Raw genomic sequence first — 113,594 nt, forward strand, 5'->3', positions numbered from 1 at the left:
GCGCTGGCCGCCGCGCGCCCGCGCGGCGCGCACCAGCCCGTCGTGCTCGGCGTCACCGCGCGGGCGGCGGGGCTCGGGCCCGAGGACGCCGCACACTGCGTCGCGTACGAGAGTGTCGGCGGCCCCGCCACCGCGGTGGTACGCCTCCTCGGCCTGGACCCCTTCGAGGCCACCGCCGTCCTCGCCCGCCTCGCACCCGAACTCGACCAGGTCGCGCGACGCGCCGCCGAGGCCGCCCACCGCGCCCTGGCCGAAGGCACCGGCACACTGCCCGCGGCTTCCGCGCCGCTGCTCGACATCATGGCCGAGGCGCACGCGGCCTGGCCCGTACGCCTCTTCGCCTCGTAACACCGCTTAGGAGCCGCACCCCATGCACCTCGACCACAGTCACGACAGCGCCATGGCCGTCAGCGCCGACGCCGCCCGCCCCGACGGTACGAAGCGCGCCCTGCGCATCGGACTCGGTGGCCCGGTCGGCTCCGGCAAGACCGCGACCGTCGCCGCCCTGTGCCGCGCACTGCGCGAAGAGCTGTCCATCGCCGTCGTCACCAATGACATCTACACGCGCGAGGACGCCGAATTCCTGCTGCGCAACGCCGTTCTGCCGCCCGAGCGCATCCAGGCCGTCGAGACCGGTGCCTGCCCGCACACCGCCATCCGTGACGACATCTCAGCCAACCTCGAAGCGGTCGAGGACCTGGAGGACGCGGTGGGACCGCTCGACCTGATCCTGGTCGAGTCCGGCGGCGACAACCTCACCGCCACCTTCTCCAAGGGGCTGGTCGACGCGCAGGTCTTCGTCATCGACGTGGCGGGCGGCGACGACATCCCGCGCAAGGGCGGCCCGGGTGTCACGACGGCCGACCTGCTGGTCGTCAACAAGACCGACCTCGCGCCGTACGTCGGCTCCGACCTCGGCCGCATGGCGCGCGACGCCAAGGCCCAGCGCGGCGAACTGCCCGTCGCCTTCACCTCGTTGACCGCCGAGGACGGCGTGAAGCCGGTGGCCGACTGGGTCCGCGCACAGCTCGCCGCCTGGTCCGCATGACCACCGCACCGGCGGATGTGGCGCCGGCCGGCATCGGGGCGACGGCCAGGATCACCGCCGTCCCCGACGGCCTGGGCGGCACCCGGCTGCCCGTTCTGGAGAGCGACGGGCCGCTCGCGGTGCGCCGCACGCGCGGCACGGGGACGTACGCCCGGGTGACCGTCGTCGGCGCGATGAGCGCGCCTCTGGGCGGCGACCGGCTGGCCGTCGAGGCCGGCGTACGGGACGGCGCCGCGCTCGCCGTGGACTCGGCCGCGGCCACGGTCGCCCTGCCCGGCCGCGGTGGCCGGCACGCCCGCTACGACGTACGGCTGACGGCCGGAGCCGACGCGCGCCTGCGCTGGCTGCCGGAACCGCTCATCTCGGCCCGTGGCAGCGACCTGCGGATGACCACCCGCGTCGAGCTCGCCGCCTCCGCCCGCCTGGTCCTGCGCGAGGAGCAGATCCTCGGCCGGTACGGCGAGGAGTCCGGCACGCTCACCACCCGGCTCACCGTCCACCGGGCCGGCCGGCCGCTCCTTGACCAGGAACTGTCGTACGGTCCGGGGGCGCCCGGCGGCTGGGACGGGGGAGCGGTGCTCGGCGGCCACCGGGCGACCGGCCAACTCCTCGTCGTCAACCCCGACTTTGAGCTCAATCCTCCCGAAACCACCCTTCTGGGCGACAACGCGGTGCTCGCCCCGCTCGCCGGTCCCGCCGTGCTGGTCACGGCGGTCGCGGCCGACGCGCTCCAGCTGCGACGCGTACTGGACCGGGCACTTCAGACATTTGGGTGACCGCCAGGTGCACCGCTCAGCGGGACATGGGTCTCCGGTTATGGGATTGGTAAAGAAACGCCAGTACGGCCTGTTGCCCGGGGCCCTTCAGGCGACAGGATGCGCCCGTACACGTACTGACCAATGACCTGTCGTCACGTGCGGCACCACACTCACAGGGGGAGACACCACTTGAGGCGTACAGCAGCGCTCGGCTCGGCCGGCACTCTCATAGCGGGCACCTTGATGGCCGGCGCACTGGCCGCGCCGGCCGCCGGCGCCGAGGGCCGCAGCACCACCAGCAGCACCACCAGCACCAGTACGTCCGAGGCGCGCGGCGTGCGGATCGCCGCCCACCGCGCCGCGAAGGCGGGCATCGACTGGCGCGAGTGCCCGGCCGGCTGGGGGCTCGACAAGCCCATCCAGTGCGGCTGGGTCACCGTCCCGGTCGACTACGCCAAGCCCAACGGCCGCAAGATCAAGATCGCCGTGGACCGTATCGCCAACACCGGGCCCAAGGAAGACCGTCAGGGCGCGCTGCTCTACAACCCGGGCGGCCCCGGCGCCTCGGGCCTGAGGTTCCCGACCCGGGTCACCAAGAAGAACCCGGTCTACACGAAGATGGCCAAGGCGTACGACTTCGTGGGCTTCGACCCGCGCGGTGTCGGACACTCCTCGCCCATCTCCTGCGTCGACCCGCAGGAGTTCGTCAAGGCGCCGAAGCTCGACCCGGTGCCCGACAGTGAGGCCGACAAGCGCGCCCAGCGCAAGCTCGCCGCCGAGTACGCGGACGGCTGCCAGGAGCGCAGCGGGTGGCTGCTGCCGCACATGACCACGCCGAACAGCGCACGCGACCTGGACGTCCTGCGCGCCGCGCTCGGTGAGAAGAAGCTGAACTTCCTCGGGGTCTCGTACGGCACGTACCTCGGCGCGGTCTACGGAACGCTGTTCCCCGGCCACGTCCGCCGCATGGTCGTCGACAGCGTGGTCAACCCGTCGAAGGAGAAGATCTGGTACCAGGCCAACCTGGACCAGGACGTCGCCTTCCAGACGCGCTGGGAGGACTGGAAGCAGTGGGTGGCCAAGAACGACGCCGCCTACCACCTCGGGGACACCCCCGAGAAGGTCGAGCAGCAGTGGCTGAAGCTGCGCGCCACCGCCAAGAAGAGCCCCATCGGCGGCGTCGTCGGCCCCGCCGAGCTCATCGGTTTCTTCCAGAGCGCGCCGTACTACGACTCCGCCTGGGCGTCCGTCGCCAAGACCTGGAGCGCGTACGTCGCGGGTGACACGCAGGCGCTCGTCGACGCGATCGCCCCCGACATGTCGGACACCGCGGGCAACGCGTCCTCGGAGAACGGCAACGCCGTCTACACGGCCGTCGAGTGCGCGGACGCCAAGTGGCCCACCAACTGGAAGACATGGGACCGGGACAACACCAGGCTGCACAAGGACCACCCGTTCATGACGTGGGCCAACGCCTGGATGAACCTGCCCTGCGCCACCTGGTCGTCGAAGCAGCAGACCCCGCTGAACGTCAAGTCCGGCAAGGGGCTGCCGCCCGTCCTCATCGTGCAGGCCGAGCGCGACGCCGCCACTCCGTACGAGGGCGCCGTCGAACTGCACAAGCGCTTCAAGGGCTCGCGCCTGATCACCGAGAAGGACGCCGGCTCGCACGGTGTCACCGGGATCGCCAACCCGTGCGTCAACGACCGGGTCGACACCTACCTGCTCACCGGGAAGACCGACAGCCGCGATGTGACGTGCGCCCCGCACGCCACGCCGAAGCCGTAGGGCCCGACAGCCGTAACAGGTGACGGGAGGGGGCGGCCGGAATCGCGGCCGTCCCCTTCCTCGCGTGCTCGGCTCAGCGCTGTTCCCTCAGCCAGGCGTCCTCCGCGGCGTAGTCGAACGGACCGCCGCCGGGGCCGTACCGCACGGACAGCTTCGGGAACGCCTCCCGCCAGTCCTGGGCGCGCAGCCGGTCCGCGAGCCACTCCACGGTGGCGGGCAGCGATTCGGCGTACGTCGTCACCGGCCGGTATCCCAGCTCCCGCCCGGCGGCCGACATGTCGTAGACGATGGGGTGGTCGGGCCCCCACGGGGTCTCCCCGACGCCGTCGCGCGGCGGCGGCCCGTCCACGATCACCAGCTCGCTCTCCACACCCATGACCGCGTCGACGGCCGAACTGATCTCCGCGGCTGCCGGCACGTCCGGATCACCCCCGTTGAGCACCCGCGCGCCGGGCCGCGCCGCCGCCAGCCGGATCAGCTCCGCGAGGTTGGAGATGTGCACCGGGTGGAACTGGCTGAGCCCGCCGTACGCCAGGATCCTCACCGGCCGCCCGTCCAGCACCCGTTTGACGAAATGGATCTCACGCGGAGTCCGGCAGTACGGCCCGTGGATCGCGCCCGCCCGCAGCAGGGTCGTGGGCAGCCGGTCGGCGGCGGCCAGCAGATGCCGCTCGATCGCGACCTTCCTGGTCCCGTACGTCGCGTCACCCGGCGCCACGGTGGCCTGACTCTCGCGGATCGGCACCGGGTACCGCGGGAACCCGTCCGGCTCGTCCTGGGTGTCGAAGCTGCGGCCCTTGTCGTCCTCGTAGACGGCGCCGGTGGAGATGACGACGGCGGAACCGATCCGGTCCGCCAGCCCGGTCAGCTGCGCCGCGTGCCGTTCCTCCATCGCGACCATGTCCACCAGCACGTCGCAGCCGTCGCCGAGCGCGGCGGCCAGCGCCGCGTCGTCGCCCCGGTCGAGCGCCACGGCCCGTACCTCCTGTGGCCACGTCGCGTCCCGGCCACCACCACGCGACGCGGCCGTCACGTCCCAGCCGTCCGCGGCGAGCGCCCGTACGGCTGCCCGTCCGATCTGTCCTGTAGCTCCGATGATGAACGCGTTTCCCTTGGTCATGCGAAGGACGCTATGCGCGCGGGGACCGGGGGCGGGGAAACGTTCGCCGTGCGCTGATCCGCCGTCAGCGCAGGAGCCGTGGGAACTTCTTGGCCTGCTCCGCCTTGACCTCGGCCGCGTACCGGTCGACGTACTCCTGCCCGGAGAGCCCGAGGATCGCGTACATGATCTCGTCGGTGACCGCGCGGAGTACCGCCTTCTCGTTCTCCATGCCCGCGTACCGCGAGAAGTCCAGCGGCTCGCCGAACCGGATGGTGACGCGCTTGATACGCGGTACGACCTGTCCCGGCGGCTGGATCTCGAACGTACCCACCATCGCGCACGGCACCACGGGCACCTGCGCCTTGAGCGCCATCGCCGCGACCCCGACCTTGCCCTTGTAGAGCCGGCCGTCGTGCGAGCGGGTGCCCTCCGGATAGATCCCCAGCAGCTCACCCTTGCTCAGCACCCCCAGCCCCTCGCGGATGGCCGCCTTCCCCGCCTCCTTGCCCGACCTGTCGACCGGGATCTGACCGGCGCTGCGGAAGAACGCGGCGGTCAGCCGGCCCTTGAGACCAGGGCCCGTGAAGTACTCGGCCTTGGCGAGGAAGGTGATGCGCCGCCTGATGATCGCGGGCATCAGGAAGTGGTCGGAGAACGACAGGTGATTGCCCGCCACGATCGCGGCGCCGTCGTCCGGAATGTGCTCCAGTCCCTCGATCCTGGGCCGGAAGAGCAGCCTCAGCAGTGGCCCGAGAAGGACGTACTTGAGCACGTAATAGAACACGGGGCGGCTCCTAGCTCTGCCGGATCGGCTCCAGGGGGGTCAGCGCTGACCCGCTCCGACTTTACTGACTTGGCATCAGGCACGGCACTGGGCGTCGGGTCCCGGGCGCTGATTAGGATGCGGGTATGAGTCAGCAGGCGCGGCGCACGGCACGGCCCCGTGGGGCGCGGCTGTACGCGCTGCTCGTGCTGACCGTGCTGGCGGGTCTGGTGGCCATGCACGGGCTGGCGCCCGGTGTCCCTCCGGGGCCGTCCGCCGCCGTGGCGGAGGTCCGTCACGCGGCGGCCCCGTCGCACAGTGACGCGGCTGACGGTGAGGACGGTGCCCACGCCGGTCATGGCGCGGGCGGTGCCGGCGGACACGCCGAGCATGCCGACCCCACATGCGCGGCCGGCGGTACGAGCGGAGCTCCCGCACTGCCCGCCCCGGCTCCGGCCGGAGTGGTCGCCTGCGCGTCGGTGGACGCTCCCGCACTCCTTCTCGCGGCGACGCCGGGCGCCCGGGCCCCGCCCACATTGAGCCAACTGCAACTCCTGCGCATATAGGCGGCTCGCGCGTGCCCGGTCCCTTCGGCCGGTGTCACGCCTTCGACAGTCATGCCTGATTCAGCGCGTACACAGGAGTCGCACCACCATGACCGCACACCGTTCACCGATCCGCCGTGCCGCCGCTGTGGCGGCCGCGGCCACCGCTGCTGTCGTACTCGCCGCCTGCGGCGGGGGAAATGACAGCTCGGCCGGCCACGACGGCCACGCAAAGACCTCCTCGCCCACCGCGTCGGACTCCGCCGGGCAGGGGGAGCGGAACGCCGCCGACATCGCCTTCGCGAAGGGGATGATCCCGCACCACCGGCAGGCCGTGGAGATGGCCGGAATGGCGGAGACCCGGTCCCGGTCCGCCGAGGTCAAGAAGCTGGCCGCGGAGATCAAGAGGGCGCAGGGCCCGGAGATCAAGACGTTGTCCGGATGGCTCACTGCCTGGGGCGAGGAGGTCCCCGAGGAGAACGAGAGCGGCGAACATGCCGGGCACTCCATGTCCGGGATGATGACCCCCGAGGAGATGGACAGGCTGGAGAGGTCTTCCGGCCGGGCGTTCGACACCGCGTTCCTGGAGCTGATGGTCAAGCACCACGAAGGCGCGGTCGAGATGGCGAGGACCGAGCAGTCCGACGGTGCCTACCGGCCCGCCAAGGACATGGCCGGTGACATCGTCACCTCGCAGAGCGCCGAGATCACACGCATGAAGAAGCTGCTCGGCGAAAACTGACCGTCTGCGGCGTTCCGCGCCGGATCGGAGCGAGGTCCTGATCCGGTGCGGGGCGTCTGGCGATGCGGCTGTACGCGCCCCCGGCAGATTCCTCCAGTCACGCTGAGAAACCGGTGGGTGCGTTGGACAGCCGGTCCAGCCACTCCCTCATCAGGCCGGTTTCGGCGGCGCTCAGGGGTGAGTGCGGGGACTGGCGCAGCAGGGCGTTCAGCCTGGCCGCCGTGGGCGGTACGCGGGCCTCGTCGGTCGCGGGGCCGGCGGTGGCCACGTCCGGGGTGAAGATGGCGGCGTGCACGGCGTCACGTACGCGCGTCGACGTGCTCATGTCCGTGAAGGTCGACGGGCGGGAGACGAGCATCAGGGCCACCCCGACGTTGGCCGACATGACGATCTGGGCGGCCAGTTCAGGGGCGAGCCGCAGCTTGCCCTGCGCCGCCGCCCGTTCCAGGTCCGCCGTGAGGATCCGGTGCGATTCGAGAGCCGAGGCCGGGGGTGTGCGCATCGCGGGCGAATTCATCAGGCGGTACAGATTCGGGTTGCGCAGGGCGAAGTCGACGTGGCTGTCCCAGCCGTCGCGCAGGTCCTGGACCGGGTCCGCGCCGGGTCCGCGCCGCCGCTTCGTCGCGAGGTACTGGTCGAACCCGTGGTCGACGACGGCCGAGAGCAGGCCCTCCTTGTCACCGAAGTGCCGGTAGAGCGCGGGCGCGCCGACCTGGGCGGCCTCACACACGGCCCGGGTGGAGATGTCCCCGTCCGGGGACCGGGCGACCAGGTCCGCCGCCACTTCCAGGATGCGTGCTCGCGTACTCATGAGCGGGACGCTATCAACGGTGCTGAGGCGGTGCTACGCGCGGCGACGGCGCCGGTGATCACGTGCGGACCGGCCGGAGGCCGGAGGGTCAGACGACGCCGCCGTTGGCGCGCAGGACCTGGCCGTTGACCCAGCGGGCGGGCCCGGCCAGGAACGAGACGGCCTCGGCGATGTCCTCGGGCGTACCCAGGCGTTCCAGCGGGTTCATCCTGGCCATGCGGTCGACGGTTTCCTGGTCCTTGCCGTCCAGGAACAGCGCGGTGGCGGTCGGTCCGGGTGCCACCGCGTTGACGGTGATGTCCCGCCCGCGCAGTTCGCGGGCCAGGATCAGGGTGATTGCCTCGACCGCGCCCTTGGTGGCGGCGTACGCGCTGTAGCCGGGGAGGGCCAGCCCCAGGACGGAGCTGGAGAAGTTGATGATCGCTCCGCCGGAGCGCAGCCTGCGGGCTGCCTGCTGGTCGACGACGAACGTGCCGCGGACGTTCGTCCTGTGCATGCGGTCCAGTTCACCGAGGTCGGTGTCGACCAGCGGCGCGAGCTTCATGACGCCGGCGGCGTGCACGACCACGTCCACACCGCCGTACGTCTCCTCGGCGAGGTCGAAGAGGTCCGAAACCGCGGCCTCGTCCGCCACATCGGCGCGAAAGGCGATCGCCTGCCCGCCGGCCGTGCCGATGGCCGCGACCGCCGTCTGGGCCTCGGTCCGGTTCCCCGCGTAGTTGATGACGACGGCGAACCCGTCGGACGCCAGCCGCTCGGCTGCCGCCCGCCCGATGCCACGCGACCCCCCGGTGACGATCGCGACCCGGCGCTCGGGGGTGGTCTGCTCGCTCATGGCGTTGCTCCCGGTTTCGGAGGTGTCGGTATCCCCTGGGTAATCAACGCTACACAATTTATGTTAGCGACGCTATCAGGCGGTCCGCCGTCCGGAGCAGCGCACGCGCTCGTGCGCGGGACGCGGCGGCGCGGTCGCTTGGCGGCGGACGCGGCGGGGGGTGGCCTGGCTCTGCCCGACACCCAGTCGCCAGGCAATCCAGCCCCAGGAGGTCCGGATGCGCTCCCCAGCCACCGTCACCGCAGTCGTCCTGCTCGCCCTCGCGGGTGCGGCCCTGCCCGCTCGGGCGGCGACCGTCCCCGGTGGGCCCACGCCACCCCACGGCCTCTTCCTCACCGTTTCGGGATCGGGCAGCACCTGGATCCGGGGCGTCGTCCTGCAGTGTGTGCCCCGCCCCGCGGGGCCTCACCCGGAGGCGTCGGACGCGTGCGCCGCGCTGGACAGGGCGAAGGGCGATTTCGACAAGTTGCCGGGGAACCCGCGCGCGTGCACCAAGCAGTACGAGCCGGTGACCGTCAGCGCGTCGGGCAACTGGCGCGGCCTGCCGACGTCATGGCACAAGACCTACCCGAACGCGTGCGTGCTCGACACCGCGACCGGGCCGGTCTTCCGCTTCTGAGCGATCGGTGCCCGTACCCGCGTCCCCGCGTCGCGCAGTGAAGTTTCGTTTCAGCAGGTACTACTGGCTGCGCGACGCGGCCATGCCGACCGTGATGAGACCGAGCACGACCCAGCCGAACCACAGCCAGCCGTTGCTGCCGAGTGCCGCCGTGTACGCCGAGATGACAATCAGCGTCCCGACGGTGAGCACCCCCATCGACTTCGCAGAACCGGGCATGCGCACCCCCTCCTTCTGATGGAGGGCCATAGTCACCCCTCAGGGGCTCCCGCGCTACTGTGCCGACGTTACCGGCGACCCGGTGGCCTGGCGACCCGGCCGGAGACCGGCGGCTAGCGCCCGCGTGCCTGGAGCGAGGCGAGGTACGCGTTGTACGCCACGAGCTCCTTGTCGCCGTCACGGTCCGCCGCCCGGTCCGCGCGCCGCGCGACCCGCTGCTCGGACCGGTACCACTGGAAGACCAGCGCGAGCAGCACCAGCACCGACGGGATCTCCGAGAATGCCCAGGCGATGCCGCCCGCCGCGTTCTGGTCGCTCAGCGCGTCGATGCCGAGCGACGCGGGCGGGTTCGCGTACGTACCGATCATCGGCTGGGTCGCCATCATCAGCGCGATGCCGAAGAACGCGTGGAACGGCATGCCGGCGAAGAGCTCCAGCATCCGCATCACATAACCCGGGCGGTGCGGCCCCGGGTCGACGCCCATGATCGGCCAGAAGAAGACGAGACCGACGGCGAGGAAGTGGACCATCATGCCGAGGTGGCCGGGCTTGCTCTCCATCAGGAAATCGAAAATGGGCGTGAAGTAGAGGGCGTACAGGCTCGCGATGAACAGCGGGATCGTGAACGCCGGATGCGTGACGATCTTCATGTAACGGCTGTGCAGCAACATCAGCAGCAGCTCGCGCGGCCCCTTGCGGTTCCCGCGCCCCGCCACCGGCAGTGCGCGCAGCGCCAGTGTCACCGGGGCGCCGAGCAGCAGCAGGATCGGCGAGAGCATGCTGATGATCATGTGCTGCACCATGTGCACGCTAAACATGACCATGCCGTAGTCGTTGAGCTTGGTGCACATCACCAGCGCCACGCTCAGCACGCCGAGGACGAAGAAGATGGTCCGGCCGACCTGCCAGCCGTCACCGCGCCGCCGCAGCCGCACCACGCCCCACCCGTACAGGGCGAGCGCCAGGACGCACCCCACCAGGAAGAAGAGATCGGGGGAGTGCTCCAGCCCCCGTCCCAGCGTGAACGGCGGCAGATCCATGTTCATGCCGCTGCCGTGCCCGCTGTGATCCATCTGCGTACTCCCGTGGGACTGCCCATTCGTAACGGTTGTCCGGTACAGAGTAGAACTGCCCCCGGTCGCGGTCGCGGCCGGGGGCAGTCCGTCAAACACGCAACAAGATCAGAGCACGCACTCCGCCTCGGCGTACCGCTCGGTGGGCACGGTCTTCAGCGTCTCCACGGCCTCGGCCAGCGGGACCATCACGATGTCCGTGCCACGCAGCGCCGTCATCATCCCGAACTCACCCCGGTGCGCCGCCTCCACCGCGTGCCAGCCGAAGCGGGTCGCGAGGACACGGTCGTACGCCGTCGGGGTGCCGCCGCGCTGGACGTGGCCGAGGATGACGGGACGCGCCTCCTTGCCGAGGCGCTCCTCCAGCTCGACGGACAACTGCCTGGCGACGCCCGCGAAGCGCTCGTGCCCGTACATGTCCTTGCCGCCCACGTCGAACTCCATGGAGCCCTCGCGCGGCTTGGCGCCCTCGGCGACCACGACGATCGCGAACCGCTTGCCGGCCGAGAACCGCTTGCCGACCAGCTCGGTCAGCTCACCGATGTCGAAGGGACGCTCGGGCACGACGATGGCGTGCGCGCCGGCCGCCATGCCGGAGTGGAGCGCGATCCAGCCGGTGTGCCGTCCCATGACCTCGACGATCAGCACGCGCTGGTGCGATTCGGCGGTGGTCTTGAGCCGGTCGAGGGCCTCGGTCGCGACCCCGACCGCCGTGTCGAAGCCGAAGGTGACGTCGGTCGACGCGATGTCGTTGTCGATGGTCTTCGGTACGCCGACGATCGGCAGCCCCGCCTCGGACAGCAGGTTCGCCGCCTTCAGCGTGCCTTCGCCGCCGATCGGGATGATCGCGTCGAGTCCGAGGTCCGCGACATGGCCACGGGCCGTCTCGACGCCGCCGCGCAGATGCGCGGGCTGGACCCGGGAGGAGCCGAGGATCGTGCCGCCGCGGGCCAGGATGCCGCCTACCGCGTCGAGGTCGAGCTTGCGGTAGTCGCCTTCCAGAAGGCCCTTCCAGCCGTCGTGGAAGCCAATGACCTCGTCGCCGTGGTCGACGACGGCGCGGTGCACGACGGAACGGATGACAGCGTTCAGGCCGGGGCAGTCGCCGCCGGAAGTGAGTACACCAATGCGCATGCCCGGAATACCTTTGCAACGTGGGCCGGAGACCGGACCACGTCGTCCGGTTGGATCCCCGTCACCCTACTCGCGCAGAGTGACGGGGCCGAACCGGGCGTCCGACAGCTGGACACGACAAAGGTGTACGAACTGCGACAGTCCGTCAGGCGGGCTGCGTCGCCGCCGCGATGCGCTCGGCGCGCAGCGCCTCGTACCACCGGTCGTCGGTGGGCGGCAGCGCGTTGACGTCGAGGGCCAGCTTCAGCAGCAGGTCCGCGATGAGCGGGTTGCGGGCCAGCACGGGGCCGTGCATGTACGTACCGAAGACGGTGTCGTTGTACGCGCCCTCCGTGCCGTCGCCGGTCCCGTTGCCCTTGCCGATCCGCGGCCGGGCGAACGGCCGCGCCGTCGGCCCCAGATGGGTGATGCCCTGGTGGTTCTCGAAGCCCGTCAGCGGCGGCAGGCCGAGGCGCTCGTCGATGTCCCCGAGGACGTCGCCGACGCACCGCTCGCCCTCGCCGCGCGTGCTGACCACGTCGAGCAGCCCGAGGCCCTGCTCGCGCTCGCCGAGGTCGTTGATGAACTCGTGGCCGAGGATCTGGTACCCGGCGCAGACCGAGAAGACGATCGCGCCGTTGGACACCGCGCGCTCCAAACCGCCGTCGCGGCGCAGCCGCTCCGCCGCGAGCCGCTGCGGCCGGTCCTCACCGCCGCCGATCAGGTAGATGTCGCCCGAAGTGGGGATCTGCTGGTCGCTGCGTACGTCCACACGGTGGACGTCGAGGCCGCGCTGACGGGCCCGGCGCTCCACGACGAGGGCGTTGCCCTGGTCGCCGTACGTGCTCAGCAGGTCCGGGTAGATCCACACCAGGCGCAGGCTGTTGTCGCTCATGCTTGCTTGTCCTTTTCCGGTGTACACGGGCCTAGTTGCCGACGCGGCGGCGCAGGTCCTGGAACGCGGTGTAGTTGGCGATCGTCTCGATCAGCCCGGGCGGCGCCAGCTGCACGGCCTCGTCGAGCGTCTCGCAGACCCGGAATTCCAGGTTCGCGACCTCCAGGCGCACCGCGAGGTCCAGCTTGCGGTCACCGAGCACGAAGATCGGGTGGCCGGCGAGCCGGGTGTAGTCGACGTCCCACAGCCAGGAGGTGTCCGTGCCGTCCGCGCCGCGCGCGTTGACGGCCAGGATCACCGGCGTGGGCGGCGGGTTGATGAGGGAAAACGTTTCGAGCCAGCCCGCCGGGTTCTTCGCGAGCAGCAGCCGCAGCTCGCGCTCCTGGAACTGGACGACGTCGTACCGGCCGGCCACCGCCTGGACGTCGTACATCCGCTCCAGCGCCACCTGCGGCGGTACGCCGAACACGGCCGCGACGGCGGCGGAGGTGGCGGCGTTCGCCTTGTTGGCGCGGCCGGGCAGCTGGAGGTGGATCGGCCACGCCGAACCGTGCGGGTCGATGACGTGGTCGCCGCTGAGCACCCAGCTCGGGGACGGGCGGCGGAAGCCGCACTCGCCGCAGAACCAGTCGTCGCCGGGGCGCTGCATCACACCGCCGCAGGACGGGCAGGACCAGGCGTCGTCCTTCCACTCCTGACCGGCGGCCACCCAGACCACATTCGGCGAGGATGACGCGGCCCAGACGATCAGCGGGTCGTCGGCGTTCGCGATGACGACGGCCTTCGTGCCGGACAGGCCCTCGCGCCACTTCTCGGCGAGCATGCGGGTCTCGGCGGCCCGGTCGAGCTGGTCGCGGGAGAGGTTGAGCAGTGCGATCGCCTTCGGCGTCACATCGCGCGCGACTCCGGCGAGGTACTTCTCGTCGACCTCGATCACGCCGTACTTCGCGTCGGAGCCGCCCGCCAGGGCGGAGGTGATGCCCGCCGGCATGTTGGCGCCGAGCGCGTTGGAGACGACGGGGCCGCTGGCCCGCAGTGCCTCGGCGATGAGCCGGGTCGTCGTCGTCTTGCCGTTCGTCGCGGAGACAAGCACGACGTCGAGATGCTGGGCGAGCCGCCCGAGCAGGTCGGGGTCGAGCTTGAGCGCCACCTTGCCGCCGATCACGGATCCGCTGCCGCGTCCCGCGGCGCGGGACACCGCCGCCGCGGCCTTGCCTGCCGTCACGGCCAGCTTGGCCCGCGGCGACAACGGCTCCGTGTTGCCTGCCATCGTCACTGATCCTCCTTGCATCCGGCGCCGCATTTGCCCCAGGTCCACCGGTCAACGTCGGGGCTCAGCCTATCGAGATCCAGCCGGGCCCCCGCACCCCGGCACCACCCGGGGCGCTGTGGCCCCCGGCGGAACGTACGCTTGCCGCCATGCGACACCGCCCGATTCCCGGCAGTTCCGGGCTCGTACGACCCATGACACTGCTCGGTGACCCGGCGCTGCACGCGCCCTGCGAGACGGTGACCGACTTCGGTCCCTCGCTGGTCCGGCTCGTCGAGGACATGTTCGCGACGATGTACGCCGCCGAGGGGGTCGGCCTCGCGGCCAACCAAGTCGGCGTACCGCTGCGTGTCTTCGTCTACGACTGTCCGGACGACGAGGATGTCCGGCATATCGGTCACATCGTCAACCCACGCCTGGTCGAGGCCGACGGCATCACCGTACGCGGTCCTGAGGGGTGTCTGTCGCTGCCGGGTATCGAGGCGGGTACGGAACGCTTCGACCGGGCGGTGGTGGAGGGGGTGTCGGTGACGGGCGATCCGGTTCGCGTCGAGGGCACCGGCTTCTTCGCCCGCTGCCTCCAGCACGAGTGCGACCACTTGTCCGGCCTGGTCTACACCGACCGCCTCACGGGCCGGCGCCGGGCGAAGGCACTGCGTGCGGCCAGGCGTGCGCCGTGGGGTGGCCGGGGATAGGGAAAGGCCCCACGCGGCGGTGCCGGCGGCCGGGGTCAGAAGCCGGGGCCGTCCGCGCGGTCGCCCGCGGCGGCCAGCCGGCCCCACAGCAGGTCCGCGAGGCTGGACACCAACTGCTCGCGGGAGCAAGGGCGTTCGCCGAGCCACCAGTCTCCGGCCGCGTGCATCATGCCGACGATCCCGTGCCCCCACACCCGCGCCAGCTGCTCGCTGCCCGGGCCGAGATCCACGCGCTCGGCGATCACCATGGCCAACTCCTCGCCGAGCCGCCGCAGCAGCGGCGCCGAGTGGCGGCCGACGTCGAAGCCCTGCTCGGGCTGGTGCGCGTCCTCGGAGGGGTGCATCAGGAACCGGTACACCTCGGGGAGCGCCTCGATCGCCGCGAGGTAGGTGTCGAGCGTCGCCTCCACCCGCTGTCGTCGCTCGGCGGGCGCGTCCAGCGCCGCCCGCAGGGCCGAGAGCAGTGCGTCGGTGTGGCGCTTGGCCAGCGCGCGGTAGAGGCCGCCCTTGTCACCGAAGTGCCGGTAGAGGATCGGTTTGGTGATCCCGGCCTCGGCGGCGATGGCGTTCATGGAAGCCTGCGGACCGTCCCGCAGCACCACGCGGTCCGCCGCTTCGAGCAGGTCCCGACGCCGCCGCGCGGCGGCGGAGCGCTGCTGCTCATCCGTGTGTGTGGTGTCCATGGTGTGTCTCCCCGCCCAAAACGATTCCGTGACGCCTGGGAAACGTAACACCATGGCCGTGTGCCGTGCTGCCGCGGTTGACATGGCTTACTTACCGGTAACAGACTTCTGTTACCGCAAGTAACACCTGGAGGGGACGATGGACGGGTTCACGCTCGAACTCAACGACGACCAGAAGCAGGTCCGCGACTGGATCCATGGGTTCGCCGCCGATGTGATGCGCCCGGCCGCCGCCGAATGGGACGAGCGTGAGGAGACGCCCTGGCCCGTCATCCAGGAAGCGGCCAAGCTCGGCATCTACTCCCTCGACTTCTACGCCCAGCAGTTCTTCGACCCGACGGGCCTCGGCATCCCGATGGCGATGGAGGAGCTGTTCTGGGGCGACGCGGGCATCGGCCTGTCCATCGTCGGTACGGGCCTGGCCGCCGTCGGCGTCCTCGCCAACGGCACCGAGGAGCAGATCGGCACCTGGATCCCGCAGATGTACGGCGACCCCGACGACGTCAAGGTCGCCGCCTTCTGCTCCTCCGAGCCGGACGCCGGCTCCGACGTCTCGGCGATGCGCACGCGCGCCGTCTACGACGAGGCCAAGGACGAGTGGGTGCTGAACGGCACCAAGACCTGGGCGACCAACGGCGGCATCGCCAACGTCCACGTCGTCGTCGCCCTCGTCGACCCCGAGCTCGGCTCCAAGGGCCACGCTTCCTTCATCGTCCCGCCGAACACCCCCGGCCTCTCCCAGGGCCAGAAGTTCAAGAAGCACGGCATCCGCGCCTCGCACACCGCCGAGGTCGTACTGGAGAACGTGCGCGTCCCCGGCCACTGCCTGCTCGGCGGAAAGGAAAAGCTCGACGAGCGCCTCGCCCGCGCCCGCGCCCGCGAGCGCGCCGCGAAGGGCGGCGAGCGGGTGAAGAACGCCGCGATGGCCACCTTCGAGGCGTCGCGCCCGGCCGTCGGCGCGATGGCGGTGGGCACCGCCCGCGCCGCGTACGAGGTCGCGCTCGACTACGCCAGGACGCGGGAGCAGTTCGGCCGCCCGATCATCGACAACCAGGGCATCGCCTTCCAGCTCGCCGACATGCGCACCCGGATCGACGCGGCGCGGCTGCTGGTGTGGCGGGCCTCCTGGATGGCCAGCGCGGGCAAGCCGTTCACCTCGGCCGAGGGCTCGATGTCGAAGCTGTTCGCCAGCGAGACCGCCAAGAAGGTCACCGCGCAGGCCGTGCAGATCCTCGGCGGAAACGGCTACACACGTGAGTACCCGGTGGAGCGCATGCACCGCGACGCCGCGATCTACACCATCTTCGAGGGTACGAGTGAGATCCAGCGTCTGGTGATCGCCCGCACCCTGTCCGGCATGCCGATCCGCTAGACCTGTCGCGGTACGACGAAGGCGCCGCCCCCCCACATCGCACAAGGGGGGGGCGGCGCCTTCGTGTCGCCGTACCGTCAGGCCTTGGGGAGCTGCGCCTCGATGGCCGCGACGACCTCGGCGGCCTCCGGCTCGACGCGCGGACGGAACCGGCCGACGACCTCGCCCTTGGCGCTGACCAGGAACTTCTCGAAGTTCCACTGGACGTCCCCGGCCTCGCCGGCCTCGTCCTTCGCCGCGGTCAGCTCGACGTACAGCGGGTGCCGGTGGTCACCGTTGACCTCGATCTTCTCCAGCAGCGGGAACGTCACGCCGTAGCTCGCCGAGCAGAAGGTCTGGATCTCCTCCGCGCTGCCCGGCTCCTGGCCCGCGAACTGGTTGCACGGCACACCGAGCACGGTGAAGCCCCGGTCGGCGTACGTCTGCTGGAGCTGCTCCAGACCGGCGTACTGCGGCGTCAGTCCGCATTTGGACGCGACGTTCACCACCAGCACCGCCTTGCCCTCGTAGGCCGCCAGCGTGGTCGGCTCACCGGTCAGGGTGCGCAGGGGGATGTCGTACAGGCTCATCGCCGTCTCCTATGGCTCGGGGCGGCCGGTGCTCCCGGCCGTTGGTCACTGGTTCGTACTGTTTCAGACCACTCCCCGCTCAAGGGCACCGAGGTTCCGGCCGAGGACGCTTACACCACCGTGTGGTGGTGCACGCACCACTCCTGGGAAGGAATCGCGCCATGACCGGCCCCAGCACCCCCGTACTCCTCCACAACGGACTGCTCATCGACGGAACCGGGGGCGAGCCGGTCGCGGACGGAGCGGTGCTCATCGAGGACGGGTTCATCCGCTGGGCGGGGCCGTCCGGGGAACTGCGCCTCCCCGCACTGCCCGCCCCGGCGCGGCGTATCGACGTACACGGGCACACCATCCTGCCCGGGTTCATCGACTGCCACGTCCACATGGCGGCGCCCGGCGGCGCCCTCAGCCACGCAGAGCTCGCCGCGATGCCCGCCTCACTGCGGATCTTCCTCGCGGCGCCCCGCATGAAGCTCACCCTCGACGCCGGCGTCACCACCGCCCGCGACCTCGGCGGCGCGGACGCCGGCCACCGGGAGGCCGTCGAGTCGGGGCTGCTCCCCGGGCCGCGCCTGCTCGTCGCTGTCGCCATGCTCACCCCCACCGGTGGCCACGGCGACTTCCGGGCGGCCACCGACAACGGCGAGAACGACCCCGTCATGGGCCGCCTCGCCGACGGGCCCACCGAATGCCGCAGGGCCGTGCGCGAGGTGCTCCGCAAGGGCGCCGACTGCGTGAAGGTCGCGGCGACCGGCGGGGTGTGGAGCCCGACCGACCATCCGGACGACGACGGTTTCCTGGAGGACGAGATCCGTACGATCACCGAGATCGCGGCAGGCCACCGGGGCACGAAGGTGGCCGCGCACGCCCAGGGCCGCGGCGGCATTCTCAACGCCGTACGCGCCGGAGTCGCCAGCGTCGAACACGGCTACGCCATCGACGACGAGGCGATCGACCTGATGCTGGAGCGCGGCACGTTTCTCGTGCCGACGCTCACCACCGCCAACACCGACCCCGACCCGCAGAAGGTGGCGGCCTGGGCGTACGAGAAGAAGAAGCACTGGCAGTCCGTCGCCCGCCGGCACATCCCGCACGCCATCACGCGGGGCGTCCGCGTCGCCATGGGAACCGACTGCGGCATCGCCGAACACGGCACGAACCTGCGGGAGCTGGCGCACCTCGTCGACTGCGGCATGACGCCGATGGGCGCGATCCGAGCCGGGACGAGTGAGGCCGCCGAACTCCTCGGCCTGGCACACGAGATCGGCACGCTCGAAGCCGGCAAGCGGGCCGACGTCGTCGTCGCCCGGGGCAATCCGCTGGCCGACATCACCGCACTCGGCGAGCCCGCCAACATCCGGCTCGTCATGAAGGACGGCGTCGTCTTCAAGGACCTCGACGGCCGCGTGGCCTGACCGCGCTCCCACCCCGGATGGCCCGCAGCTCCCACCGGTATGGAAAGGCACATCGCACTGTGTCACCGCGACTTACGGCTCTGATCGCCATGCGCCCGGATGTGGCTCGGCTCGCCCTCCCCGACGACGTACGGGCGCGGCTGGCCTCCGTCTGTGACGTACCGGACCTGGTGGCCGACGACTTCGGGCGACCGGAGGCACGCAAGGCGCTGTCCCGCGCGGACGTGCTCATTTCGGGGTGGGGGTGCCCACGGGTCGGCGCGAGTGTCCTCGCGGACGCGCCGCGCCTGAGGGCCGTCATGCACGCGGCGGGCTCGGTCAAGCAGGTACTCGCACCGGCGGTCTGGGAGCGGGGCCTCACCGTCTCGTCGGCGGCGTCCGCCAACGCGGGGCCGGTCGCCGACTACACGGTCGCGGCGATCCATCTGTCGGCCAAGCGGGCGTTCCGTACGGCGGGGGAGTACCGGGCGGGCCGGCCCCAGGACCTGACGGTGTCCCCGGCGACCGGCTTCCTCGGCCGTACGGTCGGTGTCGTCGGGGCGTCGAAGACCGGGCGGCCGGTGCTGGAGCGGCTCGCCGGTACGGGCGTACGGTTGCTGGTCCACGATCCGTACCCGGACGCGGCCCGGGCGGCTGCCGCGCTGGGTGCCGAACCGGTGGACCCGGACGCGCTGTTGACGGCCTCGGACATCGTCTCGCTGCACGCCCCGCTGCTGCCCGGGACCCGGCATCTCATCGACGCGCGGGCACTCGGGCTGCTGCGCGACGGTGCGGTGCTCATCAACACCGCGCGCGGCGGGCTCGTCGACACCGACGCGCTGGCGGCGCACTGCGCGGACGGGCGCATCGACGCCGTACTCGACGTCACCGAACCGGAACCGCTGCCGCCGGGGCACGTGCTGCTGGGGCTGCCCAATGTGCTGGTCACACCGCACATCGCGGGGGCGATGGGTACGGAGGTGCGGCTGCTGGGGGAGTTCGCCGTGGCGGAGGCAGAGCGGTTCCTGCGCGGCGAGCCGCTGCTGGGGGAGGTACGGGCGGAGGACCTGCCGCGCATCGCGTGACCACCGGCACCCTACCGGCGGCGCAGGTCACTCAGGCGGCCGACAGCGGACGGAACAACCCCTCCTGCACCACCGACACCAGCAAGTTGCCCGCACGGTCGTAGATCCGGCCGCGCGCCAGCCCCCGCGCGCCCGTCGCGATGGGGGACTCCTGGTCGTACAGGAACCACTCGTCGGCCCGGAACGGCCGGTGGAACCACATCGCGTGGTCCAGCGACGCGATGTCGAAATTGCGCGGCCCCCACAGCGGCTCGACCGGGATACGGACCGCGTCGAGCAGCGTCATGTCGGACGCGTACGCCAGCGCGCACGTGTGCACGAGCTGGCCGTCGCCCAGCGGGCCGACCGCGCGCATCCACACCGCGCTGCGCGGGTCCGCCTCCTTGATCTCCGCGGCGGTCCAGCGAAGCCGGTCGACGTACCGGATGTCGAACGGCTGGCGGCGGGCCATCCGCTCCAGCGCCTCAGGCAGCTCCCCGAGGTGCTCGCGGATCTCGTCCACCACCGTCGGCAGCGTGTCCGGGTCCGGGAAGTCCAGGCGCGGCGGCAGCTGGTGCTCGAAGGCCGCCTCCTCCGGCTGGTGGAAGGAGGCGGTCAGATTGAAGATCGTCCGGCCCTGCTGGACGGCCGTGACCCGCCGGGTGGTGAAGGAACGCCCGTCCCGCACCCGCTCCACCTGGTAGACGATCGGCACACCGGGGCGGCCGGGCCGCAGGAAGTACGCGTGCAGGGAGTGCACGGGCCGGTCGCCCTCGGTCGTACGGCCGGCCGCGACCAGGGCCTGGCCGGCGACCTGCCCGCCGAAGACGCGTTGCAGGGACTCCTCGGGGCTGCGGCCCCGGAAGATGTTGACCTCGATCTGCTCCAGGTCGAGCAGATCGACGAGCCGGTCAGCGGGGTTCGTCGTCACGGGACGTTTCTCCTTGGTTCTGCGGCTGGGTTTTCGCAGCCAGGGGTTCTACAGCTGGCCGACCGAGGTGACGCGGACGACCGCCCGCCCCTCCTCGTCGGAGGCGGCGAGGTCGACCTCCGCGCTGATACCCCAGTCATGGTCGCCGTTCGGGTCGGCGAAGGTCTGGCGGACGCGCCACAGGCCGTGCTCGGCGTCCTCCTCGATCATCAGCAGCTTGGGACCGCGCGCGTCCGGCCCCGTGCCCAGGTCGTCGTACTCGTCCCAGTACGCGTCCATCGCCTCGCCCCACCTGTCCTCGTCCCAGCCGGACTCGCCGTCCATCTCGCCCAGCTCCCGGACGTTGTCCAGGGCGGCCAGCTCGACGCGGCGGAACATGGCGTTGCGTACGAGCACCCGGAAGGCCCGCGCGTTCGCCGTGACCGGCTTGACCTGGTCGGCCCGCTCCTGCGCCTGCTCGGCCGTCTCCACCTCGGGGTTGGCGAGCTGCTCCCACTCGTCGAGGAGGCTGGAGTCGACCTGGCGCACCAGCTCACCGAGCCAGGCGATCAGGTCCTCCAGGTCCTCGGACTTGATGTCGTCCGGGATGGTGTGCTCAAGCGCCTTGTACGCGCCCGCCAGGTAGCGCAGCACGATGCCCTCGGTGCGGGCGAGCTCGTAGTGCGAGGTGAACTCGGCGAAGGTCATGGCCCGCTCGTACATGTCACGGACCACGGACTTCGGGGACACCGGGTGGTCGCCGACCCACGGGTGGCTCTTGCGGTACACGTTGTACCCGTGCCACAGCAGCTCCTCCAGCGGCTTCGGGTACGTGATCTCCTGGAGCCGCTCCATCCGCTCCTCGTACTCGACCCGGTCCGCCTTCATCTGGCCGACCGCCTCGCCGCGCGCCTTGTTCTGCTGGGCGGCGAGGATCTGGCGCGGGTCGTCGAGCGTCGACTCGACGACGGACACCATGTCCAGGGCGTACGAGGGGGACTCCGGGTCCAGCAGCTCGTACGCGGCCAGCGCGAACGTCGACAGCGGCTGGTTGAGCGCGAAGTCCTGCTGGAGATCGACGGTCAGCCGTACGGTACGGCCGTCGGCCTCCGGGGTCTCCAGCATCTCCACCACGCCGCCGTCGAGCAGCGAGCGGAAGATGGCGATGGCCCGGCGGATGTGCCGCAGCTGCGCCTTGCGCGGCTCGTGGTTGTCCTCCAGGAGGTGACGCATCGCGGCGAAGGGGTTGCCGGGGCGGGCGATGACCGAAAGCAGCATGGTGTGCGTCACGCGGAACCGGCTGGTCAGCGGCTCGGGGTCGGACGTGATGAGCTTGTCGAAGGTCGTCTCGGACCAGGCGACGAAGCCCTCGGGGGCCTTCTTGCGTACCACCTTGCGGCGCTTCTTCGGGTCGTCGCCCGCCTTGGCGAGCGCCTTCTCGTTCTCGACGACGTGCTCGGGCGCCTGCGCGACGACCAGGCCCGCCGTGTCGAAGCCCGCGCGGCCGGCACGGCCCGCGATCTGGTGGAACTCACGGGCACGGAGCGTGCGTACCCGCGTGCCGTCGTACTTCGTGAGAGCCGTGAACAGCACCGTGCGGATGGGGACGTTGACGCCGACGCCGAGGGTGTCCGTACCGCAGATGACCTTCAGCAGGCCCGCCTGGGCGAGCTTTTCCACGAGCCTGCGGTACTTGGGCAGCATGCCCGCGTGGTGCACGCCGATGCCGTGCCGCACGAACCGCGAGAGGTTCTTGCCGAACTTCGTGGTGAAGCGGAAGTTGCCGATCAGCTCGGCGATCTGGTCCTTCTCCTCGCGCGAGCACATGTTGATGCTCATCAGCGACTGCGCCCGCTCGACGGCCGCCGCCTGCGTGAAGTGCACGATGTAGACCGGCGCCTGCTTGGTTTCGAGGAGCTCGGTCAGCGTCTCGGTGATGGGGGTGAGGCGGTACTCGTACGAGAGGGGGACCGGGCGGGTCGCGGAGCGCACGACGGAGGTGGGGCGGCCCGTACGCCGGGTCAGGTCCTTCTCGAACATCGAGACGTCGCCGAGCGTCGCCGACATGAGGATGAACTGCGCCTGGGGCAGTTCCAGCAGGGGGATCTGCCACGCCCAGCCGCGGTCGGACTCTGCGTAGAAGTGGAACTCGTCCATCACGACCTGGCCGATGTCGGCGTGCTTGCCGTCGCGCAGCGCGATGGACGCCAGCACCTCCGCCGTGCAGGCGATGACCGGGGCGTCGGCGTTGACGGACGCGTCGCCCGTCAGCATGCCGACGTTCTCCGTGCCGAAGAGCTTGCACAGGTCGAAGAACTTCTCCGAGACCAGGGCCTTGATCGGCGCGGTGTAGAAGGTGACCTTGTCCTGCGCGAGGGCGGCGAAGTGCGCACCCGCCGCGACGAGGCTCTTGCCGGACCCGGTGGGAGTGGACAAGATCACATTCGCGCCGGACACCACCTCGATCAGCGCCTCCTCCTGAGCGGGATAGAGACTGATGCCCTGGCCCTCGGCCCATGAGGTGAAAGCCTCGAAGAGGGCATCGGGGTCGGCGGTCGGGGGCATCTGATCGATAAGGGTCACGCCCCCCATCTTGCCTGGCTTCCCCCCTGAACAGGGAACCGGTCGGCCGTACGAAGATCACGAGCGATACGCTGCCCTGTCAACTGGGGCACACCACAAGAGCAAACGGGGCGGGGAACGACCATGATGGGACCGGCGCACTCACTGTCAGGAGCAGCGGCCTGGCTGGGGGTGGGGGCGGCGGCGGCCGCGGCCGGACATCCGATGCCCTGGCCCGTGCTCGTCGTCGGGGCCCTGATCTGCGCGGGGGCGGCCCTGGCACCCGACCTCGACCACAAGTCCGCGACCATCTCGCGCGCCTTCGGACCCGTCTCGCGGAGCATGTGCGAGATCGTCGACAAGCTGTCGTACGCCGTCTACAAGGCCACCAAGAAGCCCGGCGACCCGCGCAGGTCCGGCGGTCACCGCACCCTCACCCACACCTGGCTGTGGGCGGTCATGATCGGCGGCGGCGCGTCACTCGTGGCGATCACCGGCGGCCGCTGGGCGGTGCTCGCGATCCTCTTCGTCCACCTGGTGCTGGCGGTGGAAGGTCTGCTGTGGCGGGCCGCCCGCGTGTCCAGCGACGTCCTGGTGTGGCTGCTCGGCGCGACGAGTGCGTGGATTCTGGCCGGCGTACTGGACAAACCGGGCAACGGCGCCGACTGGCTGTTCACCGGCGACGGCCAGGAGTACCTGTGGCTCGGCCTGCCGATCGTGCTCGGCGCGCTGGTGCACGACATCGGTGACGCGCTCACGGTGTCCGGCTGCCCGATCCTGTGGCCCATCCCACTCGGCCGCAAGCGCTGGTACCCCATCGGGCCGCCGAAGGCGCTGCGGTTCCGCGCGGGAAGCTGGGTGGAGCTGAAGGTGCTGATGCCGGCGTTCATGCTGCTCGGGGGAGTGGGCGGCGCGGCGGCGCTTAATTTCATCTGACGCTTACCGTTCGGGTGAACTCTCCCGGACCCGCTGCCGGGAGTGCCAAGATCTAGTTTCTTGAGATCATGGAACTCTCGGATATGACGCGTCGTCAGTTCACTGTGCGCACCGGGACGGTGGCCGCCGCCGCTGCCGTCACCACCGTCGCCGGGGCGGACGCCGCCACTGCCGCGCCCGCCGCACCCACGGCCCCCCGCTCCACCGCCGACTGGAAGACGTGCCTCGCCGTCGCCCGCGCCCTGCTGGTGGTCGGTGAGGACAACAGGCCCCTGGTCCCGGAGTACGAGAAGATCCTTCTCGGTGACGGGCTGCCCAAGTCCGGCGCCGCGCGCAGGAAGGTGCTGGTGATCGGCGCCGGACCGGCCGGCATGGTCGCCGCTTCACTGCTCAAACGAGCCGGTCACCGCGTCACGGTCGTCGAGGCCAACGGAAACCGCGCGGGCGGCCGCATCAAGACGTTCCGTACGGGCGGCCACGAGAACGCCAAGCAGCCGTTCGCCGATCCGAAGCAGTACGCCGAGGCGGGCGCCATGCGCATCCCCGGCAGCCACCCGCTGGTCATCGGACTGATCGACCACCTGGGCATCGAGCGGCGGCCCTTCCACTACATCGACGCCGACCCCGACGGCAAGCCGGTGTACCGCACCTGGATCCGGGTCAACGGGATCAGAGCGCGCCGCGCCGACTACGCCAAGAACCCGCGGGCGATCAACCGCTCTTTCGGCGTCCCCTGCACATACCTCGACGTCCCGGCGTCGGAGATCGTCCGGCAGGCCCTGGACCCGGTACGCGACGAGTACAGCACCCGCCGGCCCGACGGCACCCGGGTCAACAAGCCGATGCCCGAGCGCGTCGAAGGCTGGGCCCGGATCATCCAGCGCTTCGGCGACTGGTCGATGTACCGCTTCCTCACCGAGCACGCGAAGCTGGACACCCGCACGATCGACCTCATCGGCACGCTGGAGAACATGACGTCCCGGCTCCCGCTGTCCTTCATGCACAGCTTCATGGGCGCCTCCCTGATCAGCCCCGGCACCCAGTTCTACGAACTGACCGGCGGCACCGCGGTACTCGCGGACGCCCTCCTCGACGACGTACGCGACGAAGTGCGCTTCGACCGGCGCGTCACCCGCATCGAAACCCGCGAGGAAGGCGCTCCGGGGCCGCGCGTGCTGCTCCACACCGTCTCCGAGGGGCGCGACGGCAAAGTCGTGCGCGAGCGGTTCTCCGGCGACACCGCCATCGTCACCGTCCCCTTCTCCGGGCTGCGGCACGTGCAGGTCTCGCCCCAGCTCTCGTACGGCAAGCGCCGGGCCGTGTGCGAGGTGCACTACGACAGCGCGACCAAGGTCCTGCTCGAATTCAGCCGCCGCTGGTGGGAGATGAGCGAGGCGGACTGGAAGCGCGAGCTGAACGCCATGGAACCCGGCCTGTACGACGCCTACCGCAAGGGGCGGGTCCCGGACGACGGGCGGCTGCTCGGCGCCCACGCCTCCGTACCGCCCGGCTACCTCACCGAGGACCAGCGCACGCACTACGCGGCGCACTGCTGGGTCTCCCGTGACCAGCCGGAGGCGGCGGAGGTCATCGGCGGCGGATCCGTGACCGACAACCCGAACCGCTTCATGTTCAACCCGTCACACCCCGTGCCGGGCAGCGACGGAGGCGTCGTACTCGCCTCGTACAGCTGGGCGGACGACGCCCGGCGCTGGGACTCCTACGACGACGAGGCCAGGTACGCGCTGGCGCTGCGCGGCATGCAGGAGGTGTACGGGCAGCGTCTTGAGGTGTTCTTCACGGGCGTCGGCCGCACCCAGAGCTGGCAGCGCGACCCGTACGCCTACGGGGAGGCGTCCGTCCTCCTGCCGGGACAGCACACCGAGATCTTCCCGGACATGCGTACCGTGGAAGGCCCGCTGCACTTCGCCGGCTGCCACACCTCGCTCAAGCCCGCCTGGATCGAGGGGGCGCTGGAGTCCGCGGTCCGCGTGGCGCTGGAGGTTCACGGCGGCCGCTGACGGCGTCACGTGTCGCGGGGAGGCCGGCGCGGCTCCGGCCGGCCTCCCCGCGGCACACTCCAGGGTGCGATGTGACCCCGTTCGCGGAGAGTTAACGCCGCTGTAAAGTGCCGAGTTGCTGTTCGGTGCCTTCTCCTGGACACAATGGTGTCAGCACTCGACACCACGTCACGAGGGGGGGAGGGGAACCATGTTGCGGATCACCGCGGCCGTCAAGGCGCTGCTGTTGGCGGTGTTCGCCCTGCTCTCCCTCACGGTCGCGACCGGCAACGCCGTCGCGGTGGCCTCCGCCGTGGGGCACGCGGCCGTCGCCGAGCCGGAGACGGCGCCGCCGGTGATGGGGCAGGGTTCCTGTTCGCCCGCCGACGCCGACACCAAAGCCCATCCGGGCCAGGTCCGCCGTGGGCAGCGGCCGGAGACGGACGCCCCCCATGCGGCCGTCCGCGTGGCCTGCGCACTGGCCTCCCCGCCCGCGGAGCTCCCGCGGCACACCCTTCCGGTCGACGACAACGCGCCGTACTGCCACGCCCCTTCCAGATCCGGGGACCTCGCCATCACCCTCCGGGTATTCCGCTGCTGACGCGGCCGTACGGACCGATGTCCCGCAGGCACTGAGCCGTACGGACCGGTTTTCCCGTAATTACGCACCGATACGTCATCACGGCACTGCCATCGCTCCTGGAGGCGATCCCCCCATGCAGACCTTCATCGACCATGCCCGCTCCCTCGGCGAACGCATAGCGGCGCACGACGAGCAGCGCGATTGGTTCGGGCGGCTGTCGGCCGGTCAGTCCCCGCAGGCGCTCTTCATCACCTGCTCCGACTCCCGCGTCGTCCCTTCCCTGATCACCGGCGCACGCCCCGGCGAGCTGTTCGAGCTGCGCACGGCGGGCAACGCGGTGCCCGGCTACAGCGCGGACCGGCCCAGCGGCGAGGCCGCGACCATCGAGTACGCGGTGAGCGTGCTCCAGGTCCCCGACATCGTGGTGTGCGGGCACTCCCACTGCGGGGCCGTCGGCGCGCGGGTACGCGGCGAGGACCTGCGGGCCGTACCGGCGGTCGCCGGATGGCTGAACAGCCAGCTGCCGGACGACCTGAACGGACTCCACGAGGACGCGGACACGGAGGTGGCGGCGGCCGTCCAGCGCCACGTTCGCGAGCAGTTGGAGCGGCTGCGCGCCTACCCCTGCGTGGCGGAGCGCCTGGCCGCCGGACAACTGCGGCTGCACGGCTGGTACTACGCCGTGGGCACCGGACTCGTCCTGGCCCACCAGCCCGCCGCCGACGCCTTCCTCCCGCTGTGAGCGCGGGCGTGAACCCCGTCACCAAGGCCGTCGCGAACCTCTTCCGAGGACGGCGCGGTCCGGGCGACCTCCGGGCCGACTTCACCGCCTCGCTCGTCGTCTTCCTGGTGGCGGTGCCGCTGTGCGTGGGTGTGGCCGTCGCCTCCGGCGTCCCCGCCGAACTCGGCCTCGTCACCGGGATCGTGGGCGGGCTCGTCACCGGGCTGCTGCCCGGCAGCAGCCTCCAGGTCAGCGGACCGGCTGCCGGAATGACCGTGCTCGTGTACGAGGCCGTGCAGGAGTACGGCATCGGCGCACTCGGCGTGATCGTGCTGGCCGCCGGGGTGCTGCAACTCCTCATGGGCGCCTTCCGGCTCGGCCGCTGGTTCCGGGCCATCTCGATCGCGGTGGTGCAGGGCATGCTCGCGGGCATCGGACTGGTGCTCATAGCCGGGCAGTTGTACGCGCTGGTCGACGCCGACGCACCGGCCGGTGGCCTCGCGAAGATCGGCGGCCTCCCGGGTCTCGCGGCCGACACCCTCGGGTCGGGCCCTGCCCTGGCGGCGCTCGGCATCGGGGTCGGCACGGTGCTGGTGCTGGTGCTGTGGCCGAGGATTCCGGCCGCGGCGCGCGTACTGCCCGCCCCGCTCGCGGCGGTCGCGCTGGCGACCGCCGCGGCGGTCGCCTTCGACCCGCCGGTCGCACGCGTGGAGGTCAAGGGGCTGCTGGACGTCATACAGCCGCCGGCCCTCTCCGACTTCGCGGGACTCGCCGAGATCGGCCTGCTGGGCACCGTGGTCGCCTTCACCCTCATCGCGTCGGCCGAGAGCCTGTTCAGCGCGGCAGCGGTGGACCGGCTGCACGACGGCCCGAGGACCGACTACGACAAGGAGCTCGTCGCCCAGGGCGCGGGCAACGCGGTGTGCGGGATGCTCGGCGCGCTGCCGATGACAGCGGTGATCGTACGCAGCTCCGCCAACTTGCAGGCCGGGGCGCGCACCAAGGCGTCCCGCGTGCTGCACGGTGTGTGGCTGCTCGTCTTCGCCGCGCTGTTTCCGGCGGCTCTCGGCGTGATCCCGGTGGCGGCACTGGCCGGTGTGCTGGTGCACGCGGGCTGGAAGCTGATCCCGGTGAAGGAACTCGCGCCGCTGTGGCGGGAACACCGGGGCGAAGCGGTGGTGCTGGGAGCCACGGCGCTCTCGATCGTCGTGACCAACATGTTCGAAGGGGTACTGATCGGCCTGCTGCTGGCGGTCGCGAAGACGGCATGGGAGACGTCCCACGTCCACGTCGAGGTGTCCGGCGCCGACGAGAACGAGGACGAGCTGGGGCCGGTGCGTGTCCGGGTGCTCGGCAACGCCACGTTCCTGCGGCTGCCGAAGCTCCTCGACGAGCTGGAGGCGCTGCCCCGCGACCGGCTGATCGAACTCGACCTCTCGGGCCTGCGCCACGTGGACCACGCCTGCGGCGCGGCCCTGACGGCCTGGACGGACCGCCACAACGAAGCGGGGCTGAAACCCGTACGCGTCGCGGCCTGACCGGTCCCGGCCCGCCGTCTCATCGGCGTACCGGCACCAGAGCCGCCACAGATCACCACCAACCGACCCGCGAGACCGCCGGCAACGTGCCGGGCTCGCGGGTCGCGTGGCTGTGACCGGCCTGGGGTCGCCGCCCCATCCGGGGAAAGGGGCCCCGTAGGGGGTGGTGCTGTGGGCGACGCGCCGCCCACTCGCCGCCCCGCCCGCCCCCGGGCTGGGGCCCGGGGGCGGGCAGCCAGTGCGCCGCGCGGGGTCCCCGCCCCCCGCCCCCTCACGTGACCGGGGCGGGGTCGGCGCGTACGCGCGAAGACCGCGCCGCACGCCGCGGCCCGCTACCCGTGCCAGGAGCGCCAGAGCGCCGCGTACGCGCCGTCCGCCGCCACGAGTTCGTCGTGGCTGCCCAGTTCGCTGATCCGGCCTTCCTCGACCACCGCGATCACATCCGCGTCGTGCGCTGTGTGCAGCCGGTGGGCGATGGCCACGACCGTACGGCCGTCGAGGACGCGGGCCAGCGAGCGTTCCAGATGGCGGGCCGCGCGCGGGTCCAGGAGCGACGTCGCCTCATCCAGCACCAGCGTGTGCGGGTCCGCGAGTACCAGATGGGCCAGCGCGACCTGCTGCGCCTGCGCCGGGGTGAGCGCGTGGCCGCCCGAGCCGACCTCGGTGTCGAGGGCGTCGTCCAGCGCCCGCGCCCAGCCCTCCGCGTCGACCGCTTCGAGCGCCGCCCACAGCTCCGCGTCGTCCGCGCCGGTGCGGGCCAGCAGCAGGTTGTCGCGCAGGGTGCCCACGAAGACGTGGTGCTCCTGGTTGACCAACGCCACGTGCTCGCGCACCCGCTCGGCCGGCATCCGCGACAACTCGGCGCCGCCCAGCGTCACTTCACCCGTACGCGGTGCGTAGATCCCGGCCAGCAGCCGGCCGAGGGTGGACTTCCCGGCGCCCGAAGGGCCGACCAGGGCCATCCGCGTTCCCGGCGCCACGTCCAGCGTCACCTTGTGCAGTACGTCGACGTCCGCGCGGTACCCGAAGTGCACCGCGTCGGCCCGCACCGCACGCCCGTCGGGGGCGACGAGCCCGTCACCGGCGTCCGGCTCGATCTCCCGTACGCCGACGAGCCGGGCCAGCGACACCTGCGCGACCTGGAGTTCGTCGTACCAGCGCAGGATGAGGTTGACCGGATCGACCAGCATCTGCGCGAGCAGGGCGCCCGTCGTGAGCTGGCCGACGTCGATCCAGCCCTCAAGGACGAAGACGCCGCCGATCAGCACGACCGAACACAGGATCGTCATGTGCGTGGTGCTGATGACGGGGAACAGCACCGACCGCAGCCACAGCGTGTACCGCTCCCAGGCCGTCCACTCCCTGACCCGCCGCTCCGACAGGGCCACCCGGCGCGCGCCGAGGCGGTGCGCCTCGATGGTCCGCCCGGCGTCCACCGTCTCGGCGAGCATCGCGGCGACCGCCGCGTATCCCGCCGCCTCCGAGCGGTACGCCGACGGCGCCCGCTTGAAGTACCAGCGGCACCCGACGACCAGCACCGGAACGGCCACCAGCACGGCCAGCGCCAGCGGCGGCGCGGTCACGGTCAGGCCGCCGATCAGCAGCCCCGCCCACACCACGCCGATGGCGAGCTGCGGCACGGCCTCGCGCATCGCGTTCGTCAGCCGGTCGATGTCGGTGGTGATGCGCGACAGCAGATCGCCGGTGCCCGCCCGCTCCAGTACCCCCGGCGGCAGGCCGACCGACCGTACGAGGAAGTCCTCGCGCAGGTCGGCCAGCATCTCCTCGCCGAGCATCGCGGCCCGCAGCCGCATCCGGCCGGTGAACAGCGTCTGCACGAGCAGGGCGAGTGCGAAAATCGCCGCCGTGCGTTCAAGGTGGAGTTCGCGCGCCCCGTCCGCCAGGTTCTCGACGAGCGAGCCCAGCAGGTAGGGGCCCGCCATCGAGGCGATGACGGCGACCGCGTTGAACGACACGAGCACGACGAACGCCCTGCGGTGCCGCCGCATCAGCTCGCGCACGTAGGTCCGTACGGTCGCGGGACTGCCGACGGGCAGGGTCGTCGCCGACTCCGGTGCCGCCGGGTCGTACGCCGGTGGTGCCACGCCGATCATGCCGATTCCTCGATTTCTTCCAGTACGCCGTGTTCCATAGGCCGCCCGATCGCGGCCTTCGCGGCGCTTTCGTCGTCTGTCTCGCGGGTGACGACCGCGCGGTACCGCGGGTCGGTGTGCAGCAGTTCGCGGTGCGTGCCGACCGCCGCGACCTCGCCCTCGTGGACGAGCACCACCCGGTCGGCCTGGTCGAGCACCAGCGGCGACGAGGCGAAGACGACGGTCGTACGTCCCGTACGCAGCCGCTTCACGCCCGCCGCGACCCGCGCCTCGGTGTGCGAGTCGACGGCCGAGGTCGGCTCGTCCAGGACGAGCACCTGCGGGTCGGTCACCAGCGAGCGCGCCAGCGCCAGGCGTTGACGCTGGCCGCCGGAGAGCGAACGCCCGCGCTCCGTGATCCGGGTGCGCATCGGGTCGTCCGTGCTGTCCGCCGACGCCTGCGCGAGCGCCGCCAGTACGTCGCCGCACTGCGCCGCGTCCAGCGCGTCCGCCGCCGCCACGTTCCCCGACGCCGGTACGTCGAGCAGCTCGGCGAGAGTGCCGGACAGCAGCACCGGGTCCTTGTCCTGGACCAGGACGGCGCCCCGCGCGGTGATCAGCGGCAGGTCGTCGAGCGCCACTCCGCCGAGCAGCGCCGAAGGCGGTGTCTCGCCGGTTCCGGTACCGGCGGCGGTGTCCGAGGTGGCGTGGCCGCCGAGGTGTTCCGCCAGCCGGCCCGCCAAGTCCGGGTCGCCGCACACCACGGCGGTGAACCGGCCCTCGGGTGCCAGCAGTCCGGTGGCCGGGTCGTACAGGTCACCGGACGGGGTCTGTTCGGTGGCGGGAACCGGTGCTTCGGCGCCTCGCGCCTTCGCCGTGCGCTCCAGCGACAGCACGCGCGCGGCCCGCTTGGCCGAGGGCCGCGAGAAGGAGTACGCCATGGCGATCTCCTCGAAGTGCCGCAGCGGATACAGCAGGAGCGTCACCGCGCTGTAGACGGTGACCAGTTCGCCGACGGTGACCCGTCCGTCGAGGGCGAGCTTCGCGCCGTACAGCACGACCGTGATCAGCAGCAGGCCCGGCAGCAGCACCTGGACCGCCGAGATGAGCGCCCACATGCGGGCGCTGCGCACGGCCGCCTTGCGTACCTCCTGCGAGGCGTTGCGGTAGCGGCCGAGGAACAGGTCCTCGCCGCCGATGCCGCGCAGTACGCGCAGACCCGCGACGGTGTCGGACGCCAGCTCGGTCGCCTTGCCCGCCATCTCGCGCTGGGCGTCGGCCCGCCGGGTCGCCTTCGGAAGCAACGGCAGTACGGCCAGGGCCAGTACGGGCACGCCGATGGCCACGACGATGCCGAGTGCGGGCTGGTAGACCAGCAGCCCCACGCACACGACGACGAGCGTCAGAGCGGCGGCGACGAAGCGCGAGAGCGCCTCGACGAACCAGCCGATCTTCTCGACGTCGCCGGTGGAGACCGCGACGACTTCACCCGCCGCGACCCTGCGGGTCAGCGCCGAGCCCAGCTCCGCCGTCCTGCGGGCCAGCAGCTGCTGCACGCGCGCGGCGGCGGTGATCCAGTTGGTGACGGCGGTCCGGTGCAGCATGGTGTCGCCGAGGGCGATGGTCACACCCAGCAGGGCGATCAGCCCGGCGGCGAGCGCCAGCCGGCTGCCGGATCTGTCGACCACTGCCTGGACGGCGAGCCCCACGCCCAGCGGCAGGGCTGCGACGCCGCACTGGTGCAGGAGCCCCCAGGAGAGCGACTTGAGCTGCCCGCCGAGCTGGTTCCGCCCGAGCCAGTAGAGGAATCGGGGCCCGGACCTGACGTCGGGGACGCCCGGATCGGGATACGGAAGATCGCGAATCTGCATGACGTCCCACGGTTCGGTGTACTGGCTGAAACCGTGCAAGGTTCGCGTTTTTCCACCAGAAGTGGCAATCGATTTATGAGCGTGGGGACACAGAACACGCCAAGATCCAACATCTCGCTCTGGCGCTCCCGGCCGTCCCGCGCTTCACTCCTGACGCATGAGACGACCAAAAGTCATGTGCATGCTCGCGAGTCTTGCCCTGGCCGCCGGATCGGTGTTCGGAGCGGGGCAGGCCGCCGCGGCGACCGTGCCGGACGCGACGACAGGCCCCGTCGGCCCGCCCGTCGAGTTCGGCAGCGACTGGCACGATCCCGTCACCGCCGCGCCGCCCGTCACCACCCCCGGCACCCGGTCCTGCCAAGTGACGGTCGCGCAGGCCGAGTTCCGTGACTTCACGCCGTACAAGGGCGGATACGCTCCCCCGAAGGGGTGCGGCGACCGGTGGAGCAAGGTCGTCCTCCGCCTCGAAGGCAAGGTCGCGGGGCGCCAGTACGACCGGCTCGGCTACCTGCATATCGGCGGCGTCGAAGTACTGCGCACCTCCACCCCGCAGCCCTCGCCCGAAGGCATCACCTGGTCCGTGGAGAAGGACGTCACGCGCTACAGCGACACCCTGCGCCGCGAGCAGCCCGTCGAGATGCTCATCGGCAACGTCGTCAACGAGACGTACACCGGCGTCATCGACGTCAAGGCGACCCTGACCTTCTACGCCGCCGAAGGCCGCACCAAGCCGGCCGCCACCCCGGACCGCGTCCTCACCCTCGACGGGCAGTCGCTCACCACCCCGCGCAACTCCGAGCGCATCCTCGCCGAGGTGTACGCGACGGGCTCGGGCGGCGGCTGCGAGGAGTACTGGTACCTGTCCGTCCCCGAGGAGGCGCCGTACTCCTGCAAGACGCCCGACGGGCCCTACCGCGAGGTGCAGATCAAGGTCGACGGGCAGCTCGCGGGCATCGCCGCGCCGTTCCCGACGGTCTGGACGGGCGGCTGGTCCAACCCCTTCCTCTGGTACGTGATCCCCGGCCCGCGCGCCTTCGACATCAAGCCCGTCCAGTACGACCTGACGCCGTTCGCGGGCAGGCTCAACGACGGCCGCCCGCACCGCGTGGAGGTCTCGGTGGTGGGTGTTCCCGAGGGGCAGACCGGCTGGAGCACCCCGGTCAATGTGCTGGTGTGGCAGGACGAGGGCAGCGAGGTCGTCACGGGCGCGCTCACCCGGCACGACAACGGCGCACCGGCCAACTCCTCGGCGTACACAGCAGGTTCGCAGCACCGCGTCGACACCAGGGGCGGCCACCGGCTCACCGTCTCCGGTCATGTGAACACCTCGCACGGCCGCGTCGTCACCACCGTCGACCGCACCCTCGCCAACACCTCCGTCCACCGCTGGACCGACGGCGAGAATGATGACGCGCTCAAGGGCACCTGGACGGACCACGAGACCGTCACCACCGACGGCCGCGGCCCGGCCACCGCCGTGCGCGCCCACCGCACGTACACGATGGACGGCACGACGACGCTGGGCGCCGGTGACCGGCTGCGTACCGTGCTCGCGCTCGGCGACCGGGCCGACACGGCCACGGAGCGGGGCGGCAAGCGGGTGTCCTGGTCGCGGCTGGACGACGCGTACGAGGGCGACGCGACGTACACCGCGAACGTCCCGCGCGACCAGCGGCACGCCGTGGGCACGTCGAGCGAGCGCTACCGGCTGCACGGGACGGCGGGCTGCTACGACCGGAGCCTGAAGACGGCGCAGGGAACCGTGACGGAGGACCGGCTGCGCTGCTGATCCGGGCGCCTGCGCGGCGGGACCGTGGTGATCACCGTGACGATCACTTGGAGCAAGGCCGGGTCACGCGCTCCAGCTCCAGCAGCACGGACCGGTATCCGCGCCCCGTCGCGCGCTCCATCCCCACCTCGCACATCCGGTTCGCGCAGAGATACACGTCGTACTCGCGCGCCCGGACCTCCGCGCCCTCCCGCGCCGTAGCCGACTCCGTCAGCTCCGGGTGCAGCATCCCGCGGTCCCCGGCGAACGCGCAGCAGCGGACATCGTCCGGCACGACGACTTCCTCGGCGCACGCCTGGGCGACGGTACGAAACCGCTCCTCGTCGCCCAAGTGGCGCATGGAACACGTCGGATGGAGGACGGCGGAGTCGGCCCGGCGCAGCACCGACAGGCGGGGGAGCAGCTCGTCGGCGGCCCAGGCGACCGAGTCGACGACGGTCAGCTCCGCGTGCAGCTCCCGGTTGGCGTCGGTGAGATACGGCACCACCTCGTGCGCGAGGCCCAGTGTGCAGGAGGACGCGTCGACGACCAGTGGCAGCGTGCCGCCCGCCGTCCACCCCCAGGCGGCCTCGACGATGCGGTTCGCCATGACGGTGTTGCCGGCCTCGTAACCCTTCGAGTGCCAGATGGTCGCGCAGCAGGTGCCAGCGACATCACCGGGGATCCACACCGGCTTTCCGGCGCGCTCCGACACGGCGACGACAGCCTGCGGGAGTGAGGGGCCCCAGTAGCGCTCCGGCTCACCGAAGACGCGGTTCACACAGGCCGGGTAGTAGACGGCGTGTGCGCCCGTGCGTGAGGTGCGGGGCAGGCGGCGGGCGGCGGCGCCCGGGATCTGCGGCAGCCACCGCGGCACCAGGTCAGGACGTACGGCCTTGCGCGCGAGACTCGTTGCCGCCTGGAGGAGCCGGTCGTCGATCCGGTCCGCGGCGGCCACCGCGAGGCGCGCGGCGGTCTCGACCGCCTTGAACTGTTCGGCGGCCAGCGCCGCGATCCGTTCCTCGCACGGTGAATGCCGGCGGTGCCTGAAGTCCTTCATCAGCGCGCCGGTGTCGATACCGACGGGGCACGCCAGCCTGCACGTCGAGTCCCCGGCGCACGTGTCCACCGCGTCGTAGCCGTACGCGTCGAGCAGACCGTCCTGGACCGGCGAACCGGCGGCCTGGCGCATCATCTCCCTGCGCAGCACGATGCGCTGGCGTGGAGTGGTCGTCAGGTCGGTGCTGGGGCATGTCGGTTCGCAGAAGCCGCACTCGATGCACGGGTCAGCGATCAGCTCGACCCTGGGGATGGTTTTGAGGCCGCGCAGATGCGCCTGGGGGTCGCGGTCCAGGACGACGCGCGGCGCGAGGACTCCGGCGGGGTCGATCACCTGCTTCGTACGCCACATCAGCTCCGTCGCCTTCGGTCCCCACTCCAGCTCCAGGAAGGGCGCGAGGTTGCGGCCGGTGGCGTGCTCGGCCTTGAGCGAGCCGTCGAAGTGCTCGACGGTCAGCCGGCAGAAGTCGTCCATGAAGGCGGCGTAGCGCGCGACGTCCGCCGGATCGGCGGCGTTGAAAGCCAGCAGGAAGTGGAGGTTGCCGTGCGCGGCGTGGCCCGCCACGGCCGCGTCGAAACCGTGCCGGCCCTGGAGCCGCAGCAGGGCCTCGCAGGCCTCGGCGAGCCGCGACGGCGGTACGGCGAAGTCCTCGGTGATCAGGGTCGTACCGGCGGGGCGGGCGCCGCCCACCGCCGTGACGAACGCCTTGCGGGCCTTCCAGAACCCGGCGATCGTCCGCGCGTCACGGGTGAACGCATTCGTCACCGAGGCGACCGGGGCGACCGGGACGGCCGGTTCGAGCCGGCTCAGCACCTCGGCCGCCGCCCGTTCGTACGCCCCCAGAGCCGCCTCGTCGGGCGCCCGGAACTCCACCAGCAGCGCCGTCGTCTCCTTGGGCAGCCGCGCCCAGTCCGCCGGTACGCCCCCGACGCTCACCGAGGCGCGCAGCGTATTGCCGTCCATCAGCTCGACGGCGGCCGCCCCCGCGTCGCTGAAGCGCGGGACGGCCGCGGCCGCCGCGGAGAGCGTGGGGAAGAAGAGCAGCGCGGCCGACAGCCTGCGGTCCAGCGGCAGCGTGTCGAAGACCACCTCGGAGATAAAGCCGAAGGTGCCCTGGGAGCCCACCATCAGGCCGCGCAGGATCTGCACGGGAGTCGCACCGTCGAGGAAGGCGTCGAGCCGGTAGCCGTTGGTGTTCTTGATCTCGTACTTGGCGCGGATACGGGCGGTCAGCTCCGCGTCCGCCTCGATCTCCGCCTTGATCGCCATGAGCGCCGCGCACAAGCCGGGTTCCGCGTCCGCCAGTTTCTCGTCGGCCGCCGGGTCCGCCGTGTCGACGACCGTGCCGGCCGGCAGTACGAAGGTGAGGGAGGCGACCGTGCGGTAGGAGTTGCGGGCGGTGCCCGCCGTCATGCCGGACGCGTTGTTCGCGACGACACCGCCGATCGTGCAGGCGAGGGCGCTCGCCGGGTCGGGGCCGAGGACGCGGCCGTGGCGCGCGAGGGAGGCGTTGGCCCGTACGACCGTCGTACCCGGACGGATACGCGCGCGGGCGCCGTCGTCCAGGACCTCGATGCCCGCCCAGTGGCGGCGCACGTCGACGAGGATGTCCTCGCCCTGGGCCTGGCCGTTGAGCGACGTGCCCGCCGCGCGGAAGACGACCTCGCGGCCCCTGCGGTGGGCGTACGAGAGCACCGCCGAGATGTCGTCGAGGTTCTCGGCGATCACGACGACCCGGGGGACGAAGCGGTACGGGCTGGCGTCGGACGCGTACCGCACGAGGTCGGAGACCTTCCACAGCACCTTGTCCGCACCGAGGAGCGCGGTCAGCTCGCCGCGCAGCGGCTCGGGTGTGCCGCCGGCCAGGGCGTCCGGCACCCGGTCCGGTGCGGGACCGTGCGGGGTGGCGGGGCGCAGGGATCCGGGGTCGGGCTCCAGCAGCGGCATTCAGGTCCGTCCCCTCGGCTCAGCAGCGGCGCTCCGGCATTCCGTCGACCAGAGCGGACAGCAGGTCACCGAGCACCTCGCGCTGCCCGGTGGTCAATGGAGCCAGGATGTCCTCCGCGGCGTCGCGGCGCGCGCTGCGCAGAGCACGGAGTGTGGCCCGGCCGGTGTCGGTGAGCTCGATCCTTATCACCCGTCGGTTGGTGGGATCGGGCACGCGGCGCACCCGGCCGCTCGCCTCCAGGCCGTCGACGAGGGTGGTCACGGCGCGGGGGACCACGTCCAGGCGCTTGGCGAGGTCGGCCATCCTCGGCGGCGGCTCGTGGTGCAGGTCGTAGTGCGAAACGGTGCGCAGCAGGCGTGACTGGGCCGGAGTGATGCCGATCGGCTCCATCTGCTGACGCTGGATCCGGTGAAGCCGGCGCGTCAGCCGGAGAAGCTGCTCGGCCAGCAGGCCGTCGGCGTCTGAGGTGCTCATACCCGGAACGATATCAGGACCTTGTTCACTGTGAATACAGTCATTGTGAGTACAGGTAACAATGAGCTAGGCTCTGATTGCCGCCGTAGATCTCACCCGCGCGAAGGAGCTCATGCATCCCGATCGACCCACGTGGACACCACCGGCCCGTGATCCCGCCCAGCCGGAGGAGCCCGCGCAAGTACGCCGCATCCTCCGGCTCTTCCGCCCCTATCGGGGCCGGCTGGCCGTCGTCGGCCTGCTCGTCGCCGCCTCGTCCCTCGTCGCTGTCGCCTCCCCGTTCCTGCTCAAGGAGATCCTCGACACCGCGATCCCGCAGGGGCGCACGGGGCTGCTGAGCCTGCTCGCCCTCGGCATGATCCTTACCGCCGTGGTGACGAGCGTCTTCGGCGTACTCCAGACGCTGATCTCCACGACGGTCGGCCAGCGCGTCATGCACGACCTGCGCACCGCCGTCTACGCCCAGCTCCAGCGCATGCCGCTCGCCTTCTTCACCAGGACCCGCACCGGCGAGGTGCAGTCCCGTATCGCCAACGACATCGGCGGCATGCAGGCCACGGTGACCTCCACCGCCACCTCGCTCGTCTCGAACCTCACCTCGGTCGTGGCCACGGTCGTCGCCATGCTGGCCCTCGACTGGCGGCTGACCGTCGTCTCGCTGCTCCTGCTGCCGGTGTTCGTGTGGATCAGCCGCCGGGTCGGCCGCGAGCGCAAGAAGATCACCACTCAGCGGCAGAAACAGATGGCCTCGATGGCCGCCACCGTCACCGAGTCGCTGTCGGTCAGCGGCATCCTGCTCGGCCGCACCATGGGCCGCGCCGACTCCCTCACCAAGTCCTTCGCCGACGAGTCCGAGCGCCTCGTCGACCTCGAAGTGCGCTCCAACATGGCCGGGCGCTGGCGGATGTCCACCATCGGCATCGTCATGGCCGCCATGCCCGCCGTCATCTACTGGGCCGCCGGCCTGACCATGCAGACCGGCGGGGCAGCAGTCTCGCTCGGTACGCTCGTCGCCTTCGTCTCGCTCCAGCAGGGCCTCTTCCGGCCCGCCGTCAGCCTCCTGTCGACGGGTGTGCAGATGCAGACCTCGCTCGCCCTCTTCCAGCGGATCTTCGAGTATCTCGACCTGCCGGTGGACATCACCGAGCCCGAGAAGCCGGTCCGGCTGGAGAAGATCCGCGGCGAAGTGCGCTTCGACGACGTCCACTTCACGTACGACGAGAAGAGCGGCGCGACCCTCACCGGCATCGACATCACGGTCCCGGCGGGCGGCAGCCTGGCGATCGTCGGACCCACGGGCTCGGGCAAGAGCACGCTCAGCTATCTGGTGCCCCGGCTGTACGACGTGACGGAAGGCGGCGTCACCCTAGACGGCGTCGACGTGCGCGACCTGGACTTCGACACGCTGGCCCGCGCCGTCGGCGTGGTCTCCCAGGAGACGTACCTCTTCCACGCCTCCGTCGCCGACAACCTGCGCTTCGCCAAGCCCGACGCGACCGACGAGGAGCTGCGCGCCGCCGCGGAGGCCGCGCAGATCCACGACCACATCGCCTCACTGCCCGACGGGTACGACACCTTGGTCGGTGAGCGGGGGTACCGCTTCTCCGGCGGGGAGAAGCAGCGCCTGGCGATCGCCCGGACCATCCTGCGCGACCCGCCCGTCCTCATCCTCGACGAGGCGACGAGCGCGCTCGACACCCGTACCGAACACGCCGTACAGCAGGCCATCGACGCGCTCTCGGCGGGCCGTACGACCATCACCATCGCGCACCGGCTCTCCACGGTCAGGGACGCCGACCAGATCGTCGTCCTCGACGGCGGAAAGACCGTGGAGCGCGGCACCCACGAGGAACTGCTCGCCCACGGCGGCCGGTACGCGGCGCTGGTGCGCCGGGACGCCCGGCTGTCCCCGGCCGCCACCTGAGAGCCCCCCCAGCCTGATCGAACATCCGCTCCCTGTGCCCTGGGGTCCCGGGAACGGCGGGCGAGGCGGGTTAGCGTGCCCGCATGGAGAACGAGTCCGCACAGAAAGGGCCCGCGAGCAGCCCCCGTCCGAGGCGCCGCGGCCGACTGCTGCTGATCGTGGGCATGGCCGCCACGGTGGTGACCGCCGCGGTCCTGGTGCCTCTGCTGCTGCTCAAGGAGGAGAAGCGCGAGCCGCGAAGCCTCCTGATCCCGGAGGGATGGCGGTCCTCCCAGGTGTACGCCGCGGTCGACAAGGAGCTCGGCGTCGCGCCGGGAACCACCGAGAAGACGGCGCGCACGGCACATCTGAAGCTGCCGCGCGCGGCCAGGGGGAATCCTGAGGGCTACCTCTTCCCGGCCACCTATCCCGTCGACGAGAGGACGACACCGGAGAGTCTGCTCTCGTACATGGTCAACACGGCGGGCAAGAACTTCGGGTCCACGCCCGCGGCGTACCGGAAGGTCGTCATCGCCAGCATCGTGCAGGCCGAGGCGGACACGGCGGAGGACATGGGGAAGGTCGCGCGCGTCATCGACAACCGGCTGACGCGCGGCATGCCGCTCCAGATGGACTCGACGCTCAACTACGCGCTGAAGCGCTCGACCCTCGACACCACGCACGCGGACACGAAGATCGACACTCCGTACAACACGTACGAGCGCACCGGCCTGCCCCCCACGCCGATCGGCAACCCGGGCCGGCAGGCGATGGACGCGACGCTGAAGCCGCCGCAGGGGGACTGGCTGTACTTCGTCACCGTCGCGCCCGGGGACACCCGCTTCACCGCGAGCTACGCCGAACAGCGCAAGAACGTCGAGGAGTTCAACGCGAACCGCAGGGGCGCGAGCAAGAACGGCGGCTGACCCCTCAGCCCCCGACCGGAGCCGCCTCCACCGCCACTGCCTCCACCCCCAGTGCCTCCACCGCCATGCGCTGCGCCGCCACGCGCGCGGTCCGCGGCCGCTCCAGCAGCCGCATGATCCCGCGCACGGCCGCCCGCCCCGCCCGGTTGGCCCCGATGGTGCTGGCCGACGGCCCGTACCCCACCAGGTGGATCCGCTCGTCACGCGTCGCCCGCGTGCCCTCCACACGGATGCCGCCACCCCGCTCGCGCAGCTTGAGCGGCGCCAGGTGGTCGGTCACGGCGCGGAACCCGGTGGCCCACAGGATGACGTCGGCGTCGACCGTACGCCCGTCGGCCCAGGCCACCCCGTTCGGCGTAATCCGGTCGAACATCGGCAGCCGGTCCAGCACGCCCTCCGCGCGGGCCCGCGCGACCGCTTCGGTCACGGGCAGGCCGGTCACCGACACGACGCTCTGCGGCGGCAGACCGCGCCGTACCCGCTCGTCGACGAGCGCGACGGCCGCCCGCCCCTGGTCCTCGCCGAACGGACCGTCGCGGAAGACCGGCGGCCGCCGCGTCACCCAGGTCGTCTCCGCCGCGACGCCGGCGATCTCCATCAGATGCTGGACGCCGGAGGTCCCGCCGCCCACGACGACCACCCGCTGCCCGGCGAACTCCCGCGGCCCCGGATAGTTCGCGGTGTGCAGCTGCCGCCCGCGGAAGGTCTCCTGGCCGGGGTAGCGGGGCCAGAAGGGCCGGTCCCAGGTGCCCGTGGCGTTGATCAGGGCACGCGCCGACCAGACACCCTGCGACGTCTCGACGAGCAGCCGCCCGTCCGCTCCGTCGCGCACCGCGGACACGTCGACGGGCCGGCGTACCCGCAGGTCGAAGGTCCGTTCGTACGTCGCGAAGTACTCCCCGATGACCTCGGAGGAGGGACGGCTGTCGTCGGCGCCGGTCAGCTCCATGCCCGGCAGGGCATGCATGCCGTGCACCTTGCCGTACGTCAGCGAGGGCCACCGGAACTGCCACGCGCCGCCAGGGCGCGGGGAGTGGTCGAGGACGACGAAGTCGCGGCCGGGCTCCAGGCCGGCCCGCCGCAGGTGGTAGGCGCTGGACAGACCGGCCTGCCCGGCGCCGATGACGACCACGTCCACGACCCGCACGCCAATATTGTTCATGTTTCTACTAACCGGTCGAGGGGTGCGGATCTTCCCGCCACTTCCCACCGCTTCCCGCCACCTTCCGCCCCACGTAATTCCCCACGATGTGGGTACGGTGCCGGAATGACCCCCGTCGATTACGTGTACCGCGTGGACGCACCCGCAGGAAGCGCCGGCTGGCGCCCCCTCGGGGCCCGATACCAGGGCACCATCACCACCGCCACCCAGCCCGAGGACGCCGAATTCGTGGCGGCGGTGGTGGTGCGTGACCTTGCGACGGAGTGGGACCACGAGGGCTCGGGCGTCCATCACGTACGTATCTGCGTATGGCGCGACATCGAGGGCGTGGGCCCGGAGGACGCCGAATGCACAGTGGAGGTCCAACCGGACCTGGACACCCTGCCGGGCGCGTAGTCGTGTGCATGATGGAGGCATGTCCGAGCCCTTTACCACCCGCATCCTGAACGTCACCACCGGTACGGACGAGACCGTGGCCGACCTGACCCACGACTGCGAGCAGTTCCTCCAGCAGGCCGCACGGGGCAGGGACGGCCTGCTCAACGTCTTCGTCCCGCACGCGACGTCGTGTGACTTGCAACTGTCACGTCCCCCAGTAGACGCACTCAGCGGCCCCTAAGCGTGGGCCCTGAGCGGAGGGCCCCACAGTGAGCACAGCGACGATCGAACGGCCGCAGACGCGGGAGAACCCGGGAACGCCCCATGTGGCAGGCGTGGACCTGACCCAGTTCCTTGACGACGTGACCGGGTGCGCGGCGGAGGACCTGGCGGACATATATGTCCGGCGGTCCAAGCCGAAGGAAGACCTGGCGACCCTGACGAAACACGCCTGGGACATGGTGGAGGCGGCCCACAGGGAAGACCGGAAGATCCGGGCCGTCTGGTGGGAACAACGGAGCGCGTCCAAGTCGTACGTCCGGCGGGATGAGCTGGAGGCGGCCATGAAGGCCGTTCTGGACGGCGACTCCAAAACGCTGTACGTCCGCAAGCTGGACCGGTTCGACCGGCGGGGCATGGGGACCGTGGGTTCCATGCTGGACGAACTGGATACGCGGAGGGCCCGCCTCCGGGTGGTGAAGGAAGGTCTGGACTCCAGCGTCCCGGGCCAGCGGATCATCTTTGCCGTTCTGGCGGAGCGCGCGCGGGATGAGGCCCATGACATTGCCTGGCGTACTCAGGAGGGCAAGGACGCCCATAAGGCCCTGGGGGAGTGGCAAGGGGGTGTCGTGCCCTATGGGCTGGAGAGAGCGGAAGAGAAGGGCCGCCTTCAGCTCCGGGCGGATGAGTACCCGATTGCCCGGGAGAAGATCGCCGTTCCGTTGATGGAGGGCGTTTCGGCGCGGAGCGTGGCGCATCAGCTCAACGCGGAGGGCATCAAGACACGCAACGGTGCCATGTGGACGGCAACCACGGTTGCCAAGTTGGCGCATTCGCCCCTGTGGGCCGGGTTGCTGCCGGACCGGGAGCGCATGTTGGACGAGCACGGGAATCCCACGGGCCGTTGGAAGCATCACGGGCGGCCGTATCTCGACGCCAACGGTAGGACCATCAGTGTCGGCCAGGGCGTCATCACGACCGGTGAACGCGCCCGTATTGAGGCCCAGTTGGCGTCACGGACCCGGCCGGACGGCAGGGGTAAGCGTCCTCCGGAGTACCTGATCACGGACACGCTCCGATGCGGCCGGTGCAAGGGCCCAATGGAGGGCGGGGGCCAGGCGGCCAGGGGTGGCCGGTATCACTGCCGTACGTGGTCCAGACAGGGTAAAGCGATCTGCCAGGGAGTAATCACACTCCGCAGGCGAGTGGAGGAGACCGTGATGGCCATGTGGTGGTCCCATGTCTCCGCCCTGGAGCCGGGAGACACGGCCTTGGATGAGATCGCACGGCGGTGGGTGTCCCTCCAGGACCCAGAGAAGGACGCGCGCCGCAAGGAGATCACGGCGGAGCTGGACGCCGTGACTGCCCGCATGGCCAAGCTGGATCATGACCATTACGTCCGGGGCAGGTTGTCGGAGGAGCGGTACGACGAACTGAGCGCGCAACAGGAGGCCATCCGGGCCTCGCTGGAGACGGAGGGCACAGAGCTGGCCCGGGAGTCTGACCTGACGCTCCTTCTAGCCGACCCGGAGGCACTGAAAGAAGCGTGGGACGCATCCAGCCTGACGGAACGTCGAGCGTTGATCCGGTGCGCTCTGCGACGGGTGACCATCGCTCCGGCCAAGGGTCAGGGAGACAAGACGCCCATGCTCGAACGGCTCACGCCGGAATGGGTCGATGGGCCCAGCAAGGTCACGGCGGCTGAGTCGGTTGAGGGTCTGGTGGAGCCGGTCATGGTTCCGGTGGAGGGGAGCAAGGTCACGGGGGAGGATCTGGCTCCCGCCGCATAAGTGAAGCGCGTCACCCGGGTTGGGTGAGCTGTGAGAGTCGGACCCGCCAGGGGACCGGCTCTCCTTTGCGCTCTGTGACGGCCGGCTGAGCTGTCAGTGATGAACCGGGGGTCCAGGGGGCACAAAAAGTGCCCTGGGCCCCTTCTTCTCTATACGTGTGTGTAGAGAAGAAGGGCCGTAGGGCACTTTTCTTGCCCCCAGGCCGGATAGCCCACCTCCTGCGGAGCGACCAGTCCTGACCAGGTGTCACGGCCCCCAGTTAATGTTCATAAGCGGACCGCAGACCGTCCCACGTGCTTGGCCTCCGTTCGCGGGTGGTGCCTCCCTGGGTTCTGCGGTTCGGGTGAGTGCGCCCCCATGGCGGGGGCCTTTTTGCTTGGTGCATCGCGCCCCGGACGGTTCTCTACTCCCGGTCGGGCGTCAGACCCCCGGCGGTGCACCAATACACGCGGGTGGCCATGAGCCGCCCGTTCTCCCATCGAGTCGCCAGCTCCACGGGGAGGGCCCCGGTCGGACGTTCTCTTAGCGTCCCGGCCGGGGCCTACTGGCGGCCGTTCGCGCATCGGGCAGGGTGCCATTCAAGGACGACAGTCTCCCGGCGGTGGGCCGGGCCGCCTCCAGGCAAACCAACCCACCCCGATAGGGCCCGTCCGGCCCCGTTGCTCCCAGGGCTGCTCCCTTGGTTGAGCGCGGAGCCGGACGGGCCTTTTTCGTGTTTTTGGCCGTCGCCGTGGCGGTCAACTGGCGGATTCCGATTGGGAGTTAGACGTGAGCAACAACCCTTGGCATGACGGCCGGGACGACCTGGACGGCCAGGCGGCCAGGTTGCGGGACCGATTGAATGGCTACCGGCGCAATGTGGGCCACCTTCCGGAGCATCCGGAGCGGGTGCATGCCGCGTGGGCCAAGTTCCTGGAGACCAGCGACACGGCGACGGACGCCCTGGATGCGTGGCACCGGATCGGAGCGGATGCCAAGCAGGCGGACCGGGCCCGGGTGGCAGAGCATCGCGCCCACCTCCGTGGCGATGGTCCCAAGCCAAAGCCGTACAAGCCCCAGGATGTGGCCGCACGTCGCGCGGACGAAATGCTCCGATGCGCGGCCTTGGTGGACATGGCTCTGGAGGCTCGGGGCGCGTATGCCCGGCTCCTGACGGACCGCACGGTCATGGAGGAGACCCGGGCCGCCCTCGTTGCCAAGTTCGACGGCCTCCAGGCCCAGGCCCGGGAGGCCGTGGCATCGGCGGAGGCCGCTTTCACGGAGTGGGTGTCCACGAGTACCAACCTGGGCCAAATCACTGCGGACCTGGGTCTGGGGGGCGGTCCGCAGGGCGTCCCGCCCGGCATGGATAGCGAGCGGTCCCGCTGGTTCTCGGATGCCCATGACGCATGGCCAGTCCTGAACAGGGTGCTCGGAACAAACGACCCGGTGGCGTCGGGCCGGTGGGCCGCCATGACGGTGGAGGAGCTGAGGGCCACTCCGCCCGTGTGGCAGCGGGAGCGCCTGGCTCGCAACCACCCGGGGAGCCGGGACCGGCGGGACCTTCGGCGCATCGAGCTGAAGGAGCGCGCGGCGGGCCGCGTGGTGTCCGCCCTGGAGGTCCCGGCGGACATGACGGAAGCGGAGGCCCGGGACCTCCTTCCCGGGGCCTGAGCGCCCGCCTGGGGGCCTGGCAACAGTGCCGGGCCCCCTTTTCTCATATCCGGGCCCTGGTGGCCCTGGGGCGCCCTGGAGGCATGCGTGGATTTTGCAACCTGGCTCACGGGCCAGACCGGCCGGGAGGACGCCACGGGCCGCGTGGCCATGGCCGTGACCAACCACCTGGCGGAGGGCTGGACACCCCGGACCGGCTCCGCCGATGAGGTCCGCAGGCTGGCCCCGGCGTTGGGCCTAGACCTGGTGGACGTGGACATGGCGGACGCTCGGTACCGGGCGGACCACATGGTGAACCCCTTCCGTGCGGAGGAGCTGGAGATGAGGGCCGCCCAATGACCCCCCGAACAATCAACGCCCGCTAAAACGTGGTGAATTGGCTTCGGAAGCACAGGGACCCATCCGTCAGGGCCCTGACGCATCGGGCCCGCATCCTGGCGGCGCTGGCCGTGGAGCGGCCGGAGCTGGTGGCCGCTATATCCGGCCGTGAGTTCCGGGATCTGTGTGCGTACGTGTTCAAGGACCCCCAGGGGGCCCGCGTCCCCGGGTTTGTCCGCCACGGGCGAGAGACGGCCGACCGAATGGAGTACCCGCATGAGTGATCAGAGAGTCAACGAACGGGTGGCCGCCGTGGCCGCCGATGGCCGTCCGCGTGGGTCGTGGCGGACTGGACCTTACGGCCCGACCGGACAACGGAGACCCGGCAGGGCTGGCCAGTCGTGTCCCGCGTGACGGCCGGGCTGCTGGCCGGACAGGAGGCACGGCCTGGGATTCGGACACGGGCGTGCGCTGGTTCTGATGTGACGGAGCCCCGTAGGTCCTGGGGTGTACCCCCCTCCAGGGCCCCACGGACATCGAAACGTATTAGCAGGCCGCTGTCTGTACGGGTTCCAAGGTCGCTCAGGTCGTTCCTAGACCGCCGTATACCCCTGCGACCTGGGGTGATGCCCAAAATCGGGCTCCGGTGACCGCGCGTAAAGACCCCTAACCCGGATTTCATGGTGCAAGCGACTGCCCCCGTGCCTGCCTACGTGGCGGGTGCGGGGGCTTCGGTATTTCCGGGCACCTTCGAAAGCAAGGGCGGAGGTTTCGCCGGCTGAGGGGCCGGGGTGCTGAACGTGCCCAAGTGGACAGCGGAGTTGAGAGCCTTCGATCCGCAGGTGCGGCGGTCTTGACGTTGCTCAGCCACGCGGGTGAGGCTCGTGCACATCGGTGCAATCCACTCGGTGGAGGAGTGACCAATGGCCCTAAAATTCCTGGGAATCTGGCCGAACACCCCGGACGACGGATCACCCACGATTTGGCTGGACGACCAGACGGGAGACCTGATCATCCAGTCATGGAAGGCCGATGCGTCGACCATCCGGGAAGCGCAGAAAGTCGGCTCGGTGCCGGGCCACTCCACGGACGTACCGGACCACGAGACCGTGATCCGGCTGCCCGCAAACATGCTCCAGTTCATCCCCCGCCCGGACAGTGAGGCCAACGGTGGTAACAGCGGTACGTGAAGCACTCGCCAAGGCGCAGCGCTCAGCCATGCACCTTGAGATGCGGGACAGCTACATGCGGGATGACCCCGAGTTCATCCGGTGGCAGGAAGGGCACCGGTACGACCCTGACGACCGCGAGTCATGGTGGCGCTCGTGGCTGGACGTAGTGGCAGAGACGACTAGCCGGGGCGTGGTTATGCGTCGTCTGCGCGTCGTCTCAGAGCCGCTGAGTGACTACGTGCGGTACGAGTACGACGGCACGTTTACCAACGTCGCAGCGGGTGAGGACGTGCGTTGGCTGCCCCGTTCGCGAGCCCGTGGTCTCTTGCTCCCCGCGCTGGACGGCTGGGTCATGGACGAACAGACCGTGATCCTTCACCACTTCAGCGGCGAGGGGCAGTGGACCGGCCCACGCATGGAGGTCCACCACGATCCGGCGTTGGCCAAGCATTACGCGGCGGCGTACGAGGCAGCGTGGGAACGCGCCATCCCGCACGAGGAGTACCGGCCCGTCTGACGAACACGCCTCATGGCCCTTTCTGCATCTTCGAGTGCCCAGCAGGCCCGGCAAGCTCTGGCGAATCGCCTCTCTGAGTTGTGCCGGGATGCTGGGTTGAATGGCCGCGATCTCGCCCGCCTGTGCGGGTGGCATCCGTCCAAGTCCTCTCGCATCATGAACGCCCGTACTCCACCCTCCGCTGACGACATTCGGGCGTGGGCGGCAGCGTGCAAGACCGAAAATCAGGCCGATGATCTGATTGCCTCGCTGCGGAACGTCGAGGACATGTGGGTCGGTTGGCGGCGCATGGAACGTGCCGGGCTCCGGAAAGCGCAGGAGGACCGGCTACCGCTGTACGAACGCACACGCCGTTTCCGTTCCTATTCCTCATGGCTCGTGCCCGGCATGATCCAGACGCATGCGTACACGGCAGCAGCGCTGCGGGCGATCCAGCGACGCCGGGGGCTCGTAGATGACGTGGCCGACGCGGTGGCCGCGCGCATGGAGCGTCAACGGGTCCTGTACGAGGGTGACCGGCGGTTCGCGTTCCTTGTTGAGGAATCGGTCATCCGGTCCGGAATTGGCGGTACCGAGGTCATGATCGGGCAACTCGGCCACCTGATCGCCATGGCCTCACTGCCCAACGTCAGCTTGGGCGTTGTCCCCATGCGGCCGGACAGGGAGCGCTGGCCGGTAGAGGGGTTCTGGATCTATGACACGACACAGGTCAACGTGGAATTGGTGTCTGGCTACCTCACCATCACTCAGCCGAGCGAGGTAGCTATGTACGCCGACACGTTTGCTGAGCTGGCCGACCTGGCGGTCTACGGAGCGAACGCCCGTGCGCTGATCACTGCGGCCATGGACAAGCTTAGGTAATTGCCGTGCAACCCCGTGCAATCTCCTATGAGTTGGGCTCTGCGCCTTTCTAGCGTTGTCACAACACGGACGACGCGAAGGGGTCGGCATGAGCCAGGCGAGAACCTACCCGATTGACCCGGTAAAACTGCCGCTGAGAACGGACCCGGAGCCGGGCCCCTTCCCGGGCCTGACGGCCGCGCAGACCCGCGCACTGGGCGATGCCACGCAGACGTACACGGACCTGGTGACGGCGTTGACGGAGCGGGGCATCTACATGCCGGAGCTCCACATCGACCTTGACGAACGGTCCAGCAACCCGGACCCCATCATGGTCCTGGGGTGGGTGTCGATGGGTAGCGCGCGGAAGCTGGTCAACATCCTCCGGAACCAGGCGGGGGTGTAGCCGTGGCGTACAAGGTGGGCGACCTGGTCAAGGACACCACGCGGTCCCAAATCGGTGCGGTGTGGGCCCAGGAGTGTGGCGTCCTGGATCTCCAGAACCAAGCCGGGTACACATGGCGCGCTCTGGCCCGCAGGTGCGAGCTGGTCAAGTCGGCCCCGGAGACGGCCCCCCGGTTTCCGCCGAACACCCGGCCGGAGATGGTGACGCCGGAGGGGGTCAAGGTGGGGGACTACGTGAGGCTGGAGGACGGGCGGCCCTACCGAGTTGGGGACATGCGCGCGAGCGGGCCGGGTGGGCGCGTCCTGCACCTGGATGGCCGCCCCCGGCCCTGGGTGATGCCGACTGGTCCCAGGCAGGTCTACCGGCCCGTTACGTGAGGGCCGCCGCGTGCCTGACGTTCCTAACGGCCGTTGCGGTAGGCGCGTTTTTCGCGGCCCTGTGGATGCGGGCCAACCCCTAGATTCCTGAGACCTGGCGGAGTCTGTCTCAACGGCAGTGACAGGCGTGACGCCGACCGTCGTCCTGTCAGGTCTCAGGGCACGACCGCCACCCCCGAGGGGATAACCAGGTTTCCCCGCCCCTGTGCGGCACTTCGCCGCAGCCCCCACGGGGGTGGCACCAAACCCCCGCTCCGCCCGCCCACTTGGACGGTTGGAGGGCGGAGCGGGTCGCAATACGGCACGGGGACCGACTCCCCGCACGTACAGCGAAGGGATAGGCACCATGAGCGCCGTACCCGAATTTGAGTTTGCCGCTGCGGCAGCCTGCCGTGACGCACGAGTGGACAACTGCCCGCAGGTGGCCATGAACGTGCCCGGCGTTGTGGCGTTGCGGGTCGTCACCATGACGGCGGACCAGTGGACGACACTCACGGACGCCGTGAAGGCCGGAGAGTTCGACCTGAGCGCCTGAGAGTAGGTCCCGTGAAGAAGTGCCCCCGATGTTCCGCCGAGTGCCCCACAGACCCGGAGAACGGGTTGCCATGGTGCGTGCGGTGTGGGGCGTACTTCGGGCTCTCGCTGCCCGACTGCCGGGGCCTGTGGTGGTGGCGTAACGCAGCCACCCGTACCCCTGTCCGGCCACGCGAGCACTGAGTGGGACCGTCCCCAAACCGGCCCCGCTGGTGTGGCTCCCTTGGTGCATTGCCGGAGTTGTTCGGCCGAGACAGCCCCTCCCTGGGTGGCCCGGGAGGGGCTGTCAACGAGTCCTGTCACCCCAGGAACGACAACCGGACCTGACGCCGGGGGTTGTCTTTGTTCGTGTCGACCAGGACCACGGATTGCCAGGTCCCCAGCTCCAGCGTTCCGCCGATGACTGGGAGCGTCGCGTGTGGCGGGATGATGGCTGGGAGGACATGATCCCGGCCGTGCCCCGGTGAGCCGTGCCGGTGCTGCCAACGGTCATCCGCCGGGAGGAGCTGGTGGAGGGCCGCCAGGAGGTCCACGTCACTCCCGGCCCCTGTCTCGATAACAGCCAGTCCGGCAGTTGCGTGGGGCGTGAAGACGTTGAGCAATCCGTCCCGGCCCTGGGCCACTTCCCCGAGGAACGTCGCGCACACGTCGGTCAAGTCGAACACGGTCTCATCAGAGCCGGTCGTCACGTTGATGATTCGCGTACTGAAGGTGTCAGGCATACGCCCATCCTCGCGCCACGGCCCCTCCCTGGTGTGCTGGCAGGGGCCGGTGTCGCGTCTGGAGTCAGGCGGCCAGGATGGCCAGGTCCCGGCGGGCCGTCCGGCCGGACACGCCCACCAGGCGGCCGTACGTGGTGCCGTTGACCTCTTGGCCGTCCGCCTCCAGCGCGGCCACGGCCGCCCGGATGTCCTCCAGGGAGCGGCCAGACTTGCGGGACTTGGCCGGGGTCACGTCCGGCTCCTCCAGGCCCGGGAGGGTGTCCGCCTCCGGGGCGTCCTTGACTACGGACAGCTTGGCCGGCGGGAGCACTCCGTGACTGGCCTCCGCGTTCACCAGCTCCTCCGCGTCGGCCACCGGCTCCTCCTGGGCGGCCACGCCCGCCACGTGTTGGACCACGGCCGCGACGGCCTCCCTGGCCTCCGGGGTGGCGCGGGTGACCATGTGCATCACGTGGGCCACGACGACCGGCGGAACGGCGGACACGGCACCGACCAGCGCCATGGAGGACTCCAGGTACCCGGCCGCAATCCAGTGGGCGGTCACCTGGGCGGCCAGGGCCAGGGCCAGGGCTCCAGCGGCCCCCAGGATGGCCGTTCCCCGGCCCCGGGCACCCTTGGGGGATGCGTCCACGAACAGGGCGGCCACGGCGGCGTACACGGACACACACACTGGCATGAGCCAGGCGACCCAGGCGGACCAACCGGCCAGGACGGCCAGGGCGAATTCACCGGGGGCGGACATGACCAGGGCGGCCACCAGGACAGTGCACGCGGCGGGGCGGGCGTACCAGGGCATGGGGGTAGCAACGGCAGACACAGGGATCTCCTGAAACGTCGTACGGAAGTGGTGGGGGCCGTCAGGCGGAGACGGCGGACCGGGCGGCGCGCATGGCGTCCCGGATGGAGGCGGCGCGTTCGATCACCAAGGGGTCCGGCTCAACAGGCCCGGCCGATTCGGCGGCCAGCTCCTGGAGGAACGGCGCGGGGACGACTCCGGCGCAGACTCCGCAGATGCCGGAGTCCTGGCCCGCAGGGAGGACACGGCCGCAACCGTCCGCACAATCGGCGTACGTGGCCCACTGGCGGCGCGGCTCCGGCATCTTGCGCGTCAGCCGGTCGGCCACGATCTTGGCGGGGGCGTACACCTTGGCGGGGAGGCCCTGGACCACGGCGTCCGTGATCTCAGCAATCGTTGCGCCGTTGCCAAGCCAGGCACCAACCAGCGGGGCCAGGTCCTCCACCTGGCGGCGGGACAGGCCCAGGCGGGTGTCAATGGCCTTCAGGCGGTCCAGGATGCGCGCGGCCTCCCGGAGTGGGCCGTCCGTCAGCTTGGGGGCCTTGGTGCTCTTGGCCTTGGTGCCCTCCCGTGCGGCCGGAGCGGCCGGGGTCTGCACCTGAGAGACGGAGGGAAGGGAGGGTTCTTTCCTCACTTCCTTAACAACCACTTCCTTTACTCCCGTAGGGAGCGTTCCCGTGTGACCAGTGCCCGGGGTACCGGTTCCCGGCATCACGGGAAGCGGCGAATCTTCGGACTGGGGCGTGTCGTACACGTGGACTTCAGTGCGGACCTGGCCGGAGTCGTCACGGTAGGTGCGGCGGAAGTAGTACCCGGCGGCCACCAGTTCGTTGACGGCGTTTTCCACGCCCTTGCGGCCAACGCCCGGGTTCCGGTCGGCCAGGGTGCGAACGTCCTCCTTGGCTCCGTCGGGGAGGCTAAGGAGGTGCTGGAGGATGCCGCGCGCGGTGAAGGAGAGCGAGCGGTTACGGGCGGCGGAGTTCGGAACGATCACATAGTTCCGGTCATGCGGCGTACGATGAATGCGCACTGGGAGGGTTCAGCTCCTGGTGTAAGGCCCTGGGCCGGTGTTCGTAGCACCGCCCGGGGCCGTTCCTATAACGTGTTGGTTGGAAGTTACACGCCACGGCCGGTATCGCGATCCTGGAAACGGGCGCCGGCAGCGACAGCGACCTCCTCGCCGCGCTGCACACCCTGCTCCCCGCCGACGACCGCTGGCAACACCGCCACGGCACCCCCGGCCACGGCCGCGACCACGTACTCCCCGCCCTGGTCCCCCCACACGCGACACTGCCGGTGATCGGCGGCCGCCTGGAACTGGGCACCTGGCAGTCGGTCTGCCTGGTTGACACGAATAAAGACAACGTCAACCGTCAGGTTCGGCTGAGCTTCCTGAGCTAATCAAGATCGTCCAGGGGGTGGCCCCCGATTCTCCTTGTGCTGCGTGCGAATCGAAAGTGCCTGCTGGGAATGCGGCGGGCGACGTCCCCGCTCACACGTAGACGGCCCGACGAAGGTCACGGGCACTGTCGAGGAGTTGGGCGTTTTCGATCAGGCTGCGGGAGGGCAGGTAGCGGACGTCCTTCCGGCGGCGCGGCACGGTGGCCCAGGCGGCTTCGAGTCCGTCAGCGTCGCCCGCCGGGTCAGTCAGGCGGTGGGACGAGATCACCGCGCAGCCGCCGAGCGCGAAGCACCAGCTCCAGTTCGAAGCGGCGGTCCGGGTCGTCCAGGTCCTCGCCCCACAACTCACGGATCTGTCTCAGCCGGTAGCGCACGGTCTGCGGGTGGACCCCGAGCCGGGCGGCCACCTCCGGCGCGCCACCCCGCGTTTCCAGCCAGGCCAGCAGCGTCTCGGCGAGACGGTGGGCGTGCGCCGGGCCGCCACACTCGCCCAACTGGGCGAGCCGCCGCCGCGCCAGATCGTCGATCAACTCCCCTGAGGGCAGCAGCACCAGGGCTTCGACGTGCTCGCCGCAGTGCAGGAGCCGTCCTTGCGGCAGCAGCCCCTGCTCGATCATCCCGACGGCGGCCTCGGCCCAGCGCAGCGACGTGGCGGCCTCCGCCAGGGGAACCGACGGGCCGATCGCGCCGGACCAATTGGCCATCCCCCGGTGCAGCAACTCCGCGCGCCCGGGGGCGTCCGGGTCCGGCACCACCATGCGCGGCTGCTCGCCCTCCATGTCGAGCAGCACCTCGTCGCCCACGGCGGGGGCGACAGCCTCCTGGGCGGGGCGGAGCAGCACGGCCACTGCCACCTTTTCGGGCAGTTGCCAGCCGACGCCGGCCGCGCGGTCGGCGAGGAGGGCGGACGGATCCGTGCGGTGCTCGGCGAGCAGGAGCTCGACGAGTTGTCGTTGCAGGCGCAGCCGCTCCCCGGCCTGGCGGGCGACGGCCTCGGCGTAGCCGCGTACGGACTGGGCCACCATGACGTCGAGGTACTCGAACGCGGACTCGGCGAGTTCGTACATGGCTGCGGGCGGGATGTCGACCTGCTGGCCGATCTCCGCCATACGCCGCCAGGAAAGGCGTACGCCCAGCCGGTAGATCCCCTGCAAGGAGTCCAGGCTGCGCCCCTGCGTGACTTCGCCGCGCCCGAAGTCCTGGAACATCTCGGGAAGGGCGCGCGGCCGGTCCGAGCCCGTGATCATCTGCTCCACGAAGAGCTCCAGCGCGTGCCGGATCGCGACCAGGGCCTTGGGCTCTCCCGACTCGTCGGCGATGAACGCCAGACCTGGATATTCCCGTCGGATTGCGGCGAGGATGTCCTGTGCAAGCTCGGGGACCTGCTCCAGGGCTCGGTCGGCGAACCGCTGAATCCGTTCTCGTGGCACGTCGTGCCACGCTGACGACGCTGCCACAGCACCTTCTCCCGGACGGTCCGGTCCGCATGCCGCTCGATCAGCGGGCCTGGATCTTCACAACCTAGCCCGCGCTGGGGCTCGGTGTGCTGGACGCCCCGTTGGCGGGAGGGTCGGGGAACGAGACGAGCGGCACATTCTGTGGCTCGGGTGTGACATTGAGGGCGGCGACGATTGCGAAGGCGGCGCCTGTGGCCAGGATGGCGGAGGCGACGCAGGTCAGGAAGGCGGCGAGCAGTCTGGACATGAGGATGATTGGCCTCTCACTATCGCGATGAGGTTGTCACCCAGCGCGCCGGCCCGGTCCGGCGCGGTCAGTATGCGAGTGGCATTGACAGATGGTCAAGCGCCGCCTAATTTCGCCGGTCACAGCGCTGTTACTCCCGGGTAGGCCACTCCTCGGCCCGGACAGGCTGAAATCCGTGCGTGTGACCCCTTCCCGCACAGTCCGCGAATGCCCTGCATATTCCGCCCGCATTGGAGTACCCGCATGCGTCGTTCAACGTCGCGTTTGTGCCTGATTCTTCTGGGTACTGGCGTTTTTCTGCTGGTACTCACTCAGCTGCTCGTCTGGTACGTGGAGCCGCGTGCCAAGCGCACGCCGACCGACGTGAACTCCACGACGGTCTTCAGCGGTAAGGGCAGTTATTTCGACACCGGATCCGTCTCCACGGTGGACGGCCAGACGATAACGATCACCCGCCGGGTGCTGGGCGACGTCGCCGGCAGCGAGCGCAGCGGAAACGCTATCTGGGACGTGTCGACACAGATCGACACCCCGAAGACGCTGCCGCTGGCCGACCCGCGCAAATCCCTGCAGTGGACCACGGAACGCTGGGTCACCGACCGCCGGACGAACCTGCCGGTGCGCTGCTGCGAGGAGAAACCCAGGTTCGAGGGCGAGGCCTACCTGAAGTTCCCGTTCGACGTCGAGAAGCGCGTTTACACCTGGTGGGACAGCGCCCTGGGTGCCGCCGTGCCGCTGGAGTTCAAGGGCACCACCAAGATCCGCGGCCACCGGGGCTACCTCTTCGTCGGCACCGTCGCGGCCACTGCGACCGGCACCCGCCAGGTGCCCGGCGCGCTGGTGGGCCGCCGGCAGGGTCAGGTGCTCGCCGAGGAGTGGTACTCCAACGCGGGGATCGAGCTGACGGTGGACCAGCGCACGGGCCGGATCATGAACGCGGTGACCGCGCCGACGAAGACGCTGCGGGCCCCAGGTTCGAAGAAGGATGCGGTCACCCTGCTGTCCAGCAAGCGGCTGGAGTTCACCGAGGCGACCCGGCGTGAGCAGGTGACGCTGGCTTCGGACGACGGCAGCCGACTGAAGCTGCTCGGCGAGACCGTGCCCCTTGTGGGCGGGATCGCGGGTGGTCTGCTCGCCGCCGCCGGCGTGGTGATGCTGATCCGTGGCCGTCGGCGGCCCGAACACTCAGATGAGTGATGAAAGCGGGCCGCCGATCAGCCCAAACTTGTCACCCGCATGCGTAGTGGAACGAATCACTCGAACGAACACTTGGGTTACCCATTAGTAAGAACCAGTGATTCCGGTTTTTGGGCCGACTTCCACCCCCAGGAGTCCGCCACCGACCCGGTGTTCACACATCGACCGCACCCCGGTCGGCACCGCCGCCGCAGTACCAGCAGTACGGCAGTACCCGCACTCCGAGCCAGCCCAGCGCTTCACCCCCGGAAGCCCGGCAATCCCTCACCCGCCTGCCCCCGCAGTCGCCGAGTCGGAGCACCTCTATGCCCCAGTACGCGTCCGCTCTGGCCTCCGGCCAGGGGGACTCCGTCCCCGCTCAAGCCCGCACCGGCAGCCGAGTCACCGACTCGCTTGCCGTTGACCCGCTCATCGCACCCGTCGCGGAGCCTCTGCCGCGCCGGATCACCTTCCTGGCCCGACGTGACCTGGGCAACCAGGCCGCCGGCGGCTCGGAACTGCTCATCGACCGGATAGCCGGCGGTCTGACCGCCGACGGCCACGAGGTCACGCTCGTGTGTGGCGGCCCGGCCACAGAACGCGACTACCGGGTGGTCTCCGCAGGCGGTGACGCAGGACACTTCCTGCGCGCCAGGAAGACCTTCGCCCGCGAGGTCGGCGACTGCGACCTGCTGGTCGAGGTGTGCAACGGCATGCCGTACCTGGCGCCGCTGTGGCACCGCGGACCGACGTTGTGCCTGGTCAACCATGTGCACACCGATCTTTGGCAGTTGCGTTACCCGGGCCCGGCGGCCCGGCTCGGCCGCAGGCTGGAGCACTGGGCGCTGGCAGGCACCCACCGCGACAACCTGATGGTGGCCGTCTCGGAGTCGACCGCCTCCGAGCTGCGCGGCATCGGCGTGGCCGCGGACCGCATCCGGATCGTCAACAACGGCGTCGAAGACCCCGGTCCGCTGCTGCCCGAGGCGAAGGAACCGCTGTTCCTGGCCGTCGGCCGGCTGGTGGAGTACAAGCGCATCGATCTGCTCCTGCGGCTGTGGGAGCGGGTCCGCCCGGTCACCGGCGGTCGGCTCGTCATCGTCGGTGACGGCCCCGAACGGGAGCGGCTGGAAGCCATGGCCGGCCCCGGTGTGACGTTCGCCGGCCGGGTGTCGGAGGCCGAGAAGCACCGGCTCATGTGCGAGGCGTGGCTGCTGTTGCACCCCTCCCTCGTCGAGGGCTGGGGACTGGTCGTCACCGAGGCCGCCGCCCGGGCCACTCCCGCAGTCGGTTTCGACATACCGGGCCTGTGCGACTCCATCGAGGACGGGGAGACCGGGGTGCTGGCCCGGGGCGAGAGTTCCTTCGCCGCCGCGTGGTGCGCGCTGTCCCTCAGTGCCCACCGGCGCGCAGCCATGGGACGTGCCGCCGCGCGTCGCGCCAAGCGCTTCCGCTGGAGATCGACGGTCCGTCAGTTCCAGGCGGTCGCCGCCGAGGCCGCGGCGCTCGCGTCCGCCCCGGGACGCGGGAGGTGAGCGGCCATTTCTGATGTCACCGAACGCGCGTTCAAGGATCCGTCGCTGCGGCGATCGGCCACCCTCTTCCGGGCGTTCATGCGCGAACAGAGCGACCCCGAGCGGTGCTACACCCTGCTGGCCCGTGACTCGGTCGCACAGGTGGCACGTCACATCGACCTGCCCGGCAAGATCGTCGTCGACATCGGCGGCGGCAGCGGCCACTTCACCGAGGAGTTCCGCCGCCGCGGCGCGCGGAGCTACCTCTTCGAGCCCGACTTGCGGGAGCTGAGCGCCCGCGGCCCGGTGACCGAGGACGCGGTGCTCGCCGACGGCTATCTGCTGCCGCTCGTCGACGGTGCGGCGGACGTGTGCTTCTCGTCCAATGTGCTGGAGCACGTGTCGGACCCGCAGACGTTCATCAGCGAGATGGTGCGGGTCACCCGCCCCGGCGGACTGATCTACCTGTCGTTCACCAACTGGCTCTCCCCCTGGGGAGGTCATGAGACAGCGCCGTGGCACTACCTCGGGGCCGACCGGGCCCGCGATCGCTACGAACGGCGCACCGGCCGCGAGGCCAAGCACACGGTCGGCGAGAACCTGTTCCCCGTCCATATCGGTCCCACCCTGCGGCACGTCCGCGGCCGTGACGACGTGCAGGTCGTCACGGCGCGGTCCCGTTACTGGCCATTCTTCGCGAGCACGATCACCCGGGTGCCGGGACTTCGCGAGATCGCCACCTGGAATCTGTTGCTGATTCTCAGGCGAAGCCCATGAGCAAGCGAAGCGAGGAACGGTCATGACCACTACGGTCCAGGCGTCCACCCGGGCGCCGCAGCCCGGCCCGACGCCGTCCGAGGCGTCCGAGGCGTCCGGGGCGCCGCGCGGACGACGCCTGCTGTTCGGCTTCTGGGCCGTCGTGCTGGTGTCCTTCCTCGCGGTGTCACCGGGGAAGATGACGTTCGAGACCAAGCTCGGCGTCGCCCTCGACCCCGGGCGCTTCCTCGGCGACCTCGGTTCGCTGTGGAACGGCAACATGGGCCTCGGCGGCATAGCCAACCAGTACATCGGCTACGCCTTCCCGGCGCTCCCTTACTACGCGTTCATGGACCTGCTGCAGGTGCCGGTGTGGCTGGCCGAGCGGCTGTGGCTGTCGATCATTGTGACCGCCGCCTTCTGGGGTGCGCTCAGGCTCGCCGAACGGCTGCGCGTGGGTACGTCCGCGACCCGGCTGCTCGGTGCGATGGTGTACGCGCTGTGGCCCACCTTCACGATCGTCATCGGCTCGACCTCCGCCGCCGCACTGCCCGGTGCGCTGCTGCCCTGGGTACTGCTGCCGCTGACCTCCGCGGCGCTGAGCCCCCGTATGGCCGCCACACGTTCGGCCATGCTGATCCCCTTCATGGGTGGCGTGAACGCCGCCTCGACCCTGGCCTCGCTGCTGCCCGTGGGTCTGTACCTGCTCAGCCGCCCGGCCGGCCGGCGCCGGCGCGCGCTGCTGGGCTGGTGGATACCGGGCGTCGCGCTGGCCACCGTGTGGTGGGTGGTGCCGCTGCTCCTCCTCGGCATCCACGGCGAGAACTTCATGCCGTACGTCGAGCAGGCCGACACCACCACCGCCACCATGTCCGCGACCGAACTGCTGCGCGGCGCCGGCAACTGGGTGGCCTATCTCAACTTCGGTGAGGCATGGCTGCCGGCCGGCTGGACCGTCGCGACTTCCGTCATCACCATCCTCGGTTCGGCGTTCGCCGCGGCCCTGGGGCTGGCCGGCCTGGCCCGCCGGGACCTGCCGGAGCGCCGCTGGCTGCTGCTGACCGTCCTGTCCGTCGTCCTGATCGCGCTCGCCGGGTACGGCGGTGCCTTCGGCGGTCCGTTCCACGGCGTCGTGCAGGACTGGTTGAACGGGTCGCTGAAGCCGTTCCGCAACATCTACAAGTTCCAGCCGGGACTGGCCCTCGCGCTTGCCCTCGGACTGGCCCACCTGACGGCTGTGCTCTCCGTGAGCAGAACTCCTCGCGCACTTCCCGGTCGCCGCTGGGCGCCCGCGGTGGTGGCGGTGCTGGTACTGCCCGGCCTGGCCCTGCCGTACCTCAACGGCTCGATCCTGCAGCCCGGCGCCTTCACCAAACTGCCCACCCACTGGGAGAAGGCCGCCGGCTGGCTCAAGGACAACGCCCCGAACAGCCGGGCCCTGGTCGTACCGGCGACGGCGCACGGCATCTACACCTGGGGTTCCCCCATCGACCAGCCGTTCGACGTGCTGGCCGAAACGCCCTGGGCACAGCGTGACTTCGTCCCCTTCGGTACGCCCGGCTCACGCCGTATGACGGACGCCGTCGAGCAGGCGCTGCTGTCCGGCACCGAGGTTCCGGGCCTTCAGACGTACCTGGCACGGGCCGGCATGCACGAGGTGGTCGTCCGTAACGACCTTGACCCCGACCAGATCGGTTATGTCCCGCCGCAGACGGTGAAGCGGACCTTGGAATCGTCCGGCTACAGCAAGGTCGCCGGGTTCGGCCCGCTCGTGACCGGCGGGCGCATCGCCGCCGACACCCCGCTGCAGGTGCAGGGGCTGTACCCGCGGCTCCAGTCCGTGGAGATCTATCAGCCCAAGGACCGCGACAGGCGTCCCGACAGGGTCGGTGTGTCGGCAGCGGCGGACACGGCCGTGGTCAGTGGCGGACCCGAGGCGCTGCTCCAGCTGTCGGCCGATCCCTCGATGGCCGACCGGCCGGCCGTACTGGCCGGAGACAGTCTCCCCAAGGGCGTCACCGCACCGGTGAAGGCCGTCGCGGACGGGCTGCGCCGAGCCGACACCCGGTTCGGACTGGTCAACAACAACACCTCGTACACGTACACCGCGGACGAGCGCAATCACTCCGGCAGCCTGCAGAACCCGGGCGAGAAGCCCAAGCAGATCCTGCCGTCGGAGGGCATCGGTCATCAGACGACGGCGGTGCTGCGCGGCGCTGAATCCGTGACGGCCTCCAGCAGTGGCAACTGGCTGTTCCATCTGCCGCAGTACGACCCAGTGAACGCCTTCGACGGCAACCCGGACACCGCGTGGGCCGAGGGCAGCCCGGGCGAGCCGGCCGGTCAGTGGCTCAAGGTGGACTTCTCCGGGCCGACCGACATCCCGGCCTCCATCCAGCTGACGCCCCTCCCGGGCGACAGCATGCGCGCCGCGCCCACGCGGGTGCGGATCGAGACCGACCGCGGTTCGGCCGAAAGCCCGCTGCAGACGAACGGCCAGCCGCAGACCGTCAGGGCGCCGGTCGGCGAGGCCTCCTGGATGAAGATCACCGTCCTTGCCGCGCAGCAGGCGCGGCCGGGCCTGTCCGGGGCCGGCTTCTCCGAGGTGTCGATCCCGGATGTGCAGGTGACGCGCATGCTGGCGCTGCCCGCCGACGCGGAGCGCACCGACGCGGCGGCGACCGTGTACTCCCTGCACCGCGGCACCGACGCGGGCGGCTTGTCGCCCGTATCGGCCGAGGTGGGAATGCACCGGCAGTTCAGCGCCCAGGAAACGGGCGAGTACAAGGTGTCGGCGCGAGCTGTCGCCGTGCCCGGCGGCCCGTTGGACAAACTGCTCGACCGTTCGGCTCCCGGATCGAAGAACCGGGTGACGGCCTCCGTGGACTCCACCAGCCGCAACGGCATGTCACTCAGCGCCCGCAACCTTGTCGACGGTGATCTGACCACCGCCTGGATCGCGGGCGACCGGCCGGTCGTCCACTTGAGCTGGCCCAAGAAGGAGAAGATCGACGAGATCATCCTCGCGCCGGCGGGCGGGGTGTCCACCCGGGCCGAGCAGGTGATGATCAGCTCGCCGCACGGCGCCGCGACGGCTGACGTGGACGAGAACGGGCGGGTCCGCTTCCCGGAGATCGAGACGAACCGGCTCGACATCACCATCAGCAGGGTCGCCCCGCTCACCGTCCACAATCCCGTGGCGGACGCGCAGTTGCAGCTGCCGGTCGGGCTCAGTGAGGTCCACCTTCCCGCACTGGCCGATCTGCGGGTGCCGCCTCCCAAGCCGTCCGCGCGCTTCTCGCTGCCGTGCGGTGAGGGCCCGGTCCTTGCCGTCGGCGGTGTCCTGCACAAGACGAAGGCCTCCGGATTCGTCCGGGACCTCACCGAGCGGCGTCCCGTCACTGTCGCACTCTGCGCGGGAGAGGAAAAGGACGGCACCCTGGACCTTCCGCCCGGCGATCACGAGGTAGAGGCGGGTGACGCGGGCCCGCTGGCGATCACCGACGTCACGCTGACCCGGGGCACTCCGCAGGAGATGGCGGGAGCGTCGGGTCGCGAGGCCACCGTCACCAAGTGGACCGACGACAGCCGGACCGTCTCGCTGTCGGCCGGCTCCGGCGAGGCCACGTACCTGCAGACCTACGAGAACGCCAACGACGGCTGGAAGGCCACCCTGGACGGCACGGAGCTGGAGTCGGTGCGGCTCGACGGCTGGCAGCAGGCCTGGCTGGTCCCGGCCGGGGCGTCCGGCACGATGAACATGGAGTTCGAGCCCTCTGGGCCGTACCGGGCAGCCTTGATCGGCGGTCCGATCGCGCTCGTCGCGCTGGCCGCACTGGCCTTCGTGGGCCGCAGGCGCAACGCCGGTGGAACTGACGAGGAACTGCCCGAACCGGCGGCCCCCGGGATGCTGCTCGGGACGCTGGCGCTGACCGCCGTCGTCGCGGTGGCGGCGGGTCCGCTGGCCCTGGTGGTGCCCGTACTCGCCGTGGCGGCCCGGTTCCGGCCGGCCGTCCTGGCGCCGACTGCGGCGGTGGCAATGGCCGGCGCGGGCATCGCCGCGGCCGTCGGCGCCGGGGAACCGGTCTCCGCCGGGCAAGGCGCGTTCAGCGCCTTCGCCCAGGTACTGGCACTGGTGGCCCTGTCCGCCGCCTTGGTGACGGCGGTGAGCCCGGCGTCCGCGGCCGCCGGTCGGGAAGACGATGGCGGTGCCGACGCGCCGGAAGCCGGACCGATGGTCACGGCCCAGCAGGCAAGCACGGGCGCCGGGGACTGGCCCGAGCCGCCCCCTCGGCATCCGGCAGGCGGTGGCCCGTCATGACCTCGTCGCGGACCGCCGCCGGGTGGAAGGCCGCAACCCCTCCCGGCGGGGTCCGGCTTCCCTTTCCGATCATCGATGAGGTGTCGCGGCACTGCCTCAGTGACGACGAGCCGGAGACCGTACACGTCGAGGTCCATCTGCCCGGACGGCTGGACCCGGCACGGTTGCGGACCGCGTTCCGGCGGGCGCTGCTGACGCACCCCCGGGTGTTGATGCGGGAAGTGCCCGGCCGCCGGCACCGGCGGTCCTTCGTGTGGGAGCTGACTGGCGAACCGGACAGCGACCCGGTGAGCTTCGCGCGGCCGGGACCCGACGCGTTGGGCCGCGCCCGCGCGCGGGCTCTGACGGAATGCCCGTCCCTGGCCCTGTCGCCGCCGATGCGCCTGGAAGTCATCGAGATGGACGGGGGAACGGCCGCCGGTGAGCCGCCGGAGACGGGCGTGCCGGGGGCGACCCGGACCGTGCTGCTGCTGACGATGCATCACACGGCCCTCGACGCAGGGTCCGGGCTGCGGGTGCTCGCCACGACCGCGGAACAGTACGGCGGCTCGGCCGCTCTCCCGGTCCCCGGGCCGGTTCGGCCGGACCCTTCGGGGCCGGCCCCGGCCCCGGCCGTGACCGGCGACACGGGCCGCGCGGCGTGCGCGCGGCCCGTGCGGGTCGCGCCGGACTCCCGCCCCGAGCCGGTGCGCGCCCGCGCCGTGGGCAACGGCATGCTGCAGGCGGAACTGCCCGTTCCGCCGCGTGTGGGCCGGATCGGCGGGCTCCCGCCGTGGACCGTCAACGACCAACTGCTGGTCGCCGCGTCACTGATGGTGGGCCGCTGGAACGTCTCGCAGGGCCGGCCGGCCGGTCCGGTGCGGATCACCATGCCCGTCGATGACCGTCCGCGCGGCAGAGAGATGCCGATGGGGAACGGAACCCGGCTCGTCGAGGTGGCCATGACCTCCGAGGACCCGCGCGACACGGACCTGCTGCTCGGTGAGCGGCCGGACCTGGCGGCCGTGACCCGGTTGCTGCGCACCACCGCTCGGCGCACCCGCGCGCTCAAGTCGGCCCACGGTGCGCCGCTGGGGCCCGGGACGAGACTGTTGACCGCGCCGCTTCTGCCGGTCGGGATCCGGGGCACGCTCATCCGTGGCGCGCGGCGGGCGGCGGCGCCCTGGACGTCGACGGTGCTGGTCACCAATGTCGGACGCGTTCCGTACCCGCTGGACTTCGGCGACGCCGGCCGGGCGAACGCCGTGTGGTTCTCCGCACCGGCGCGGATGCCGCGCGGGCTGAGCGTGGCGGCGACTTCCACCGGCGGGCGACTGCATGTGACGCTGCGCTGGTCGCGGGCGCTGCTCGGTGACGCGGCGGGCGCGGACCTGGCGGGCTTGTTCGAGCAGTCGCTTTCGACGATGTCACAGGTCACCCTGGCCCGGTCGAACGCTTGGGGTTCGGGCCGGAGGCCGACAGAGGCGGACGCCACCGCTCCGGACGCCGAGGCGCCCGGAGCCCGGGACAAGGCATGCCGACCCGGCGTGCCGTACGACCGGGACGCACCGCGTCCGGCCCCGACACCGGGTGGAGCCCGCGAGAGCCATGGGAGGCCATCATGACCCCCTCACCCAACGGCTCCGCCGCCGGGAAATCGCCCGAGGCACCGGTACCTTCGCCGACCCGGCCCGTCCCCGGGCTGCGGGACTTCTACGAGGACCCCACTGTGCCCGTCGCCTCCGGCGAGGCCCGTAGTCTGCGCCAGGCCCGGATGCTGGCCGATGCGCTCGGGCCCGCCGTGCCCGGCAGCCCGGCGGCGACCGTGCTCGACGTGGGCTGCGGTGACGGCTCGGCGGCCGCGATCGCCGCGCGCGTACTGAACGGGCACCGCATCGTGGGAGTCGACTGGTCGCAGGACGCGCTGCGCCGGGCGGCGCCGCGCCTGAGCCAGGTCGTCCGCGGCGAGCTGACCGGCGGTGGGCTGCCGTTCGCCTCCGGCAGCGCCGACGCCGTGCTGTTCAGCGAGGTCGTTGAGCACCTCGTCGACCCCGACAGCGCCCTCGACGAACTGCACCGGGTGCTGCGACCCGGGGGGCATCTGATGCTCTCCACGCCGAACCTCGCCGCCTGGTACAACCGCGGACTGCTCCTCGCCGGAGTCCAACCAGTGTTCTCCGAGGTGAGTCTGCGCCGCATCCACGGCAGGCCGGGCAGCCAGGTGGTGGGCCATCTGCGGCTGTACACGGCGCGCGCGCTGCGCGAGTTCGTGGCGGCGTCCGGGTTCGAGGTGGTGACGGTCGCCGGTGCGCCGTTCCACGGAGTGCCGCGCCCGCTCCGCCCGCTGGACCGCTTGGCCTGCCGACTGCCGTCCCTCGCCTCCATCCTCCTGGTTCACGCGAGGAAGGTGTAGCCCGTGGTGTGGGGAGTGGCCGCCGCACTGGTGGCAAACGTCCTGTACAGCACCGGCTTCGTCCTGGAGAAGCGGGCGCTGGCCGGCATGCCACCGCTGAGCGCCGCACAGCCGGGCCGGGCCCTGCTCCTGCTGGCGGGCAGGCCCTTGTGGATCTGCGGGGCCATGGCGCTCGCCCTGGGGTTCGCCGCCCAACTGGCCGTCTACCGCACACTGCCGATCGCCGCCGCCCAGGGTCTGTTCCTGTCCGGGCTGGTCCTCCTGCTGGTGCTCTCGTCGGTGGTGCTCGGTGAGCGCGTCTCCGGCCGTGAGCGGCGCGCGGTGGCCGTCATCGGGCTGGCGCTGGTCATGGTCGTGTCCTCGCTGTACGAGAGCAGCGAGGAGGTCAGCCGCAGCGCGCCCGCGGGCATCCTGCTGGCACTGTGCGTGCCGACACTCGCGGCAGGACTGCTGCTGTACGCCGCCGCGGAACGGCGCGCCCGCCGGCGTCACCGGCAGCCGACCACCGGAGTGGCCTACGCGGTGGCGATCGGTCTGCTGTACGGAGTCAGCTCGCTCGCCATCAAGGGCATCTCCGGGCACCTGGGCACCTCGGACCTCCAAGGCTCCGTGTCGGCCCTGCTCGCTTCCCCCTACCCGTACCTTCTGCTGTTCACCGGGGTCAGCGGACTGGTGCTGTCGCAGACCGCCCTGCAGCGCTGCCGGGCGTCACTGATCGTCCCGGTGTGCTCGACGGTGACCTGCGTGTTCACCATCGTCAGCGGCACGATCGCTTTCGACGAGCCACTGCCCGAGGACCCGTTGCGGCTGCTACTCCGCCTCGGCGGCACCGCGTTGGCCCTGACGGTCCTGCTCACCATGCCGCGACACGACGCGGACATCCCCACCTCCGAAGGAACCCGGCCATGAAGCCTGACAACCCGCTGCTGAAGATCCTCGCCTGCCCGCTCGACAAGGGTCCGCTGATCCTCGACGAGATCAGGGGCGCTCTCTACAATCCGCGCCTGCGCCGCCGCTATCCGATCGTCGACGGCATCCCGCAACTGCTCCCCTCCTCCGGCGAGCCCGCCGTCGAGCAGGAACACGACGCACTGCCCGCCGGACTGCCCGACTCTGGCAGTTCGTGACCGTCGCTGCGCCTTGACCTGCTTCTTTACGGGGATCCCGCCATCTCCATGCCCTCCCGACGACGAACCATGTGGAGTGCCCAGTCCGGGGTAGTGCGGCGTTGCCCTGACGGAGTTTGACGGACACCAACAAGGACAACCCTTTACGACGAGCCGTTGACGTGGACGTGCTCGTCGCCTTCACCCGATGAGCGTCGCGTCGCCCGTGACGTGGATGCCGGTGCGTTCGCCCGGTCGTACGGATACGGGGCCGGTGACGCGGATGCCGACCGGGTCGCCCAGGCCGTCGACCGAGACGGTGACCATGGCGTCGTGACCGTAGAAGGCCACATCGGTCACGGTGCCCCGGGCCGTCGCGGCTGTGCCTTCGGTGAGTCGCAGTTGCTCGGGGCGCAGCAGGACAGTGCCTTCGCGCCGGACCTCGGTGGGTGCGGTGAGCGGGAGGCGGCCCAGCGCGGTCGCGGCGGTGGCGTCTTCTGCCGTGCCGGGGAGCAGTACGGCGTCGCCGACGAAGCGGGCCACCCACGTGTCGGCCGGGCGGCGGTACACCTCCTGGGGTGTGGCGCACTGGGCGACCCGGCCGTCCCGTACGACCGCGACGAGGTCGGCCGTCGAGAGGGCTTCCTGCTGGTCGTGGGTGACCAGGACGCCGGTCGCGCCGGTCGCGCGCAGGGCGGCCCGGACGTCCGCCCGGACTCCCGCGCGCAGGGCATTGTCGAGGGCGTTGAACGGCTCGTCCAGCAGGACCAGGGCCGGCTCCGGTGCCAGGGCGCGGGCCAGGGCGACGCGTTGCTGCTGGCCGCCGGACAGTTCGTGCGGCATGCGGTCGCCGTATCCGGCCAGGCCGACCAGTTCGAGCATGTGCTCGGTACGGCCGCGGCGTTCGGCGCGGTCCAGGCCGGTCAGGCCGAAGGCCACGTTGCGGGCGACGCTCAAGTGCGGGAAGAGCGCGCCCTCCTGGGGCACGATGCCGACCCGGCGGCTCTCCGGACGGAGGTGGACCCCCGGTGCGGTCAGGGTGCGGCCGCCGACCGTGACAGAGCCCGCGTCCGCCCGCAGGAAACCGGCGATGACGCGCAGCAGGGTGGTCTTGCCGCAGCCGGACGGGCCGAGTACGGCGGCCAGAGCGCCGCTGGGGACGTGCAGGTCGAGTCCGTCGAGGACCGTCGAGCCCGGGCCGTAGGCCTTGGACACTCCGGTGATCCGCAGATCGTTCATGTGCGGTGCCTCCCAAGGAGGTAGGAGGGGATGGCGGCGAGCAGGATCAGCGCCGCCGCGTACGGCGCGGCGGCCGCGAACGACCCGGTTCCCGTCTCCGTCCACAGGCGGGTGGCCAGGGTGTCCATGCCGGTGGGGCGCAGGAGCAGGGTCGCCGGCAGTTCCTTCATGCAGACGACGAAGGTCAGCGCTGCCCCCGCGGCGACCCCCGGCGCGGCCAGCGGCACGGTGATCTCGCGCAGCACGCGCAGAGGACTGCGGCCGAGCGAGCGGGCGACGTCCTCCAGTACCGGCGGGGACTGCAGTACGGCGGCCCGCGTGGCGGCGACCGCGACCGGCAGGAAGAGCACGGCGTACGCGCAGACCAGCAACGGGTACGCCTGGTAGAGCGGTTCGGCGTAACGGACCGCGAAGAAGACGAGCGACAGGGCGACCGTGATGCCCGGCAGGGCGTGGCCCGCGTACGCGGACTGCTCCAGCAGTTGCGCGGTCCGTCCGCGGTGACGGGCGGCGACGACCCCCACGGGCAGGGCGAGCAGGGTGGTGAGCGCGGCGCCCGCCGCGGCGACGCCGAGGGTCGTGCCGGCGGTGTCGAGCAGCCGGGCCGGGTCCCAGGTCGCGGAGTTGCCGACGGCGAGCCAGTACCCGAGCGTCGCCAGCGGCGTGAGGACGGCGACGGCCGTGACCGTCGCGCACCAGGCGAGCGCGGGTACGCGCCACGGGCCGAGGGGAACGGTGACGGCCGGGCGTGCTGTTCCGGTGCCCGTTCTCGCGTGGCCGGCGCGACCGCGCGTACGTGCCTCGGCCGCGACCAGCGCGACGGTCATCACCACCAGGACGACGCTGAGCGCCGCGGCGGGTGTGCGGTCGAAGCTGGCCCGGTACGAGGTGTAGATACCGCGGGTGAAGGTGTCGTACCGCATCAGGGACACGGCGCCGAAGTCGGACAGCACGTACAGCGCGACCAGTACCGCCCCGCCGGCCGCCGCGGGCCGCACCTGAGGCAGCGTCACGCGCAGGAAGGTCCGCAGTGGCCCGTTTCCGAGCGAGCGTGAGACCTCCTCCTGCGCCGGATCCGCGCCGCGCAGCGAGGCCGTGACGGGCAGGTAGACGTACGGGAAGCTCACCAGGGTCAGCGCGAGGGCCGACCCGGTGAAGCCCGCGAGGCCCGGGAAGGCGGACAGCCACGCGAACGCCGCCACATAGCTGGGCACCGCCAGCGGCAGAGTCACCAGTACGGACCAGGCCCTGGCGGCGGGCAGAGCGGTCCGTACGGTCAGCCAGGCCAGCGAAATGCCCAGCACGAGGCAGGCGGTGACGACGACAGCGGCGAGCCCCAGGCTCCGGCCGAGCAGCTGCGCAGTGCGCTCGTTCGCGACGACCTGCCAGGCGAAGGCGGGCCCGCGCTCCAGGGAGCGGACCGCGAGGTAGCCGAGCGGCAGCAGCGCGAACACCGCCGCCACGACGGCGGGAACGACGAGGACGGCAGGCGGGCGGCGCTCGGCGCGCAGCCGCCCGGCCGGCGCGTGAGGTCCGGACGGGCGGGGCGGGAGAGCGTCCGGTCCCGCCGGTGCGACGGGATCCGGGGCAGTCATGTCGCTCAGACCATCCCGGCGTCCTGGAGCATCTTCAGGGTCTCCTGAAGCGATTCCAGCTTGCCGAGGTCGATCTCGGGAGCGTCGAGGGAGTCCAGCGGCGGCAGGTCCTTGACCTTGCTGGTGACGCCGGCGGCCAGCGGGTATTCCTTGGTCTCGTCCGCGAAGTACGTCTGTGCCTTCTTGGACAGCAGGAAGTCCACGGCCTTCTGTGCCGCCGGCGCCTGGTCGCTGCCCTTGAGGATGCCGACTCCGGCCGCGTTGACCAGCGAACCGGGGTCGCCGCCGGGCAGGAAGTGGATCTTCGCGCCGACCTTGTCCTCGCCCTTCTCGGCGACCTGCTCGTACCAGTAGTAGTGGTTGACGAGTCCGAGGGCGACCTCGCCCTCGCTGACCGCGTCCAGCGTCTTGAGGTTGTTCTCGTACACCTTGGGCTCGTTGGCCTTGAGGCCCTTGAGCCAGGCGCGAGTGGCGTCGTCGCCCTCCAGGACGCGCATACCGGTGACGAAGGCCTGGAAAGAGGCGTTGGTCGGCACGTAACCGATCTTGCCCTTCCACTCGGGCTTGGTCAGCTCGTGCACGCTGTCCGGCACCTTCTTGACCTGGCCGGGGTTGTACGCGAGGACGCGGACCCGCCCCGAGGTGCCGACCCAGTCGCCCGCGCTGCCGCGGAACGACGGTTCCACCCGGTCCAGCGACGACTGGGGAAGCTTCTTCAGCAGGCCCTTCGAGGACAGGGCACCGAGGGCCCCGGCGTCCTGCGAGAAGAACAGGCCGGCCTTGGTCTTGTCGCCCTCTTCCTGGATCTGCGCCGCCATCTCGGCGCTGTCGCCGTAGCGGACGGCGACCGTGGTCCCGATCGCCTTCTCGAGATCGTCCAGGAGCGGCTTGACCAGGTTCTCGTTGCGGCCGGAGTAGATCACGAGACCGGCGTCGTCCTCGGGGTTGCCGCAGCCGCCGACGGTGGCGAGGAGGGCCGCCGCCGCGCCCAGCGCGGTCAGACGTCGGATCAGGGGGCGTCGCATGCGAAGCCTTTCTGCAGAGCTCACTTGCGCCGCGCGTCGCGTCGCGTCGTCAGGGAGCGAGCGGCGTAGCGGGGCCGCGGAGGAAGCTGGGGACGCCCTATGAATAAGGTAAAGCTAACCTAACGTCAAGAGTGACGTACGTAACGTTTCGGCGGTGTCGGCCGGACGGCGAAGCCGACCTTACCTCGTCTTTATCTGTGCACGCGCAGTGGATCACCTGTGATGTTCCTGTGACTACCCAAGCAGGTAAGGCTTTCCTAAGATGCGCTCGTGAAAGCCCCTTCCGGCCTGCTCCCAGGCGCCAAGACCGTTCCGTTCGCCCGCGGCCTCGCCGCTCACGGCGACCGCACGGCCGTCATCACCGCCGACGGCCCGGTGTCCTACCGCGAGCTCGCCGTACGGGTGGACGCCGCCGCCCGCCGCCTCGGCCCGGCCCGGCGCCTGGTCCTGCTCGTCGCCGCCAACACCGTCGACGCTCTCGTCGTGCACCTCGCGGCCCTGGCGGCGGGACACCCCGTCCTGCTCGTGCCGGGCGACCACCCCGAGGCCGTGCGCTCACTGATCGACGCGTACGACCCGGACGTCGTGGCGCACCCGGACGGCGGGCAGTGGGTGTTCGACGAGCGGCGTCACGTCTCCGCGCACACCCTCCACCCGGACCTCGCGCTGCTGCTGAGCACCTCCGGCTCCACCGGGTCGCCGAAACTCGTCCGGCTTTCGCACGAGAACCTTCAGGCCAACGCCGAGTCCATAGCCGATTACCTGGACATCCGGGACACCGACCGCGCCGCGACCACCCTGCCGATGCACTACTGCTACGGCCTCTCCGTCATCCACAGCCACCTGCTGCGCGGCGCCGCGGTGATCCTCACCGGCCTCTCGGTCACCGACACCTGCTTCTGGGAGCTGTTCCGCAGTGCCCGCGGATCGACGTTCGCCGGCGTCCCGTACACCTTCGACCTGCTCGACCGGATCGGCTTCGCCGCGATGGAACTGCCCCACCTGCGGTACGTCACGCAGGCCGGCGGACGGCTGGCGCCCGACCGGGTCGCGCGGTACGCCGCCCTGGGCCGCACCGCCGGCTGGGACCTGTTCGTCATGTACGGCCAGACCGAGGCGACGGCCCGCATGGCCTACCTGCCGCCGCATCTCGCCCAAACCCGCCCCGAGGCGGCCGGAATCCCGGTCCCCGGCGGTTCCTTCCGTCTCCGGCCGCTGCCGGAGTGGCCGGGCGAGTCCACCGGAGAGCTGGTGTACGCGGGGCCCAACGTCATGCTCGGCTACGCCGAAAGCCCGGACGACCTCGGGCTGGGCCGTACGGTCGACGAACTGCACACCGGGGACATCGCCCGGCGCACCCCCGACGGGCTGTACGAACTGGTCGGCCGGCGCAGCCGGTTCGCGAAGATCCTCGGTCTGCGGATCGACCCCCAGCAAGTGGAGGCGATGCTCGACAAGCGCGGCGTCACCGCTTGCTGCACCGGTGACGACGACGAGCTCGCCGTGGCCGTCGCCGGCGCTACGAACGCCGTCGACCCCGTCGATCCCGTCGACCCCGTCGATCCCGTCGAGGTGCGACGGCTGGTGACCGCCGAATGCGGTCTGCCGGCGCGCGCCGTACGCGTCTGTGTCCTTCCCGAACTCCCCAGGCTCGCCACGGGGAAGCCCGACTACCCGGCGATACGCGCGCTGACCCGGCCAGAGCCCGAAGCCCCTGCCGACGCGGCGACAACCGCGTCACCGCCCGCCGTCGACCTGTGCCGGCTGTACGCGCGGATTCTCGACCGGGACGATGTCACCGAGGACAGCAGCTTCGTCGGCCTCGGTGGCGACTCCCTGTCGTACGTCGAGATGTCACTGAACCTCGAAGACGCCCTGGGGCACCTGCCCGACAACTGGCACACGCTCCCCATCCGCGACCTCCGGCAGCCGCCCGCCCGGCCCGCCCCACAGCGACGCGGCACCCGCCGCCGCACGCTGGAAACCAGCGTCGCCCTGCGCGCCGTAGCCATCGTCCTCATCGTCGGCTCGCACATTCATCTCTTCTGGATCAAGGGCGGAGCGCACGTACTGCTTGGCGTGGCGGGGTACAACTTCGCCCGCTTCCACCTCACTTCGGCCGACCGGCGCGAGCGCGTACGGAACGTCGGCCGCAGCGTCGCGCGGATCGCCGTGCCGAGCATGGCCTGGCTCGCGCTGATGCTGCTCGTCACCGACGACTACCGCCTCACCAACGTCCTGCTGCTCACCAGCCTCCTCGGCCCCAACGACGGCTTCTGGTTCATCGAGGTCCTCCTCTACATGCTGGTCGCCATGGCCGCGCTGCTGGCCGTCCCACAACTGGACCGCGCCGAGCGGCGTTTCCCGTTCGCGCTCCCCGCTGTCCTGATGGCCCTCGGGCTGATCGGCCGCTACGACCCCTTCGGTCTCGACGCCCGGGGACACGTTCCGCTGGTGGTCACGGTCTTCTGGCTCTTCGCCCTGGGCTGGACCGCCGCGCGGGCGACCACGGTGGGACAGCGGCTGTTCGTGAACGCCGCGGTCCTGGCGACCGTGCCGGGCTTCTTCAGCGGGGAGCCGGCCCGCGAGGTGGTCGTCGTGGCCGGCCTGACACTGCTGATCTGGGTCCGGAGAATACCGAGTCTCACCTCCGTCAACCGGGTCGCCGGCGTACTCGCGGGCAGTTCGCTCTACATCTATGTGACGCACTGGCAGGTTTTCCCGCGCCTGGAGGACCAGTTCGCGCTGGTCGCGACGCTCGCCTCGCTCGTCGTCGGCATCGCGTACGCCGCCCTGGCGACCCGCGCCATGAGGTGGCGCCCCTCCCTCCGCGGCCGGCGGTCACCCTTCGCGCGGTATCGGCGCGTGCGGGCCGAGTGAGCCCTGCGGGGACGTCTGGCAGCACGCCGGGCGCGCACCCGCCCGTACCGGCTCAGCCCTGAGCGCCCGTCCTCCGTCCGGACCGCGCACCGGCCCTGTGCAGCGCCGAGCGCTCGTCCTCACTCAGGCCGCCCCACACCCCGGTGCGCTGTCCCGAACGCACCGCGTAGGTGAGGCACTGCCGCGTCACGGGGCAGCGCCCGCACACCTCCTTGGCCGCGGCCTGCTCGTCCAGCGCGGGCCCCTTGGCCCCCACGGGGAAGAAGATCTCCGGGTCGGCGTCCGCGCAGGCGGCCCTGCGCAACCACCTCTGGTCCATCGGGAGCCCGTCCATGAGCCGCCGGGTGCCCGTCCCGTCCGGGGGCAAACCCCGGTGTGTGCGCGATCCGGACATTCAGGAATGGCGGCGCCCGCCGGGGGGACCCGGAGCCGCGTAAGGAGCCGGCGAGGAGGAGAGAGCGATGCGCGCACTGACCTGGCACGGAAGGCGGGACGTACGGGTGGAGACGGTGCCCGACCCGCAGCTGAAAGAGCCGACCGACGTGATCGTACGCGTCACCTCGACCGGCATCTGCGGTTCCGACCTGCATCTGTACGAGGTCCTGGGGCCCTATCTGGATCCGGGAGACATCCTCGGACACGAGCCGATGGGCGTGGTCGAGGAAGTCGGCGCGGGCGTCTCCACGCTCGCGCCGGGCGACCGGGTCGTGATCCCTTTCAATGTCTCCTGCCAGCACTGCTTCATGTGCGAGCAGGGCCTGCACTCGCAGTGCGAGACCACCCAGGTCCGGGAGCGCGGCATGGGCGCGGCGCTGTTCGGATACACCAAGCTGTACGGTCAAGTCCCGGGCGGCCAGGCCGAGTTCCTGCGCGTGCCGTTCGGTGACAGCCTGCCCGTCAAAGTGCCCGAAGGGCCGCCCGACGAACGCTTCGTCTACCTCTCCGACGTGCTGCCCACCGCCTGGCAGGCCGTCGAGTACGCCGCGATTCCGCCCGGCGGCACCGTGACCGTACTCGGCCTCGGACCCATCGGCGAGATGGCGGCCCGCGTCGCACTGCACCGGGGCGCGAGCCTGGTGGTCGGCGTCGACCTGGTGCCGGAGCGGCTGAGCCGCGCGGGCACCCGTGGCGTCAAGGCGCTCGACCTGCGCGGTTACGGCAAGGACCTCCCCGACGCCATCCGCGACCTGACCGACGGCCGGGGCACCGACGCCGTGATCGACGCCGTCGGCATGGAGGCACACGGGGCTCCCGTCGCCAAGGCGGCGCAGTGGGTGACCGGCCTGCTGCCCGACGCGGTGAGCCAGCGGCTGATGGAACACGCCGGAGTGGACCGCCTGCACGCCCTGTACACCGCGATCGACGTGGTGCGCCGGGGCGGCACGATCTCGCTGTCCGGCGTGTACGGCGGCATGGCGGACCCGATGCCGATGCTGACGCTCTTCGACAAGCAGATCCAGTTGCGGATGGGCCAGGCCAACGTCAAGCGCTGGGTGGACGACCTCCTGCCGCTCCTCACCGACGGCGACCCCCTGGGCGTCGAGGGCTTCGCCACCCACTCCATGCCGCTCGCGGACGCGCCGAGGGCGTACGAGATGTTCCAGGCCAAGCAGGACGGCATGATCAAGACGCTGCTCAAGCCCTAGCCGCGCGGGGCGAAACGGTGTTCTGGAGCGGGACGAGAACGCCCCGGCCGGAAAGCGTCCGGCCGGGGCTCCCGTACTGCGGTGTGGCTAGTCCTGCTCGGCTCCCGCCGGGAGCGTGCGCAGCTTCATCGTGGTGTGTGTCCTGAACGCCCAGTCGAGCATCTTCTTGGCGTCCGTGTAACGGTCCGGGCTGTTGAGAACGACGCCCGCGACCGTCCGGTCGCCCCGCTTGGCGGCGAACACCAGGGCAGGGACCCGCGACGGAACCGGTACCGGTCTTGATACCGATCGCGCCGCTGTACGAACCGAGCAGCTTGTTCGTGTTGTACCAGGTGTACACCCGGCCGTTGGTGGCCGTCTGCTTGGTGCTGGTCGCCTTCACGACCGACCCGAAGGTCGAGTTCCCGAGGGCGCGCCGGGCAGCTTGGCCGAGTCGCGCGGCGTGGTGTAGTTGTTCCCCGCCTGTGAAATGCCGTCGAAGGAGTCGTACTTGGTGTTGGCCATCCCCAAGTCCGAGGCCTTCTTGTTCATCTTGGAGATGAACGACTTGGTGCGGGCCGCCTCGGTGGTGCCCGTGCCGAACGTGTCGGCGAGGGCGAACGCGGCGTCGCAGCCTCGATGGCGACGTAGTCGCGGTAGCTCTGCTTGACGGTGATCTTCTTGTTGAGGTCCACGCCACGGGTCTCCAGCACCACGACGGCCGTCATGACCTTCGTCGTGCTGGCCATCTGCCGCTTGGTGTCGGCGGCCTTGCTCCACAGCGTCTTGTTCGGCTTGCTGTCGAGCAGGAACGCGCCCTTCGCGCCGACGGAAGGACCGGTGGCCGCCTGTGCGGAGGACATGGGTGTGATCACCGCGAATGCCGCCGTCGACGAACGGCATGCTCGCATCAGGTTCGCAGCGGGGGAACGGTGAGGTGTGCGTGAAGGTGATGTGACTTGTTCAGGACGGAGTTGACGGAGCCGGCCGCCGGCAGAGCCAGTCGTACGCGGCCTGCGCCGTGAACTCGTCCTGGCCGCCGGGGAAGAGCAGCCCGGCCGTGGCGAACGCCGGATCGTCCTGCGTCCCGCGCACGTACGGCACGGCGACGCAGCGCATGCCCGCGGCGTGCGCCGCCGCAGCGCCGGCCGGGGCGTCCTCCAGGACCACGCAGTCGGCCGGCGCGACGCCGATCCTGCGCGCGGCCTCCAGGAAGACGTCGGGCGCGGGCTTGCCGTACGGCACCTCTTCGGCGGAGACAACCTCGGTGATGTGGGTGTCCAGACCGGTGCAGGCGAGCACGGCCTCGATGGCGGCCCGCGAGGAGCCCGAGGCCACGACCATCGGGGTCCCCTCGGAGTGCAGCCGCTCCACGAACTTCCGCATCTCGGGGAAGATCTCGGTGGACGCGGCGGCCAGCTCCAGGTACAGCCGGTTCTTGCCGGCGAGCATCTCGTCGAGCGGCGCGGTGATCCCGTACCGCTCCCGCAGGGAGGCCAGCGTCTCGCGCGTGCCGATGCCGATGAAGCGGGTGTGGTCCTCCCAGCCGAAGTCCGTGACGCCGTACCGGGCGAGCAGCTGCCTGCCCGCCCGGTAGTAGTTCGGCTCGCTGTCCACGAGCGTGCCGTCGAGATCGAAGATGACCGAGGTGCGGTGCGGGAGGCTCATGGCACCAGCATGCCAAGCCGGCCGGTCAGTCCCGCTTCGCGGCCGCCCGGCCCACCGACTCGACCAGCGGAAGCAGCCGGTGCGGGACGCGCTCGCGCAGCGCCACCTCGGTCCGTGTCCGTACGACGCCGGGAATCTGGATCAGCCGCTGGATGACGTCCTCCAGATGCCCCGCGTCACGCGCGGCCACCCGCGTGAGCAGGTCCCCGCCGCCCGTGATGGAGTACGCCTCGATGATCTCCGGTACGGCCGCCAGGGCGTCGCCCACCTCGTCCAGATGCCCCTGCGTGACCTCGACGTGCACGAAGGCGAGCACCGGGTGGCCGAGGGCGGCGGGGGAGAGGCTGGGACCCGTACCGGTGATCACACCGTCGCGCTCCAGCCGGTCGAGGCGGGCCTGGAGCGTTCCACGCGCGATCCCGAGGAGGCGGGCGTACTCGCGCACGCTCGTGCGCGGCTGCTCGATGAGCAGCCGCAGGATGCGGGTGTCGAGCTCGTCCACTGCCATGATCCGTTGGTCTCCTTCTGGCCCTGCTGTCGGACCACCGACTGTACCAATGGTCCAGTCGTATGGGGACGAGTTGAGCCACTGTGCCTCTTGATGCTTTCCTTTTACTTATTGATGGCGCCGCCAGCGCCGGACGGCAACGAAGCCGACTTCCGGACCCACGGCGCCTTCGCCATGTCTGAAGTCCGAAGCGGGTGCTTCGTACGCCGAAGGGGGGCGGAACCTACCGTCGTGAAGAGGATGTTTACCGCTCCTGATCCGGGGCTCCTGCGCCTGCGCGTCTCCACGCGCGCCGTCATCGGCGTGGGTCTTTCGGTGGCGGCCGCCGAACTGGCCGGGCTGTCCCTGACCGCCTCCATCACCGCGGGCCTGGCCGCGCTTCTCGCGCTCTTCACCGTCCAGGACGCGACCGTGCGCCGCCAGGCCGCCACGACCGCCCTGCTCCCGGTCGCGGGCTTCCCCGTGCTCGCCCTCGCGACAGCGCTGCACGGCGCACCGCTCCTGCGCGACCTGGCGTTCCTGCTGGTCGTCTTCTGCGGCGCGTACGCCAGGCGGTGGGGGCCGCGCGGGCACGCGCTCGGCATCTTCGCGTTCATGCAGTTCTTCGCCACCCAGTTCCTGCACGCCGTCCCCGGCCAGCTGCCCGAGCTGTACGGCGCCCTCGCGCTCGCCGTCGCCGTGTCGGCCGCCGTGCGCTTCGGGGCGTGGTGCATCGAGCGGCGCACCCCGCCGCCCGCCGTCCCGCCGCCGCTGACCGGGCGCGGCCTCGCACGGCCCACCACCCGGCAGGCGTTCCAGGTCACCGCGGCGTGCGCGTTCGCGCTCGCACTGGGCCAGCTGCTCTCCCAGGAGCGCTGGTACTGGGCCGTCGGCACAGCCTGGTGGATCTTCGTCAACACCACGGCGCGCGGCGAGACCCTGGTACGCGGCTTCCGTCGCGTACTCGGCACGGTCGCCGGCATCGGGGCCGGCCTGCTGATCGCCGTACCCGTCGCCGGGGCCCCCGTGCCGACCGCCGCGCTCGTCGCCGTCTGCGTCTTCGGGATCTTCTACACGGCCGCCCCCTCGTACAGCTGGATGATGTTCTTCGTGACCGTCATGGCCGGTCTGCTGTACGGACTCCTCGGCGTCCTGCACCCCGGACTGCTCCTGCTGCGCTTCGAGGAGACCGCCGTCGGCGCGATCGGCGCGGCCCTCGCCGTCGCCCTCGTCCTGCCCGTCACCACCCACGGCACGACCGACGCCTGGATCCAGCGCGCCCTGCACTGCGTGCGCGCCTGCACGGCGGACGCCGCCCGCCGGCTGGCCGGGGACGACACGGCCGACCCGGCGCACCGCGTCGCCGAACTGGAACTCCTCCTCGGCCGGGTGCGGATCTCGCTCGCCCCGCTGGTGCACCCGCTCAGCCCGCTGCGCGCCCGCAAGGCCCGCGCCCGCCAGGTCATCGCCCTGCTCGACGACTGCGCCCGGCTGGTACGTGCCCTCGCCTCCGTCGCCGCCGACCCCGACGCCTCCCACGACGCCCGCCTCGCGGCCGCCTGCTGGCGCGTGGAGGCCGCGGTGGAGGCGCTCGTATCGCCGTCGGCCAGGCCCGAGGGCGCGGAGCCGCCGCTCGCGCCCGTACCGGCGTCCGGGCACCACCCGGGGGCCGAGGCCGCGCTGCGTCATCTCCACGAGCTGGAGAGGGCGCTCGCCGACCTCGCCACGCCCCTGCGCACCTCACCGCGCGCCCCCGTGGTGAGCGCCTGAGCCGGGGCCGGCAACCGCCGCCACCGAGCCGCCCGCCGCCCCGGCAGAATGTGATCAAAGCTGTCACAGCTCTTGAGGCTGTACGCGGTCAACTGGCGGAAAGGGGCTCCACGGTGAGCAGCAGCAACGAGGCCGAACGGGCTGGGCGTACCGGGCGGGCTGGGCGTACCGGGCGGTCCGGGCATTCCGGCCGGTCCGGGCGGGCGTTCATCGGGTCGTTCACCTCGGCAGGGGGACATGGGATCACCGCCGCCGCCGTGGACCCGGAGACAGGCGCCCTGACCGTGTTCGGATCCACCGACGCCGTCGCCGACCCGTCGTTCCTCGCGCTCGCCCCCGGCGGAGAGATCCTGTACGCCGTGAGCGAGGGCGAGGACGGTGCCGTCGCGGCCTTCGACGTGACCGGCGACGGCGCCCCGCTCCCGGTCGGTGAGCCGGTCCTCGTGGGCGCCGCCGCGCCCACCCACCTCACGCTGGCCGCCGGGCACCTGGTGACCGCCAACTACGGCTCGGGGAGCGTCACGGTGCTCCCGGTCGGCGCGGACGGCGCCCCGGAAGCGGCCACCGGCGTACTGCACCACCGGGGCAACGGCCCCGATCAGGACCGCCAGGCGGGACCGCACACCCACCAGGTGCTGCCCGACCCCACGGGACGGTGGGTGCTCAGCGTCGACCTCGGCACCGACTCCGTACGGGTCTGCGAACTCGCTTCGGCCACCGGGACGCTGCGCGTGCACACCGAGACCGCGCTGCGGCCGGGCACCGGACCGCGCCACCTGGCCTTTCACCCCGCAGGCGGTCACGCGTACGTCCTGGGTGAGCTGGAGCCGACCGTCACCGTCTGCCGCTGGGACGCCGAGTCGGGAGTGCTCGTACCGCTCGGTGAGGCCCCTGTGGTGGAGCCGGGCGCCGACGGGGCGACGTACCCCTCCGAGGCTGTCGTCGCCCACGACGGGCGCTTCCTCTGGGCGGCCAACCGCGGGCACGACAGCGTCGCCGTGCTCGCGCTCGACGCGTCCGGCGCGAAGGCGCGGTTCGTGACGACGGTGGAGTGCGGCGGGCAGTGGCCGCGCGACCTCACCCTGGATCCCTCGGGGCGCAGGCTGTACGCCGCCAACGAACGCTCCGGGGACGTCACCTGGTTCGACATCGACCAGGAGACGGGCGTCCCGCGCCGAGCCGGCTCCATACAGGCCCCGGCGGCGTCCTGCGTCGTCTTCGGCTGACAGGAGCGCCCGAGGGCCCGCACCGGTCGGTTTCACCCGGTGCGGGCCCTCGGCCTTCGTGCGTGCCCGGTCCCTCCGTACCGCGGTCGGCGTGCGGTGGGAGGGCGTCGCTCAGTGGGCCGGCATGCCCTGTGCCGGCTGGTGCGGGGCGATGCCCAGTGCTGTCGTGTAGTGCGACAGGGCGAGCTTGCCGATCGCGGGGTAGGCGCCCAGCGGCTCGGCGGTCGCGCAGTCCGCCTCCTTGACGGCCGCGTCCAGCAGGCTGTCGGGCACCTCGGGGCCGATCACGTACGGCGCCAGCGCGAGCTGGGTGGAGCCGGAGCCGCGCAGCTGCTCCGCGACGGCGCCGACCGAACCCTCCTCGTCGAGCGCGGCCGCGATTACCGGTACGGCGAGACGCGCGGCCAGCAGCATGCCGGTGATGCCGGCGGCCTGCACGGCCTCGTCGCCGCCCACGGTGGCCAGGATGATGCCGTCGGCCGCGGTGGCGACCGTGAACAGTCTCGCCCGGTCGGCGCGGGCCAGGCCGGCCTCGGAGAGGCGCACGTGCAGGGCCTCGGCGAGGAGCGGGTGCGGGCCGAGGACGTCGGTCAGCTCGACGGCGGCACGGCTGTCCATGACGGCCTGCCGTATCCGGCGCATCAGAGCGTTCTCGGGGCCGGCGAGCAGCGGCACCACGACGGCGGCCGGGCCCTGCGGCTCGGCGACCTCGCGGCCCGCGGCGAGCGCCTGCTCGTAGCGGGCGGTGCGGTCGGCGGCGGTGCGCGCGAGAACGTTCTCCAGCGCGGGGTACTCGTCGTTGTCGCCGTCGAGATAGCCGATCCTGGCCTCAAGCCCGGGCAGCTCGGAACGGGCGATACTGACGACTTCCTCCGCCAGGCTGCGCGACGCGCTGCCCGGCGTGCCGGGGACGGCGAGGACAAGCGCGGGCGCGCCCTCGGGAGCCACCACGGGTTCCGGCCGGCGGTGCCGTCCGGACTGGCGTGGTCGCGGCATTCGTACAGGCAGGCCGGATGCGGGCCCAGTGGGGGAGCTCATGGCGCCGCATGCTACTGCGTTTGTCTGCTTGGCTGTTCGGGGAGGGGGCGTTGCAGCGGTGTCTGTCCGCATTTATCCCGTGAGTCGCTATGAGTTCAACTGCCCTGCTCTGTCGGTACGTGCAACAGGCGCCCGTCGACCGGCAGCCGCAGACCGTCCGTGGCGAGCGACGCGGCGACGCGCACGGCTCCGGCCAGCGGATCTCCGGCCGCCGGGACGGTGCGCGCGTGCGGCAGCCGCTCGGCGAGCGCGTCCCGCAGCGGTACGAGCAGCGGGTCGCCCATCTTGAACAGACCACCGGTGAGGGCGACCTCGCACTCCCCGGACGGCGGGCAGACGGCAGCGGCGGCGTCGGCGATGTGCCCGGCCGCCTCCCGCAGGATCCCCGCCGCGACCGGATCGGCGGGTTCGGCTGCAGCGCAGCGGGCCACCTCCGGCGCGAACGAGGCGAGCACGGCGGGGCGGTCGGCGCGCAGGTAGAGCAGGCCGGGCAGTTCGGGCGCCGGACCGAAAACCGCCTCCACGCGGGCCAGCAGGGCGCGGGAGCCACCACCGCGCCCGTCGTGGGCGCGCATCGCGGCTTCGAGTCCGGCGCGGCCGATCCAGGCACCGCTGCCGCAGTCGCCGAGCAGATGCCCCCAGCCGTCGGCCCTGCGCCAGCGGGACAGGTCCGTACCGAGCGCGATCATCCCGGTGCCGGCCGCGACCACCGCTCCCGGCCGCAGGCCGAGCGCTCCCGCGTACGCAGTGACGGCGTCGGCGGCGAGCGCGAGGCGCCGTACGCCCAGCGCGCTCTTCAGCGCCCCGGGCAGCCGGGCCCGCAGGTCGTCGCCGAGGGTCGCCATACCGGCGGCGCCGATCGCCACGGCGCCGATCGTGACGGGGGGCGTGGAGCCGCCGTGCCGGTCTCCGGCGTCCGGGTCTCCGGCGCTGTCGAGGAGTGCCCGTGCCATGGGCAGCAGCTGGTCCAGCAGATGCGCCGCGTCGATTCCGGCGGGCCCGGTGCGTACGGGCTCACGCGACGCGGTGGTCGCGGCGTGTCCGGTGTCCGGGCGCCCGTTGCCCGAGGCTTTCGCGAGCGCCACCCGCAGCCCCGACCCGCCGGAGTCGACCCCGAGCACCCACGGCGTCACGGCAGTCGTCCGGACGTCCGGCGAACGCCTGCTTGACCTCATGGACCGGCTCCGGGGAGAAGAGGAGTGACCGCGGCAGCCTATCCCGGCCTCGCCTGCTCGGATCGGGCAGAACTACGGCCACCGGTGCGGAGGAGGGCATTGGTGCCTGCTGTCGGCCGTGCTCCGCGTAGGCCGGTAGGGTGATCTGCCGTGGCAGCACGACCGTTGAACGAACTCGTAGAACCCGGATGGGCGGAGGCGCTGCGTCCTGTGGCCGGGCGCATCGCCGCGATGGGCGACTTCCTGCGCGCGGAGATCGCAGCCGGCCGCACCTATCTGCCTGCTGGAGCACATGTCCTGCGGGCCTTCCAGCAGCCCTTCGACGAGGTGCGGGTCCTGATCGTCGGTCAGGACCCGTACCCGACGCCGGGAATGGCCATCGGGCACAGCTTCGCGGTCTCGCCCGACGTACGTTCCCTGCCGGGCAGCCTGGAGAACATCTTCCGGGAGCTGCACACGGACCTGGGCGTTCCCCGGCCCTCCAACGGCGACCTGACGCCGTGGACCCGACAAGGCGTGCTGTTGCTCAACAGGGCGCTCACCACGGCGCCCCGCAAGCCCGCCGCGCACCGCGGCAAGGGCTGGGAAGAAGTGACCGAGCAGGCCATCCGGGCCCTGGTCGCGCGTGGCAAGCCGCTGGTGTCCGTGCTGTGGGGACGTGACGCCCGTAATCTGCGGCCGCTGCTCGGGGACCTCCCCGCGATCGAGTCCGCGCACCCGTCACCGATGTCGGCGGACCGCGGTTTCTTCGGCTCGCGGCCGTTCAGCCGGACCAATGAACTGCTGGTCCGCCAGGGGGCCCAGCCGGTGGTCTGGCAGCTGCCCTGAACCCTCCTCGCATGTGGTTCACGCGTCGGTGCCGCGGCGCGCGGAGCGGCGGCGGAGCCAGAGCGGCAGTACGTACCAGCACAGGGCGAACCACAGCATGACACCACCGGCGAGGAGCTCGCCGAGGAGGCTCGGCAGCACCACGTGCAGGATGAGGAGGAGGGTGCAGCCGATGGTCAGGGCGAGGAGCACCATGCCGCACATCATCAGCCGGCCGGCCGCCTCCACCACTTCGTCCTTCATGCGCTGGCCGGACAGGAAGCGGTGAATCGACACCGGCGCTATCAGCGACCCGGTGGCCGCCGCGCCGAGGACGACGGTGATCACGTACACGGCACGGTCGAAGGTGGGAAGGTCCCTGAACACAGGGGTGAACGCCACGCTGAGAAGGAATCCGAAGAGGATCTGTACGCCGGTCTGCGCGACCCTGGTTTCCTGAAGTATCTCGTTCCACCGGCGATTGACGCGCTCGCGCGCGGGTTCCGGCGGCTCGTGGCCGGGAGCACCGTCCGTTCCGCATGAAGTGCACGTACCGGCTTTGGTCGGCTGCTCCGTCATGGCCATGGCATCCTCCTGGTCCGAGGAAATCCGAATGCCCATTTTCTGCGTCATCACACCCGCCTCGCCGTCGTCCGGGGCACTTCGCGGCGCCCCGCAGACAGCCCTGGCCGGCCCTCGCCCAGGAAGCGGGAGAGGGCCGCGCCGGATCAACCGATGACCGCGGCCCTCACGCAGAGCACATCCGGCAGATGAGAGGCGAGCATCTGCCAGCTGTCCCCGTCGTCCGCGCTCGCGAAGAGCTCGCCGTTGCGGTTGCCGAAGTACACCCCCGCCGGGTCGGCGGCGTCCGTGCAGAGCGCGTCGCGCAGCACCGTGCCGTAATGCGCCTCCGGGGGCAGTCCGGCCGTCAGCGGCTCCCAGCTCTTGCCCGCGTCCCTGGTGCGGTAGACCCGGCACTTGTTGTCGGCGGGCACCCGGTCGGAGTCCGCCGTGATGGGGAAGACGTACGCCGTGTCCGCGCGGTGCGGATGCGCGGCGGCGGCGAAACCGAACGTCGAGGGCAGGCCCGCTCCGATGTCGGACCAGTTGGCCCCGGCGTCGTCGCTGCGGAACACCCCCCAGTGATTCTGCAGGTACAGCCGGTCGGGATCGGCCGCATCCTGGACGATCTTGTGCACGCACTGGCCGAACTCCGGGTCGGGGTCGGGCAGGAAGACCGCCGACACCCCCTTGTTGGACGGTGTCCAGCTCGCCCCGCCGTCCAGCGAGCGGAACACGCCCGCCGTGGACACCGCGACCGTCACGGCCCGCGGGTCACGCGGGTCGGTGATGATCGTGTGCAGCCCCTCGCCGCCACCGCCCGGCACCCACTGCGAGCGCGTCGGGTGCTCCCACAGCGGCCGTACGAGCTCGAAGGACTCGCCGCGGTCCTCGGAACGGAAGAGCGCGGCCGGTTCCGTCCCCGCGTACACCACGTCGGGCGCCTCGGGCCCGGCCGGATGCAGCTGCCAGACCCGCTCCAGCGACGCACCGGTGAACTCGGGGAACTTCACGGCGGGTTGCTTGGGCTCCACCCAGGTCGCGCCCAGGTCGTCGGAGTGGAAGACCGAGGGACCCCAGTGCAGGCTGTCCCCGCCGGCGAGCAGCCTGGGCATCGGGCCGCGGGTGTCGATGGCGATCGAATACACCGCCTGGGCGTTGAAATGGGGCCCGGCGATCTCCCAATCGCCGCCGCGCCTGCGGCCGATGAAGAGCCCTTTTCGTGTTCCTACAGTGAGCAGTACGTCGGTCATGGCCGACACCTCCAGGACGCCGTTGTCTCAGATACGGGCCAGTGTGCACCCCACCACTGACAACGGCCGTCGGAGAGCGTGTTGTCGCAGCTCAGGGCGGCATGCCGGGGAAAACAAGCCCCGTCTGCCGAACGACGGAACCTTCGACTGGAACCGGACGGTACGCGACGCTCGTTATAACACCGGAAGCGATCTGCAGTACCGAAGCGAGGGGAGAGCACCGGTGACCAACGGTGCGGTACGGATCGACGGGGACAGTCTGCTGCTGCCGGGCGGGGTGCGGGTGCGTTTCGTACGTACGCTGCGCCTGCCCGAGAAGGGGACGCACTCCCTGCCGCCGGGCCTGGGCCACTTCCCGCTGCGCAGAGTCGAGGACTACGCCGCCACAGTCCCTCAGGAGTGGCTGGACAGAGGCGGCGTCATGCTGCCCGTGTATCTGCGCGAAGCGATGTGGCTGAGCTTCGCCGGGACCGTGGAACCGAACGCCCTTCAGGTGGGGGTCGGGAAGGTGTGCGCGGTGTCGGGGAAGCCGTGGCACAGCCGGCTGTCACGGGGCCCGCAGAACTACCTGGTCCTGCCGCGCCAGCCGTGGCTCGACGGCATCAACTCCGGGTCGGGAACGGTGCGGCAGTTCGTCGCCGTACCGCTCGGGATGGGAGCGACCGTCGAGGGCCAGGTCACCGGCGAGGAGAAGTGGGGCGGACTGCAACTGCAGTCGTGGACGCTCGCCGACGGGCCGCTGGAGGCGTGGCGGGAGGAGCAGCGGCGGGCGGCCGAGCGGCGGGCCGCCATGCCGCGTTCCGCAGCCCCGTACGGCATGCCTGCCCCGGGGGCCGCCCCGGCCGTGATGTCCGCCTCCGGAGGCGGCTGGGGCAGTCCCCCCGTGCCACGGTCTGCGGCGGCGGCGATGGGACTGGGTGTGGGCGGTTCCATGCGCCAGGAGGTCTACAAGGACGACCGGCCCGCCTCCGACTGGGCCGCCGAGCCGTCGGGCCGGGTCTTCGTCCATCTGGTGACCCCGCCGCAATGGCGGCGTATCACCGGGGAGGAGCCCCCGTCGTCCCCCGTCGACCGGGCGGCGTACACCCGGGCGGGACTGCCCTGGTTCGACTACTACGACGCCGGCGGCGAGGACCTGGCGCCCGCGGACACGCTGGGCGGGGTGAAGCCCGTCGGTGAGTGGCTGGGCGACGACCACACGCCGTGGCAGCAGCCGTCACCGCACCAGGTGAAGCCGCTCGGCGACGCGCCGGGGAAACCGGTGGCGGACGGCGACTGGTAGCGCACAGCATCGTCGAGCCACTGGGCACGCTCACCGCGACGCAGCGGGACGCCCTCGGCGGTGAGGTGCGCCGCGGCGGGGAGATCATGGAGGCCGTTCCCGAAGCGTCCACCGGCACGATCACCGTGGGCGCGCACGCCTGAGGAGAAAAACCATGCCCGACATCCGCATGCACACACCGGACGATTCGGTGGCCCTCGTGTCGGTCGCCACGGGACCGGCAGGGGACGCGGAGTCCGGGCAGATCCACATCGGCGCGCGGAGCAGTGCGTACGTCTCCCTGGTCGCGACGCCCACACAGGCGCGGGAGCTGGCGGCGGCGCTCGTGCGGGCGGCCGACGACGCCGAGGCGCAGGTCAAGGACACGTACCCGACCGTCAGGGCGGGTGAGCTGCGCCGGGGTGACGTACGTACCGGGGAGCGCACGATCACCGTGGAACGCGTCCGGTCCGACGGTGACACCGTCCACGTCACCTGGGCGTCGGACGCCGGGCGTCACTGGACCCAGAGCTACGCGGCGGACACGGAGATCGGCCTCCGGCGACGCGCGTAATCGACTGTCAATAATTTCCTCTTGCTGCACGGGAGTTGACCTGCCGTGGGCTCCTGCCTATGTTCTCGTTCGGGATTGTGGTCAATGTCCGATATTTCGAACGAATACCGGGAGCCCATATGCACGGTCAGAAAAAGTCCAGACACCGGCTTGCCGTCGCGTCGGCGGTCCTCGCCGGCCTGACGGCCGCTCTTGTCGTCGCACCCGGTGAAGCGCCGGCCGCGGCGGAGGCGGCGGTCACCGACTACTCGATCAGCGTCGACCCGGCCGGCGCCGGGCCCGCGATCGACGACTCCATGTACGGCGTGTTCTACGAGGACATCAACCACGCCGCCGACGGCGGACTGTACGCCGAGCTGGTGCAGAATCGTTCCTTCGAGTACGACCCCGCCGACAACCGCTCGTACACCCCCCTGACCGCCTGGAAGGAAACCGCGAGCGGCGGAGCGACCGGCACGGCCCGCGTCGTGGACGACAGCGGGCGGCTGAACGAGCGCAACCGCCGCTACCTGCGGCTGGACCTCGACGGAAACGGTGACGGCGACAGCGGCCGCCTCGGCGTCGCGAACTCCGGCTACAACGCGGGGATCGCCGTGCGCGCGGGAGAGAAGTACGACTTCTCGGTGTGGGCACGCACCGACCAGGCGCGCGGAAACCCGCTCAGGGTGGAACTGCGCGACGGAGAGACCCAGTTGGCGCGGCCCCTGCGCGTCACGGCACGCGGCGACCGCTGGACGAAGTACTCCGGAACCCTCACCGCCCGCGCCACCAGCGGCGCCGGCCGGCTCGCCGTCACCGCCGGCGGCAGCGGCACCGTACGGCTCGACATGGTCTCGCTCTTCCCCCGCGACACCTACAAGGGCCGGCCGAACGGCCTGCGCAAGGACCTCGCCGAGAAGATCGCAGCCCTGAAGCCCGGCTTCCTGCGCTTCCCCGGCGGCTGCCTGGTGAACACCGGCAGCCATGAGGCGTACGAGGCACCGGACTTCGAGCGCAAGCGCTCCTACCAGTGGAAGGACACCGTCGGCCCCGTCGAGCAGCGTCCGGTGAACGCCAACTTCTGGGGCTACAACCAGACCTACGGACTCGGCTACTACGAGTACTTCCAGTACGCCGAGGACATCGGCGCGATGGCCCTGCCCGTCGTCCCCGCCCTCGTCACCGGCTGCGGCCAGAACAAGGCGACCGACGACCCGGAGCTGCTCCGCCGCCACATCCAGGACACACTCGACCTCATCGAGTTCGCCAACGGACCCGTGTCGTCCCCGTGGGGGAAGAAGCGGGCCCGGATGGGCCACCCCAAGCCCTTCGGCCTGACCCACCTGGAGGTCGGCAACGAGGAGAACCTCCCCGACCAGTTCTTCGCGCGCTTCACTGAGTTCCGCAAGGCCATCGAGGCCAAGTACCCGGCCATCACCGTCATCAGCAATTCCGGCCCCGACGACAGCGGCGCCACGTTCGACCGCGCCTGGCAGCTGAACCGTGATGCCAAGGTCGCCATGGTCGACGAGCACTACTACAACAGCCCGCAGTGGTTCCTGGAGAACAACGAGCGTTACGACGCCTACGACCGCCAGGGCCCCAAGGTCTTCCTCGGCGAGTACGCGTCACTCGACAACCGCTTCTCCAACGCCCTCGCCGAAGCCGCCTACATGACCGGCCTCGAACGCAACGCGGACGTCGTCAAACTCGCCTCGTACGCGCCGCTCCTCGCCGACACCAACGACGCGCAGTGGCGGCCGAACATGATCTGGTTCGACAACACCGCCTCATGGGGCAGCGCCAGCTACGAGACGCAGAAGCTCTTCATGAACAACGTCGGTGACGAGGTCGTACGGAGCCAGGCCTCCGGCACCCCCGCCACCAGCGGCCCGATCACCGGCGCCGTGGGCCTCTCCACCTGGGCGACCGCCGCGGCGTACGACGACGTGAGTGTCACGTCGGCCGACGGCGCGAGCTTCTTCGCCGACGACTTCTCCGGCGACGACAGCCGCTGGACCAGGGCGGCGGGCACCGGCTCCTGGTCCGTGAAGGACGGGGCGTACCACCAGTCCGACGCGGCGGCCGAGAACACACTCGTCACGGCGGGCGACCCGGCCTGGCACGACTACGACCTGAAGCTCAAGGCCACGAAGCAGTCCGGCAAGGAGGGCTTCCTGATCGCGTTCGGAGTCAAGGACACCGGCAACTACTACTGGTGGAACCTCGGCGGCTGGGGCAACACCCGTTCCGTGGTCGAGAAGGCGGTGGGCGGCGCCAAGCAGACCCTCATCGAGCGCGGTACGACGATCGAGAGCGGCCGCACCTACGACGTCAAGGTCCAGGTACGCGGCCGCCAGGTGACGCTCTTCCTCGACGGCAAGGAGTGGGGCAGCTTCACGGACGACAAGACCGCCGAGCCGTTCCGCCAGGTCGTCACCCGCGACAAGGCCACCGGTGAACTCATCGTCAAGGTCGTCAACGCCCAGGACGCGTCCGCCCGTACGAAGATCGATCTCGGCCCGGACACCGCCATCGGGTCGTCCACGGCACGACTGACGACGCTCCAGGGCGCCCCGGACGCGGTGAACACCGCCACCGACCAGCCGATCAGGCCTCGCAGCTCGACCCTGGAGGGGGTCGACAACACCTTCACGTACACCTTCCCCGCGCACTCGGTCACCTTCATGCGCATCAAGACGGGCTGAGTCCCGCTGAGCCCGGACGACAGACCGAAGCCCCCTGCCGGATCCCGATCCGGCAGGGGGCTTCAGTAACGCGTCGTCAGCGGGCAGAGAACGTGTGGACCGTGGTCGAGCGGTACGTCGATCCCGGGCGCAGCACCGTCGAGGGGAACGACGGCTGGTTGGGCGAGTCCGGGAAGTGCTGGGACTCCAGGCACAGCCCGTCGCCCTGGCGGTACAGCCGGCCGGAGGTTCCGGCGAGCGTGCCGTCGAGGAAGTTGCCGCTGTAGAACTGCATGCCCGGCTCGGTCGTGTACATCTTCATCACCCGGCCCGAACCGGGATCGGTGAGCGTGAGCGCGTAGCCGGGCGTGGACGTGATGCCCTTGTCCAGTACCCAGTTGTGGTCGAGCCCCTTCCCGTACAGCACCTGCTCGTGCGGTGTGCGGGCCTGCTCCCCGATCGCCTTCGCCCGCCGGAAGTCGAAGGGCGTTCCGGCGACGCGCGCGAGCTCGCCGGTCGGGATGAGGGTGGCGTCGACGGGGGTGTAGCGGGCGGCGGCCATCTCCAGCGTGTGGCCGTCGATGGAGCCACTGCCCTCGCCCGCCAGGTTGAAGTAGGTGTGACTGGTGAGGTTGGCGACCGTGGCGCGGTCGGTGGTGGCCTCGTAGTCGATGCGCCAGTCACCGCGCGCGGTGAGCGTGTACGTGACCTTCACCTTGAGCGTGCCGGGGTATCCCATCTCGCCGTCCGGACTGATCCGCCGGAGCACAAGCCCGCGGTCGGATCCCCGGCTGAAGGGCTCCACGTCCCACACCTGCTTGTCGAAGCCCTTGTCGCCGCCGTGCAGGCTGTTCGGTCCGTCGTTGAGAGGCACCTGATACGAACGTCCGTCGAGCGTGAACCGGCCCTTGGCGATGCGGTTGCCGTAGCGCCCGATCAGCGCGCCGAAGTACGGGGACTCGGCGACGTAGTCGTCGAGATTGTCGAAGCCCAGCGAGATGTTCGCCGCCGCGCCGTGCCGGTCCGGTATCTCCAGGGACTGGACGATGCCGCCGTACGAGAGGACCTTCAGCCGCGTCCCGCCGTTGGCGACGGTCCAGCGGTACACCTTCGTGCCGTCGGCCAGTCGGCCGAAGAGCTCCCGCGAGGGGGAGTGCCCGGTGGTGGACTGCCCGGTGGGGGAGGCGGCGGCGTACGCCGTGCCCGTCCCCGCCAGGCCCGCGGCGGCTGCCGCACCCGCCGTCGCGCCCGCCAGTACTGTGCGTCTGCTCGTGCTCATCTTGGTGATCCCTTCAGGGAGTTATGAACCGACCTTGCGCTTGTTCCATACGTCGAACCCGACCGCCGCCAGCAGCACCAGACCCTTGATGACCTGCTGGTAGTCGGTGCCGATGCCGACGAGCGACATACCGTTGTTGAGTACGCCCAGCACCAGACCGCCGATGATCGCGCCGAACACCGTGCCGACGCCGCCGCTCATCGACGCGCCGCCGATGAACGCCGCGGCGATCGCCTCCAGTTCGAAGTTGACGCCGGCCTGCGGCACACCCGCGTTCAGCCGGGCCGCGTACACGACACCCGCCAGGGCGGCGAGCACGCCCATGTTCACGAAGACCAGGAAGGTGACGCGCTTGTCCTTGACGCCTGACAGCTTCGCCGCCGCCTGGTTGCCGCCCAGCGCGTACACGTGCCGGCCGACGACCGCGTTGCGCATCACGAAACCGAAGCCGATGAGCAGCACCGCGAGCAGCAGCAGCACCACGGGTACGCCCCGGTAGCTGGCCAGCGTCAGGGTGAAGGCGAGGACGGCCGCCGCCATCGCCACGCACTTGGTGAGGAACAGCGACCGCGGCAGCACGTCGAGGTCGTAACTCAGCTGCCTGCGCCGGTCGCGCACCTCCTGCGCGAGCGCGAAGACGAGCAGGACCAGGCCCAGCAGGAGGGTGAGGTTGTGGTAGTTGGTGTCCGGGCCGAGGGAGGGGAGGTACCCCGTGGAGATCTTCTGGAAGCCCTCGGGGAACGGGCCGATGGAGCGCGAGCCGAGGAAGATCTGCGTACCGCCGCGGAAGAGCAGCATGCCCGCCAGCGTGACGATGAACGACGGGATGCCGACGTACGCGATCCAGAAGCCCTGCCAGGCCCCGGCGACCGCCCCGATGACCAGCGCGATCACGGTGGCGAGCACCCACGGCACGTCGTGCTCGACCATCATCACCGCGCACGCGGCGGAGACGAACGCCGCGAGCGAGCCGACCGACAGGTCGATGTGGCCCGAGATGATGACGATCATCATGCCGATGCCGAGGACCAGGATGTAGCTGTTCTGGAGGACCAGGTTGGTGACGTTGTTCGGCTGGAGGAGTACGCCGTCGGTCCAGATCGCGAAGAGTACGACGATCAGCGCGAGCGCGATGAGCATGCCGTACTGGCGCATGTTGCGGCGCATGGTTTCCAGCAGCAGCGTGCTGACCGCGGTCCTCGCCGGGGCGTCGGCTGCGGGCGCGCTGCGTGGGGTATCGGTGGTGACCGGGCTCATATGTACCTCGTTGCCTGGCGGGAGTTGGTATGTTGGTGCCCTGCTCTCGGGCAGCGGTCAGGGCTTGGCCGTCATGAGGCCGCGAAGCGGTCGAGTGAGAAGCCCCCTCATTCACGTGGGGGAGGAGTCACGGTCATGTGGCGCATCAGGGATTCCTGGGTAGCCTCATGACGCGGGATTTCGCCGGTCAGCCGGCCGGCCGACATCGTGTAGATGCGGTCGCACATCCCGAGGAGTTCGGGCAGCTCGGAGGAGATGAAGATGATCGCTCTCCCCTGGGCTGCCAACTCGTCGATGACCGTGTAGATGTCGTACTTCGCGCCGATGTCGATGCCGCGCGTCGGCTCGTCGAGGATCAGCACCTCGGGACCCGCGAAGATCCACTTGCTGAGGACGACCTTCTGCTGGTTGCCGCCGGAGAGCCGGCCCACCTGCTCGAAAACCGTCGGCGCCTTGATGTTCATGCTGCGGCGGTACGACTCGGCGACCCTGGTTTCCTCGTGGCCGTCGACGATGCCGCGCTTGGCGACCTTCGGCAGGGCGCTGAGGGTGATGTTGCGGCCGATGGTGTCGATGAGGTTGAGGCCGTAGTGCTTGCGGTCCTCGGTGACGTACGCGATGCCGTGGCCGATCGCCTCCGGAACGGTTTTCGTGCGGATCTCCTTGCCGTCTTTGAGGACGCTGCCGCTGATATTCCTGCCGTACGACCGCCCGAAGACGCTCATCGCGAGTTCGGTACGCCCGGCCCCCATCAGCCCCGCGATTCCCACGATTTCTCCCCGCCGGACGTGCACCGAGACGCCGTCGACGACCTTGCGCTGCTGGTCGATGGGGTGGTGCACGGTCCAGTCGCGTACTTCGAGGGCGGGGTGGGCGCCGGGATCTCCCTCGTACGGCGTCCGGTCCGGAAAGCGGTGGTCGAGGTCGCGGCCGACCATGCCGCGGATGATCCGCTCCTCGGTGGTCCCGGCCGCCTTGACGTCGAGGGTCTCGATGGTGCGGCCGTCGCGGATGATGGTGACCGAGTCGGCGACCGCGGCTATCTCGTTGAGCTTGTGCGAGATGATGATCGAGGTGATGCCCTGTTCCTTCAGCTCCAGGATCAGATCGAGCAGCTGAGCCGAGTCCTCGTCGTTGAGCGCGGCGGTCGGCTCGTCGAGGATCAGCAGCTTCACCTCCTTGGACAGCGCCTTCGCGATCTCCACGAGCTGCTGCTTGCCGACCCCGATGTCCGCGACCCGGGTCTGCGGATGCTCGCGCAGACCCACCCGCTTGAGCAGCGCCGACGCGTGCTTGAGGGTCTCGTTCCAGCTGATGATCCCGCGCCGGGCGTGCTCGTTGCCGAGGAAGATGTTCTCGGCGAGGGAGAGGTACGGCACCAGGGCGAGCTCCTGGTGGATGATCACGATGCCGTGCGCCTCGCTGGCCCGGATGTCTTTGAAGGCGCAGTGTTCGCCGTCGAAGAGGATGTCCCCCTCGTAACTCCCGTGCGGGTGTACGCCGCTGAGGACCTTCATCAGGGTCGACTTGCCCGCGCCGTTCTCCCCGCAGACAGCATGAACCTCGCCGCGCGCCACGGTCAGCGTTACGTCGGAGAGTGCCTTGACGCCGGGGAAGGTCTTGACGATCGAGCGCATCTCCAGGACGGGCGCCGGCGCCGTCACAGGTCGCTCGCCTTGATGTATCCGGAGTCAACGAGAACAGACCGGTAGTTGGTCTTGTCGACACTGACCGGTTCGAGGAGGAAGGACGGCACGACCTTCTTCTCGTTGTTGTACGTCTGGGTGTCGTTGACCTCGGGCTTCTTGTCGTTCAGTACGGCGTCGGCCATCTGCACGGCCTGCTTGGCCAGCGCCCGGGTGTCCTTGTAGACGGTCTGCGTCTGCTGTCCGGCGATGATCGACTTCACGGACGCGACCTCGGCGTCCTGGCCGGTGACGACGGGGTACGGCTTGGCCGACGTACCGTATCCGTCCGACCTGAGCGCGGACAGGATGCCGATGGAGATCCCGTCGTACGGGGAGAGGATGGCGTCCACTTCCTGGGAGCCGTACGCCTTGGTCAGCAGGTCGTCCATGCGCTTCTGCGCGGTGCCGCCGTCCCAGCGCAGGGTGGTGACCTGGTCGAGCTTGGTCTGGCCGCTCCTGACGACGATCTGCTTGCTGTCGATGTACGGCTTCAGGGTCTTCCAGGCGCCCTGGAAGAAATAGCCGGTGTTGTTGTCGTCGGGCGAGCCGGCGAACAGCTCGACATTGAACGGGCCCTTCTTGCCGCTCGCGGTCTCGCCCTTGCCGCCGTTCTTCAGCCCGAGCTTGTCGATGATGTACGTCGCCTGGAGGACGCCGACCTTCTCGTTGTCGAAGGAGGCGTAGTAGTCGACGTTCGGAGTGCCGAGGATGAGGCGGTCGTAACTGATCACCTTGACGCCCTGGGCGGCGGCCTGGCTGAGCACGTCGCCCAGCGCGCGGCCGTCGATGGCGGCGACCACCAGCACGTCGACACCCTTGGTGATCATGTTCTCGATCTGCGAGACCTGCTGGTCGACGTCGTCCTCGCCGTACTGCAGGTCCGTCTTGTAGCCGAGCTTCTTGAACTGCTCGACCATGTTGTTGCCGTCGGCGATCCACCGCTCGGAGGACTTCGTCGGCATCGCGATGCCGATGGTGCCGTCCCCGGCGGACTTCTTCTCCTTGCTGCCGCCCTCGGCGCTCTGGCCGCAGGCGGCGAGGGAGAGGGCGAGCGCGGTGGTGGTGAGGGCGGTTGCGGCCCGGGATACGCGTCGAGTCATGACGGATCAGTCCTTCGCGGGGGTGGCGGTGGTGGCGGTCGTGGGGAAGCGGTGGAGGGTGCCGGGCAGGCGGGAGCCGAGCGGGGACATCCCGCCGTCCGCGCCGTGCCGGGCGAGCAGGTCCAGTACGAGGCGTCCGCGGCGTACGCGCTCACGGGCGCCGGCCAGGGCGGTGTCGCGCAGTTGGGCGCCGTACGGATAGATGCCGGGGGACTTCGACAGCCCGAACTTGAGGTACAGGGGCGCGCCGCGCCGGATCAGCTCGGCGGCCTCGTACATGCGGATGTAGCCGCCGAGGTCGTCGGGCGCCTCGACGTAGAGGTCCATGGGGGCGCGGCTGACCCGGCGGATCTCGGTGAAGTGGGCGAGCGTCAGGTCGGAGGGGATGTTGACGGAGTCGGCGCCGAGCCGCTCGTAGACGGCGTACGAAGCCGGGTTGACCGGCCCGATCAGCGCGGAGACCTTGAAGGTGGTGTCGGCGGGCAGCACCCCGGCGGCGCGCAGTTGGTGCAGCGTCCACAGCACGCCTTCGTCGGCGACGAGCAGGCACTTCACTCCCAGCGCGGTTGCGCGCAGGGCGTCTTCGACGCATCCGGCCAGGGCGTCATGGCCACGGGCGCGCAGACCGCCGCCGCCGGAGTCGGTGCGGGTGGCCGCGCCGATGTCCCAGGTTCCGCGCGGCCCGGTGAACAGGCAGAGCTCGATGTCGCGTTCGGCGCAGGACTCCACCATCTCGGTGATGTCGCTGTCGGTGAGCATCCAGATGCCGCTGCCCTGGCTGATGCGGTGGATGGGGACGTCGAGGCGCGAGCTCTCCTTGAGTACGACGGCGAGCGCCTCCGGCCCCTCCACCGACGGCACCTCGGTACGCCAGGTACCGCCGTCGGGGAAGGTGTGCGGGGAGGAATCCGCGGGGTTGTCGTCCGGTGTGGGATGGCCGATGCGGGCGAGGGCGTCGGCGCCGGGGTGGCGGGGCATTGACGGGGCTGTCACGGGACTCCTTGGTTCGATATTCCGGACGGGGTTCGATCGTTTCGTGAAGTGCGGTGAGGCCTGAGGCGTGGGGGAGGGGGTGCGGTCGGGTGCGGCGGGCAGGGTTCCCCCTGCTCGCCCTTCCCGGCTGTGACCTTCGGGGCTCTGCCACGTGAGGGGCAGGCTCGATGTGCCGGCCGGGGCTGAACTCCGCGCCTACGGCGGCCTTTCCGTCGGCATGGGGCGATCTGTGCGGCAGTCCTTCGGCGTGCCGCGCGTTTCGCCGTGCGGCGACTCCTCAGCCCGTCCGGCCTAGGCGAAGCCCGCCAGGCGGGGCGGGGAAGAGAAAGAGCCCCGGCCACCCCTACGGCCGCAACAGCACCTTCCCTACCTTGGGATCGCCGCCCCCCACACACGCCACCGCATCACCGAACTCCTCCAGCGGAAACTCGTGCGTGATCAGCGGCCCCGGATCGATCATCCCGGCGCCGAACGCCCGTACAGCGAACGACCAGGCCGACGACGGCGCCCCGAAAACAGACCGCACGCTGAGCTGGCTCAGCGACAGATGTACGGGATCGATCCCCGTCGCCCCCGGCGCGAACATCCCGGTGAGAACCACCCGGCCGCCCCGCCGGGCCAGCAGACAGGACGACGCCGCGGTGGAAGGCGCTCCCGCGGTCTCGACAACGAGGTCGTACCGTCCCGCGAGCTCTCCCTCCTCCTCGGGCGTGCGCGCCTCGGTCGCGCCGAACTCCAGGGCGCGGGCCGCCCGTTCCGCACGCGGGTCAAAGACCGTCAGCTCGCCGGGGCTCGCGGCGGCCAGCAGCTGCACCGCCAGCAGCCCGAGTGTCCCCGCCCCCACCACGGCCACCCGCTCGCCCGCCTCCGCGTGCCCCGCCCGCACGGCGGCGGCCACCACCGCGGCCGGCTCCAGCAGCGCGGCGGCCCGCAGATCGGCGTCGTCGGCGAGCGGATGCAGCAGCCGGGCGGGGACCACCACATGGTCGGCGAAGGCGCCCGGCCGGGTGAAGCCCGTCTCGTCGTACCCGGCCGTGCACAGCGACGTATCGCCGCAGCGGCACCGCTCGCACGTGCCGCACGCCCGGAAGCCCTCGGCCACGGTCTTACGCCCGACGAGCCCGCCGTCGACACCCGCGCCCACCGCCTCGACGGTCCCGGACCACTCGTGCCCGGGAACCACCGGGTAGCGCACGTACGCCGCGTCACGATGGCCGTCGTACACCTCCCGGTCGCTCCTGCAGATCCCCGCGGCCGCCACCCGCACCCGCACCTCGCCGGGACGGGGGTCCGGCACGTCCCCGGTCACCATCCGGTGCGATCCGGGCGCTTCGACGACGATCGCGCGACTGCTCACGCGCTCTTCCTCCGCTCCCAGCCCTCGGCCCACAGGTCGAACCTGGCCTGCTGCTGCGGGAATTCGGCCGCCGCCGCGACATCGAGCTCGACACCGAGACCGGGCGCGTGGGACACCTCGAAGTAGCCGTCGACCACCTCGGGCGCTCCGCGCACCACCTTCTTGATCTCCGCGTCGGCGAAGTCGTTGAAGTGCTCAAGGATCTTGAAGTTGGGCGTACAGGCGGCCAGTTGGAGGCTCGCTGCGGTCAGCACCGATCCGCCCACGTTGTGCGGGGCGACCTGTACGTAGTGCGTCTCGGCGGTCGCCGCGAGCTTCCGGGCCTCCAGGATGCCGCCGATGTGGCCGAGGTCCGGCTGGATGATGTCGGCCGCCTGCGACTCGAAGAGCTCGCGGAACTCGATCCGGTCGTGGATGCGCTCCCCGGTGGCGACCGGCATGTCCACCTTGGCGGCGACCTTCTCCAGCGCCTTCAGGTTCTCCGGCGGAACCGGCTCCTCCAGCCAGGCGGGCCGGAACGGCGCCAGCTCGTGGGCGAGCCGCACCGCCGTGGCGGGGGAGAAGCGCCCGTGCATCTCCAGCATCAGTTCGGCGTCCGGTCCGATCGCGTCCCGTACGGCCTCGATCAGCGACACCGCGTAGAGCGTCTTGGCGTGGTCGAGCTCGTAGTGACCGGTCCCGAAGGGGTCGATTTTCAGGGCCTTGTAGCCCCGCTCCATGACCGCCTGAGCGGCCTTGTGGTACGCCTCGGGAGTGCGCTCCGTGGTGTACCAGCCATTGGCGTACGCCTTGACCTTGTCGGTGACCTTTCCGCCCAGCAGCTGCCAGACCGGCACGCCGAGCGCCTTGCCCTTGATGTCCCAGCAGGCCATCTCCACGACGGCGATGCCCGACATGACGATCTCGCCGGCCCGCCCGTAATCGCCGTACTTCATCCTGCGGACGAGGTCCTCGACGGCGAACGGGTCGGATCCCGCGATGTGGTTGGCCTCGGCCTCGCGGAGGTAGCCGAGCAGAGCGTCGGTGTGGCCGAGCATCCGGGTCTCGCCGACACCGGTGAGGCCTTCGTCCGTATCGACGACGACATAGGTCAGATTGCGCCAGGGTGTCCCGACGACATGCGTGCTGATTCCCGTAATACGCACGGCAGTTGCCCCTTGAAAGTGTTCGAGATTTCGTCACACGTTCGAAATGCTGGCGTGACCGTAATCAGCGGCTCCATGAGGTGTCAATGGCTCGCGCGGCGAAAAGCCCCGCCCATTGCCGGGCGAACGGACCTGCGGTTAGCCTGTGTTCGTCATACCGGCCAATGGTCGGGGTTTCGAACGGAAGGGGTGGGTGGCCGATCATGGGACGACTGGTCCCGGCGGTGACGAGGTCGCTGGACATACTGGAGCTGTTCCTGGAAGGGGACGGCACACTGTCCGCGCCCGACGTCACGCGCAAACTCCAACTGCCCCGCACCACGGTGCACGAGCTGCTGACCACGCTCGCCGCGCGCTCCTATGTGGTGCCCGTTCCCGAGCAGCCCGGCCGCTACCGGCTCGGGGTGCGCACCTATCAGCTCGGCAGCCGGTACGCGGAACAGCTCGATCTCGCCGCGGAGGGACAACAGGTCGCCCGGGAGGTGGCCGAGACCTGTGACGAGACAGTCCATGTCGCCATCCTTGAGGGCACCGACGTCATCTACATCGCGAAGGTGGACTCCACGCACGCGGTACGCATGGTCTCCGCCGCCGGTCGCAGGCTGCCCGCGCACTGCACCTCCGTAGGAAAGATGCTGCTCGCCTCGCTGCCCGAGGCGGAGCTCGACGCGCGCGTGGAAGGGCGGTCCCTCGTCGCGATGACGCCCAACAGCATCACTGATCCGGGCCATCTGCGCACCGCCCTCGCCGAGATCCGGGAACGCGGTCTCGCTTTCGAGCACCGGGAGTCGAACCCGGACGTGAGCTGTGTGGCCGCGCCGGTGCGCGACAGCGCGGGGCGGGTCGTGGCCGCGCTCTCCATCTCCGTACCCATGATCCGGTGGAGCGAGGCGCGGGAGGCCGAGCTGGCGGAGCTGGCGGCCAAGGGTGCGGGCGATCTGTCGGTCCGCCTCGGCCACCGGGTCCGGTCGTGAACGCGGGGGGCCCGGAGGTCGCGGTCCGGGAGCGGGCGTCGCTCGGCGAGGGGCCTGTCTGGGACGCGGCGGCCGGCCGGTTGATCTGGGTGGACATCCTGTCCGCGCGCGTCCACACGTACGACCCGGTGAGCGGCCGCCGTACGGTGATGGCCACCGGACAGCACGTCGGCGCCGCCAGGCCGCGGGCCGGCGGCGGCCTGGTCGTCAACCTCCGCGACGGAATAGGCCTGTACGGGCCCGACCTGGCGTTCTCATGGCTGGTGCGCGACCCCGTGCCCGGCCGGCGCGGCAATGACGCGGCCGTCGCCCCCGACGGGGCGCTGTGGGCGGGCACGATGCGGTACGACGAGGCGCCGGGGGGTGGAAGCCTCACCCGGATCGCGCCGGACGGCACGACGACGCGGGAAGTGACCGCCGCCGTCAGCAACGGCACGGGCTGGAGCCCGGACGGGCGCCTCATGTACTACGCCGACTCGCCCACCCGTCGTATCGACGTCTTCGACGTGGCCGGCGCACGCGTCCTGAACCGGCGCGCGTGGGTGCGGATCGAGGAGTCCGCCGGCTACCCGGACGGTCTGACCGTCGACGCCGAGGGCTGTGTCTGGATGGCTCTCTGGGACGGCGCGGCGATCCGCCGGTACACGCCGGACGGACGGCTCGACCGCGTCGTGGCACTTCCCGTACGCCGTCCCACGGCGTGCGCTTTCGGCGGCGTCGGCCTGCGCGACCTGTACGTCACCACGGCCCGGACCGGCCTCGCCCGTCCGCATCCGTTCTCCGGCTCGCTGCTGGTCCTCCCGGACGTGGGCCAGGGCCTGCCCGGCACGCCCTTCGGAGGCTGACCGGACTCGTTGTACGAAAGGCTTCGTATTTTGACGGTCGTCGTAGTACGGTGTGTATCGTACAAGCGTCGGTCGATCCAGCAGCACCCGCTGAAACGGAGTCCTCTCGTGAGCACCCTCTTCGAGCCCTACACCCTGCGCACGCTGACCATTGCCAACCGCATCTGGATGGCCCCCATGTGCCAGTACAGCGCGGAGGTGTTCGGACCGAACGCCGGAGTCGCGCACGACTGGCATTTCGCGCACTACGCCGCCCGGGCCGCCGGCGGCACCGGCCTGATCCTGGTGGAGGCCACCGCGGTCAGCCCCGAGGGCCGGATCAGCCCGGCCGACCTGGGCATCTGGAACGACCGGCAGGTCGAGGCGTTCCGCCGCATCACGGCATTCCTGGAGAGCCAGGGCACGGTCCCGGGCATCCAGCTGGCGCACGCCGGACGCAAGGCGTCCACCGACCGCCCCTGGCGCGGCGGCGGCCCGGTCGCCGCGGACGACCCCGAGTCCTGGCAGACCGTCGCGCCGAGTCCGGTGCCGTACGGAGAGGGGCATCCGGTACCCAGCGAGCTCACCACGGATCAGATTCAGGAGATCGTCGGACAGTTCGCGGACGCGGCGCGGCGGGCCCTCGCGGCCGGCTTCAAGGTCGCCGAACTGCATGGCGCGCACGGGTACCTGATCGGTGAGTTCCTCTCCCCGCACAGCAATCACCGCACCGACGAGTACGGCGGCTCCTTCGAGAACCGCACGCGGTTCGCCCTGGAGGTCGTGGACGCGGTGCGCGCGGTGTGGCCCGAGGAACTGCCGCTGTTCTTCCGGATCTCGGCGACCGACTGGCTGACCGAGAACCCGGAGGACGAGCGGAACGGCTGGACCGCCGACGACACCGTCCGCTTCGCCCACGAGCTTCTGGCGCACGGGGTGGACCTGCTCGACGTCTCGACGGGCGGGCTCGCGCCGCGCGCGCGGATACCCGTCGGCCCCGGCTACCAGGTGCCGTTCGCCGAGCGGGTCCGTACCGAGACCGGCCTGCCGGTCGCCGCGGTCGGCCTGATCACCGACCCGGTGCAGGCCGAGAAGATCCTCGCCGACGGCCAGGCGGACGCCGTGCTGCTCGGCCGGGAACTGCTGCGCAACCCTTCGTTCGCCCGCCAGGCCGCACGGGAACTGGGCGGCGAGGTGCACACGCCCGACCAGTACGGCTGGGCGATCTGAGATCCTCCCCGAGCGGGGCACGGCGTCCGCGCCGTGCCCCGCCCACGGCCCTCTGCCCGGGTAGTGCGAGGAACGCCAAACTACGACGGGCGTCGTACAATAGGCACCCCGGACGAACTGGAGACCGCCGTGAACACCGCCACGAGCACGCGTGAGCTCGCGCATCCCACGCGCGACGAGATCCGCCTCGAAGGGGTGCTGCACGCGCTCTCCGACCCGATGCGCCTGCTGATCGTCCGCGAGATGGCGGTGGCCGAGACCGAGCTGGCCTGCTCGTACTTCACCCTTCCCGTCACCAAGTCGACGACCACCCACCACTTCCGCGTACTGCGGGAGAGTGGTGTCATCCGGCAGGCCTACCGGGGCACGGCCAAACTCAACGGGCTGCGCCGCGAGGACCTGGACGCGCTCTTCCCCGGCCTCATCGAGCGCGTGCTGGAAGCTGCGGCCCTCGAGGCGGACCGGCTCGGCACGGACGGCTGACGAGGACGGGGGAGGCGCCCTGGCCCCCGGCGGCCGTCAGCTGCCGCCGTGCGCGGCGGCCAGCAGCCCCGCCCAGTCGTGGAGCTTCACCGAGCGTCGGCCCAGCGAGACGCCCAGCGCCGCCTCCGCCGCCTCGATCGCCTGCCAGTCGTTCCACACCACCGGCCTGACGCCCGACTCCCGCAGCGCGGCGAGCGGGTCGTCAGGGAGCGGGCGCCGGGCGAGCGCCGGCGCGTCCGCGAGAAGCGAGGCCACCGTCTCCTTGGCGCACGGCCGGTTGGTGCCGATGACGCCGGTCGGGCCCCGCTTGATCCAGCCCGCGACGTACTCGCCCGGCGACGGCACACCGTCCCGCAGAACGCGCCCCGCCGCGTGCGGCACCGTCCCGCTCCCCGCGTCGAACGGCAGCCCGGGGAGCGGCGCTCCCCGGTAGCCGACCGACCGCAGTACCAGCTGGGCCTCGATGTCCTCGTACGTTCCCGTACCGCGTACGCCGCCGCTGCCGTCGGGCTCCGTGCGCTCGAAGCGCACCCCCGCGGCCCGTCCGTTCTCCTCCAGCACCTCCACCGGCCGCAGGAAGAACCGCAGATGGATGCGGCGCGCCCGCTCCTCGCCCCCACCCGCCGCCCAGCCCCGCAGTACCTCGACATTGCGCCGGTTCACGGCGGGCAGGGCCACCGCGGCGGCCGACTCGGGATCGGCGTACGCCGGGTCCAGGGCGAGCTCCTCGGGCCGTACGACCACTCCCGCGTCCGGCAGTGTGCCGAGTTCCCGCAGTTCCTTGGTGGTGAACTTCGCCTGTGAGGGACCGCGCCGGCCCACCATGTGCACATCGCGCACCAGGCTGCTCCCCAGGACGTCGAGCGCCGGCTGCGGCACATCGGTGGCCAGCAGCTCGTGCGCGGCGCGCGCCAGGATGCGGGCCACGTCCACCGCCACATTGCCCACCCCGACGACAACGGCCGAACCCGCGCCCAGTGCGAAGCCGTTCGCGGACGCGTCCGGATGGGCGCTGTACCAGGAGACGAAATCGGTGGCCGAGTAGCTTCCGGGCAGATCCTCGCCGGGAATGCCGAGCCTGCGGTCGGTCGCGGCCCCGACGCAGTACACGACCGCGTGGTAGAGCTCCAGCAGCCGTGCACAGGTGAGTCCGGCCGCTCCCACCTCGGCATGGCCGACGAAGGTGATCCGCTCGTGTTCGAGAACGGTGCGCAGGCTGCTCTGGAGCGACTTGATCTTCTCGTGGTCCGGTGCGACGCCGTAGCGCACCAGTCCGTACGGACAGGGCAGCCGGTCCAGTACGTGCACGTGCACGTCGGGCACCGCTTCCTGCTGCACCAGGGCCTGCGCGGCGTAGACCCCGCTGGGGCCTGAACCGATGACTGCGACACGAAGCACGGCGGGGGCTCCTTCCCGCAAGGGTCTCCAGCATGGCACCGATCGGCGGGACTGGGGAGATGTGCTTTCACCGTGCTGGAAAGTGCCTTTTTAACGCTGATAACCATTATGAACCGAATGGGGCGCCGTCGGTACGGCCGGCCTGGTTCAGCGCCCCGCCGCGACTACCGCATGTCGCGCATCCTGCCGATCTCGGCGGTCTGCTGCGCGAGCACGTCCGTCGCCATCTCCTCGACCTGGACGTTGTTCCCCTGCGCGAGGACCTCGGTCGCCATGTCGACCGCACCCTCGTGGTGAATGATCATCAGCTTCAGAAAGAGCCGGTCGAAGTCCTTGCCCTCGGCCTCGCGCAACCGCACGAGCTGCTTGTCCGTGGCCATCCCCGGCATCGCGGCGTGGTCGTGGCCGCCCTTGTGCTTCTCGCCGCCGTTGTTGTCGAGCCACCCCCGCATGGCGCCGATCTCCGGGCGCTGGGCCGCCGTGATCCGCTCGGCGAGGCGCTTGACCTGCGTGGACCGGGCCCGCTTCGGTGCGAGTTCCGTCATCACCAGTGCCTGGCCGTGATGCTCGATCATCATGCGCGCGTACCTGAAGTCCGCCCCGTTGGGCGAGCCGTCGGGCAGTGACTTCGCCGCCTCCTGCGCCGACATGGTCCTCGCGGGCTCACCCGGCCTGCCGGGCGCGACCACCGAAGGCCCGGCGGCCGCCTTCGCCTTCGGCTCGCTCCCGCCCTCCGCGTCGCACGCGCCGAGGCACAGTACGGCGGCAACCGTGACCGCGGTCGCGGTCGCCACGTGCGCGATACCGGGCCTGCGGGCACGCGTGGGCTTGTGACGGGTCAACACGGCGACCTCCTGGGACACATGAGTTTCACTACGTCCTCGTTGCCATCTGTTGAGATGTGCATGCAAACGACCATACTGCCGGGGTGTATGAACCGTTCAACTACGAACGGATACAAGGGAGGACGCAGTGACCTCGTTGCACATCACCCGCGTGCGGCGCAGACGCCTGGGCGTGGCAACAGCCGCAGCAGGGCTCATCGCCACGCTGCTGACGGCCGGCCCCGCGGCCGCGACCCCCGACCCGGGAGACGCGCCGGCGAAGCAGAAGAGCCTGACCACCTCGCAGCAGGCCGAAGTCCGGGCCGCCATCGAGAGCGGCGAGATACCCGGTGTGGACGAGATCGTCCACAGCAAGAACATCGAGCACCTCGCGAACGTCCCCAAGGACGCCCTCAAGGGCACCAACACGGACCTGGCGTTCCAGGGCACGTACGCCTTCGCCGGCAACTACGACGGGTTCCGGATCTTCGACATCAGCGACCCGAAGGCCCCGAAGACGGTCTCCCAGGTGCTGTGCCCGGGCTCGCAGAACGACATCTCCGTCTCCGGAGACCTGCTCTTCCTCTCCACGGACTCCTCGCGCAGCGACAACTCGTGCACGAGCACCTCGCAGCCCGCGACGGAGAAGTCCTCCTGGGAGGGCATGAAGATCTTCGACATCAGCGACAAGAGCAACCCGCGGTACGTCGCCGCTGTCGAGACCGCGTGCGGCTCGCACACGCACACGCTGGTGCCCGAGCGCCGCAACGTCTACGTCTATGTCTCGTCGTACTCGCCGAGCGACACGTTCCCGGACTGCAAGCCGCCGCACGACGGCATCTCCATCATCAAGGTGCCGCGCGGCGCCCCGGAGAAGTCCGCGATCGTCGACTTCCCGGTGCTCTTCCCCGACGGCGGGAACCCGGGCGCGCCCACCAACCCGGGCGTCTCCCAGACCACCGGCTGCCACGACATCACCGTGCTGCCCTCGAAGGATCTGGCCGCCGGTGCCTGCATGGGTGACGGCATCATCTTCGACATCGAGGACCCGGAGAAGCCGAGGGTGATCGACCGCGTCCAGGACAACGTCAACTTCGCGTTCTGGCACTCGGCGACCTTCAACCAGAAGGCCGACAAGATCGTGTTCACCGACGAGCTCGGCGGTGGCCCCGCCGCCACCTGCAACGAGGCCACCGGCCCCAAGCGCGGCGCCAACGGCATCTACGACCTCACCGGCAGGGGCGACCAGCGCAAGCTGGTCTTCAAGAACTACTTCAAGATCGACCGCCACCAGGCCGCCAACGAGAACTGTGTCGCCCACAACTCCTCGCTGATCCCGGTCAAGGGCAAGGACATCATGGTCCAGGCCTGGTACCAGGGCGGCGTCTCCGTCTGGGACTTCACCGACTCGGCCAGGCCGAAGGAGATCGCCTTCTTCGAGCGCGGCCCCGTCAGCGCGACCTCCTCGGTCACCGCCGGCTCCTGGTCGGCGTACTACTACAACGGCTACATCTTCTCGAACGACATGGCGAAGGGCTTCGACGTCCTGAAGCTCAACGACAAGCGCACCGACGGCGCGGAGAAGGTCCGTCTGCGCGAGCTCAACGTGCAGACGCAGCCCGACTACCGCCGCTGACCCACGGTCCGCACACGGCTACCGCCGGGCGGGTCTCCGCCCGGCGGTACGCCGAGCTCCCAGTCCAGCCCGTACCGCTGGAACAACTCGGCCCGCAGCCGGGGGAGCGGCATCGGCGCCCCCGGCAGCAGTACGGCGAACACCGCCCCCATCAGCTGTGCGCGCAGCAGCGGATAGTCGGCGTCCACATCCGGCGTTCCGTAGCGCACGACAGTGCCCCGCAGCAGCTCAGCCAGCCGCTGCTGTTCGGGACACTGCACAAAGCCTTCGGCCTGGAGAATGCCCGCCATGTGGGTGCGCATGAGCACCGGATGGTCGCGGGCGAGCCCCAGTACGGCGTCGATCGCGCGGGCCAGCAGTTCACTGCCGTCCTCGGTGCGCGGCTCGCGCTCCAGGGCCGATTCGAGCGTCCGGTGCATCAGCCGGTGAACGGCCGACTGCAGCAACTGCCGTTTGCCGGGGAAGTAGTACGAGACCAGTCCGCGCGCCGCTCCGGCCCGGTCCGCGATGGCGGCGAGCGTCGTGGCCTCGTAGCCGCGCTCCCCGACGAGCTCAACGGTGGCCTGCAACAGCCGTTCCCGGGAACGGCGACGCAATTCTTCATTGACCGATGCGCTGCGCGGGGACATGCTGTAACTCCTGCGTTGACTGGCCCGTAGCCAATATACTCAGTGGTCTCAGGACGGGCGCCTTGCCGGGGCCTGTTCTGGGGGCTTGCTGTCTGTATCCGGCGGCGCGGGGGACCGCCGGATACAGACAGCTCGTCCATGTCAGCCGTCAGGCAGCTGTTGGTTGCCGGCCGTCGGCCTCAGCGGTCCTGAAGAGCCTGGGGTCCGGCTTCTGGATCGCGAAGTCGTCCGCTGGTCCGGACGGTTGCGTCATACGGATGATCCTTCCCGGGAAGCGACCAGCCGACCGTACGCCACCGCGGAAAGCGCCACGACGGCCGCTCCCAGCAACCAGCCGCCCACCACGTCGGACACCCAGTGCACCCCCAGATACAGCCGGGTGACACCGACACCCACCCAGGAGACCGTTCCCACGACCAGCACGGCCGCCCGCAGCCTCGGATCGGCGCCGCGCAGTACGAGCAGCCACACCAGCAGCCCGCAGGTGACCGTCGCCGTCATCGCATGGCCGGACGGCCAGGCCGAGAAGTGCGCGGAGTCGACCGGATCCGGCCACTCGGGCCGCTCGCGGCCGACCGCTGCCTTGAGGCCCTGCTGCACGAGCGCACTGACCGCACTGGTGGCGGCGATCCACAGCGCCAGGAGCCGTTCCCCCTGCCGGAGCAGCCATACGAAGACGACGGCCACCAGCGCACGCATCGTCCACGGATCCCACACCCAGTCGGACAGGATCCGGTTGGTGCGGGTGAGCGCGGGGTCGCTGACCGCCCAGTCGTGCAACGCGTCCCCGACCGTGCGGTCGAGCGACATCAGGGGGCGCCACTCGACCGCGACGAGCAGCAGAAGGAAAACGGAGAGAGCGGTGAACACAACCGCCGCGACCACGGGGGCGGGATGTGCGGGGCGGGACGGCGGAGCGAGCTGGGAAGAGCGCATGGAAAGATCCTCGCCCACCGCCGGAGCCCGGGGCCACCCCGCCCTTGTCGCACGGCGGCTAGCCCAGCGCGCTGAGCCCCGGCACGAACGCGACCAGCAGCGGTACGGCGGGGACGAGCGAGGCCGCGGCCGTCAGCCGCAGCCGGCGGCCGGCGGTGAGCCGCGGCGCCGCCGCCAGCAGCCGGTCGACGCGCCGCGGCAGCTCGGCGTGCGGTGTCGGGCACGGGCCGAACACGCCGCGGTCCTCGTTGAGTTCGACCAGGGCGAGGGCGATCGTCAGCCGGCCGAAGCGCCGCGAGGCCACATCGTCGGCGGCCAGCTCGACGAGCCGGTGCATCTCGTCGCGGAACGCCGCGAACACCGGAACCTGCGGGAACCCGATCGCGAGAGCGGACGCGCAGTGCAGCAGCCAGTCGTGCCTGGCCCGGACATGTCCTTGTTCATGGGCGAGTACGGCGTCGAGCTGGTGCCCCTTCAGGCGCCGCAACGCGGCCGTGGTGATCACCAGCCGGGGCGTCGCGCCCGGAAGCCACCACGCGTCCAGACGCTCACCCTCAAGGACGACGAGACGGTCACTGCCGGGCTCCTCGCCGGGCAGCAGCGGGGCGCGCACGAGCAGTTCACCGCGCCGCTGCCGGCGTCGTACGCGCGCCCTGCGGATCTCCCGGGTCAGCATCGCCGCTGTCCAGGCTCCGCCGCACGCCAGCAGCACCGCGATGACCGCGGACCAAGGCCCGTACGCGGCCAGCGCGTACGCCTCCACCACGCCGTGCGGGGCGGGCGCGAAGACCTGCCCCCGTACGGCCTGCCAGGCGGCAGCCGCGCTGAACGTCATCGAAAGGCCGAAGCACAGCAGCACGGCGGCCACCACGCACTGCCACACCCACAGGGCCACCACGGGTTCGCGCTCCCGCCAGTCGGCGCGCGACATCAGCCGCGGGGCGGCGACGGCGGCGACGACACCGAGCAGCAGAAGCGCGAAGGAGACCGTCATGCGGCCAGCCTATGAGCGCGACCCTACTCCCCGGTATGGCCTCGGCGCTCAAGTGACGCAGGACACGGCTTCGCCGGGCGCCTCAGACGGTGAGCAACATCGCGATCATGCCGATGCCCATCGAAACCCGGCAGGCGAGCGCCAGCTCCGGCCGCGCCCCCCACGCGACCGTCCCACCGCCCGCCCCCGCGGTCCCCGCCGCCACCGGCATCAGCTTCACCCCCGAACGCAGCACGTACGCCGCGTAGTACAGCAGCAGCGCACCGGTCAGCAGGGGAACCCCGCCTGCCGCGTACCCGGCCCCGTGGCCCGCGTGCCCGGAACCCGCGCCGCCCGGCGCCATCACCAGGGCCATGTAGACCATGGCGAGCGACCCCACCAGATGGTGCGCGTGATGCGTGTGGACGGAGCTCCCGCGTGCCCGCCACAGCGCCCGCACCGCGGCCCCGCCGAAGACGGCGGCGTACAGCATCCATCCCCACACCGGCGGCGCGAGCACCGCGGCGGGCACGGCCATCGCCGCCATCCCGAACCCCATCAGCGCCTCACCGGCCGCCCCCTCACGGTCCTGCCCCCTGCCGCTGCGAACCCCCAGCAGGCAGTACGCGCCGGTTGCGGCACACAGCGCCACGAGCAGCCAGCCGGACATCGTCTGTCCGTGCACGGCGTACCTCCCCGATCGACGGTGTCGTCCCGGTCGATGCCCGCTCCCGCCGCGTCGTACGCGAGCGCACGGGGGTGCGAGGGGGTGGCGAGGGGGTGCACGGGGGCACGGCCGGGGCTCGGGGCGGCCTCAGGGGCGGTGGCGCAGCGGATGGTCGGCGGGCACCTCGACGACCGCGATGCGCACTCCGTCGGGATCGGCGACCCACATCTCGATCAGCCCCCACGGCTCCCTGACCGGCGGGCGCAGCACCTCGACGCCGTGCGCCGACAGGTCGTCGTACGCCGCCGACGCGTCCGCGACCTGGAGCCACAGCTGGAGGCCGGGCGCGGGAGGGGTGTCGGAGCGGCCGGAGACCTCCAGGAAGCCGCCGCCCAGGAAGTACACCGTCCCGCGCTCCGGGCCCGTGCCGAACTCGCGGTACACGGCGAGCCCCAGGGCCCCGCCGTAGAACGCGCGCGAACGCTCGGGATCGGTGGGGCGCAGAAGGGTCCTGCTGCTCAGTACATGCACCATGCACCCGGACCCTGGCGCGGGTTACGCTCGGGGCGCCCGACCCGACGTAGAGATCTGGAGAGCGTTCCTCATGGAGACCACCCCGCGCCCGGCTGCCGCAGAGCTCACCTTCCGCGACGCGACAGAGGCCGACGCGGAAGCGCTCGTCGCGCTCATCGAGTCGGCGTACCGCGGGGACGCGAGCCGCGCGGGCTGGACCACGGAGGCGGACATCCTCGAAGGACAGCGGACCGACCCCGAGGGGGTCCTCGATGTGATCAAGTCGCCGGACAGCCGGCTGCTCACGGTCGAGCGGGACGGCGAGCTGGTCGCCTGCTGCCAGCTCGAACGCCGGGGAGAGGCCGCGTACTTCGGGATGTTCGCGGTCCGTCCCCGGATGCAGGGCGCGGGACTCGGCAAGGTGATCATCGCTGAGGCGGAGCGCACCGTGCGGGAGGTCTGGGGCGCGAGTGAGATGCACATGACGGTGATCTCCGTGCGGGACGATCTCATCGCCTGGTACGAGCGGCGCGGTTATCGCCGTACGGGCCGGATGACCCCCTTCCCGTACGGCGACGAGCGCTTCGGCGTGCCGCAGCGCGACGACCTGGAGTTCGAGCTGCTGGTGAAGTCGCTGGGCCGGGCGGGCGGGGCGGCTACGCGGTGAAGCGTCCCGTGCGGCGGATCTCCGGGTAGTCGGTCGTGGCGCCGTCCAGCTCCAGCGCCCGCACCAGCCGCAGATGATCCTGCGTGTTCACCACCCAGCCGATGACCCGCAACCCCGCCGCGTGGGCGCGTTCCACCGTCTCCAGGGTCAGCCTGCGGATGTTCAGCGCGAGGGATGCCGCGCCCACCGCCTCGGCGCGGTCCACCACATCGTTGCCGTAACGGCTGGCGATCAGCACCGTCCGTACGCCGGGGACGAGCGACGCGATCTCGGCGACCGCCTCGTCGTGGAACGACGACACCTCCACGCGGCCAGCCAGATCCCGCCGGTGCATCACCTCGGCCAGGGCCCGCGCCGCGGCCGCGTCCTTGATCTCCGCCTGGAGCGGCGACTTCACCGTGTCGAGGACCTCCTCGAAGAGCGGGACGCGCTCGCCCTGCCCGGCGTCGAGTCCCCGCAGTTCCGCGAGGGTCAGGTCGGCGATCGCGCCCCTGCCGTCCGTCGTGCGGTCCACTTCGGCGTCGTGCATGACCACGAGCGCGCCGTCCTTGCTCAGATGCAGGTCGAGCTCGATGGCGTCCATGCCGGCCTGCTCGGCACGGACGAAGGAACGGAGGGTGTTCTCCGGCTCGACACCCATGACCCCGCGATGACCAATGGTGAGGAAACTCAAGGCAATCTCGCTTCCGTCGACGGCGGCTCCCGGGCAGCCTAACGGCCCGCTTCCGTGAGGGAACCCGTCTCGCGCGAGGAAGCGGAGTGCTCCGCTCGGGCCCCGGCGATCCCCAGGATCAGACCGGTGATCAGGGCGGCGACAAGAACTGCACGGGTGCTCACGCGGTACGGCTCCAGGGAGATCGGCGAGGGTCGGAGGGGGACAGCAGGGGATCCGGGCAACGCGGCTCCCGTCCGTCCTACCGCCTCGGAGCGGCGATCCGCGACCCGCATCACTCGTGCGTGGGAGGGCCGCGCGAGCGTTGACACGGCGCCGCGGCCCGCGACCTGTCAGGGTTGCCGCTCGCACCCCCCGGCGTTGACCGGCGTGGCAGAAGCCATTGCTCGTACGATGAAAGACAGGAAGAACAGCGGCGATCAATGGGGCTCGGCAGGATAATTTACGGAGGCTGGGGTTGAATGGGAGAGCTGAAGACCTATACGGTGCCTTGACGCGAGGTTCTCCTGTGGAGGAAGTGACATGACGGAAATTCTTGTGCAGGACACAGCCGCCGAGGGCATATCCGGTGCCCGGCGCGTGGTCGAGCACCCGGCCTGGCCCGAGCTCAAGAATGCCGTGGAGGCGATCCGGCCCTGGCAGTCGGCGGACGGATCCATCGACTTCGGCGCCGAGGGCGCGCCGACGCGCGCCCTGGCGGAGGCGACCGTCGACCGGGTGATCGGCGCGGTCGAGGAGCTCACACCGCTGCTGCCGCACAACGCGGCGTACCACCGCGCCCTCGTCGCCGACCTCCGCAAGTGGGCCGCCGCCGGCTTCACCGTGCCGGACTTCCTGGACTCGCTGCTCGCCTTCCAGCCCGCCCAGCAGCGCGCGGACGGCCTCCAGCACCTGGTCGTCTTCCCGATGTACACGCAGAACGGCAACCCGGACCGCAACCTGGAAGCGGTCGTACTGCGCATGGTGTGGCCCGAGTGGCTGTCGGAGCTGGAGCGCACCCGCTACGACAACCCGCTGTTCCTCGGCATCACCTTCGAGGACTTCACCCCCGGGTACGACACCCACTCCGCCGTGCTCTTCCCCGAGACGATCGCCGTCCGCGAGGCCCCCGAGCGCTTCACCTGGGGCGGCATCTTCTGCGACCGCGAGGCGGCCCGCTTCCGCCGGGTCACCGACGCCGCGGTGGACATCCTCGGCCTCGATCTGCCGGAGGACATCCGCAAGATGGTCTCCGACCAGGAGCGCTGCCAGCAGGCGTTCGTTCTGTGGGACATGGTCCACGACCGCACCCACAGCCACGGTGACCTGCCCTTCGACCCGTTCATGATCAAGCAGCGCCAGCCGTTCTGGATGTACGGCCTGGAGGAGCTGCGCTGCGACCTCACCGCCTTCAAGGAGGCCGTGAAGCTGGAGGCCGAGGGCAACGCGCACGGCCGTGACGTGCAGTACGCCGTCCTGTTCGACCGGATGTTCCGCTTCCCGGTCAGCGGTGACCGCGTCCGCAACTACGACGGTCTCGGCGGCCAGCTGCTCTTCGCGTACCTGCACAAGCACGACGTGGTGCGCTGGACCGACAACACGCTGAAGATCGACTGGGAGCGGGCCCCGCAGGTCACCAACCAGCTCTGCGGCGAGATCGAGGACCTCTACCGGGCCGGCATCGACCGCCCCAAGCTGGTCCACTGGTTCGCCGCGTACGACCTGGTGTCGACGTACCTCGCCCCGCACCCCGGTTCCCGCTGGGCGAAGGGCCCCGACGCCCTGGACCTGTCGCTGCCGCCGCGCAAACTCGTGGACGACGTGCTTCCGGACGAATTTCCGCTGAGCATGTTCTACGAGGCCCTTTCCAAGAAGCTGAAGAATGTGATCGCCTCTACCAAGGGGATCACCGCGGCGAGTGCCGAGCGGGTGGCCGCGTGAGCCCTCGCGACCAGGAGGCGACGACCATGACAAGCAGCATCGGCAACGGCAACGGGGGATCGCTGGAAGGCGCTGTGGTCGCGGTGGCCGGAGCGGGCGGGCCCGCGGGCCGCGCCACCCTGCTCAGGCTGGCCGAGGCAGGTGCGATCGTGGTCGGCTCGGACGCGAATCCCGAGCGCCTCGCCGAGGCGGTCGACGCCGCGCGGTACGCCCACGGGGGCGCCACCGTCACCGGTGACACCGTGGACCTCCTCGACCTCGACGCCACCCGTGAGTGGGCCGCCAAGACCGAGAAGGAATTCGGCCGCATCGACGGCATGGTCCACCTCGTCGGCGGCTGGCGCGGCAGTGCCACCTTCGCCGAGACGGACCTGGCGGACTGGGACCTGCTGGAGAAGCTGCTGATCCGTACGGTCCAGCACACCTCTCTCGCCTTCCAGGCCCCGCTCCTGCGCAGCGACCGGGGCCGCTACCTGCTGATCAGCGCGGCAGGCGCCTCCAAGCCCACCGCCGGCAACGCCGCGTACTCCGCCTCCAAGGCCGCCGCGGAGGCGTGGACCCTGGCGCTCGCCGACGCGTTTCGCAAGGCGGGGGGCGAGGAAGGCCCCCGTACGGCGGCTGCCATCCTGGTCGTCAAGGCACTGGTGCACGACGCGATGCGCGCCGAGCGCCCGAACGCGAAGTTCGCGGGCTTCACCGACGTCAAGGAACTGGCCGAGGCCATTGCCGGGGTCTGGGACAAGCCCGCCAGTGAAGTGAATGGACAGCGTCTGTGGCTGACTCCCAAGCCGTGAATCCGGATCCGACGTACGCGGCGAAGACCGACGCCCGCCGGCACCACGACCCTCGGGTGCGCGGCTTCGCGAGTGACAACTACGCGGGCGCCCACCCCGAGGTGCTCGCCGCCCTCGCCCTCGCCAACGGCGGCCACCAGGTCGCCTACGGCGAGGACGACTACACGGAGCACCTCCAGCGGATCATCCGCAGCCACTTCGGCGGGCGTGCCGAGGCCTTCCCGGTGTTCAACGGGACCGGAGCGAACGTGGTCGCCCTCCAGGCGCTCACCGACCGGTGGGGCGCGGTCATCGCCGCCGAGACCGCGCACATCAACGTGGACGAGGGCGGCGCCCCGGAGCGGATGGCCGGCCTCAAGCTGCTGACCGTACCGACGCCGGACGGCAAGCTCACGCCCGAGCTCATCGACCGGCAGGCGTACGGCTGGGAGGACGAGCACCGCGCGATGCCGCAGGTCGTGTCGATCACCCAGAACACCGAACTCGGCACGGTCTACACGCCCGACGAGATCCGGGCGATCTGCGCGCACGCGCACGCGCACGGGATGAAGGTGCACCTCGACGGCGCCCGGATATCCAACGCGGCGGCCTCGCTCGACGTACCGATGCGGACCTTCACCAACGCCGTGGGCGTGGACATCATGTCCTTCGGCGGGACGAAGAACGGCATGCTCTTCGGCGAGGCGGTCGTCGTCCTCAACCCGGACGCGGTGCGCGCCATGAAGCACGTGCGCAAGATGTCGATGCAGCTCCCGTCCAAGATGCGCTTCGTGTCGGTGCAGCTGGAGGCGATGCTCGCCCGCGACCTGTGGCTGCGCAACGCGCGCCACGCCAATGCCATGGCCCAGCGGCTCGCCGACGGCGTCCGTCAGGTGCACG

At 70.7% G+C, this 113,594-nt stretch carries 104 protein-coding genes and 3 pseudogenes (1 of these 107 running past the window's edge); 56 read left to right on the forward strand and 51 right to left on the reverse strand.

The annotated features are described in order from the left end of the window. From J7E91_RS22745 to J7E91_RS22760, 4 genes are all read left to right on the forward strand, one after another. A partial coding sequence (locus J7E91_RS22745) for an urease accessory UreF family protein (RefSeq protein WP_285439120.1) occupies positions 1–348 on the forward strand: 348 nt, incomplete at its 5' end. 22 nt (positions 349–370) lie between these two features. Further along, entirely contained in the window at positions 371–1,048 is a 678-nt protein-coding gene (ureG, locus tag J7E91_RS22750) for an urease accessory protein UreG (RefSeq protein WP_214907751.1), read from the forward strand. Next, a complete protein-coding gene (locus J7E91_RS22755) occupies positions 1,045–1,824 on the forward strand; it encodes an urease accessory protein UreD (RefSeq protein ID WP_214907752.1) in 780 nt (259 codons plus the stop codon). The genes ureG and J7E91_RS22755 overlap by 4 nt, the downstream gene beginning before the upstream one ends. A gap of 171 nt (positions 1,825–1,995) precedes the next feature. Beyond that, the gene (locus tag J7E91_RS22760; protein ID WP_251016113.1) at positions 1,996–3,594 is read left to right on the forward strand and encodes an alpha/beta hydrolase; all 1,599 of its coding nucleotides are present in this window, start codon (positions 1,996–1,998) and stop codon (positions 3,592–3,594) included. A gap of 73 nt (positions 3,595–3,667) precedes the next feature. Here the strand turns inward: J7E91_RS22760 and J7E91_RS22765 are convergent, their stop codons facing one another. Further along, the gene (locus J7E91_RS22765; protein WP_214907756.1) at positions 3,668–4,714 is read right to left on the reverse strand and encodes an NAD(P)-dependent oxidoreductase; all 1,047 of its coding nucleotides are present in this window, start codon (positions 4,712–4,714) and stop codon (positions 3,668–3,670) included. Between the two features lie 64 nt (positions 4,715–4,778). Further along, complete coding sequence (locus J7E91_RS22770; RefSeq protein ID WP_214907758.1) at positions 4,779–5,480, reverse strand: 1-acyl-sn-glycerol-3-phosphate acyltransferase; 702 nt, start codon at positions 5,478–5,480, stop codon at positions 4,779–4,781. Between the two features lie 125 nt (positions 5,481–5,605). Between J7E91_RS22770 and J7E91_RS22775 the strand changes: the two genes are divergently transcribed. Next, positions 5,606–6,025, forward strand: a complete 420-nt coding sequence (locus tag J7E91_RS22775) for a DUF6153 family protein (RefSeq protein ID WP_214907760.1) — start codon at positions 5,606–5,608, stop codon at positions 6,023–6,025. Between the two features lie 88 nt (positions 6,026–6,113). Beyond that, positions 6,114–6,746 (forward strand): DUF305 domain-containing protein, encoded by a 633-nt coding sequence (locus tag J7E91_RS22780; RefSeq protein WP_214907762.1) that lies wholly within the window; start codon positions 6,114–6,116, stop codon positions 6,744–6,746. Between the two features lie 97 nt (positions 6,747–6,843). Here J7E91_RS22780 and J7E91_RS22785 read toward each other — a convergent pair whose 3' ends face one another. Together J7E91_RS22785 and J7E91_RS22790 are read right to left on the reverse strand one after the other, a co-directional pair. Next, positions 6,844–7,557 carry a TetR/AcrR family transcriptional regulator gene (locus tag J7E91_RS22785; protein ID WP_214907764.1) on the reverse strand — a complete coding sequence of 238 codons (714 nt, stop codon included), beginning with the start codon at positions 7,555–7,557 and terminating at the stop codon, positions 6,844–6,846. Positions 7,558–7,645: 88 nt separating this feature from the next. Continuing rightward, positions 7,646–8,392 carry an SDR family oxidoreductase gene (locus J7E91_RS22790; protein ID WP_214907766.1) on the reverse strand — a complete coding sequence of 249 codons (747 nt, stop codon included), beginning with the start codon at positions 8,390–8,392 and terminating at the stop codon, positions 7,646–7,648. A 217-nt stretch (positions 8,393–8,609) separates the two neighbouring features. On the opposite strand from J7E91_RS22790, the gene J7E91_RS22795 reads away from it, so the two are divergent. After that, entirely contained in the window at positions 8,610–9,011 is a 402-nt protein-coding gene (locus tag J7E91_RS22795) for an SSI family serine proteinase inhibitor (protein WP_214907767.1), read from the forward strand. A gap of 60 nt (positions 9,012–9,071) precedes the next feature. Here the strand turns inward: J7E91_RS22795 and J7E91_RS22800 are convergent, their stop codons facing one another. The 5 genes from J7E91_RS22800 to J7E91_RS22820 form a co-directional block, all read right to left on the reverse strand. Next, positions 9,072–9,230, reverse strand: a complete 159-nt coding sequence (locus J7E91_RS22800; RefSeq protein ID WP_214907769.1) for a hypothetical protein — start codon at positions 9,228–9,230, stop codon at positions 9,072–9,074. A gap of 113 nt (positions 9,231–9,343) precedes the next feature. Further along, positions 9,344–10,303 (reverse strand): cytochrome c oxidase assembly protein, encoded by a 960-nt coding sequence (locus tag J7E91_RS22805; RefSeq protein ID WP_214907771.1) that lies wholly within the window; start codon positions 10,301–10,303, stop codon positions 9,344–9,346. A 108-nt stretch (positions 10,304–10,411) separates the two neighbouring features. Then, complete coding sequence (locus tag J7E91_RS22810; protein WP_028811871.1) at positions 10,412–11,437, reverse strand: 6-phosphofructokinase; 1,026 nt, start codon at positions 11,435–11,437, stop codon at positions 10,412–10,414. A 145-nt stretch (positions 11,438–11,582) separates the two neighbouring features. After that, entirely contained in the window at positions 11,583–12,311 is a 729-nt protein-coding gene (locus J7E91_RS22815; RefSeq protein WP_214907773.1) for a type 1 glutamine amidotransferase, read from the reverse strand. A 31-nt stretch (positions 12,312–12,342) separates the two neighbouring features. After that, positions 12,343–13,581, reverse strand: a complete 1,239-nt coding sequence (locus J7E91_RS22820) for a MurT ligase domain-containing protein (protein WP_028811873.1) — start codon at positions 13,579–13,581, stop codon at positions 12,343–12,345. A 149-nt stretch (positions 13,582–13,730) separates the two neighbouring features. Here J7E91_RS22820 and def point away from each other — a divergent pair, with 149 nt between their 5' ends. Beyond that, positions 13,731–14,276, forward strand: a complete 546-nt coding sequence (gene def, locus J7E91_RS22825; protein WP_028811874.1) for a peptide deformylase — start codon at positions 13,731–13,733, stop codon at positions 14,274–14,276. 35 nt (positions 14,277–14,311) lie between these two features. Here def and J7E91_RS22830 read toward each other — a convergent pair whose 3' ends face one another. Beyond that, the gene (locus J7E91_RS22830; protein WP_214907775.1) at positions 14,312–14,959 is read right to left on the reverse strand and encodes a TetR family transcriptional regulator; all 648 of its coding nucleotides are present in this window, start codon (positions 14,957–14,959) and stop codon (positions 14,312–14,314) included. Positions 14,960–15,098: 139 nt separating this feature from the next. Between J7E91_RS22830 and J7E91_RS22835 the strand changes: the two genes are divergently transcribed. Beyond that, entirely contained in the window at positions 15,099–16,331 is a 1,233-nt protein-coding gene (locus tag J7E91_RS22835) for an acyl-CoA dehydrogenase family protein (RefSeq protein ID WP_214907777.1), read from the forward strand. 77 nt (positions 16,332–16,408) lie between these two features. Here J7E91_RS22835 and J7E91_RS22840 read toward each other — a convergent pair whose 3' ends face one another. Further along, entirely contained in the window at positions 16,409–16,900 is a 492-nt protein-coding gene (locus J7E91_RS22840; protein WP_214907779.1) for a glutathione peroxidase, read from the reverse strand. A 161-nt stretch (positions 16,901–17,061) separates the two neighbouring features. On the opposite strand from J7E91_RS22840, the gene J7E91_RS22845 reads away from it, so the two are divergent. Both J7E91_RS22845 and J7E91_RS22850 read left to right on the forward strand, forming a co-directional pair. After that, positions 17,062–18,315: an amidohydrolase family protein gene (locus J7E91_RS22845; RefSeq protein WP_214907781.1), complete on the forward strand. Its 1,254-nt coding sequence runs from the start codon at positions 17,062–17,064 to the stop codon at positions 18,313–18,315. Between the two features lie 89 nt (positions 18,316–18,404). Continuing rightward, positions 18,405–19,379 (forward strand): hydroxyacid dehydrogenase, encoded by a 975-nt coding sequence (locus J7E91_RS22850; RefSeq protein ID WP_214908159.1) that lies wholly within the window; start codon positions 18,405–18,407, stop codon positions 19,377–19,379. Between the two features lie 31 nt (positions 19,380–19,410). Here J7E91_RS22850 and J7E91_RS22855 read toward each other — a convergent pair whose 3' ends face one another. Together J7E91_RS22855 and J7E91_RS22860 are read right to left on the reverse strand one after the other, a co-directional pair. Further along, on the reverse strand, positions 19,411–20,289 hold the full coding sequence (locus tag J7E91_RS22855) for an acyl-CoA thioesterase II (protein WP_214907782.1): 879 nt from the start codon (positions 20,287–20,289) through the stop codon (positions 19,411–19,413). A gap of 48 nt (positions 20,290–20,337) precedes the next feature. Further along, positions 20,338–22,851, reverse strand: coding sequence for an RNA helicase (locus tag J7E91_RS22860; RefSeq protein ID WP_214907784.1), 2,514 nt, complete (start codon positions 22,849–22,851; stop codon positions 20,338–20,340). Between the two features lie 123 nt (positions 22,852–22,974). On the opposite strand from J7E91_RS22860, the gene J7E91_RS22865 reads away from it, so the two are divergent. The 5 genes from J7E91_RS22865 to J7E91_RS22885 all read left to right on the forward strand — a co-directional run bounded on the left by J7E91_RS22865 (position 22,975) and on the right by J7E91_RS22885 (position 28,608). Next, on the forward strand, positions 22,975–23,766 hold the full coding sequence (locus J7E91_RS22865; protein ID WP_214907786.1) for a metal-dependent hydrolase: 792 nt from the start codon (positions 22,975–22,977) through the stop codon (positions 23,764–23,766). Between the two features lie 68 nt (positions 23,767–23,834). Beyond that, on the forward strand, positions 23,835–25,787 hold the full coding sequence (locus tag J7E91_RS22870) for an NAD(P)/FAD-dependent oxidoreductase (RefSeq protein ID WP_214907788.1): 1,953 nt from the start codon (positions 23,835–23,837) through the stop codon (positions 25,785–25,787). A 190-nt stretch (positions 25,788–25,977) separates the two neighbouring features. Beyond that, positions 25,978–26,367 (forward strand): hypothetical protein, encoded by a 390-nt coding sequence (locus J7E91_RS22875; protein WP_214907790.1) that lies wholly within the window; start codon positions 25,978–25,980, stop codon positions 26,365–26,367. 115 nt (positions 26,368–26,482) lie between these two features. Beyond that, positions 26,483–27,091 (forward strand): carbonic anhydrase, encoded by a 609-nt coding sequence (locus tag J7E91_RS22880; protein ID WP_214907792.1) that lies wholly within the window; start codon positions 26,483–26,485, stop codon positions 27,089–27,091. Positions 27,092–27,099: 8 nt separating this feature from the next. After that, positions 27,100–28,608 carry a SulP family inorganic anion transporter gene (locus J7E91_RS22885; protein WP_214907794.1) on the forward strand — a complete coding sequence of 503 codons (1,509 nt, stop codon included), beginning with the start codon at positions 27,100–27,102 and terminating at the stop codon, positions 28,606–28,608. A gap of 332 nt (positions 28,609–28,940) precedes the next feature. Here J7E91_RS22885 and J7E91_RS22890 read toward each other — a convergent pair whose 3' ends face one another. Together J7E91_RS22890 and J7E91_RS22895 are read right to left on the reverse strand one after the other, a co-directional pair. After that, entirely contained in the window at positions 28,941–30,722 is a 1,782-nt protein-coding gene (locus J7E91_RS22890; RefSeq protein WP_214907795.1) for an ABC transporter ATP-binding protein, read from the reverse strand. Then, a complete protein-coding gene (locus J7E91_RS22895) occupies positions 30,719–32,572 on the reverse strand; it encodes an ABC transporter ATP-binding protein (RefSeq protein ID WP_214907797.1) in 1,854 nt (617 codons plus the stop codon). The genes J7E91_RS22890 and J7E91_RS22895 overlap by 4 nt, the downstream gene beginning before the upstream one ends. Positions 32,573–32,729: 157 nt before the next feature. On the opposite strand from J7E91_RS22895, the gene J7E91_RS22900 reads away from it, so the two are divergent. Next, positions 32,730–34,361: a peptide-N4-asparagine amidase gene (locus tag J7E91_RS22900; protein ID WP_214907799.1), complete on the forward strand. Its 1,632-nt coding sequence runs from the start codon at positions 32,730–32,732 to the stop codon at positions 34,359–34,361. A gap of 43 nt (positions 34,362–34,404) precedes the next feature. On the opposite strand, the gene J7E91_RS22905 is transcribed toward J7E91_RS22900, so the two are convergent. Beyond that, the gene (locus J7E91_RS22905; RefSeq protein ID WP_214907801.1) at positions 34,405–37,347 is read right to left on the reverse strand and encodes an FAD-binding and (Fe-S)-binding domain-containing protein; all 2,943 of its coding nucleotides are present in this window, start codon (positions 37,345–37,347) and stop codon (positions 34,405–34,407) included. Positions 37,348–37,366: 19 nt separating this feature from the next. Then, a complete protein-coding gene (locus J7E91_RS22910; protein WP_214907803.1) occupies positions 37,367–37,822 on the reverse strand; it encodes a MarR family winged helix-turn-helix transcriptional regulator in 456 nt (151 codons plus the stop codon). 112 nt (positions 37,823–37,934) lie between these two features. Between J7E91_RS22910 and J7E91_RS22915 the strand changes: the two genes are divergently transcribed. Together J7E91_RS22915 and mltG are read left to right on the forward strand one after the other, a co-directional pair. Then, positions 37,935–39,746, forward strand: coding sequence for an ABC transporter ATP-binding protein (locus tag J7E91_RS22915; RefSeq protein WP_214907805.1), 1,812 nt, complete (start codon positions 37,935–37,937; stop codon positions 39,744–39,746). Between the two features lie 83 nt (positions 39,747–39,829). Then, the gene (gene mltG, locus J7E91_RS22920; protein ID WP_214907807.1) at positions 39,830–40,651 is read left to right on the forward strand and encodes an endolytic transglycosylase MltG; all 822 of its coding nucleotides are present in this window, start codon (positions 39,830–39,832) and stop codon (positions 40,649–40,651) included. Between the two features lie 4 nt (positions 40,652–40,655). On the opposite strand, the gene J7E91_RS22925 is transcribed toward mltG, so the two are convergent. Then, positions 40,656–41,813 (reverse strand): FAD-dependent oxidoreductase, encoded by a 1,158-nt coding sequence (locus J7E91_RS22925; protein ID WP_214907809.1) that lies wholly within the window; start codon positions 41,811–41,813, stop codon positions 40,656–40,658. A 105-nt stretch (positions 41,814–41,918) separates the two neighbouring features. On the opposite strand from J7E91_RS22925, the gene J7E91_RS22930 reads away from it, so the two are divergent. The 11 genes and pseudogenes from J7E91_RS22930 (at position 41,919) to J7E91_RS22980 (ending at position 50,018) form a co-directional block, all read left to right on the forward strand. Beyond that, the gene (locus J7E91_RS22930) at positions 41,919–42,209 is read left to right on the forward strand and encodes a hypothetical protein (protein ID WP_214907811.1); all 291 of its coding nucleotides are present in this window, start codon (positions 41,919–41,921) and stop codon (positions 42,207–42,209) included. Between the two features lie 19 nt (positions 42,210–42,228). Beyond that, positions 42,229–42,381 (forward strand): annotated as a pseudogene (locus J7E91_RS22935) (YjbQ family protein); the annotation flags it as partial. A 145-nt stretch (positions 42,382–42,526) separates the two neighbouring features. Then, entirely contained in the window at positions 42,527–44,200 is a 1,674-nt protein-coding gene (locus J7E91_RS22940; RefSeq protein WP_214907813.1) for a recombinase family protein, read from the forward strand. A gap of 768 nt (positions 44,201–44,968) precedes the next feature. After that, entirely contained in the window at positions 44,969–45,853 is an 885-nt protein-coding gene (locus tag J7E91_RS22945) for a hypothetical protein (RefSeq protein ID WP_214907815.1), read from the forward strand. A gap of 87 nt (positions 45,854–45,940) precedes the next feature. Further along, on the forward strand, positions 45,941–46,192 hold the full coding sequence (locus tag J7E91_RS22950; RefSeq protein ID WP_214907817.1) for a hypothetical protein: 252 nt from the start codon (positions 45,941–45,943) through the stop codon (positions 46,190–46,192). A 902-nt stretch (positions 46,193–47,094) separates the two neighbouring features. Then, the gene (locus tag J7E91_RS22955; RefSeq protein ID WP_214907819.1) at positions 47,095–47,361 is read left to right on the forward strand and encodes a hypothetical protein; all 267 of its coding nucleotides are present in this window, start codon (positions 47,095–47,097) and stop codon (positions 47,359–47,361) included. Beyond that, entirely contained in the window at positions 47,342–47,860 is a 519-nt protein-coding gene (locus J7E91_RS22960) for a DUF6879 family protein (RefSeq protein ID WP_374224766.1), read from the forward strand. Before J7E91_RS22955 ends, J7E91_RS22960 begins: the two co-directional genes overlap by 20 nt. A 12-nt stretch (positions 47,861–47,872) precedes the next feature. Then, positions 47,873–48,721: a helix-turn-helix transcriptional regulator gene (locus J7E91_RS22965; protein ID WP_214907823.1), complete on the forward strand. Its 849-nt coding sequence runs from the start codon at positions 47,873–47,875 to the stop codon at positions 48,719–48,721. An 88-nt stretch (positions 48,722–48,809) separates the two neighbouring features. Continuing rightward, entirely contained in the window at positions 48,810–49,106 is a 297-nt protein-coding gene (locus J7E91_RS22970) for a hypothetical protein (RefSeq protein WP_214907825.1), read from the forward strand. 2 nt (positions 49,107–49,108) lie between these two features. Then, positions 49,109–49,483 carry a hypothetical protein gene (locus J7E91_RS22975; RefSeq protein WP_214907827.1) on the forward strand — a complete coding sequence of 125 codons (375 nt, stop codon included), beginning with the start codon at positions 49,109–49,111 and terminating at the stop codon, positions 49,481–49,483. A gap of 346 nt (positions 49,484–49,829) precedes the next feature. Then, positions 49,830–50,018 (forward strand): DUF397 domain-containing protein, encoded by a 189-nt coding sequence (locus J7E91_RS22980; RefSeq protein WP_214907829.1) that lies wholly within the window; start codon positions 49,830–49,832, stop codon positions 50,016–50,018. A 298-nt stretch (positions 50,019–50,316) separates the two neighbouring features. Here the strand turns inward: J7E91_RS22980 and J7E91_RS22985 are convergent, their stop codons facing one another. From J7E91_RS22985 to J7E91_RS22995, 3 genes are all read right to left on the reverse strand, one after another. After that, entirely contained in the window at positions 50,317–50,739 is a 423-nt protein-coding gene (locus J7E91_RS22985) for a YjbQ family protein (protein WP_214907831.1), read from the reverse strand. Positions 50,740–50,803: 64 nt separating this feature from the next. Then, positions 50,804–51,556, reverse strand: a complete 753-nt coding sequence (locus J7E91_RS22990; protein ID WP_214907833.1) for a hypothetical protein — start codon at positions 51,554–51,556, stop codon at positions 50,804–50,806. Positions 51,557–51,596: 40 nt separating this feature from the next. Beyond that, entirely contained in the window at positions 51,597–52,565 is a 969-nt protein-coding gene (locus tag J7E91_RS22995; RefSeq protein WP_214907835.1) for a helix-turn-helix domain-containing protein, read from the reverse strand. A gap of 89 nt (positions 52,566–52,654) precedes the next feature. On the opposite strand from J7E91_RS22995, the pseudogene J7E91_RS23000 reads away from it, so the two are divergent. After that, positions 52,655–52,936: pseudogene (locus J7E91_RS23000) on the forward strand (YjbQ family protein); the annotation flags it as partial. Between the two features lie 91 nt (positions 52,937–53,027). Here J7E91_RS23000 and J7E91_RS23005 read toward each other — a convergent pair. The 3 genes from J7E91_RS23005 to J7E91_RS23015 all read right to left on the reverse strand — a co-directional run bounded on the left by J7E91_RS23005 (position 53,028) and on the right by J7E91_RS23015 (position 54,640). After that, entirely contained in the window at positions 53,028–53,204 is a 177-nt protein-coding gene (locus J7E91_RS23005; RefSeq protein ID WP_214907837.1) for a hypothetical protein, read from the reverse strand. Beyond that, positions 53,179–54,366, reverse strand: a complete 1,188-nt coding sequence (locus J7E91_RS23010) for a CdaR family transcriptional regulator (protein ID WP_214907839.1) — start codon at positions 54,364–54,366, stop codon at positions 53,179–53,181. Before J7E91_RS23010 ends, J7E91_RS23005 begins: the two co-directional genes overlap by 26 nt. 91 nt (positions 54,367–54,457) lie before the next feature. Beyond that, the gene (locus tag J7E91_RS23015) at positions 54,458–54,640 is read right to left on the reverse strand and encodes a hypothetical protein (RefSeq protein ID WP_214907842.1); all 183 of its coding nucleotides are present in this window, start codon (positions 54,638–54,640) and stop codon (positions 54,458–54,460) included. 243 nt (positions 54,641–54,883) lie between these two features. Here J7E91_RS23015 and J7E91_RS23020 point away from each other — a divergent pair, with 243 nt between their 5' ends. From J7E91_RS23020 to J7E91_RS23055, 8 genes are all read left to right on the forward strand, one after another. Further along, positions 54,884–55,837 (forward strand): DUF3068 domain-containing protein, encoded by a 954-nt coding sequence (locus tag J7E91_RS23020; RefSeq protein WP_214907844.1) that lies wholly within the window; start codon positions 54,884–54,886, stop codon positions 55,835–55,837. A gap of 305 nt (positions 55,838–56,142) precedes the next feature. Then, a complete protein-coding gene (locus J7E91_RS23025; protein WP_214907853.1) occupies positions 56,143–57,351 on the forward strand; it encodes a glycosyltransferase family 4 protein in 1,209 nt (402 codons plus the stop codon). Positions 57,352–57,429: 78 nt separating this feature from the next. After that, positions 57,430–58,107: a class I SAM-dependent methyltransferase gene (locus J7E91_RS23030; RefSeq protein ID WP_251016115.1), complete on the forward strand. Its 678-nt coding sequence runs from the start codon at positions 57,430–57,432 to the stop codon at positions 58,105–58,107. A gap of 22 nt (positions 58,108–58,129) precedes the next feature. After that, on the forward strand, positions 58,130–62,407 hold the full coding sequence (locus J7E91_RS23035) for an alpha-(1->3)-arabinofuranosyltransferase family protein (protein ID WP_214907855.1): 4,278 nt from the start codon (positions 58,130–58,132) through the stop codon (positions 62,405–62,407). Next, positions 62,404–64,011: a condensation protein gene (locus tag J7E91_RS23040; RefSeq protein WP_214907857.1), complete on the forward strand. Its 1,608-nt coding sequence runs from the start codon at positions 62,404–62,406 to the stop codon at positions 64,009–64,011. The genes J7E91_RS23035 and J7E91_RS23040 overlap by 4 nt, the downstream gene beginning before the upstream one ends. After that, positions 64,008–64,799 carry a bifunctional 2-polyprenyl-6-hydroxyphenol methylase/3-demethylubiquinol 3-O-methyltransferase UbiG gene (locus tag J7E91_RS23045; RefSeq protein WP_214907859.1) on the forward strand — a complete coding sequence of 264 codons (792 nt, stop codon included), beginning with the start codon at positions 64,008–64,010 and terminating at the stop codon, positions 64,797–64,799. Before J7E91_RS23040 ends, J7E91_RS23045 begins: the two co-directional genes overlap by 4 nt. A gap of 3 nt (positions 64,800–64,802) precedes the next feature. Beyond that, positions 64,803–65,708 carry a DMT family transporter gene (locus J7E91_RS23050; protein ID WP_308376941.1) on the forward strand — a complete coding sequence of 302 codons (906 nt, stop codon included), beginning with the start codon at positions 64,803–64,805 and terminating at the stop codon, positions 65,706–65,708. Continuing rightward, entirely contained in the window at positions 65,705–65,926 is a 222-nt protein-coding gene (locus J7E91_RS23055; RefSeq protein WP_214907861.1) for a Trm112 family protein, read from the forward strand. Before J7E91_RS23050 ends, J7E91_RS23055 begins: the two co-directional genes overlap by 4 nt. A 180-nt stretch (positions 65,927–66,106) precedes the next feature. Here J7E91_RS23055 and J7E91_RS23060 read toward each other — a convergent pair whose 3' ends face one another. The 3 genes from J7E91_RS23060 to J7E91_RS23070 are packed head-to-tail and all read right to left on the reverse strand — an operon-like array spanning position 66,107 to position 69,764. Beyond that, positions 66,107–67,144 carry an ABC transporter ATP-binding protein gene (locus J7E91_RS23060; RefSeq protein ID WP_214907863.1) on the reverse strand — a complete coding sequence of 346 codons (1,038 nt, stop codon included), beginning with the start codon at positions 67,142–67,144 and terminating at the stop codon, positions 66,107–66,109. Further along, positions 67,141–68,739, reverse strand: coding sequence for an iron ABC transporter permease (locus tag J7E91_RS23065; protein ID WP_214907865.1), 1,599 nt, complete (start codon positions 68,737–68,739; stop codon positions 67,141–67,143). Before J7E91_RS23065 ends, J7E91_RS23060 begins: the two co-directional genes overlap by 4 nt. Before the next feature lie 5 nt (positions 68,740–68,744). Next, entirely contained in the window at positions 68,745–69,764 is a 1,020-nt protein-coding gene (locus J7E91_RS23070) for an iron ABC transporter substrate-binding protein (RefSeq protein ID WP_214907867.1), read from the reverse strand. Positions 69,765–70,034: 270 nt separating this feature from the next. Between J7E91_RS23070 and J7E91_RS23075 the strand changes: the two genes are divergently transcribed. Further along, the gene (locus J7E91_RS23075) at positions 70,035–72,644 is read left to right on the forward strand and encodes an AMP-binding protein (protein WP_214907869.1); all 2,610 of its coding nucleotides are present in this window, start codon (positions 70,035–70,037) and stop codon (positions 72,642–72,644) included. 52 nt (positions 72,645–72,696) lie between these two features. Here the strand turns inward: J7E91_RS23075 and J7E91_RS23080 are convergent, their stop codons facing one another. After that, positions 72,697–72,978 (reverse strand): WhiB family transcriptional regulator, encoded by a 282-nt coding sequence (locus tag J7E91_RS23080; RefSeq protein ID WP_374224767.1) that lies wholly within the window; start codon positions 72,976–72,978, stop codon positions 72,697–72,699. Positions 72,979–73,105: 127 nt separating this feature from the next. Between J7E91_RS23080 and J7E91_RS23085 the strand changes: the two genes are divergently transcribed. Next, positions 73,106–74,290, forward strand: coding sequence for a zinc-dependent alcohol dehydrogenase (locus J7E91_RS23085; protein ID WP_214907871.1), 1,185 nt, complete (start codon positions 73,106–73,108; stop codon positions 74,288–74,290). A gap of 87 nt (positions 74,291–74,377) precedes the next feature. On the opposite strand, the pseudogene J7E91_RS23090 reads toward J7E91_RS23085, so the two are convergent. From J7E91_RS23090 to J7E91_RS23100, 3 genes and pseudogenes are all read right to left on the reverse strand, one after another. Further along, positions 74,378–75,180 (reverse strand): annotated as a pseudogene (locus tag J7E91_RS23090) (D-alanyl-D-alanine carboxypeptidase family protein). Between the two features lie 52 nt (positions 75,181–75,232). After that, positions 75,233–75,937, reverse strand: coding sequence for an HAD family phosphatase (locus J7E91_RS23095; protein ID WP_214907873.1), 705 nt, complete (start codon positions 75,935–75,937; stop codon positions 75,233–75,235). A gap of 25 nt (positions 75,938–75,962) precedes the next feature. After that, complete coding sequence (locus J7E91_RS23100) at positions 75,963–76,445, reverse strand: Lrp/AsnC family transcriptional regulator (protein ID WP_214907875.1); 483 nt, start codon at positions 76,443–76,445, stop codon at positions 75,963–75,965. A gap of 240 nt (positions 76,446–76,685) precedes the next feature. Here J7E91_RS23100 and J7E91_RS23105 point away from each other — a divergent pair, with 240 nt between their 5' ends. After that, entirely contained in the window at positions 76,686–78,194 is a 1,509-nt protein-coding gene (locus J7E91_RS23105; protein WP_214908167.1) for an FUSC family protein, read from the forward strand. Positions 78,195–78,403: 209 nt separating this feature from the next. Further along, entirely contained in the window at positions 78,404–79,420 is a 1,017-nt protein-coding gene (locus tag J7E91_RS23110) for a lactonase family protein (protein ID WP_308376982.1), read from the forward strand. Positions 79,421–79,531: 111 nt separating this feature from the next. Here the strand turns inward: J7E91_RS23110 and J7E91_RS23115 are convergent, their stop codons facing one another. Beyond that, positions 79,532–80,458 (reverse strand): sirohydrochlorin chelatase, encoded by a 927-nt coding sequence (locus J7E91_RS23115; protein WP_214907879.1) that lies wholly within the window; start codon positions 80,456–80,458, stop codon positions 79,532–79,534. A 95-nt stretch (positions 80,459–80,553) separates the two neighbouring features. Beyond that, positions 80,554–81,633, reverse strand: a complete 1,080-nt coding sequence (locus tag J7E91_RS23120; RefSeq protein ID WP_214907887.1) for an N-acetylglucosamine kinase — start codon at positions 81,631–81,633, stop codon at positions 80,554–80,556. A gap of 150 nt (positions 81,634–81,783) precedes the next feature. Here J7E91_RS23120 and J7E91_RS23125 point away from each other — a divergent pair, with 150 nt between their 5' ends. Next, a complete protein-coding gene (locus J7E91_RS23125) occupies positions 81,784–82,461 on the forward strand; it encodes a uracil-DNA glycosylase (protein WP_214907889.1) in 678 nt (225 codons plus the stop codon). A gap of 18 nt (positions 82,462–82,479) precedes the next feature. Here the strand turns inward: J7E91_RS23125 and J7E91_RS23130 are convergent, their stop codons facing one another. Next, on the reverse strand, positions 82,480–83,025 hold the full coding sequence (locus J7E91_RS23130; protein ID WP_214907891.1) for a DUF6328 family protein: 546 nt from the start codon (positions 83,023–83,025) through the stop codon (positions 82,480–82,482). Between the two features lie 143 nt (positions 83,026–83,168). Further along, the gene (locus J7E91_RS23135) at positions 83,169–84,254 is read right to left on the reverse strand and encodes a sialidase family protein (protein WP_214907893.1); all 1,086 of its coding nucleotides are present in this window, start codon (positions 84,252–84,254) and stop codon (positions 83,169–83,171) included. Positions 84,255–84,477: 223 nt separating this feature from the next. Between J7E91_RS23135 and J7E91_RS23140 the strand changes: the two genes are divergently transcribed. The 3 genes from J7E91_RS23140 (at position 84,478) to J7E91_RS23150 (ending at position 88,776) form a co-directional block, all read left to right on the forward strand. Further along, positions 84,478–85,536: a hypothetical protein gene (locus J7E91_RS23140; protein WP_214907895.1), complete on the forward strand. Its 1,059-nt coding sequence runs from the start codon at positions 84,478–84,480 to the stop codon at positions 85,534–85,536. Positions 85,537–85,690: 154 nt separating this feature from the next. After that, positions 85,691–86,089, forward strand: a complete 399-nt coding sequence (locus J7E91_RS23145; protein WP_251016116.1) for a hypothetical protein — start codon at positions 85,691–85,693, stop codon at positions 86,087–86,089. A gap of 119 nt (positions 86,090–86,208) precedes the next feature. Continuing rightward, the gene (locus tag J7E91_RS23150; RefSeq protein WP_214907897.1) at positions 86,209–88,776 is read left to right on the forward strand and encodes an alpha-L-arabinofuranosidase C-terminal domain-containing protein; all 2,568 of its coding nucleotides are present in this window, start codon (positions 86,209–86,211) and stop codon (positions 88,774–88,776) included. A 76-nt stretch (positions 88,777–88,852) separates the two neighbouring features. On the opposite strand, the gene J7E91_RS23155 is transcribed toward J7E91_RS23150, so the two are convergent. The 7 genes from J7E91_RS23155 to J7E91_RS23185 all read right to left on the reverse strand — a co-directional run bounded on the left by J7E91_RS23155 (position 88,853) and on the right by J7E91_RS23185 (position 97,574). Then, positions 88,853–90,034, reverse strand: coding sequence for an aldose epimerase family protein (locus tag J7E91_RS23155; RefSeq protein WP_214907899.1), 1,182 nt, complete (start codon positions 90,032–90,034; stop codon positions 88,853–88,855). Between the two features lie 21 nt (positions 90,035–90,055). Beyond that, a complete protein-coding gene (mmsB, locus tag J7E91_RS23160) occupies positions 90,056–91,291 on the reverse strand; it encodes a multiple monosaccharide ABC transporter permease (protein WP_214907900.1) in 1,236 nt (411 codons plus the stop codon). A gap of 107 nt (positions 91,292–91,398) precedes the next feature. Continuing rightward, complete coding sequence (gene mmsA / locus J7E91_RS23165) at positions 91,399–92,928, reverse strand: multiple monosaccharide ABC transporter ATP-binding protein (protein ID WP_214908171.1); 1,530 nt, start codon at positions 92,926–92,928, stop codon at positions 91,399–91,401. Positions 92,929–92,951: 23 nt separating this feature from the next. Beyond that, the gene (chvE, locus tag J7E91_RS23170) at positions 92,952–94,079 is read right to left on the reverse strand and encodes a multiple monosaccharide ABC transporter substrate-binding protein (protein WP_214907902.1); all 1,128 of its coding nucleotides are present in this window, start codon (positions 94,077–94,079) and stop codon (positions 92,952–92,954) included. Between the two features lie 6 nt (positions 94,080–94,085). Continuing rightward, the gene (locus J7E91_RS23175; RefSeq protein ID WP_214908173.1) at positions 94,086–95,057 is read right to left on the reverse strand and encodes a hypothetical protein; all 972 of its coding nucleotides are present in this window, start codon (positions 95,055–95,057) and stop codon (positions 94,086–94,088) included. A 358-nt stretch (positions 95,058–95,415) separates the two neighbouring features. Beyond that, positions 95,416–96,384, reverse strand: a complete 969-nt coding sequence (locus J7E91_RS23180) for a zinc-binding dehydrogenase (protein WP_214908175.1) — start codon at positions 96,382–96,384, stop codon at positions 95,416–95,418. 41 nt (positions 96,385–96,425) lie between these two features. Next, positions 96,426–97,574, reverse strand: a complete 1,149-nt coding sequence (locus J7E91_RS23185; RefSeq protein ID WP_214907903.1) for a mandelate racemase/muconate lactonizing enzyme family protein — start codon at positions 97,572–97,574, stop codon at positions 96,426–96,428. Between the two features lie 203 nt (positions 97,575–97,777). Between J7E91_RS23185 and J7E91_RS23190 the strand changes: the two genes are divergently transcribed. The 4 genes from J7E91_RS23190 to J7E91_RS23205 all read left to right on the forward strand — a co-directional run bounded on the left by J7E91_RS23190 (position 97,778) and on the right by J7E91_RS23205 (position 101,085). Next, on the forward strand, positions 97,778–98,548 hold the full coding sequence (locus tag J7E91_RS23190) for an IclR family transcriptional regulator (protein ID WP_214907905.1): 771 nt from the start codon (positions 97,778–97,780) through the stop codon (positions 98,546–98,548). Further along, on the forward strand, positions 98,545–99,393 hold the full coding sequence (locus J7E91_RS23195; protein WP_214907907.1) for an SMP-30/gluconolactonase/LRE family protein: 849 nt from the start codon (positions 98,545–98,547) through the stop codon (positions 99,391–99,393). The genes J7E91_RS23190 and J7E91_RS23195 overlap by 4 nt, the downstream gene beginning before the upstream one ends. 108 nt (positions 99,394–99,501) lie before the next feature. Then, complete coding sequence (locus J7E91_RS23200; protein ID WP_214907909.1) at positions 99,502–100,602, forward strand: NADH:flavin oxidoreductase/NADH oxidase; 1,101 nt, start codon at positions 99,502–99,504, stop codon at positions 100,600–100,602. A 129-nt stretch (positions 100,603–100,731) separates the two neighbouring features. Further along, positions 100,732–101,085: a helix-turn-helix transcriptional regulator gene (locus tag J7E91_RS23205; RefSeq protein ID WP_214907910.1), complete on the forward strand. Its 354-nt coding sequence runs from the start codon at positions 100,732–100,734 to the stop codon at positions 101,083–101,085. Positions 101,086–101,121: 36 nt separating this feature from the next. Here J7E91_RS23205 and J7E91_RS23210 read toward each other — a convergent pair whose 3' ends face one another. After that, positions 101,122–102,483: an FAD-dependent oxidoreductase gene (locus J7E91_RS23210; RefSeq protein WP_214907912.1), complete on the reverse strand. Its 1,362-nt coding sequence runs from the start codon at positions 102,481–102,483 to the stop codon at positions 101,122–101,124. A gap of 164 nt (positions 102,484–102,647) precedes the next feature. Next, positions 102,648–103,328, reverse strand: a complete 681-nt coding sequence (locus tag J7E91_RS23215; protein ID WP_374224768.1) for a DUF305 domain-containing protein — start codon at positions 103,326–103,328, stop codon at positions 102,648–102,650. 127 nt (positions 103,329–103,455) lie between these two features. Between J7E91_RS23215 and J7E91_RS23220 the strand changes: the two genes are divergently transcribed. Then, positions 103,456–104,943: an LVIVD repeat-containing protein gene (locus tag J7E91_RS23220; RefSeq protein ID WP_214907916.1), complete on the forward strand. Its 1,488-nt coding sequence runs from the start codon at positions 103,456–103,458 to the stop codon at positions 104,941–104,943. Here J7E91_RS23220 and J7E91_RS23225 read toward each other — a convergent pair. The 5 genes from J7E91_RS23225 to J7E91_RS23245 all read right to left on the reverse strand — a co-directional run bounded on the left by J7E91_RS23225 (position 104,931) and on the right by J7E91_RS23245 (position 108,682). Beyond that, the gene (locus J7E91_RS23225; protein ID WP_214907918.1) at positions 104,931–105,572 is read right to left on the reverse strand and encodes a TetR family transcriptional regulator; all 642 of its coding nucleotides are present in this window, start codon (positions 105,570–105,572) and stop codon (positions 104,931–104,933) included. The two genes, J7E91_RS23220 and J7E91_RS23225, sit on opposite strands and share 13 nt — an antisense overlap. Positions 105,573–105,821: 249 nt before the next feature. Next, a complete protein-coding gene (locus J7E91_RS23230; protein WP_214907920.1) occupies positions 105,822–106,508 on the reverse strand; it encodes a phosphatase PAP2 family protein in 687 nt (228 codons plus the stop codon). 58 nt (positions 106,509–106,566) lie between these two features. After that, positions 106,567–107,502 (reverse strand): M56 family metallopeptidase, encoded by a 936-nt coding sequence (locus tag J7E91_RS23235; RefSeq protein ID WP_214907922.1) that lies wholly within the window; start codon positions 107,500–107,502, stop codon positions 106,567–106,569. 82 nt (positions 107,503–107,584) lie between these two features. Further along, positions 107,585–108,166, reverse strand: coding sequence for a DUF5134 domain-containing protein (locus tag J7E91_RS23240; RefSeq protein WP_308376950.1), 582 nt, complete (start codon positions 108,164–108,166; stop codon positions 107,585–107,587). Positions 108,167–108,295: 129 nt separating this feature from the next. Beyond that, complete coding sequence (locus J7E91_RS23245; RefSeq protein WP_214907924.1) at positions 108,296–108,682, reverse strand: VOC family protein; 387 nt, start codon at positions 108,680–108,682, stop codon at positions 108,296–108,298. 70 nt (positions 108,683–108,752) lie between these two features. Between J7E91_RS23245 and J7E91_RS23250 the strand changes: the two genes are divergently transcribed. Beyond that, positions 108,753–109,328, forward strand: a complete 576-nt coding sequence (locus J7E91_RS23250) for a GNAT family N-acetyltransferase (RefSeq protein ID WP_214907926.1) — start codon at positions 108,753–108,755, stop codon at positions 109,326–109,328. Here the strand turns inward: J7E91_RS23250 and J7E91_RS23255 are convergent. Both J7E91_RS23255 and J7E91_RS36815 read right to left on the reverse strand, forming a co-directional pair. Further along, on the reverse strand, positions 109,318–110,001 hold the full coding sequence (locus tag J7E91_RS23255; RefSeq protein ID WP_214907927.1) for a glycerophosphodiester phosphodiesterase family protein: 684 nt from the start codon (positions 109,999–110,001) through the stop codon (positions 109,318–109,320). The genes J7E91_RS23250 and J7E91_RS23255 overlap by 11 nt on opposite strands. Before the next feature lie 38 nt (positions 110,002–110,039). Next, positions 110,040–110,165, reverse strand: coding sequence for a hypothetical protein (locus J7E91_RS36815; protein WP_285439121.1), 126 nt, complete (start codon positions 110,163–110,165; stop codon positions 110,040–110,042). 358 nt (positions 110,166–110,523) lie between these two features. Between J7E91_RS36815 and J7E91_RS23260 the strand changes: the two genes are divergently transcribed. The 3 genes in view from J7E91_RS23260 to J7E91_RS23270 are tightly spaced (at most 26 nt apart) and all read left to right on the forward strand, a layout consistent with a single transcriptional unit that may run on beyond the window. Beyond that, positions 110,524–111,921 carry a DUF6421 family protein gene (locus J7E91_RS23260; protein ID WP_214907929.1) on the forward strand — a complete coding sequence of 466 codons (1,398 nt, stop codon included), beginning with the start codon at positions 110,524–110,526 and terminating at the stop codon, positions 111,919–111,921. Between the two features lie 26 nt (positions 111,922–111,947). Continuing rightward, a complete protein-coding gene (locus tag J7E91_RS23265; RefSeq protein ID WP_214907931.1) occupies positions 111,948–112,715 on the forward strand; it encodes an SDR family NAD(P)-dependent oxidoreductase in 768 nt (255 codons plus the stop codon). After that, a protein-coding gene (locus tag J7E91_RS23270) for a low specificity L-threonine aldolase (RefSeq protein ID WP_308376988.1) crosses the window boundary here: on the forward strand, positions 112,712–113,594 show its 5' portion. It continues 203 nt past the right edge of the window; only the first 883 of its 1,086 coding nucleotides appear in the window; the start codon lies at positions 112,712–112,714; the stop codon falls past the right edge of the window. Before J7E91_RS23265 ends, J7E91_RS23270 begins: the two co-directional genes overlap by 4 nt.

This window comes from Streptomyces sp. ISL-99 (assembly GCF_018614005.1).
Lineage (GTDB): Bacteria > Actinomycetota > Actinomycetes > Streptomycetales > Streptomycetaceae > Streptomyces > Streptomyces flavidovirens.

Bases quoted from the DNA above. Each gene is read 5' to 3' on its own strand.
- J7E91_RS22965 (WP_214907823.1), top strand. From the start codon at position 47,873: ATGGCCCTTTCTGCATCTTCGAGTGCCCAGCAGGCCCGGCAAGCTCTG.
- J7E91_RS22840 (WP_214907779.1), bottom strand. From the start codon at position 16,900: ATGAGCCTGTACGACATCCCCCTGCGCACCCTGACCGGTGAGCCGACC.
- J7E91_RS23070 (WP_214907867.1), bottom strand. From the start codon at position 69,764: ATGCGACGCCCCCTGATCCGACGTCTGACCGCGCTGGGCGCGGCGGCG.
- J7E91_RS22915 (WP_214907805.1), top strand. From the start codon at position 37,935: ATGCATCCCGATCGACCCACGTGGACACCACCGGCCCGTGATCCCGCC.
- J7E91_RS22800 (WP_214907769.1), bottom strand. From the start codon at position 9,230: ATGCCCGGTTCTGCGAAGTCGATGGGGGTGCTCACCGTCGGGACGCTG.
- J7E91_RS22890 (WP_214907795.1), bottom strand. From the start codon at position 30,722: ATGATCGGCGTGGCACCACCGGCGTACGACCCGGCGGCACCGGAGTCG.
- J7E91_RS23145 (WP_251016116.1), top strand. From the start codon at position 85,691: ATGCCCGACATCCGCATGCACACACCGGACGATTCGGTGGCCCTCGTG.
- J7E91_RS23265 (WP_214907931.1), top strand. From the start codon at position 111,948: ATGACAAGCAGCATCGGCAACGGCAACGGGGGATCGCTGGAAGGCGCT.
- J7E91_RS23015 (WP_214907842.1), bottom strand. From the start codon at position 54,640: ATGTCCAGACTGCTCGCCGCCTTCCTGACCTGCGTCGCCTCCGCCATC.
- J7E91_RS22980 (WP_214907829.1), top strand. From the start codon at position 49,830: ATGAGCGCCGTACCCGAATTTGAGTTTGCCGCTGCGGCAGCCTGCCGT.
- J7E91_RS22870 (WP_214907788.1), top strand. From the start codon at position 23,835: ATGGAACTCTCGGATATGACGCGTCGTCAGTTCACTGTGCGCACCGGG.
- J7E91_RS22865 (WP_214907786.1), top strand. From the start codon at position 22,975: ATGATGGGACCGGCGCACTCACTGTCAGGAGCAGCGGCCTGGCTGGGG.
- J7E91_RS22815 (WP_214907773.1), bottom strand. From the start codon at position 12,311: ATGAGCGACAACAGCCTGCGCCTGGTGTGGATCTACCCGGACCTGCTG.
- J7E91_RS22905 (WP_214907801.1), bottom strand. From the start codon at position 37,347: ATGCCGCTGCTGGAGCCCGACCCCGGATCCCTGCGCCCCGCCACCCCG.
- J7E91_RS23120 (WP_214907887.1), bottom strand. From the start codon at position 81,633: ATGAGGTCAAGCAGGCGTTCGCCGGACGTCCGGACGACTGCCGTGACG.
- J7E91_RS23030 (WP_251016115.1), top strand. From the start codon at position 57,430: ATGCGCGAACAGAGCGACCCCGAGCGGTGCTACACCCTGCTGGCCCGT.
- J7E91_RS22895 (WP_214907797.1), bottom strand. From the start codon at position 32,572: ATGCAGATTCGCGATCTTCCGTATCCCGATCCGGGCGTCCCCGACGTC.
- mltG (WP_214907807.1), top strand. From the start codon at position 39,830: ATGGAGAACGAGTCCGCACAGAAAGGGCCCGCGAGCAGCCCCCGTCCG.
- J7E91_RS22955 (WP_214907819.1), top strand. From the start codon at position 47,095: ATGGCCCTAAAATTCCTGGGAATCTGGCCGAACACCCCGGACGACGGA.
- def (WP_028811874.1), top strand. From the start codon at position 13,731: ATGCGACACCGCCCGATTCCCGGCAGTTCCGGGCTCGTACGACCCATG.
- J7E91_RS22780 (WP_214907762.1), top strand. From the start codon at position 6,114: ATGACCGCACACCGTTCACCGATCCGCCGTGCCGCCGCTGTGGCGGCC.
- mmsA (WP_214908171.1), bottom strand. From the start codon at position 92,928: ATGCGCTCGATCGTCAAGACCTTCCCCGGCGTCAAGGCACTCTCCGAC.
- J7E91_RS22850 (WP_214908159.1), top strand. From the start codon at position 18,405: ATGCGCCCGGATGTGGCTCGGCTCGCCCTCCCCGACGACGTACGGGCG.
- J7E91_RS23045 (WP_214907859.1), top strand. From the start codon at position 64,008: ATGACCCCCTCACCCAACGGCTCCGCCGCCGGGAAATCGCCCGAGGCA.
- J7E91_RS23250 (WP_214907926.1), top strand. From the start codon at position 108,753: ATGGAGACCACCCCGCGCCCGGCTGCCGCAGAGCTCACCTTCCGCGAC.
- J7E91_RS23130 (WP_214907891.1), bottom strand. From the start codon at position 83,025: ATGGCCATGACGGAGCAGCCGACCAAAGCCGGTACGTGCACTTCATGC.
- J7E91_RS23055 (WP_214907861.1), top strand. From the start codon at position 65,705: ATGAAGCCTGACAACCCGCTGCTGAAGATCCTCGCCTGCCCGCTCGAC.
- J7E91_RS23180 (WP_214908175.1), bottom strand. From the start codon at position 96,384: ATGGTGACCGGGGACGTGCCGGACCCCCGTCCCGGCGAGGTGCGGGTG.
- J7E91_RS22820 (WP_028811873.1), bottom strand. From the start codon at position 13,581: ATGGCAGGCAACACGGAGCCGTTGTCGCCGCGGGCCAAGCTGGCCGTG.
- J7E91_RS22900 (WP_214907799.1), top strand. From the start codon at position 32,730: ATGAGACGACCAAAAGTCATGTGCATGCTCGCGAGTCTTGCCCTGGCC.
- J7E91_RS22775 (WP_214907760.1), top strand. From the start codon at position 5,606: ATGAGTCAGCAGGCGCGGCGCACGGCACGGCCCCGTGGGGCGCGGCTG.
- J7E91_RS23230 (WP_214907920.1), bottom strand. From the start codon at position 106,508: ATGCGCTCTTCCCAGCTCGCTCCGCCGTCCCGCCCCGCACATCCCGCC.
- J7E91_RS23115 (WP_214907879.1), bottom strand. From the start codon at position 80,458: ATGAGCTCCCCCACTGGGCCCGCATCCGGCCTGCCTGTACGAATGCCG.
- J7E91_RS23105 (WP_214908167.1), top strand. From the start codon at position 76,686: ATGTTTACCGCTCCTGATCCGGGGCTCCTGCGCCTGCGCGTCTCCACG.
- chvE (WP_214907902.1), bottom strand. From the start codon at position 94,079: ATGACTCGACGCGTATCCCGGGCCGCAACCGCCCTCACCACCACCGCG.
- J7E91_RS23065 (WP_214907865.1), bottom strand. From the start codon at position 68,739: ATGACTGCCCCGGATCCCGTCGCACCGGCGGGACCGGACGCTCTCCCG.
- J7E91_RS23190 (WP_214907905.1), top strand. From the start codon at position 97,778: ATGGGACGACTGGTCCCGGCGGTGACGAGGTCGCTGGACATACTGGAG.
- J7E91_RS23035 (WP_214907855.1), top strand. From the start codon at position 58,130: ATGACCACTACGGTCCAGGCGTCCACCCGGGCGCCGCAGCCCGGCCCG.
- J7E91_RS22925 (WP_214907809.1), bottom strand. From the start codon at position 41,813: ATGAACAATATTGGCGTGCGGGTCGTGGACGTGGTCGTCATCGGCGCC.
- J7E91_RS22985 (WP_214907831.1), bottom strand. From the start codon at position 50,739: ATGCCTGACACCTTCAGTACGCGAATCATCAACGTGACGACCGGCTCT.
- J7E91_RS22835 (WP_214907777.1), top strand. From the start codon at position 15,099: ATGGACGGGTTCACGCTCGAACTCAACGACGACCAGAAGCAGGTCCGC.
- mmsB (WP_214907900.1), bottom strand. From the start codon at position 91,291: ATGAGCCCGGTCACCACCGATACCCCACGCAGCGCGCCCGCAGCCGAC.
- J7E91_RS22875 (WP_214907790.1), top strand. From the start codon at position 25,978: ATGTTGCGGATCACCGCGGCCGTCAAGGCGCTGCTGTTGGCGGTGTTC.
- J7E91_RS23235 (WP_214907922.1), bottom strand. From the start codon at position 107,502: ATGACGGTCTCCTTCGCGCTTCTGCTGCTCGGTGTCGTCGCCGCCGTC.
- J7E91_RS23155 (WP_214907899.1), bottom strand. From the start codon at position 90,034: ATGAGCACGAGCAGACGCACAGTACTGGCGGGCGCGACGGCGGGTGCG.
- J7E91_RS23135 (WP_214907893.1), bottom strand. From the start codon at position 84,254: ATGACCGACGTACTGCTCACTGTAGGAACACGAAAAGGGCTCTTCATC.
- J7E91_RS23175 (WP_214908173.1), bottom strand. From the start codon at position 95,057: ATGCCCCGCCACCCCGGCGCCGACGCCCTCGCCCGCATCGGCCATCCC.
- J7E91_RS22970 (WP_214907825.1), top strand. From the start codon at position 48,810: ATGAGCCAGGCGAGAACCTACCCGATTGACCCGGTAAAACTGCCGCTG.
- J7E91_RS22795 (WP_214907767.1), top strand. From the start codon at position 8,610: ATGCGCTCCCCAGCCACCGTCACCGCAGTCGTCCTGCTCGCCCTCGCG.
- J7E91_RS22930 (WP_214907811.1), top strand. From the start codon at position 41,919: ATGACCCCCGTCGATTACGTGTACCGCGTGGACGCACCCGCAGGAAGC.
- J7E91_RS22810 (WP_028811871.1), bottom strand. From the start codon at position 11,437: ATGCGCATTGGTGTACTCACTTCCGGCGGCGACTGCCCCGGCCTGAAC.
- ureG (WP_214907751.1), top strand. From the start codon at position 371: ATGCACCTCGACCACAGTCACGACAGCGCCATGGCCGTCAGCGCCGAC.
- J7E91_RS23225 (WP_214907918.1), bottom strand. From the start codon at position 105,572: ATGTCCCCGCGCAGCGCATCGGTCAATGAAGAATTGCGTCGCCGTTCC.
- J7E91_RS23025 (WP_214907853.1), top strand. From the start codon at position 56,143: ATGCCCCAGTACGCGTCCGCTCTGGCCTCCGGCCAGGGGGACTCCGTC.
- J7E91_RS23150 (WP_214907897.1), top strand. From the start codon at position 86,209: ATGCACGGTCAGAAAAAGTCCAGACACCGGCTTGCCGTCGCGTCGGCG.
- J7E91_RS23040 (WP_214907857.1), top strand. From the start codon at position 62,404: ATGACCTCGTCGCGGACCGCCGCCGGGTGGAAGGCCGCAACCCCTCCC.
- J7E91_RS23245 (WP_214907924.1), bottom strand. From the start codon at position 108,682: ATGGTGCATGTACTGAGCAGCAGGACCCTTCTGCGCCCCACCGATCCC.
- J7E91_RS22805 (WP_214907771.1), bottom strand. From the start codon at position 10,303: ATGGATCACAGCGGGCACGGCAGCGGCATGAACATGGATCTGCCGCCG.
- J7E91_RS22785 (WP_214907764.1), bottom strand. From the start codon at position 7,557: ATGAGTACGCGAGCACGCATCCTGGAAGTGGCGGCGGACCTGGTCGCC.
- J7E91_RS23020 (WP_214907844.1), top strand. From the start codon at position 54,884: ATGCGTCGTTCAACGTCGCGTTTGTGCCTGATTCTTCTGGGTACTGGC.
- J7E91_RS22765 (WP_214907756.1), bottom strand. From the start codon at position 4,714: ATGACCAAGGGAAACGCGTTCATCATCGGAGCTACAGGACAGATCGGA.
- J7E91_RS23085 (WP_214907871.1), top strand. From the start codon at position 73,106: ATGCGCGCACTGACCTGGCACGGAAGGCGGGACGTACGGGTGGAGACG.
- J7E91_RS22790 (WP_214907766.1), bottom strand. From the start codon at position 8,392: ATGAGCGAGCAGACCACCCCCGAGCGCCGGGTCGCGATCGTCACCGGG.
- J7E91_RS22845 (WP_214907781.1), top strand. From the start codon at position 17,062: ATGACCGGCCCCAGCACCCCCGTACTCCTCCACAACGGACTGCTCATC.
- J7E91_RS23080 (WP_374224767.1), bottom strand. From the start codon at position 72,978: ATGGACGGGCTCCCGATGGACCAGAGGTGGTTGCGCAGGGCCGCCTGC.
- J7E91_RS23095 (WP_214907873.1), bottom strand. From the start codon at position 75,937: ATGAGCCTCCCGCACCGCACCTCGGTCATCTTCGATCTCGACGGCACG.
- J7E91_RS23100 (WP_214907875.1), bottom strand. From the start codon at position 76,445: ATGGCAGTGGACGAGCTCGACACCCGCATCCTGCGGCTGCTCATCGAG.
- J7E91_RS23060 (WP_214907863.1), bottom strand. From the start codon at position 67,144: ATGAACGATCTGCGGATCACCGGAGTGTCCAAGGCCTACGGCCCGGGC.
- J7E91_RS22880 (WP_214907792.1), top strand. From the start codon at position 26,483: ATGCAGACCTTCATCGACCATGCCCGCTCCCTCGGCGAACGCATAGCG.
- J7E91_RS22910 (WP_214907803.1), bottom strand. From the start codon at position 37,822: ATGAGCACCTCAGACGCCGACGGCCTGCTGGCCGAGCAGCTTCTCCGG.
- J7E91_RS23260 (WP_214907929.1), top strand. From the start codon at position 110,524: ATGACGGAAATTCTTGTGCAGGACACAGCCGCCGAGGGCATATCCGGT.
- J7E91_RS22755 (WP_214907752.1), top strand. From the start codon at position 1,045: ATGACCACCGCACCGGCGGATGTGGCGCCGGCCGGCATCGGGGCGACG.
- J7E91_RS22830 (WP_214907775.1), bottom strand. From the start codon at position 14,959: ATGGACACCACACACACGGATGAGCAGCAGCGCTCCGCCGCCGCGCGG.